At 65.0% G+C, this 115,343-nt stretch carries 103 protein-coding genes, 1 tRNA gene and 1 pseudogene (2 of these 105 running past the window's edge); 38 read left to right on the forward strand and 67 right to left on the reverse strand.

Going from position 1 to position 115,343, the window contains the following annotated elements; all coding sequences use genetic code 11:
- From CH271_RS24200 to CH271_RS24250, 11 genes are all read right to left on the reverse strand, one after another.
- Positions 1-307, reverse strand: the 5' portion of a protein-coding gene (locus CH271_RS24200) for an arsenate-mycothiol transferase ArsC (protein WP_094635216.1). It extends 110 nt beyond the left edge of the window; only the first 307 of its 417 coding nucleotides appear in the window; the start codon lies at positions 305-307; its stop codon lies off the left edge, out of view.
- Positions 304-726, reverse strand: a complete 423-nt coding sequence (locus CH271_RS24205) for an arsenate reductase ArsC (RefSeq protein WP_094635217.1) — start codon at positions 724-726, stop codon at positions 304-306. Before CH271_RS24205 ends, CH271_RS24200 begins: the two co-directional genes overlap by 4 nt.
- The gene (arsB, locus tag CH271_RS24210; protein ID WP_037195985.1) at positions 726-1,814 is read right to left on the reverse strand and encodes an ACR3 family arsenite efflux transporter; all 1,089 of its coding nucleotides are present in this window, start codon (positions 1,812-1,814) and stop codon (positions 726-728) included. Before arsB ends, CH271_RS24205 begins: the two co-directional genes overlap by 1 nt.
- Positions 1,811-2,176 (reverse strand): ArsR/SmtB family transcription factor, encoded by a 366-nt coding sequence (locus tag CH271_RS24215; RefSeq protein ID WP_037195982.1) that lies wholly within the window; start codon positions 2,174-2,176, stop codon positions 1,811-1,813. Before CH271_RS24215 ends, arsB begins: the two co-directional genes overlap by 4 nt.
- 31 nt (positions 2,177-2,207) lie before the next feature.
- Positions 2,208-3,461, reverse strand: coding sequence for an APC family permease (locus CH271_RS24220; RefSeq protein WP_094635218.1), 1,254 nt, complete (start codon positions 3,459-3,461; stop codon positions 2,208-2,210).
- 66 nt (positions 3,462-3,527) lie between these two features.
- Entirely contained in the window at positions 3,528-4,625 is a 1,098-nt protein-coding gene (locus CH271_RS24225; RefSeq protein ID WP_218828540.1) for a serine hydrolase domain-containing protein, read from the reverse strand.
- A gap of 42 nt (positions 4,626-4,667) precedes the next feature.
- A complete protein-coding gene (gene nhaA, locus CH271_RS24230) occupies positions 4,668-5,978 on the reverse strand; it encodes a Na+/H+ antiporter NhaA (RefSeq protein WP_037195971.1) in 1,311 nt (436 codons plus the stop codon).
- Between the two features lie 150 nt (positions 5,979-6,128).
- Positions 6,129-6,503 carry a DUF3054 domain-containing protein gene (locus CH271_RS24235; RefSeq protein ID WP_373453604.1) on the reverse strand — a complete coding sequence of 125 codons (375 nt, stop codon included), beginning with the start codon at positions 6,501-6,503 and terminating at the stop codon, positions 6,129-6,131.
- A gap of 103 nt (positions 6,504-6,606) precedes the next feature.
- Positions 6,607-7,158 (reverse strand): YceI family protein, encoded by a 552-nt coding sequence (locus CH271_RS24240; protein ID WP_037195967.1) that lies wholly within the window; start codon positions 7,156-7,158, stop codon positions 6,607-6,609.
- Positions 7,159-7,269: 111 nt separating this feature from the next.
- Complete coding sequence (locus CH271_RS24245; RefSeq protein WP_037195966.1) at positions 7,270-8,400, reverse strand: lysylphosphatidylglycerol synthase transmembrane domain-containing protein; 1,131 nt, start codon at positions 8,398-8,400, stop codon at positions 7,270-7,272.
- A gap of 9 nt (positions 8,401-8,409) precedes the next feature.
- On the reverse strand, positions 8,410-9,885 hold the full coding sequence (locus CH271_RS24250; RefSeq protein WP_037196235.1) for an adenylate/guanylate cyclase domain-containing protein: 1,476 nt from the start codon (positions 9,883-9,885) through the stop codon (positions 8,410-8,412).
- Positions 9,886-10,027: 142 nt separating this feature from the next.
- Here CH271_RS24250 and CH271_RS24255 point away from each other — a divergent pair, with 142 nt between their 5' ends.
- From CH271_RS24255 to CH271_RS24270, 4 genes are read left to right on the forward strand one after another with little or no spacing between them, the layout of a single operon-like run.
- On the forward strand, positions 10,028-11,221 hold the full coding sequence (locus CH271_RS24255; protein ID WP_170945806.1) for an AI-2E family transporter: 1,194 nt from the start codon (positions 10,028-10,030) through the stop codon (positions 11,219-11,221).
- Positions 11,208-12,377 carry a MacS family sensor histidine kinase gene (gene macS, locus CH271_RS24260; protein WP_094635219.1) on the forward strand — a complete coding sequence of 390 codons (1,170 nt, stop codon included), beginning with the start codon at positions 11,208-11,210 and terminating at the stop codon, positions 12,375-12,377. Before CH271_RS24255 ends, macS begins: the two co-directional genes overlap by 14 nt.
- Positions 12,374-13,033 (forward strand): response regulator, encoded by a 660-nt coding sequence (locus CH271_RS24265; RefSeq protein ID WP_037196234.1) that lies wholly within the window; start codon positions 12,374-12,376, stop codon positions 13,031-13,033. The genes macS and CH271_RS24265 overlap by 4 nt, the downstream gene beginning before the upstream one ends.
- 37 nt (positions 13,034-13,070) lie before the next feature.
- Positions 13,071-13,292 (forward strand): autophagy-related protein 2, encoded by a 222-nt coding sequence (locus CH271_RS24270; protein ID WP_094635220.1) that lies wholly within the window; start codon positions 13,071-13,073, stop codon positions 13,290-13,292.
- Positions 13,293-13,294: 2 nt separating this feature from the next.
- On the opposite strand, the gene CH271_RS24275 is transcribed toward CH271_RS24270, so the two are convergent.
- Positions 13,295-13,684: a MarR family transcriptional regulator gene (locus CH271_RS24275; protein WP_037195957.1), complete on the reverse strand. Its 390-nt coding sequence runs from the start codon at positions 13,682-13,684 to the stop codon at positions 13,295-13,297.
- Between the two features lie 109 nt (positions 13,685-13,793).
- Here CH271_RS24275 and CH271_RS24280 point away from each other — a divergent pair, with 109 nt between their 5' ends.
- The 3 genes from CH271_RS24280 (at position 13,794) to CH271_RS24290 (ending at position 17,555) form a co-directional block, all read left to right on the forward strand.
- Positions 13,794-14,906, forward strand: a complete 1,113-nt coding sequence (locus tag CH271_RS24280; RefSeq protein WP_094635221.1) for a glycosyltransferase — start codon at positions 13,794-13,796, stop codon at positions 14,904-14,906.
- A 21-nt stretch (positions 14,907-14,927) separates the two neighbouring features.
- Positions 14,928-15,578: a DUF1707 SHOCT-like domain-containing protein gene (locus CH271_RS24285; RefSeq protein WP_037195953.1), complete on the forward strand. Its 651-nt coding sequence runs from the start codon at positions 14,928-14,930 to the stop codon at positions 15,576-15,578.
- A gap of 75 nt (positions 15,579-15,653) precedes the next feature.
- Positions 15,654-17,555, forward strand: coding sequence for a DUF2339 domain-containing protein (locus CH271_RS24290; protein WP_179274833.1), 1,902 nt, complete (start codon positions 15,654-15,656; stop codon positions 17,553-17,555).
- A gap of 166 nt (positions 17,556-17,721) precedes the next feature.
- Here CH271_RS24290 and CH271_RS24295 read toward each other — a convergent pair whose 3' ends face one another.
- From CH271_RS24295 to trmB, 4 genes are all read right to left on the reverse strand, one after another.
- Positions 17,722-19,875, reverse strand: coding sequence for an MMPL family transporter (locus CH271_RS24295; RefSeq protein ID WP_094635222.1), 2,154 nt, complete (start codon positions 19,873-19,875; stop codon positions 17,722-17,724).
- A gap of 88 nt (positions 19,876-19,963) precedes the next feature.
- Complete coding sequence (locus CH271_RS24300) at positions 19,964-23,074, reverse strand: MMPL family transporter (protein ID WP_094635223.1); 3,111 nt, start codon at positions 23,072-23,074, stop codon at positions 19,964-19,966.
- Positions 23,075-23,761 carry an NYN domain-containing protein gene (locus CH271_RS24305; protein ID WP_230596533.1) on the reverse strand — a complete coding sequence of 229 codons (687 nt, stop codon included), beginning with the start codon at positions 23,759-23,761 and terminating at the stop codon, positions 23,075-23,077.
- 14 nt (positions 23,762-23,775) lie between these two features.
- Positions 23,776-24,534, reverse strand: coding sequence for a tRNA (guanosine(46)-N7)-methyltransferase TrmB (gene trmB / locus CH271_RS24310; RefSeq protein WP_037195945.1), 759 nt, complete (start codon positions 24,532-24,534; stop codon positions 23,776-23,778).
- 211 nt (positions 24,535-24,745) lie between these two features.
- Here trmB and CH271_RS24315 point away from each other — a divergent pair, with 211 nt between their 5' ends.
- From CH271_RS24315 to CH271_RS24330, 4 genes are all read left to right on the forward strand, one after another.
- The gene (locus CH271_RS24315; protein WP_094635224.1) at positions 24,746-25,774 is read left to right on the forward strand and encodes a hypothetical protein; all 1,029 of its coding nucleotides are present in this window, start codon (positions 24,746-24,748) and stop codon (positions 25,772-25,774) included.
- A complete protein-coding gene (locus CH271_RS24320; protein WP_094635225.1) occupies positions 25,771-27,300 on the forward strand; it encodes a hypothetical protein in 1,530 nt (509 codons plus the stop codon). Before CH271_RS24315 ends, CH271_RS24320 begins: the two co-directional genes overlap by 4 nt.
- 32 nt (positions 27,301-27,332) lie before the next feature.
- Positions 27,333-27,638 (forward strand): DUF6802 family protein, encoded by a 306-nt coding sequence (locus tag CH271_RS24325; protein WP_052048118.1) that lies wholly within the window; start codon positions 27,333-27,335, stop codon positions 27,636-27,638.
- Positions 27,639-27,946: 308 nt separating this feature from the next.
- Entirely contained in the window at positions 27,947-29,776 is a 1,830-nt protein-coding gene (locus CH271_RS24330; RefSeq protein WP_037195939.1) for a phosphoenolpyruvate carboxykinase (GTP), read from the forward strand.
- A 66-nt stretch (positions 29,777-29,842) separates the two neighbouring features.
- On the opposite strand, the gene CH271_RS24335 is transcribed toward CH271_RS24330, so the two are convergent.
- Together CH271_RS24335 and CH271_RS24340 are read right to left on the reverse strand one after the other, a co-directional pair.
- Positions 29,843-30,721 carry an ROK family protein gene (locus tag CH271_RS24335; protein WP_094635226.1) on the reverse strand — a complete coding sequence of 293 codons (879 nt, stop codon included), beginning with the start codon at positions 30,719-30,721 and terminating at the stop codon, positions 29,843-29,845.
- A 9-nt stretch (positions 30,722-30,730) separates the two neighbouring features.
- The gene (locus CH271_RS24340; protein ID WP_256986535.1) at positions 30,731-31,501 is read right to left on the reverse strand and encodes a class I SAM-dependent methyltransferase; all 771 of its coding nucleotides are present in this window, start codon (positions 31,499-31,501) and stop codon (positions 30,731-30,733) included.
- A gap of 84 nt (positions 31,502-31,585) precedes the next feature.
- On the opposite strand from CH271_RS24340, the gene CH271_RS24345 reads away from it, so the two are divergent.
- Positions 31,586-32,806, forward strand: coding sequence for a glycosyltransferase family 4 protein (locus CH271_RS24345; RefSeq protein ID WP_094635363.1), 1,221 nt, complete (start codon positions 31,586-31,588; stop codon positions 32,804-32,806).
- On the opposite strand, the gene CH271_RS24350 is transcribed toward CH271_RS24345, so the two are convergent.
- The gene (locus CH271_RS24350) at positions 32,753-34,489 is read right to left on the reverse strand and encodes a hypothetical protein (protein ID WP_373453605.1); all 1,737 of its coding nucleotides are present in this window, start codon (positions 34,487-34,489) and stop codon (positions 32,753-32,755) included. The genes CH271_RS24345 and CH271_RS24350 overlap by 54 nt on opposite strands.
- Positions 34,490-34,514: 25 nt before the next feature.
- Here CH271_RS24350 and CH271_RS24355 point away from each other — a divergent pair, with 25 nt between their 5' ends.
- Positions 34,515-35,729 carry a polysaccharide biosynthesis protein gene (locus CH271_RS24355; protein WP_179274834.1) on the forward strand — a complete coding sequence of 405 codons (1,215 nt, stop codon included), beginning with the start codon at positions 34,515-34,517 and terminating at the stop codon, positions 35,727-35,729.
- Here CH271_RS24355 and CH271_RS24360 read toward each other — a convergent pair.
- Positions 35,710-36,786 (reverse strand): substrate-binding domain-containing protein, encoded by a 1,077-nt coding sequence (locus CH271_RS24360; protein ID WP_094635229.1) that lies wholly within the window; start codon positions 36,784-36,786, stop codon positions 35,710-35,712. The two genes, CH271_RS24355 and CH271_RS24360, sit on opposite strands and share 20 nt — an antisense overlap.
- A 105-nt stretch (positions 36,787-36,891) precedes the next feature.
- Here CH271_RS24360 and CH271_RS24365 point away from each other — a divergent pair, with 105 nt between their 5' ends.
- The 3 genes from CH271_RS24365 (at position 36,892) to CH271_RS24375 (ending at position 40,655) form a co-directional block, all read left to right on the forward strand.
- Entirely contained in the window at positions 36,892-37,329 is a 438-nt protein-coding gene (locus CH271_RS24365) for a MarR family winged helix-turn-helix transcriptional regulator (protein ID WP_094635230.1), read from the forward strand.
- A 168-nt stretch (positions 37,330-37,497) separates the two neighbouring features.
- Positions 37,498-38,940 (forward strand): purine-cytosine permease family protein, encoded by a 1,443-nt coding sequence (locus CH271_RS24370; RefSeq protein WP_094635231.1) that lies wholly within the window; start codon positions 37,498-37,500, stop codon positions 38,938-38,940.
- Positions 38,937-40,655, forward strand: a complete 1,719-nt coding sequence (locus CH271_RS24375; RefSeq protein ID WP_094635232.1) for a nitrilase-related carbon-nitrogen hydrolase — start codon at positions 38,937-38,939, stop codon at positions 40,653-40,655. The genes CH271_RS24370 and CH271_RS24375 overlap by 4 nt, the downstream gene beginning before the upstream one ends.
- 97 nt (positions 40,656-40,752) lie before the next feature.
- On the opposite strand, the gene CH271_RS24380 is transcribed toward CH271_RS24375, so the two are convergent.
- Complete coding sequence (locus tag CH271_RS24380; RefSeq protein WP_094635233.1) at positions 40,753-41,886, reverse strand: DUF3068 domain-containing protein; 1,134 nt, start codon at positions 41,884-41,886, stop codon at positions 40,753-40,755.
- Positions 41,887-42,052: 166 nt separating this feature from the next.
- Between CH271_RS24380 and CH271_RS24385 the strand changes: the two genes are divergently transcribed.
- Positions 42,053-43,201 carry an acyltransferase family protein gene (locus tag CH271_RS24385; RefSeq protein WP_252341946.1) on the forward strand — a complete coding sequence of 383 codons (1,149 nt, stop codon included), beginning with the start codon at positions 42,053-42,055 and terminating at the stop codon, positions 43,199-43,201.
- Here CH271_RS24385 and CH271_RS24390 read toward each other — a convergent pair.
- The 3 genes from CH271_RS24390 to CH271_RS24400 form a co-directional block, all read right to left on the reverse strand.
- On the reverse strand, positions 43,179-47,426 hold the full coding sequence (locus tag CH271_RS24390) for an alpha-(1->3)-arabinofuranosyltransferase (RefSeq protein WP_094635235.1): 4,248 nt from the start codon (positions 47,424-47,426) through the stop codon (positions 43,179-43,181). The genes CH271_RS24385 and CH271_RS24390 overlap by 23 nt on opposite strands.
- Before the next feature lie 22 nt (positions 47,427-47,448).
- The gene (locus CH271_RS24395; RefSeq protein WP_082073827.1) at positions 47,449-47,619 is read right to left on the reverse strand and encodes a DUF2613 domain-containing protein; all 171 of its coding nucleotides are present in this window, start codon (positions 47,617-47,619) and stop codon (positions 47,449-47,451) included.
- 103 nt (positions 47,620-47,722) lie between these two features.
- Positions 47,723-48,190, reverse strand: a complete 468-nt coding sequence (locus CH271_RS24400; protein WP_027495380.1) for a universal stress protein — start codon at positions 48,188-48,190, stop codon at positions 47,723-47,725.
- Between the two features lie 101 nt (positions 48,191-48,291).
- On the opposite strand from CH271_RS24400, the gene CH271_RS24405 reads away from it, so the two are divergent.
- Together CH271_RS24405 and CH271_RS24410 are read left to right on the forward strand one after the other, a co-directional pair.
- On the forward strand, positions 48,292-49,467 hold the full coding sequence (locus CH271_RS24405; RefSeq protein ID WP_094635236.1) for a glycoside hydrolase family 3 N-terminal domain-containing protein: 1,176 nt from the start codon (positions 48,292-48,294) through the stop codon (positions 49,465-49,467).
- 62 nt (positions 49,468-49,529) lie between these two features.
- Positions 49,530-50,132 carry a TetR/AcrR family transcriptional regulator gene (locus tag CH271_RS24410; protein ID WP_032396646.1) on the forward strand — a complete coding sequence of 201 codons (603 nt, stop codon included), beginning with the start codon at positions 49,530-49,532 and terminating at the stop codon, positions 50,130-50,132.
- Positions 50,133-50,240: 108 nt separating this feature from the next.
- Here the strand turns inward: CH271_RS24410 and CH271_RS24415 are convergent, their stop codons facing one another.
- Both CH271_RS24415 and CH271_RS24420 read right to left on the reverse strand, forming a co-directional pair.
- Entirely contained in the window at positions 50,241-51,098 is an 858-nt protein-coding gene (locus CH271_RS24415; protein WP_037195924.1) for a MaoC/PaaZ C-terminal domain-containing protein, read from the reverse strand.
- Positions 51,095-52,441, reverse strand: a complete 1,347-nt coding sequence (locus CH271_RS24420; protein WP_094635237.1) for a 3-oxoacyl-ACP reductase — start codon at positions 52,439-52,441, stop codon at positions 51,095-51,097. The genes CH271_RS24415 and CH271_RS24420 overlap by 4 nt, the downstream gene beginning before the upstream one ends.
- Positions 52,442-52,524: 83 nt before the next feature.
- On the opposite strand from CH271_RS24420, the gene CH271_RS24425 reads away from it, so the two are divergent.
- Positions 52,525-53,868: an acetyl-CoA C-acetyltransferase gene (locus CH271_RS24425; RefSeq protein ID WP_052048116.1), complete on the forward strand. Its 1,344-nt coding sequence runs from the start codon at positions 52,525-52,527 to the stop codon at positions 53,866-53,868.
- Positions 53,869-54,002: 134 nt separating this feature from the next.
- On the opposite strand, the gene CH271_RS24430 is transcribed toward CH271_RS24425, so the two are convergent.
- The 5 genes from CH271_RS24430 to CH271_RS24450 are packed head-to-tail and all read right to left on the reverse strand — an operon-like array spanning position 54,003 to position 58,802.
- Complete coding sequence (locus tag CH271_RS24430) at positions 54,003-55,322, reverse strand: ABC transporter substrate-binding protein (RefSeq protein WP_037195919.1); 1,320 nt, start codon at positions 55,320-55,322, stop codon at positions 54,003-54,005.
- On the reverse strand, positions 55,319-56,362 hold the full coding sequence (locus CH271_RS24435; protein WP_037195917.1) for a branched-chain amino acid ABC transporter permease: 1,044 nt from the start codon (positions 56,360-56,362) through the stop codon (positions 55,319-55,321). Before CH271_RS24435 ends, CH271_RS24430 begins: the two co-directional genes overlap by 4 nt.
- Position 56,363: 1 nt before the next feature.
- Positions 56,364-57,242 (reverse strand): branched-chain amino acid ABC transporter permease, encoded by an 879-nt coding sequence (locus tag CH271_RS24440; protein ID WP_037195915.1) that lies wholly within the window; start codon positions 57,240-57,242, stop codon positions 56,364-56,366.
- 26 nt (positions 57,243-57,268) lie between these two features.
- On the reverse strand, positions 57,269-57,991 hold the full coding sequence (locus tag CH271_RS24445) for an ABC transporter ATP-binding protein (protein ID WP_037195914.1): 723 nt from the start codon (positions 57,989-57,991) through the stop codon (positions 57,269-57,271).
- Positions 57,981-58,802, reverse strand: coding sequence for an ABC transporter ATP-binding protein (locus CH271_RS24450; RefSeq protein WP_230596523.1), 822 nt, complete (start codon positions 58,800-58,802; stop codon positions 57,981-57,983). Before CH271_RS24450 ends, CH271_RS24445 begins: the two co-directional genes overlap by 11 nt.
- Before the next feature lie 148 nt (positions 58,803-58,950).
- Between CH271_RS24450 and CH271_RS24455 the strand changes: the two genes are divergently transcribed.
- The 4 genes from CH271_RS24455 (at position 58,951) to CH271_RS24470 (ending at position 64,975) form a co-directional block, all read left to right on the forward strand.
- Entirely contained in the window at positions 58,951-60,255 is a 1,305-nt protein-coding gene (locus tag CH271_RS24455; RefSeq protein ID WP_303396308.1) for a PucR family transcriptional regulator, read from the forward strand.
- Positions 60,256-60,483: 228 nt separating this feature from the next.
- Entirely contained in the window at positions 60,484-62,784 is a 2,301-nt protein-coding gene (locus CH271_RS24460) for a VanW family protein (protein WP_094635238.1), read from the forward strand.
- A gap of 148 nt (positions 62,785-62,932) precedes the next feature.
- Positions 62,933-63,424, forward strand: coding sequence for a flavin reductase family protein (locus tag CH271_RS24465; protein WP_037195909.1), 492 nt, complete (start codon positions 62,933-62,935; stop codon positions 63,422-63,424).
- A 564-nt stretch (positions 63,425-63,988) separates the two neighbouring features.
- Complete coding sequence (locus CH271_RS24470; protein ID WP_094635239.1) at positions 63,989-64,975, forward strand: hypothetical protein; 987 nt, start codon at positions 63,989-63,991, stop codon at positions 64,973-64,975.
- 249 nt (positions 64,976-65,224) lie between these two features.
- Here CH271_RS24470 and CH271_RS24475 read toward each other — a convergent pair whose 3' ends face one another.
- The 3 genes from CH271_RS24475 to CH271_RS24485 all read right to left on the reverse strand — a co-directional run bounded on the left by CH271_RS24475 (position 65,225) and on the right by CH271_RS24485 (position 68,857).
- A complete protein-coding gene (locus tag CH271_RS24475) occupies positions 65,225-67,060 on the reverse strand; it encodes an acyl-CoA dehydrogenase (protein WP_094635240.1) in 1,836 nt (611 codons plus the stop codon).
- A gap of 79 nt (positions 67,061-67,139) precedes the next feature.
- A complete protein-coding gene (locus CH271_RS24480; RefSeq protein WP_094635241.1) occupies positions 67,140-67,763 on the reverse strand; it encodes a class I SAM-dependent methyltransferase in 624 nt (207 codons plus the stop codon).
- Positions 67,764-67,786: 23 nt separating this feature from the next.
- Positions 67,787-68,857, reverse strand: coding sequence for a DUF4185 domain-containing protein (locus CH271_RS24485; protein WP_094635365.1), 1,071 nt, complete (start codon positions 68,855-68,857; stop codon positions 67,787-67,789).
- Positions 68,858-69,034: 177 nt separating this feature from the next.
- Between CH271_RS24485 and CH271_RS24490 the strand changes: the two genes are divergently transcribed.
- On the forward strand, positions 69,035-69,469 hold the full coding sequence (locus CH271_RS24490; protein ID WP_094635242.1) for a MarR family winged helix-turn-helix transcriptional regulator: 435 nt from the start codon (positions 69,035-69,037) through the stop codon (positions 69,467-69,469).
- A 6-nt stretch (positions 69,470-69,475) separates the two neighbouring features.
- Here CH271_RS24490 and CH271_RS29020 read toward each other — a convergent pair whose 3' ends face one another.
- The 5 genes from CH271_RS29020 to CH271_RS24515 form a co-directional block, all read right to left on the reverse strand.
- Positions 69,476-69,637 (reverse strand): hypothetical protein, encoded by a 162-nt coding sequence (locus CH271_RS29020; RefSeq protein ID WP_170945786.1) that lies wholly within the window; start codon positions 69,635-69,637, stop codon positions 69,476-69,478.
- Positions 69,638-69,832: 195 nt separating this feature from the next.
- Positions 69,833-70,483, reverse strand: coding sequence for a TIGR04282 family arsenosugar biosynthesis glycosyltransferase (locus CH271_RS24500; protein WP_037195895.1), 651 nt, complete (start codon positions 70,481-70,483; stop codon positions 69,833-69,835).
- On the reverse strand, positions 70,480-71,133 hold the full coding sequence (locus CH271_RS24505; protein WP_094635243.1) for a glycosyltransferase: 654 nt from the start codon (positions 71,131-71,133) through the stop codon (positions 70,480-70,482). The genes CH271_RS24500 and CH271_RS24505 overlap by 4 nt, the downstream gene beginning before the upstream one ends.
- Complete coding sequence (locus CH271_RS24510) at positions 71,126-72,184, reverse strand: NAD-dependent epimerase/dehydratase family protein (protein WP_094635244.1); 1,059 nt, start codon at positions 72,182-72,184, stop codon at positions 71,126-71,128. Before CH271_RS24510 ends, CH271_RS24505 begins: the two co-directional genes overlap by 8 nt.
- Positions 72,181-72,978 (reverse strand): S-methyl-5'-thioadenosine phosphorylase, encoded by a 798-nt coding sequence (locus CH271_RS24515; protein ID WP_037195889.1) that lies wholly within the window; start codon positions 72,976-72,978, stop codon positions 72,181-72,183. Before CH271_RS24515 ends, CH271_RS24510 begins: the two co-directional genes overlap by 4 nt.
- A 112-nt stretch (positions 72,979-73,090) precedes the next feature.
- Between CH271_RS24515 and CH271_RS24520 the strand changes: the two genes are divergently transcribed.
- A complete protein-coding gene (locus tag CH271_RS24520) occupies positions 73,091-74,374 on the forward strand; it encodes a hypothetical protein (RefSeq protein ID WP_256986536.1) in 1,284 nt (427 codons plus the stop codon).
- On the opposite strand, the gene CH271_RS24525 is transcribed toward CH271_RS24520, so the two are convergent.
- The 5 genes from CH271_RS24525 to CH271_RS24545 all read right to left on the reverse strand — a co-directional run bounded on the left by CH271_RS24525 (position 74,361) and on the right by CH271_RS24545 (position 79,807).
- Positions 74,361-75,026 carry a methyltransferase domain-containing protein gene (locus CH271_RS24525; protein ID WP_082323875.1) on the reverse strand — a complete coding sequence of 222 codons (666 nt, stop codon included), beginning with the start codon at positions 75,024-75,026 and terminating at the stop codon, positions 74,361-74,363. The genes CH271_RS24520 and CH271_RS24525 overlap by 14 nt on opposite strands.
- Positions 75,023-75,493: a hypothetical protein gene (locus CH271_RS24530; RefSeq protein WP_037195887.1), complete on the reverse strand. Its 471-nt coding sequence runs from the start codon at positions 75,491-75,493 to the stop codon at positions 75,023-75,025. The genes CH271_RS24525 and CH271_RS24530 overlap by 4 nt, the downstream gene beginning before the upstream one ends.
- A 92-nt stretch (positions 75,494-75,585) precedes the next feature.
- Positions 75,586-76,281, reverse strand: a complete 696-nt coding sequence (locus CH271_RS24535; protein WP_094635245.1) for a hypothetical protein — start codon at positions 76,279-76,281, stop codon at positions 75,586-75,588.
- Positions 76,282-76,443: 162 nt separating this feature from the next.
- Positions 76,444-78,030 (reverse strand): GMC family oxidoreductase, encoded by a 1,587-nt coding sequence (locus tag CH271_RS24540; RefSeq protein WP_094635246.1) that lies wholly within the window; start codon positions 78,028-78,030, stop codon positions 76,444-76,446.
- Between the two features lie 34 nt (positions 78,031-78,064).
- Positions 78,065-79,807 (reverse strand): aldehyde dehydrogenase family protein, encoded by a 1,743-nt coding sequence (locus CH271_RS24545; RefSeq protein WP_094635247.1) that lies wholly within the window; start codon positions 79,805-79,807, stop codon positions 78,065-78,067.
- A gap of 165 nt (positions 79,808-79,972) precedes the next feature.
- Here CH271_RS24545 and CH271_RS24550 point away from each other — a divergent pair, with 165 nt between their 5' ends.
- Positions 79,973-81,160 carry a PucR family transcriptional regulator gene (locus tag CH271_RS24550; RefSeq protein ID WP_094635248.1) on the forward strand — a complete coding sequence of 396 codons (1,188 nt, stop codon included), beginning with the start codon at positions 79,973-79,975 and terminating at the stop codon, positions 81,158-81,160.
- 4 nt (positions 81,161-81,164) lie between these two features.
- Here the strand turns inward: CH271_RS24550 and CH271_RS24555 are convergent, their stop codons facing one another.
- From CH271_RS24555 to CH271_RS24580, 6 genes are all read right to left on the reverse strand, one after another.
- Positions 81,165-82,121: an esterase/lipase family protein gene (locus CH271_RS24555; RefSeq protein WP_094635249.1), complete on the reverse strand. Its 957-nt coding sequence runs from the start codon at positions 82,119-82,121 to the stop codon at positions 81,165-81,167.
- A 168-nt stretch (positions 82,122-82,289) separates the two neighbouring features.
- The gene (locus CH271_RS24560) at positions 82,290-83,141 is read right to left on the reverse strand and encodes a glycoside hydrolase family 16 protein (protein WP_256986537.1); all 852 of its coding nucleotides are present in this window, start codon (positions 83,139-83,141) and stop codon (positions 82,290-82,292) included.
- A 337-nt stretch (positions 83,142-83,478) separates the two neighbouring features.
- Positions 83,479-83,552 (reverse strand) — tRNA-Gly (locus CH271_RS24565).
- A gap of 32 nt (positions 83,553-83,584) precedes the next feature.
- The gene (locus CH271_RS24570; RefSeq protein ID WP_256986539.1) at positions 83,585-85,447 is read right to left on the reverse strand and encodes a putative bifunctional diguanylate cyclase/phosphodiesterase; all 1,863 of its coding nucleotides are present in this window, start codon (positions 85,445-85,447) and stop codon (positions 83,585-83,587) included.
- 36 nt (positions 85,448-85,483) lie between these two features.
- Positions 85,484-87,613, reverse strand: coding sequence for an Rv1355c family protein (locus tag CH271_RS24575; protein WP_094635251.1), 2,130 nt, complete (start codon positions 87,611-87,613; stop codon positions 85,484-85,486).
- Complete coding sequence (locus tag CH271_RS24580) at positions 87,610-88,323, reverse strand: hypothetical protein (protein ID WP_094635252.1); 714 nt, start codon at positions 88,321-88,323, stop codon at positions 87,610-87,612. The genes CH271_RS24575 and CH271_RS24580 overlap by 4 nt, the downstream gene beginning before the upstream one ends.
- Before the next feature lie 140 nt (positions 88,324-88,463).
- Between CH271_RS24580 and dcd the strand changes: the two genes are divergently transcribed.
- The 7 genes from dcd to CH271_RS24615 all read left to right on the forward strand — a co-directional run bounded on the left by dcd (position 88,464) and on the right by CH271_RS24615 (position 96,108).
- Positions 88,464-89,042 (forward strand): dCTP deaminase, encoded by a 579-nt coding sequence (dcd, locus tag CH271_RS24585; RefSeq protein ID WP_032396620.1) that lies wholly within the window; start codon positions 88,464-88,466, stop codon positions 89,040-89,042.
- A gap of 169 nt (positions 89,043-89,211) precedes the next feature.
- On the forward strand, positions 89,212-90,732 hold the full coding sequence (locus tag CH271_RS24590) for an Hsp70 family protein (protein WP_179274713.1): 1,521 nt from the start codon (positions 89,212-89,214) through the stop codon (positions 90,730-90,732).
- 55 nt (positions 90,733-90,787) lie between these two features.
- Positions 90,788-92,230, forward strand: a complete 1,443-nt coding sequence (locus CH271_RS24595) for a CYTH and CHAD domain-containing protein (RefSeq protein ID WP_094635254.1) — start codon at positions 90,788-90,790, stop codon at positions 92,228-92,230.
- Positions 92,231-92,311: 81 nt separating this feature from the next.
- A complete protein-coding gene (locus CH271_RS24600; protein WP_094635255.1) occupies positions 92,312-93,394 on the forward strand; it encodes a hypothetical protein in 1,083 nt (360 codons plus the stop codon).
- A gap of 151 nt (positions 93,395-93,545) precedes the next feature.
- Positions 93,546-93,833 (forward strand): ANTAR domain-containing protein, encoded by a 288-nt coding sequence (locus tag CH271_RS24605; RefSeq protein ID WP_037195863.1) that lies wholly within the window; start codon positions 93,546-93,548, stop codon positions 93,831-93,833.
- A 140-nt stretch (positions 93,834-93,973) separates the two neighbouring features.
- Positions 93,974-94,942, forward strand: a complete 969-nt coding sequence (locus tag CH271_RS24610) for an Hsp70 family protein (RefSeq protein ID WP_256986540.1) — start codon at positions 93,974-93,976, stop codon at positions 94,940-94,942.
- A 50-nt stretch (positions 94,943-94,992) separates the two neighbouring features.
- Positions 94,993-96,108 carry a fused (3R)-hydroxyacyl-ACP dehydratase subunits HadA/HadB gene (locus CH271_RS24615; RefSeq protein WP_037195858.1) on the forward strand — a complete coding sequence of 372 codons (1,116 nt, stop codon included), beginning with the start codon at positions 94,993-94,995 and terminating at the stop codon, positions 96,106-96,108.
- Between the two features lie 138 nt (positions 96,109-96,246).
- On the opposite strand, the gene CH271_RS24620 is transcribed toward CH271_RS24615, so the two are convergent.
- From CH271_RS24620 to CH271_RS29665, 5 genes are all read right to left on the reverse strand, one after another.
- The gene (locus CH271_RS24620; RefSeq protein WP_094635257.1) at positions 96,247-96,468 is read right to left on the reverse strand and encodes a hypothetical protein; all 222 of its coding nucleotides are present in this window, start codon (positions 96,466-96,468) and stop codon (positions 96,247-96,249) included.
- A gap of 277 nt (positions 96,469-96,745) precedes the next feature.
- Positions 96,746-96,946 (reverse strand): DUF1737 domain-containing protein, encoded by a 201-nt coding sequence (locus CH271_RS24625; RefSeq protein WP_094635258.1) that lies wholly within the window; start codon positions 96,944-96,946, stop codon positions 96,746-96,748.
- Positions 96,943-97,440: a winged helix-turn-helix transcriptional regulator gene (locus CH271_RS24630; protein ID WP_094635259.1), complete on the reverse strand. Its 498-nt coding sequence runs from the start codon at positions 97,438-97,440 to the stop codon at positions 96,943-96,945. Before CH271_RS24630 ends, CH271_RS24625 begins: the two co-directional genes overlap by 4 nt.
- Positions 97,441-97,769: 329 nt before the next feature.
- Positions 97,770-98,210, reverse strand: coding sequence for a VOC family protein (locus tag CH271_RS29515; protein WP_373454645.1), 441 nt, complete (start codon positions 98,208-98,210; stop codon positions 97,770-97,772).
- A complete protein-coding gene (locus CH271_RS29665) occupies positions 98,161-98,295 on the reverse strand; it encodes a CGNR zinc finger domain-containing protein (protein ID WP_373454643.1) in 135 nt (44 codons plus the stop codon). Before CH271_RS29665 ends, CH271_RS29515 begins: the two co-directional genes overlap by 50 nt.
- A 248-nt stretch (positions 98,296-98,543) precedes the next feature.
- Between CH271_RS29665 and CH271_RS24650 the strand changes: the two genes are divergently transcribed.
- Together CH271_RS24650 and CH271_RS29715 are read left to right on the forward strand one after the other, a co-directional pair.
- The gene (locus tag CH271_RS24650) at positions 98,544-99,143 is read left to right on the forward strand and encodes an IS110 family transposase (protein ID WP_094635261.1); all 600 of its coding nucleotides are present in this window, start codon (positions 98,544-98,546) and stop codon (positions 99,141-99,143) included.
- A gap of 80 nt (positions 99,144-99,223) precedes the next feature.
- Positions 99,224-99,553: pseudogene (locus tag CH271_RS29715) on the forward strand (transposase); the annotation flags it as partial.
- 250 nt (positions 99,554-99,803) lie between these two features.
- Here CH271_RS29715 and CH271_RS24660 read toward each other — a convergent pair.
- From CH271_RS24660 to CH271_RS24675, 4 genes are all read right to left on the reverse strand, one after another.
- Positions 99,804-100,643: an SDR family NAD(P)-dependent oxidoreductase gene (locus tag CH271_RS24660; RefSeq protein ID WP_094635263.1), complete on the reverse strand. Its 840-nt coding sequence runs from the start codon at positions 100,641-100,643 to the stop codon at positions 99,804-99,806.
- 91 nt (positions 100,644-100,734) lie between these two features.
- A complete protein-coding gene (locus CH271_RS24665) occupies positions 100,735-102,171 on the reverse strand; it encodes a phytoene desaturase family protein (protein ID WP_094635264.1) in 1,437 nt (478 codons plus the stop codon).
- The gene (locus tag CH271_RS24670; protein WP_094635265.1) at positions 102,168-103,934 is read right to left on the reverse strand and encodes a DUF3556 domain-containing protein; all 1,767 of its coding nucleotides are present in this window, start codon (positions 103,932-103,934) and stop codon (positions 102,168-102,170) included. Before CH271_RS24670 ends, CH271_RS24665 begins: the two co-directional genes overlap by 4 nt.
- Before the next feature lie 45 nt (positions 103,935-103,979).
- Positions 103,980-105,467, reverse strand: a complete 1,488-nt coding sequence (locus CH271_RS24675) for a class I adenylate-forming enzyme family protein (RefSeq protein ID WP_094635266.1) — start codon at positions 105,465-105,467, stop codon at positions 103,980-103,982.
- Positions 105,468-105,705: 238 nt separating this feature from the next.
- On the opposite strand from CH271_RS24675, the gene CH271_RS24680 reads away from it, so the two are divergent.
- A complete protein-coding gene (locus CH271_RS24680) occupies positions 105,706-106,980 on the forward strand; it encodes a PucR family transcriptional regulator (RefSeq protein ID WP_094635267.1) in 1,275 nt (424 codons plus the stop codon).
- Between the two features lie 378 nt (positions 106,981-107,358).
- On the opposite strand, the gene CH271_RS24685 is transcribed toward CH271_RS24680, so the two are convergent.
- Genes CH271_RS24685 through CH271_RS24720 form a run of 8 tightly spaced genes read right to left on the reverse strand, consistent with a single transcriptional unit; the run spans position 107,359 to position 114,360 of the window.
- Complete coding sequence (locus CH271_RS24685) at positions 107,359-107,985, reverse strand: TenA family protein (RefSeq protein WP_094635268.1); 627 nt, start codon at positions 107,983-107,985, stop codon at positions 107,359-107,361.
- Positions 107,982-108,734, reverse strand: coding sequence for a glutamine amidotransferase (locus CH271_RS24690; protein WP_094635269.1), 753 nt, complete (start codon positions 108,732-108,734; stop codon positions 107,982-107,984). The genes CH271_RS24685 and CH271_RS24690 overlap by 4 nt, the downstream gene beginning before the upstream one ends.
- Before the next feature lie 9 nt (positions 108,735-108,743).
- Positions 108,744-109,757 carry a phosphotriesterase family protein gene (locus CH271_RS24695; RefSeq protein ID WP_256986541.1) on the reverse strand — a complete coding sequence of 338 codons (1,014 nt, stop codon included), beginning with the start codon at positions 109,755-109,757 and terminating at the stop codon, positions 108,744-108,746.
- An 11-nt stretch (positions 109,758-109,768) separates the two neighbouring features.
- On the reverse strand, positions 109,769-110,803 hold the full coding sequence (locus CH271_RS24700; protein ID WP_094635271.1) for an ABC transporter permease: 1,035 nt from the start codon (positions 110,801-110,803) through the stop codon (positions 109,769-109,771).
- Positions 110,800-111,582 (reverse strand): ATP-binding cassette domain-containing protein, encoded by a 783-nt coding sequence (locus tag CH271_RS24705; protein WP_094635272.1) that lies wholly within the window; start codon positions 111,580-111,582, stop codon positions 110,800-110,802. The genes CH271_RS24700 and CH271_RS24705 overlap by 4 nt, the downstream gene beginning before the upstream one ends.
- A 4-nt stretch (positions 111,583-111,586) precedes the next feature.
- A complete protein-coding gene (locus CH271_RS24710) occupies positions 111,587-112,600 on the reverse strand; it encodes a substrate-binding domain-containing protein (protein ID WP_094635273.1) in 1,014 nt (337 codons plus the stop codon).
- The gene (locus CH271_RS24715) at positions 112,597-113,490 is read right to left on the reverse strand and encodes a carbohydrate kinase family protein (RefSeq protein WP_094635274.1); all 894 of its coding nucleotides are present in this window, start codon (positions 113,488-113,490) and stop codon (positions 112,597-112,599) included. Before CH271_RS24715 ends, CH271_RS24710 begins: the two co-directional genes overlap by 4 nt.
- Before the next feature lie 3 nt (positions 113,491-113,493).
- A complete protein-coding gene (locus CH271_RS24720; RefSeq protein ID WP_252341940.1) occupies positions 113,494-114,360 on the reverse strand; it encodes a BtpA/SgcQ family protein in 867 nt (288 codons plus the stop codon).
- A gap of 204 nt (positions 114,361-114,564) precedes the next feature.
- Between CH271_RS24720 and CH271_RS24725 the strand changes: the two genes are divergently transcribed.
- Positions 114,565-115,343, forward strand: the 5' portion of a protein-coding gene (locus CH271_RS24725; protein ID WP_094635275.1) for a LacI family DNA-binding transcriptional regulator. 247 nt of this gene lie beyond the right edge of the window; the window shows 779 of its 1,026 coding nt (coding positions 1-779); the start codon lies at positions 114,565-114,567; its stop codon lies off the right edge, out of view.

Raw genomic sequence — 115,343 nt, forward strand, 5'->3', positions numbered from 1 at the left:
CGTCGGTGTCCCAGTTCTCGAATGTCGGGCCGTCGACCACGTCGACTTTTGCCTCACCACCGAGAGTGACGACGTAATCCATGCGGGCGAGCAGATCGGGATCGATGGGCTTGGGTGCTTCGCCCGACAGGTCGACGCCGACTTCGAGAAGAGACTCGGCCGACAGCGCGTTGACGGCGCCACCCGGTTTCGTTCCGGCCGAGTGCACCTCCACCGAATCGCCCGCCGCCTTGCGCATCAGACCGGCGGCCATCTGAGACTTGCCGCCGTTCTTGACGCAGACGAACAGCACGCTGGGTGTCGTCATGACGCGGAACTCTGCTTCGCTGGAACCAGTTCGGCGATCAGATCCTCGATTCGGCCTCTGATCTCGTCGCGAATCGGCCGCACCGCTTCGACGCCTTTGCCCGCCGGATCGGCCAGTGCCCAATCGCGGTAACTCACTCCGGGGAACACCGGGCAGGCGTCGCCGCAACCCATGGTGATGACGACGTCGGATGTCTCCACGGCCTCGGAGGTCAGAATCTTCGGGGACTGCGACGAGATGTCGATGCCGACCTCGGCCATGGCCTCGACCGCTGCGGAGTTGATCGTCTCCGCGGGCGCGATACCGGCGGAACGCACTTCGACGGTGTCGCCGGCGAGGTGGGCCAGAAAACCGGCGGCCATCTGAGATCGGCCCGCGTTGTGGACGCAGACGAAGAGCACGCTTGGGGTGTCGGACATCAGGACTCCTTTGTCACTGTGTTCGCGGACGTACTGGGGGCGAAGCGTTTACGCAGTGCGAGCGAGACGTAGACGAGGCCGACCAAGACCGGCACCTCGATGAGTGGTCCGACGACTCCGGCGAGTGCCTGCCCGGATGTCGCGCCGTACGTCGCGATGGCGACGGCGATGGCGAGCTCGAAATTGTTGCCTGCAGCGGTGAACGCGAGGGTGGTGGTGCGCTCGTAGCCCAGACCCATCGCGGCACCGAGGGCGTAGCCGCCGCCCCACATCACCGCGAAGTACACCAGTAGAGGCAGCGCGATACGCACCACGTCGAAGGGCTGTGACGTGATCTGATCGCCCTGCAGCGCAAAGAGAATGACGATGGTGAACAGCAGGCCGTAGAGCGCCCACGGGGCAATCCTGGGGATGAACTTCTCCTCGTACCACTCGCGACCCTTGGCGCGTTCACCGAAGAAGCGCGAGGCGAATCCCGCAATCAGCGGGATTCCGAGGAAGATCAGCACCGATTTCGCGATCTGCCAGGGCGAGGCTTCGATGGTCGTCTGTTCCAACCCGAGCCAGCCGGGCAGGACGGAGAGGTAGAACCATCCGAGGATGGCGAACATGAAGACCTGGAACACCGAGTTGATCGCCACCAGAACCGCGGCGGCTTCTCGGTCGCCGCAGGCGAGGTCGTTCCAGATGATGACCATCGCGATGCATCGGGCCAGACCGACGATGATGAGCCCGGTGCGGTACTCGGGTAGATCCGGCAGGAAAAGCCATGCGAGAGCGAACATCAGGGCCGGACCGAGGATCCAGTTGAGGACCAGCGATCCGATCAGCAGGCGCTTGTCTCCGGTGACGGTGTCGAGGCGGTCGTAGCGAACCTTGGCCAGCACCGGGTACATCATGATCAGCAGGCCGATGGCGATGGGGAGCGAGACGCCGTCGATGGAGATGGTGGACAGCGCGTCGTCCATTCCGGGGATCATGCGTCCCAGGAGCAGGCCCACAACCATGGCCACGCCGATCCACACGGGTAGGAACCGGTCGAGGGTGGAGAGCTTGCCGACTACGGCAGTATCGGTCGTCGTACTCATGCCATGACCTCCGTGGACTCCGCAGCGTTGAGCACTGCCGACAGTTGTTGCAGTGCAGCGGGAATCACCGAGTAGTAGACCCAGGTACCGCGTCGTTCGCAGTCGAGCAATCCCGCCTCGCGCAAGACCTTGAGGTGGTGGGAGATGGTGGGCTGCGACAGGTCGAAGGCAGGGGAGATGTCGCAGACACACGCTTCGCCGCCTGCGTGACTGGCGACCAGGCTGAGCAGCCGCAGCCGGACGGGATCTCCCAGTGCTTTGAACATGCGGGCGAGATCTCCGGCCCAATCCGCGTTCAGGGGTTCGCGGATCAGCGGCGAGCAGCAGTCACCGTCGAGGGACGACCGGTCTTGATTCGACATTCGTCTATATTGACGTTTGTCGAATCAGTCGTCAAGTGAACAGTTGCCGAACGCGGATCAGCCGGTAGGCGACACCGAGCACGACCACGACGGTTCCGACGACGATGGACGACACCGGCAACGTGGCAATCAGGACGACGCATCCGATACTGCCGACGATCTGCAGGGCCCGTGGGTAGCGGCGGTGCGCGGCATCCTGAGTGAAGGCGCTGAGATTGGCCACCAGGTAGTACAGCAACACCCCGAACGACGAGAAACCGATGGCGTTCCGCAGATCGACGACGAGAACGAGGACGCAGACGATCACTGCCAGAGTGATCTCGGCGCGATGCGGAACCGAGTAGCGGGGATGGACCGCGGTCAGATACGACGGCAGGTCGTCGTGGCGGGCCATTGCCAGCGACGTGCGGCCGATGCCTGCGATCAGCGCGAGCAACGCTCCCAGCGCAGCCAGGCCGGCACCGATGCGCATCACCGGCGACGCCCACGAATGTCCCGAGGCCACAACCAGATCGACCAGAGGAGCCGACGACGACGCCAGTGAGTCGGGGCCCAGTACCGACAACAGGGTCAGTGCAATCACCGCGTAGATCAGTAGTGCGATACCCAGGGCGGAGACGATGGCGCGCGGAATGGTGCGCTCGGGCCGGACGACCTCCTCACCCAGGGTGGCAATGCGCGCGTAGCCGGCGAAGGCGAAGAACAACAGGCCGGCCGACTGCAGAATTCCGTACCACCCACTGTCGGTGAACGAGCCGAGCCCGGCGACGTTCGGCTCGATCGAGCCGGTGAGTCCCAGGACGACACCCACGACGAGCACGGTGAGCACGGCGGCGACCAGAATCTTCGTCAGCACGGCCGTACGGGTGATGCCGAAGTAGTTCACCGCCGTCAACGCAACGATGGCAAGAACAGCAACGACTTTCGTGTACCCGGCAGGTGCGACGTAGGCCGCGAACACCAGCGCCATGGCTGCGGAACTGGCGGTTTTGCCGATGACGAAGCTCCACCCGGCCAGAAAGCCGGGCCACTCGCCCAGCCGCTCGCGGCCGTAGATGTACGTTCCGCCCGACGTCGGATACTGCGCGGCGAGCTGAGCCGACGAGGTGGCGTTGCAGAAGGCGACGACCGCGGCGATGGCGAGACCGATCAGCAGACCCGTGCCCGCGACGGCCGATGCGGGGGCGAACGCCGCGAACACCCCGGCTCCGACCATCGAACCGACACCGATGGCGATGGCGTCGAACAGCCCGAGTCGACGGCTGAGCGATGGCGGATTCGTCATGCCGGGAACCGATCGTCGATCACGGCGACAACTGTAGGTGCTGTACTCGACTGGGCGTCGATCCTGTCAGCGCAGTTCCTGGAACTCCGACAGCAGCGCGAAGGTGGCCTCGCACAATTCGGTCTGCGTGAGCAGGATGCCGACCGTCCCATCCGGGTCGACGAAGAAGTCGGTTCCCTGCCCGCCGGACCATCCGTAGCGGCCGAGGTGCTCTCCTTCGGTGACGACCGAGACGCCGAATCCCCACCCCGTACCCGGCCAGAAGCCCGGGTAGAAACTGTCGTCGGTCTTGATCGACGCGGGCACCTGGTCGTGTGTCATCAGCTCCAGGTGCTCGGTCGACACGGATGTCGGGACCGCACGGAGAAAGCGGTGAAAATCGGTCACGGTCGACACCAGCTCACCGTGACTCACGTCGACTGGGGGCGGTCCCGCATAGGGTCCGCCCGCGACGGGTTCGGTCTCGATCAACGACCCGTCCTCGTACCGGTAGGCCGCCGTCAGGCGATGGCATCGGTCGGTGGGTACCCACAGTCCGGTGTCGGGCATGTCGAGTGGCCCGAACAGGTCGTCGCGGAGATGATCCTGCAGAGACCGGCCGACGATACGAGAGACGAGGATGCCGAGGATCGCGAAGCCGTGGTGGTAGCGCCACCCGGTACCGGGCTGAAAAGCCAGCGGAAGATCCGCCATGCGTGCCGACCACTCGTCCGCGCCGAGCGGAGATGGCGCGGGGCCGGCCTCCGTGTCGTTGGCCCGCATCGCCCGAGCAAGCGGGGTGTCTCCCATCTGAATTCCGTACCCACTGGTGTTGGTGAGCAAGTGCCGCAACGTGATCGGCCGGTCCTGCGGAACGGCGTCGTCGAGTGCAGCGTCGGGACGGGTGAGCACAGGGCGGTCGGCGAGTTCGGGAAGCCAGGGCGCGACGTCGTCGTCGAGCGTCAGCCGGCCCGCCTCCACGAGCCGCAGGGCGGCCACACCGGTGACGATCTTGGTCATCGACTGAATCCGGACCAGTGCGTCGACCGCCATCGGTGGACCGCCGACCGCCGATGACCCGACCGCGACGGGTTCCGCATCGGGGCCACCCAGGAGCGCTGTTGCCCCCGGCATCAGTCCTGCGTCGATGTGCCGGGTCAACAGTTCGCGCAGGGTCTCGCTCACGGTCTCATCGTGTCACCGGAGCGGTCCGGATTCCAGCGCCCGCTACTTCTGATACACGTCCGGGATGCCGTCGTGATCGTCGTCGCGGGTTTCTTCGACGTAGATGTCCCGGTACGCCTTGTTGCGGCTGCGCAGGATGACGGCGGCCAGCGAGGCGGCGATGATCGAACCGGTCAGCACACCGACCTTGACGTGGTCGTCGCGCTCGGTTCCCTCACCGAAGGCGAGGTCGCCGATCAGCAGCGAGACGGTGAATCCGATACCCGCGAGCATCGAGACGCCCAGGACGTCGAGCCATTTCAGTCCGGCATCCAGTGTGGCCCGGGTGAACCGCGAGACGAGGTAGGTGGTGCCGAAGATGCCGACGGCCTTGCCGATGACGAGGCCTGCGATGATGCCGATGGCGATCGGATCGGTCAGCGCGCTGGCCAGGCCGGAGAATCCGCCGACGGTCACACCGGCCGCACAGAATGCGAACAGGGGAACCGCGATGCCGGCGGAGATGGGCCGGATCTTGTGCTCGAAGTGCTCGGCGAGGCCGGGGCCTGCTTCGGGGCCACCGTTGGCCTTGCTGCGCATGACCGGAACAGCGAAGCCGAGCAGCACACCCGCGACGGTGGCGTGAACGCCGGACTCGTGCATGAGTACCCAGGTCACGACCGCCAGCGGGATGAGAATCCACCACGAGCGGACGCGCATCTGTACGGCGACGGCGAACAGCGCGAGCGGAATCAGTGTCAGGCCGAGCGCGATGAAGTTGATGTCGTCGGTGTAGAAGATGGCGATGACGCTGACGGCGAGAAGGTCGTCGACCACAGCCAACGTCAGCAGGAAGGTCCGTAGCGCGGTCGGCAGGTGGGTACTGATCACGGCGAGGACGGCAACGGCGAACGCGATGTCGGTCGCGGTGGGGATTGCCCAACCGAGCAGTGCGCCGTCTCCGGTGCCGAGGTTGATCAGCACGAAAATGACTGCTGGAACTGCCATTCCGCCGACGGCCGCGGCGACAGGAAGTGCGGCGCGTGCGGGATCGCGGAGATCTCCTGCGACGAATTCTCGCTTCAGTTCGAGTCCGACGACGAAGAAGAAGATGGCCAGCAGTCCGTCGGCGGCCCACGTCGACAGGGTCAGATCGAGGTGCAGCGCCGAGGGTCCGACTCGGGTGCTCATCAGCGAGTCGTAGGCAGCGGACCAGGGTGAGTTGGCCCAGATCAAGGCGACAAGAGTGGCGACGAGGAGCAATGCACCGCCGACGGTTTCCTTGCGCAGGATCTGCGCGACCCGGTCTGCCTCGGACCACGAGCCGCGGGAGAACAACGGCAATCGCGTCTTGGAACTGGATGAATCTGTCACGGTGACAACGCCTTTCGGTAGCTTCGTCGCGTTGCGAACCGACCGAACTTCAGATGGCAAGTACGCAGCGCAAAGTCGTTGCCGACCAGACTTCCCGGCGCACCGTGGATCATCCTATCGCGTCGAGGCCGTTCCCGACGAACTCTTCAGTCACCGAACGCTGGGCACGAATTTCGCCAGCGCACGCCAACCCAGCAGCAGAACTGCGGTGGCCAGGGTTGCCACGACGATGAACGATCCGGCTGTTCCCTGCCCGGTCAGTGCACGCAGCACCATGCCCACGACCACCGTCATCACCCACACGACGATGCCCGTCGGGACGATGAGGAACGCGTCGAACTTGTTGCGGTACAGGGCGAACGCGATGATCCAGCCGATGGCGGCACCGACGACGAACGGCCACGCGGTGTGGAACAGGCCGGACAGTGCGGTGGCCTCGGCGTGACTGCGTCGACCGATCGCGGCGAACAGTACGACCATGAGCAGGTCGAGGACGGCAGCAACTGCAGGGGAACGAAACTTCACGCGCACCACTGTAGACACCGACAGCGAAAGGCCCGCACCGGCAAATGCGGTGCGGGCCTTTCGGCGGACCTTCCCGACGGGGGAGGGGTGAAGCGGAGGAGGATTACGCCTGCAGGCCGGCTTCGATTTCCAGGTTCAGCGTGATCTTGTCGCCGACGACTGCGCCGCCGCCTTCGAGGGGCATGTCGATGCTGATGCCGAAGTCCTTGCGGTTGATGACGGTGCTGGCCTCGAAGCCGGCGACCGGTCCGTTGCCCATTCCGGCGTTGACGCCGTTGAACTCGAGCTTCAGATCGATGGAGTTGGTGACGCCGTGGAGGGTGAAGTCGCCGGTGACGATGAAGTCTCCGCCGTCGGCCTTGACCGAGGTGGACTTGAACGTCGCGGTGGGGAACTTCTCGACCTCGAAGAAGTCTGCGGTCTTGAGGTGGCCGTCGCGCTGGGCGTTGTCGGTGGTGATGGACGCGACGTCGATCTCGGCGTCGACGGACGGGGTGCCGTCGGCGTCGACGGTGATGGTGCCGGTGAAGGTCTGGAAGCGGCCACGGACCTTGCTGACCACCAGGTGGCGGACGGTGAATCCGACGGTGGAGTGGGTTGCGTCGATGGCCCAGGTGCCTGCGGTGAGCTCGGGAAGTGCGATGGCGGTGGTCATGGTGGCTCCTAGTGGGTTGAAGTTTCAATGCTCATAGTACACAAGCGGACCGGGGTCCGTATATATTCCGGGTGAACACGAAGTGACGGACGCCATACCGCTCGGGGGTGGCTATGCGGGTTCCGGATCGCCCTTGGCATCGCGGATGTCCTCGGTACGCCGCAGCTCGGCGGTCTCCTGCTGTTCGAGCGCGATGTCGAATTCGAGATCGGCGTGCTGATGCCCCCGGAACAGTACGAGGAACACGATCCACCCGACGATCGCGACGAGGATGAAGCTCACGCCGCGGTACACCAGCGCGGAGGCGACGGCCTGCGATGCGCTGATCGAAGCGGCGCTGGTGAGAAACGCGATGAGGGTCGCGTCGACCACCACCAGGCCGCCGGGCGCGAGCGGAACCGATCCCACGGCCTTGCCCGCCGCGAACGCGATCAGCAATCCCGACAGCCGGGGATCTGCGCCGACGGCGAAGCACGCGAACGCCAGGCAGGCGACGTCCGCGAGTCGATGCACGGCCGACCACGACAGAGTGAGCGCGCCGTCGCGTTTGCCGAGCTGGACGGATTGAATCTGGCCGATGATCTTGTCGATTGCCTCGGCCCCGGCGTCGAGCTCTTGATTACGGAACGCGTTGTATCTGTGCAATCCCCAGCGCGCGATGCTCTTGATCGACTCGGGGTGATTGGAGATGTAGCGAACGGCGGCGACGATGGCGATGACGCCTGCGATCGGGAGCACCACGGTGAAAGTGTTGAAGGAGCTACCGACGACCAATCCTCCGGCGACCCCGAGGACGGCCAGTCCTGCCGCGGCGATCACGCCCGAGATGGCCAGCTGCCAGGACGCGACGACCGGGCTCGCTCCCCAGCGGCGTGTCTCGCGATAGGTGAACGCGGTGGAGAACACCTGCCCGGCGGGGAGGGTGAGCGCCATCGCGGTGCTGCCGTAGATGACGGCCACGGACTTGCGCTGGCGTACCTTCACTCCGCCTGCGTCGAGCAACTGCTTCTGTACTCGGCCGAACGCGCTCAGCGACACCGCCTGCGCGAACACGCAGGCCGCCAGCCAACCCCAGTGGATTTCGCGGACGGCGGTCCAGGATTCGTGCAGTCGCGGCCAGAGGTAGATCCCCTCTCCCACCAGCAGCGCCACCAGTGCGATTCCGGCGATCCATTTGACCCACCGGAGTCGGTTTCGCGGACGCCGTACTGCTGGTCCGCGGGTGGAGCTGGGGTCGGGCACCCTGTCAGACTAACCGTCGCTCGAGGAGGAATCGGGATACTCCACCGGCCAGGCCAGATGGGTTGCACGTCGTCGACCACGCAGTTGCACCTGGTCTCCCAGTTCCCACTGTTCCTGTTCCTCGTCGTCGGCGAAGTACAGGGCCGAGGTCGACGCCAGGACGCGTCCGGGACGCAGTTTCGCCAGCTCGGTGAGCCTCGACGCCTCGTTGACCGGGTCTCCGATGACCGTGTACTCGAAGCGCTCCGACGCACCGATGTTGCCGGCGACGGCCAGCCCCGCGGACACACCGATGCCGATGTCGAGGCCGGTGATCTCGTCCAACGCGAATCGCAGCTCACGTGCGGCGGCGAGTGCGGCGGTCGGTGCGTCGGGACGATCCAGTGGGGCACCGAAGATCGCGAGGGCAGCGTCGCCCATGAACTTGTTGACGAACCCGTGGTGACGCCCGACGACGTCGACGACCACCCGGAAGAACTCGTTGAGCAACACCACGACCTCGCTCGGTGGGCGCTCGGAGGCGGTGGCGGTGGAGCCGACCATGTCGACGAACAGCACTGCGACGAATCGTGTCTCGCCGCCGAGCTCGGTTCCGAACTGCAATGCTCGACGCGCCACGTCCTCACCGACGTGTTGGCCGAACAGCTCTCGCAGGACGCGTCGTTCCGCCGATTCCTCCATCATGCGGTTGAAGCCCACCTGGAGGCGTCCGATCTCGGATCCGTCGAACACATCGACCTCGACGTCGGTCTCGCCGCGCTGAACTCGCTCGATGGCGCTGTGCAGCTGACTGATCGGGTCGGAGATCTGGCTCGCGGTGAGCATCGAGAGCACGAATGCCTGCACGATGGCCAGCACGCTGAGCAGGATGATGGCCACGGCGAGTGCGTTGGGGGAGAACACCAGATCGGTGGTCAGCTGCGTGGCGCACAGCAGGATGATGCCGATGACGGGCATCAAGGTGCCCAGGCCCCACGTCATGGCCATGCGAGTACCGACGCCGGGCGTCATCGTGCGATCGAATCGGCCCTCGCTCAACGCCAGTGCCGCGACCGGCCGCAGGATGCGCTCGCCGAGCATGTACGTGAATCCGAAGGTGACCGTCGCGGCCATGCCGACGGTGACGATGACGGCGATCGACAGTGACGGCATCTCGGCGATGGTCAACAGTACGAAGATGATCCCGCCGATGATCCACAGAATCAGATGCACGATCGCCTGCCGCAACGGCGCGTGCAGCGTCGTCATCTGCTCCTTGCGGGTGGGCGGGCCACCGCGGAGCTGCCACCTGATCACCGAGCGCAGGAGGAAGTACGCGTAGATCATGCTGACGACGAGGGCCACCAGCAGATACGCCCCGAAGATGTACACGTTGCGGACACGGTCGGCGACGATCGAGTCCGATTCGGGGATGGGTAGGCCGTAGCGCACGAAGGCGAACACGAGCACCGCGCCGAAGACGTTGGCGATGAGCATGGAGAGCATATAGAGCGGCCAGCGACTCTTCAGGGTGAGCGAGACCGCTCGGAAAGATGCCAGCACAGGTTAAATTTAGCGGGTGAGCACCGACGAGTTGCGGGCGCAAGGTACGGGGGCGTCCCCGGGCCCCACTTCGGCGGCGGATTCGGTGCATCCGCTGGTGCGGGTCGGCGCGGAATGGACATGGCGACTGCTTGTCCTGTTTGCCGGATTCATCACTTTCTGCCTGGTGGTGGCCAAGCTCAGCACCGTCGTCATTCCGTTGGGTCTGGCGCTGCTCGCGTCGGCGATGCTCGTTCCCGTCGTCGATTGGATGCACCGACGCGGAGTACCACGTGCTGTTGCGGTGATCGTCGTGATCATCGCCAGCATCGGGGTCGTCGCCGGAATCATGACCTTCATCGTCGAGCAGTTCATCGAGGGCCTGCCGCAGGTGGGCGATCAGTTCACCCAGTCCATCAACGGTATCGAAGAATGGCTCAGCAACGGCCCGCTGCACATCAGCGAGGATCAGATTCGGCAGGCCACCGACAACTTGGTGAAGGTCGTTCAGGACAACCAGGAAGCCGTCACCAGCGGAGCGTTGACCACGGCGGCGGTGATCGGCGAGATACTCACCGGCGCATTGCTCACCCTGTTCACTCTGATCTTCTTCCTGTACGGCGGCGATCAGATCTGGCAGTTCGTCACCCGGCTTGCCCCGACCGCAGCCCGCAGGAAGATCCGTACCGCGGGCATCCAGGGCTTCGGGTCTCTGGTGGGATACGTCCGAGCGACGGTTGCCGTCGCAGCCGCCGATGCCATCGGCATCGGAGCCGGGCTGGCCATTCTCGGTGTGCCACTGGCACTCCCACTGGCCTCGTTGGTGTTCATCGGAGCATTCATCCCGATCATCGGTGCGGTGCTGACCGGATTCGTCGCGGTGTTCATCGCACTCGTGACCAAGGGGCTGATCACCGCGGTCATCACCCTCGGCATCGTGGTGGCCGTGATGCAGCTCGAAGGCCATGTGCTGCAACCACTCCTGCTGGGCCGCGCCGTGCGGCTGCACCCGTTGGCGGTGGTTCTGTCCATCACCGTCGGCATTCTGCTCGCGGGCATCGTCGGCGGACTGCTGGCGGTGCCGATCGTCGCCGTCCTCAACACCGCCGTGCGGTCACTGCTCGCCGACGACCCGGACGAGGTCTACGAGGAACTCGAGGTACCCGACCCGCTGTATTCCGCCGAGCCGAGCGACCCACACACTCCGCCCGGGAGCGACGAGCCGGATCGGCTTGCCAAGGGACAGCTGAAGATCCCGGATACGAAGACTGCGGGTCCGAAGACCGATGCGGACGGCTGACCGGGCACGGACCGCGCTCACCTCGTCCGATCCCGACTCCCCGCTGTGGCGGGCCTCCCAGGCCTTCCGGCTGGTCACCCTCGTCTACGCCATCGGCTACCAGGTGGCCACCGTCGACAACTACACCAATCCGCGGTTGAGCTGGATGTTGGTGGCACTGATGGCGGTGTGGTCGGGAACGTCGGCTCTGATGCTCGCGCGCGCCTCGCTTCCGCGCTGGCAGGTGGTGCTCGCCGATCAGGTCATCGTGATCGCGCTGATGGCATCGACGAGATTGGTTGCCGACTACGACTGGTACAGCACCCGCCAAACCCTGCCGACCACACTGTGGGCGACCAATGCAGTCATCTCGGCCGCAATCCTGTTGGGTCCCAAGGGAGGAATCGCATCCGGGGTAGCGATGTCGGTGGTCAGCGCACTCGTCCGCGACCGCTTCGACTCCGACCTCTGGTCCGACGCCACCGCCCCGGTGCTGCTCTCGGCCGGCCTGGCGCTGGGGATGGCGTCGAACACCGCCCGGCGCGCCCACGAGGAATTGCGTCGCGCGGCACGATCGGCCGCGATCACCGAGGAGCGAGAACGGCTGGCCCGGCAGGTGCACGACGGGGTGCTGCAGGTGCTGGCGCTGGTGCGACGGCGTGGTCTCGAAATAGGCGGGCGTGCAGCCGAACTCGCCGAGCTGGCCGGCGAGCAGGAAGTCGCTCTGCGCGTGCTCATCTCGGAACAGGCGGCTCCGCGCGGCGATCACACCGGCTCGATCGTCGACGTCAGAGCACTACTGAGGACTCAGGCGGGCACCTCGATCTCCGTCTCGACGCCTGCCGATCCGGTTCTCGTCGAATCCGAGGTCGCCGATGAACTCGCCGCTGTCGTGGCAACCGCACTGTCCAACGTCGAGCTCCACGCGGGAGCCGATGCGAAGGCCTACGTGTTGCTCGAGGACGTCGACGGGGAATTGATCGTCAGTATCCGCGACGACGGCCGCGGAATCCCTGCCGGACGGCTCGCCGCCGCCGAGGCCGAGGGTCGAATGGGTGTCTCGAAGTCGATACTCGGCCGCGTCGAATCTCTCGGTGGTACTGCGATACTCGACACCGACGAGGGCGAGGGAACCGAATGGGAGATCCGCATTCCGCGAGCGAAGGGACCGGGATGACAGAGGAAGCGAATGCCGAGATCGCGGTGATGGTCGTCGACGACCATCCGATGTGGCGGGACGGCGTCGCCCGGGATCTCGAGGCCGCCGGATTCAGGGTCGTCGCCACCGCGGACGGCGTCGCCGCTGCGCGGCGCCGCGCCCGAGCAACCACTCCCGACGTCGTGTTGATGGACATGCACCTACCCGACGGCAACGGAGCCGACGCCACCGTCGCCGTGCTCGACGCGTCGCCGCAGACGAAGATTCTCGTGCTCTCGGCGTCCGCGGAACGCAACGACGTGCTCGACGCCATCAAGGCCGGTGCGACGGGTTACCTGGTCAAGAGTGCATCGGCCGAGGAACTGTTCGACGCCGTCCGCGCCACGTCGGCCGGGCAGGCGGTGTTCACTCCCGGTCTCGCGGGCCTGGTGCTCGGAGAGTTCCGGCGGATGTCGTCGTCGCCCGAACCGGAATCCGACGCTCGCCCCACGCTGACCGACCGCGAGACCGAGGTGTTGCGACTGGTAGCAAAGGGTTTGAGCGCCAAACAGATTGCGACGCGATTGACGCTCAGTCATCGGACCGTCGAGAATCACGTCCAGGCGACCCTGCGAAAACTGCAGCTGGCCAACCGCGTCGAACTGACCCGATACGCCATCGAAAAAGGGCTGTGAGGGTTTGCGTCGGTAGCTCAGGGGCACTCTGCATCCCATGACCGACAACAAGAATGCAGTGGACACCACCGTCGACCCGGCGAAGCACTCGAAAGGCGTCGACGCCGATCTCGATCAGACCGGTGCCGAACGCGACGAGGCGATCGACGAGTTCGACGGCCATCTGGACGGATCGGGTGAGGATTCCTCGCTCCCGACGCCCGAGCCGACCGACGTGGCCGACAAGTCCGAGGAGAAGACCGTCACACGGTCCGAGTAGCTCTACCGACTGCACAACCTGCCGAGCGCGAACTTGGCGACGGGCACGTACGGCAGAACCAGCGGCAGCGGGCCGTCGATCGTCAACCACGCCCTGGTGCCGCTGGGTCGGGAGACGACGCCGTGCGTCAGGTCCACCCCGATGGCCTGGTTCTGGAACCACGCCGACCACGCCCACGTCCAGGACTGCTCGTCGACCGAATGCACCCGAAAATCGATCGGCAGGCCCAGTGGCCCCAGCACTCGGCCGGTGGTGTCGGCGTCCAGACGCTCGCCGCGGTACTCGACGCCGATGATCTGCGGTGCCCAGGTCTTCCAGGCCGTCGGTTCCATGTAGCGCTCCCAGACCTCGGTGGCGGGGGCGTTGCCGGTGGATTGCAGTGTCACTCGCATCTGTCTCACCTACCCGTTGGTAGCGCTCCCCACACAGAATTCCGCGAAGGTTCGGTCACCATCCATCGCCGCGCCGTCGGGCGGACTTGTCGCTGGGAAGACTGGTCGAGTGCGCATCGTCCAGCTCGCCAACTTCTACGGACCACGGTCCGGGGGATTGCGGACGGCCGTCGACCAGCTCGGATCGGGGTACGTCGCCGACGGCCACGAGGTGACTCTGATCGTGCCGGGAGATCGACGAAGCGAGACGCTCCTGCCGTCGGGAGTGGTACGCATCGAGGTGCCGGCACCGCAGATCCCGCTCACCGGCGGGTATCGGGTGGCCGACCCGCGCCGGGTGTCCTCGGTGGCGGCCGGACTGCGGCCCGACGTGATCGAGGTGTCGGACCGGCTGACGCTGCGCGGAATGGGTGCCTGGGCCGCGCGCCGAGACGTGCGCAGCGTGATGATCTCCCACGAACGCCTGGACCGACTGCTTGCGCAGACGATGCCGATGCGCTGCGCCCGCCCCATCGCAGACCTGGCCAACCGTCGCACCGCCGACTCGTTCGACGCCGTCGTGTGCACCACGGAGTTCGCGAGACAGGAGTTCGACCGCATCGGTGTTCGCAACGTGCACCGAGTGCCGCTCGGCGTGGATCTCGACCTCTTCCATCCGCGTCGCCGGCAGGCAGGCGAACGATCCGCATGGCTGGGCAGTGCCGATCGACTGCTCGTGCACTGCGGCCGGCTCTCGGTGGAGAAGCACGTCGAGAGAAGCATCGATTCACTTGCTGCACTGTGTGATTCGGGAATGCGGGCGCGGCTGATCATCGCCGGCGACGGCCCCCGCCGAGCCGGTCTCGAACGACGCGCCCGCGGTCTGCCCGTCGACTTCCTCGGTTTCGTCGACGGCAGATCGGCCGTCGCAGCACTGCTGGCCTCGGCGGACATCGCTCTCGCGCCGGGACCACATGAGACGTTCGGGCTCGCCGCATTGGAATCGCTCGCCGCAGGCACCCCCGTCGTCGTCTCGGAGACCTCGGCGCTGGCGCAGATCGTCACCCCGCACTGCGGCGGATCCTCGGAGAACACCGCAGACGGATTCGCCGCCGAGATACAGCGAGTTCTCGAACTACCGGTCGACGGCCGCCGCATCGCCGCCAGGTTGCGCGCCGAACAGTTCGGATGGCCCGCGTCGGTGTCCGGAATGCTTTCCGTACTGGGCGGTCGCGTGGCCTGAGATCTTCGCTACCCTGAACGCATGGAGGCAAGGGATCTGAGAGTGTCCGATGCCGAACGCGAACACGTCGGAGAGCTGCTGCAGCGCGCCGTGGGCCAGGGCATGTTGTCGCTCGGCGAGTTCACCGAGCGAATGGACACCGCATTGGCGTCGAAGACCCGCGGTGAACTGAACTCGGTTCTCGCCGACCTGCCCGGGATGCAGATCGCCGAGGAGCATCGCCCGGCACCGAAACCCTTCGCCGCGCCCACCCCGCAACCGGCCCCGGGCCGCGTCGTTCAGGAGCACTGGGGGCACAGCAGCGGCGCGTCGGACACACTGCGCGGCACGATGTCCACGGTCACCCGTAAGGGACCGTGGAACGTACCTGCGAATCTGCGTGTCTCCACCCGCATGTCGACGGTGACACTCGACTTCACCCAGGCGGTCATGTCGACGCAGGTGGTCGAGATTCACGTCGACGATTACTGCAGCACCGTGACACTGATCGTGCCGACCGAGGCGACGGTCGATCTCAACCGCGTCGAGACGGTGGCGGGTAGCGCTACCAACAAGGTTCGCACCGGCCCGCCGTACGGGCCGCTGCATCTTGTGGTCTCGGGCAAGGTTCGCTTGGGTTCGGTGACCGCCAAGCATCCGTTCGGTAGCTCGATCCGTCGTATGTTCGGCTAGCGAGGCGCTTCTACTCGAGTGATCCGAGTAGCACTACTCACGCTTTTCGACCGCGACGGTCGCAGGATCTAACCCATGACTTCTTCCCAGAACTCCGGGCTGGATCCGCAACTCGTCGCGCGACTGTCCAGCCGCTTCGATTCCCTGGGCGACCACATGCGCCAGGTGGCCGTCGATCTGCAGACGTTGCAGTCGCAGCTCGGTGCCGCAACGGCTCCCGCTCCGACGCGGCAGGCACCCGCACCGTCGGCTCCTGCCGTTCCGCCGCCTGTCGCGTCGCCGCCGTTGCCTCCGCAGCCCTACGGCCAGCCGTTCGGCCACTCGGTCCGTCAGCCGACGGGCCGGCAGATGGTTCGGCCCCAGCCCGCCATGACCTACCCCGCACCACCCCGGGGGCCGGTCGTCGCGCCTCGACCGCCGGCTCCGCCGCGCGAACCGTGGTGGCAGCGTGACGGTGTCATCAGCCGTCTGCTGGCTGTGGCAGGCGCGGGCGTCACCCTCGTCGGTGTGGTGATGCTGCTCGTTCTCGCCGCACAGGCCGGGTGGTTCGGCCCTCCGCTGCGGGTCGCCGCGGGCGCGGCGTTCTCACTCGCGCTGATCGGTGCAGGCGTCCGAGTGTTCGGCCGCTCGGGCGGCCGCGTCGGCGGAATCGCCCTCGCCGCCACCGGCATCGCGGGCCTGTACCTCGATGTACTCGCGACGTCCGTCCTGTACGGCTGGCTCGATCCCGTACTCGGGCTGATCACCGCATTCGGAATTGCCGCAGCCGGAACGGCACTCGCAGTGCAGTGGAAGTCGCAGCCGATGGCGGTGCTGATTCTCGCCGGCGTCGCGGTGTGTGGACCGGTGCTGACCGACGGCCTCACCCTGACCCTGATCGCGTTCCTCATCGCCACGTACGTCGCCAGCTTCCCGGCTCAGATCGGCCGCAATTGGCAACTCCTGCAGGTCGTTCGGACCGTACCCCTCGTCGGTGCGGTGCTGGCTGCCATCGCGAGTGTCGATCTGTCCGGATCCACCGGCGACCACTGGCTACTCCTTGCCGTCGTGTCGGTGGCCGTCTTCGGCATCGGTACCTCACTGGAGTTGTTGCGCCGCAACGTCTCCGATGTGGTCGCCACCGTCATGATCGCTGTCGCATCTGTGCCGGTGCTGGTGTCCGCAGACGTTTTCGATCGCGCCGCGACCGTCTCTGTCCAACTGGTTCTTGCTGCTGCAGCTGTGGCGATCGTGATTCTGGTGAGCTGGTTGCCGGGGCACGCTCGCATCACCGTCGCGGTGATCGGAGCGCTGGCGACGCTGCAGGCCGCAGTCGAGTCGACGACCCTCGAGATTCGCCCGCTCGTGCTGTTCGCCGTCGCGTTGGCCCTGATCGCGGTGGCCCACAGCACCCGCTCGACACTCGCATACTCGATCGGCAGCGGATTCGGCGTGATCGGCGCACTGATGTTCGTCTCGGTCAGTCCGCCACAGGCGCTGCTGGACTCCGATCACGCAGTGGGCAGCGTCGGGATCGCACTCGGCGGAATCCTGCTCGCTGCAACGGCATTCGCCTTCGCCTACGTGCTGGCCGAACTGAAACTGGTCGACGACGGACTGCAGACCCTCGGCATCGTCTCCGGCGTACTCGCGCTGTACGGCCTGACGTCGGCAACGGTGACTCTCGGCATCGGAATCGGCGGCGAAACAACAGGATTCACAGCAGGCCACACCGCGGCGACCATCGAGTGGATGATCGCAGCCTTCGCACTCCTCGCATTCGGGCTGCGCAGCGTCACCCACGCTCATCTGGCCCTGCTGGCCGGACTGTCCCTGACCGCCGCGGCCATCGCAAAACTGTTCCTGTTCGACCTCGTCGCCCTGGACGGACTCTTCCGGGTCATCGCCTTCATTGCAGTGGGACTACTGCTGCTGATCGCCGGCACCCGATACGCCAAGGTGTTCGCGGACCGAGAAAGTGCGGCAGTTTCCTCCTGACCCCCTGCTGCGTCAATGGACCATTGCATACGTCTCGACGGTGCAATGGTCCATTCACGCGTCCGACCTGGGCCGGCCACACCGCGTGAATGGACCGTTGCATACGTCTCGGCGGTGCAGTGGTCCATTGACGCGTTGTGGGGCGGCGGCGCGGCACGGCGGCGCGTCAGTCGTCTTTCGGAACCGTTTCGCCGAGTCCGAGTTTGCGTTGCATGCGCTTCATGCCGGCCGGTGCCCACCAGCTCGCGTCGCCGAGCAACTTCATCGTCGCGGGCACCAGGAACATGCGAATGACGGTTGCATCGATGATGAGGGCGGCGATCATGCCGTAGGCGATGTATTTCATCATCACCAGATCCGAGAACGCGAATGCTCCGGTGACGACGATGAGAATCAACGCTGCCGCGGTGATGATGCGTCCGGTATGCGAGGTGCCGATGTGAATGGCTTCGCTTGTGCTGGCACCATTTTCGCGAGCTTCGACCATGCGGGAGAGTAGGAACACCTCGTAGTCGGTGGACAGTCCGAAGACGATGGCGGCGATCAGCAGCAGAATCATCGCCATGATCGGCCCGGGCGTGAAGTTCAGCCACGCCGCGCCGTGGCCGTCGATGAAGATCCACGTCAGAATGCCCATCGTGGCACCGAGTCCGAGGGTCGTCATCAGCACCGCCTTGATCGGCAACACCAAGGAGCCGAACGTCAGGAACATCAGAACCGTGACGATGAGAACGACCAATACCGCCATCAGGGGTAGACGGTCCACCAGTGCATCGATCGAATCCCGTTCGATTGCAGGCGTTCCCGTCACTTCCATCGAGGTGCCCTCGGGAGTGTCGATGCTGCGCAGGAACTCGATGGCGGGCGCTGCGTCGTTGCGATCGGTCAGTCCGGCCTTGAAGACGATGATGCCGTCCTTGCTGGCGCCGACCGGGGTGAACTGCTCGACCAGGCCGGGTGCGTTGTTCGCCTGGGTGGTGATGGCGGCGAGGTTCGACCCCTGGGCGTTCTGGATGACCAATTCGATCGGCTCGGTGCGCTGGCCGGGGAACAGTTCGTCGAACTGTTCCTGCGCCACGCGCGTCGGATTGTCCGGTGGCAGATACGTTTCGTTGATGCCGCCGAACGCGAGGTTCCCGATCGGAAGCGTCAGCGCCAGCAGTCCGAGCACGATGGTGACGACCACCTTGATGGGGTTGCGCATCACCCAGGTGGTGAGCTTGCCCCACATCCCGTTCTCGATCTCCTCCGAGGACTTGGTCTTGCGCATGAATGCCAGACCGAGCGCGTCGACGCGTGGGCCCAGTATGGACAGAATGGCCGGCAGGACGGTGATCGCGGTCAGCGCTGCGAGTGCAACCGTCGCAATCGAACCCAGGGCCACCGACCGCAGGAACCCGTGCGGAAACAGCAACAGACCGCCGAGGCACGCGACGATGATCGTCGCCGAGAACGCCACCGTGCGACCGGCAGTCATGACCGATCGACGGACGGCTTCGGGCGTCGACCGGCCGTCACCCAGTTCCTCTCGGAAACGCGACACGATGAACAGTCCGTAATCGATCGCCAGGCCGAGTCCCACCAGAGACACCACCGGTGCGACGAAGGTGTTCACTTCGGTGAAGTGGGTGAACAGCTTCACGATGCCGTTGGCGCCGACGACGGTCAGCGCGCCGACGATGAGCGGCAGCGCAGCGGCCACGACGCCGCCGAACACGAAGAACAGCAGCACCGCCACCGCCGGGATGGCGAGGATCTCCATGCGGTGGATGTCGTCGGTCATCGTCGACTGGAGTGCGGCCGCGACGGCTTGTTGGCCGGCGACCTGTACGTCGACGCCGTCGATGTAGAAGGCGTTCTGGACGGCCTGGAAGTTCTCGGTCAGCTCGGTGTCGTTGGTGCCGACGATCGCGATGCTGGCGATGGCGTGCTGCTTGTCCGTGGTGCCCAGCGCCGCCAGCACCGGGGCTTCGGCAGTCCGGAAGTAGCTGCCGTTGATTTTCGCGATGCGGTCCGGGTGATCGGCCACCAGTGAATCGAGATTGGCGACGACCGCAGCGTCGAATGCCGGGTCGTCGATGGTCGACCCCTCGGGCGCGGTGTAGAGGACGATCACATCACCCTCGGCATTGCGGCCGAACGTCTCCTCGGCGAGGTTGTTCGCAGCAGCAGATTGCGACGTGGGATCGTCGAAACCGCTCTGGCTCAGGTGGTCGGTGAGATCCCAGCCGTACGCCGCCAGGATCGACAGCCCGGCCACCATGACACCGAGAACGGTGTACCGGAGTCGGTGGACGAAATTTCCCCATCGAACGAACACGTGTGTGCAACTCCCCCCGGATCCACGCGACTACCGCCGCCTCGTCGGCGAACAGTTCGGCCGACGAGGCAAGCCAATCACATCTGCGTCAGCGTGAGCGGTTGCGCTCGCGCGCGAGCAGTTCGCTGACGCTGAGCACGTGTCCGTTCTCGCCGCCGCGATGACGACCGCTGTCGCCGCCCTCGGTGGTCGGTGCGGCCCGGCGACCCGACGGCTTCTCGGACGGGGATTCGCTCGACGCGGATCCGTTGCTGCCGTTGCGATCGGTACCGGTCGGCTCCGTGCCGTTCCGCTCGGACCCGTTGCTGCCGTTGCGTTCGGTGCCGGTGCGTTCGGAACCGTTGTTGCTGTGGCCGTTGCGTTCGGCACCGTTCTGCGGCGAGCTGTTCTCGTCGGGACCGGTGTGGTTCGAGTCGCTGTGGTTCGAGCCGTTCGAGGTCGAACCGTTGCGCGGTGTGCTCGGGGGTGGTGATGCGCTGGGTGCTCGCAGATCGGCGAGCCAGCTCTCGATGGAACGCGAATCCGGTTCCTCGGCCCGAGGTGCGCGAGCAGCCCGGGTTCGACTCGGCGGTGCGACTGGCGGACGCGGTGCGCTCGGTGCGCGGGGCGGCTGAGCCGACGGGGGAGCAGCCACCGGGTTGATCGGCGGTGCGGGCCGGACGACGTCTGCTGCCTGGGTCGGTTCCGGTTCGACGGTCGGGCGCGGGGCCACCGGTCGGCTCGGGGCAGGCCGAGGAGCGGGTTGTTCCTGCGGAGCTGCCTGGGTCGGGGGAGGGGTCGCGGTAGGTCGAGCGGCCGGTGCCGGAGGTGTGGCGGGAGCACGGGTCGGCTCGGGTGGGGTTGCCGGACGCCCCGTCACGCTGCGCCGGGATTCTTCCTTCGCGGCGTGGGTCGCCCGGATGGGTCCCCCGCCGTGCGGTGCGACCACCGGAATGGGTTCGGTGAGCGGATCGTTGCGGCGCGGTGCCGGACGCATCGGCGGCGCGACCGTACTCGACGGTGCACCGCCTGCGAGCGCGAGCTCGGGCACGTTGTCGATGGGGAGCAGCTCGTCCTCGAGGATGGTCTCGCCGAGTCCGAGTTTCTTCTGGATTCGCTTCATCCACTGCGGTGCCCACCAGCAGTCGTCGCCGAGCAGTTTCATCGTCGCCGGCACGAGGAACATGCGGATGAGGGTGGCGTCGATGATGAGGGCGGCGATCATGCCGTAGGCGATGTACTTCATCATCACCAGATCCGAGAACGCGAACGCTCCGGTGACGACGATGAGGATCAGGGCCGCGGCGGTGATGATACGTCCGGTATGCGAGGTTCCGATACGGATGGCTTCGCTTGTGCTGGCACCCTTTTCGCGAGCCTCGACCATGCGGGAGAGCAGGAAGACCTCGTAGTCGGTGGACAAGCCGAACACAATCGAGATGATCAGCACCAATACCGGAGCCATGATCGGACCAGGGGTGAAATTCATCAGCCCCGCCCCGTTGCCGTCGATGAATATCCACGTCAATATGCCCATGGTGGCACCGAGGCCGAGGACGGTCATGAGCACCGCCTTGATCGGCAACACCAACGATCCGAACGTCAGGAACATCAGCAGCGTCACGATGAACACCACCAGGACGGCCATCAACGGAAGTTTGTCGATGAGTGCACTGATCGAGTCCTGCTCGATGGCAGGTGTGCCGCCGACGAGAACCGACGCTCCTTCGGGCACGTCGATGCTGCGGAGGAAGTCGATAGCGGGCTTGGAGTCGTTGCGATCGACCAGCCCGGCCTTGAAGACGATGATGCCGTCCTTGCTGGCCCCGTTGGGAGTGAACTGCTCGATCAAACCTGGCGCATTGTTGGCCTGGTTGGTGATCGCTGCGAGGTTGGCCCCCTGCGCATTGCTGATCACCAACTTGATCGGCTCGGTGCGCTGGCCGGGGAAGAGCGAATCGAACTCGCCCTGCGCTTCGCGGGTGACGTTGTCGGGAGGCAGATAGGTCTCGTTGATGCCGCCGAACTTGATGTTGCCGACCGGCAGCGTCAGGAGCACCAGGCCGAGCACGATGGGCACGGTGACCTTGACGGGGTTGCGCATCACCCAGCGGGTGAGGCGGCCCCACATGCCGTTCTCGATCTCCTCGCTCGACTTGGTCTTGCGCATGAACTTCAGACCGAGCGCGTCGACGCGAGGGCCGAGGATGGCGAGCATCGCGGGCAGGATCGTGGTGGCCGTCAGGGCCGCGAGTGCGACGGTGGCGATGGAGCCGTAGGCCACGGACTTGAGGAAGCCCTGCGGAAACAGCAACAGACCACCGAGGGACGCGACGATCATCGTCGCGGAGAACACCACGGTTCGACCGGCCGTCATGACCGTCCGGCGCACGGCCTGTGGCGTCGAGTAGCCGTCGCCGAGTTCCTCTCTGAATCTCGAGACGATGAACAATCCGTAGTCGATGGCCAAGCCGAGGCCGACGAGCGAGACCACGGGTGCGACGAACGAATTGACCTCGGTGAAGTTGGTGAACACCTTCACGATGCCGTTGGCTCCGACGACCGTCAGACCACCGATGATCAACGGGAGCGCGGCGGCCACGACGCCGCCGAAGATGAAGAACAGCAGCACCGCCACGGCAGGGATGGCCAGGATTTCCATGCGTTGGATGTCGCCGGCCATCGTCGACTGCAACGCGCCTGCGACGGCCTGCAGGCCGGTCACCTGCACGTTCACGCCGTCGATGTAGAAGACGTCCTTGACGGCTTGGAAGTTGTTGGTCAGTTCGGTGTCGTTGGCACCGGCGATGGCGATGCTGGCGATGGCGTGTTGCTTGTCGGTGGTGCCGAGCGCGGCGAGATTGGGCGCGCCCGTCCCGGGGAAGTAGGTGCCGTTGATCTTCTCGATCTGGTCCGGATGGTCGGCGACCAGAGAGTTCAAATTGTCGGTGATCGCCGACTGGAACGCCGGATCGTCGATGGTCGAGCCCTGCGGCGCGGTGTAGAGGACGATGACGTCACCCTGCTTGTCGCGACCGAAGGTGGTGTCTGCCAGACGGGCGGCCTGAGCCGATTCCGACGTCGGATCGTCCCAACCGCTCTGACTGAGATGGCTGTTGAGATCGAGACCGTAGGCGGCGAAGCCCAGCAGTCCGGCCACCATGACACCGATAACGGTGTACCGCAGCCGGTAGACGATGTCTCCCCATCTGGCGAACACTTAAGAAACTCCTTGGCGCCCGACGAGCAGGGCGGACAGCGGTCGGAAGGGCTGCAGCCACGCGCCTTCGTCGGGAAGCGAATCCAGACTCACCCGTGGCAGTGGCTCGCGGAAGACACCCGGGATGTCCTCGAGGTCGAGGAATTCCAGGATGTCCGACGTGACAGCCCAGCTTGCGTGCTCCCGGAAGCCCAATACCTGTACGGGCACTCCGGTTGCTGCGATGGCCTCCAGCGGCCCCTTGAACGCCTGACCGTCGGCGGACGCGACCATGACCCCGGCGAGGCCGCCGTCACGGTTGCGGAAGTCGATGTGGTCGAGCATGTCTGCGTCGACGTCACTGTCTTCGTCGACCTTGGGCTTGGCGAACACCGCGAAGCCCACGTTACGCAATGCTTCGACCCAGGGTCGGACCACATCTGCGCTGCCGGGGGCGATGTTGGTGAACACCGTGGCCTCGGGTTCGAGTGTCGCGGTGCCGGAGGTGGACAGTTCGGCGGTGCGGCTGAGCAGCCATCGGCCCAGGGCATCGAAGCGCGGACGGTAGGCGGCGGTGGGTCGGCCACCCAGAATTGCGCCGAGTCCCATGTCCAGGTTCGGCGCGTCCCAGACCAGCAGGACGCGTTTGCTGTGGCGCGATTCACCGATCGCGCCGAGTTCTGAGGGGTCGACCACGGTGTCGGGCATGTCCGTACTGACGCTCATGCTGTCTTCTTTCCCCAGATCAATTCCGTCACCGAGCTACCGACCAGCTGTGCCTTGCCCTCGAACTTCGTCACCGGTCGCTCGTGTGTCATGGGCGATTCCCAATCGAGAACGGTCAAACCGGGCTCGGCGTTCCCGGCCTCGGCAATCCACTCAGCGTATTCGGCATGATCGGTGGCCACGTGCAGAACGCCACCGGGCTTCAACCGATCCGCGATCATCGCGAAGGTCGGACCCTGCAGCAGTCGACGCTTGTGGTGCCGAACCTTCGGCCACGGGTCGGGGAAGAAGACGCGGACGCCGGTCAACGACTCCGAGGACAGCATGTTCTCGAGCACGTCCATCGCGTCACCGCGGAGCAACCGAACGTTCTCGATGCCTTCTCGTTCGATCTGCTGCAGTGTCTGGGCCAGGCCGGGTCGGTAGACCTCGACGGCCATCAGGTTGACGTGCGGCTCGGCCGAGGCCATTGCCGTGGTGGCCGTGCCCGTACCCGAGCCGATCTCGAGAATCGCCGGGCCGCTGCGCCCGAACCAGGCGTCGACGTCGATCTGCTCGTCGGCGACGTCGCGACCGATGCGCGGCCACAGGTTGTCCCAGGTGGTCTGCTGCGCTTCGGTCAGCGCTCCGCGCCGAGAGCGGAAACTCGTCACGCGGGGGTACAGCCGTGAGCCCCGTTCCTGGGTCTGCGCGGCGTTCTCCTCGGTGTCGACAGAGGTGTCCTGGGGCTCGTTCACCGGTCCATTGTCGCGCATCGGCGGGGCGTGTGACAGGTGGGTCTCGAGTTGAAGTTGAGACTTGCGGTCCTGCCGCTGATCAGCGCCAGGACGAACCCGCCTAATTACAACCGTGCAATTTCTCTCGACCGGCTCACGAGCGTCCGCGTGTGCCAGAATCGGTGCCGCAGCAGGGGGCTGTGCGTCGACTCTGAAACGTGGCGGCGGGGTCGTTCTGGGGGAATCGATCATGGACGTCGCAGAGGCCGGTCTGGGCCGATTGCGTGACCGCGCTGCGTCGAGCGACGCACATGCAGCCGTCGAATCCGCCGTCCACGAGCGCCTGCGGCCGATGACCGCACGGGTGACCGGCCGCACCGGCGTCGGGAAGTCCGCGGTTCTCGCCGTTGTCGGGTCGGTGTCGCTCGACGCCGACGGCCTCGATGTCCGATGGCACGAGGGCAGAACGGACAGCAGCGAGGGCGAGGTGCTCGTCCACGTGATCGCGGGTGCGGTGTCGCCGGTCGACATCGCACTGCTCGGTTCCAGGCCGAAGGATGTTCTGGACGGGACCGTCGTCGTGCTGACGAAGGCGGACACACTCGACGATCCCGCAGCCGCGGCCGCAGCGGCCTCGGAGCAGCTGGGGCGGACGGTGCTGCCGGTGATGGGAACGACCGCGGCGGGATTGCGAGGAGTGGGCCGGGCCGGTGCGCCTCTGGACATGGCCGACGTGCGAGCCGTCGCGTCGGCCGATCTGCGCCCGACCGACCTGATGACCGTCGAGCGGTTTCGCGCCGCCGACATCGCGGTGTCGACGCGTCGCAGAGACGCGCTGATCGAATGCATCGAACTGCGAGGTCTCGCTCTGCTCGTCGACGTACTGCGGCAGCGACCCGCTGTGTCCGACGCCGATGCGGCGCGCATGCTGGCCGACGCCACCGGTGCCGACGCCCTGATCGCCGCCGTCTCCACGGCAGTGTCGGCGGCCGCGGCGGCTCGGGACGCCGAACTGCATCGCACAGTGCAACAGATCTCCGCCGGCCACCGGCGGGTTCGTGACGCCGTCGAGGCGTACCTGGCGTCCGACGAAGCGGTGGCTGCCGAGATGCGCTACGCGGCTCTACGTCTGGGGGTGCCGATCGAGACCGGTTCGGAGCAGGTCGCGTTGGAGCAGGCGGTGCTGTGGAAGAGGCGGGCGGCCGCTGCCGGTGACCCCGACGTGCGCCGCGCGGCACTCGCGCTGTGTCGAGGGCACGTGCGAATGCTGCGCCGATGACCCCGCTCTCGGAAGACATGAAAAGCGTTCTACGACGCTGGAATTCGAGTGCACTCGACGAGATAGACAGGGCGAGGGGCAGCAGACCTGCAGGGGTTCACCTCACCGGTACCGCTGGGTCGGGCAAGTCCGAGCTGCGCCGTGAGCTGTCCCGGCTCGGCGGAATCGAATTCTCGGACTCGGTAGCCGACGCAGCCGTCGTGATGATCGTCGTCGACGCGTCGGCTCCGGTGGGCCGCGTCGAGGTCGAGCAGTGGCGAGCAGCCCTCGAATCCACGCCGGTCGTGTTCGTGGTGAACAAGATCGACGTGCATCGGCACTGGCGTGAGATTGTCTCGGCCGACAGTGACGTCGTTGCCGAGTGCGTCCCACGGGCGGTGGAGTGCACGTTCCATCCGATCTCGGTTCGGTTGGCGCGCACGGGCCGGGAGAGCGGGGACGGCGCGATGTCTGTCGAGTCGGGTCTCGGAGCAGTGGCAGACCGACTGGGCGCGCTGCTGCTGCAGGCCACGGCTCTCGGATCCCAGCGTAAATATGCTGCGGCAGTGCAGGACTGCGCATCCGGAGCCAGAGCGTCGATCGTGGCGAGAGCGCGCGCGGTGACCGGGGGCAGTGATACGGCCGAACTCCGAGCGCGGCGAGCCGAGCTCGTCGGCGAACGAGAGAATCTCGGTGGCGATCGACGGGCGCTGCTACACAACCGAATTCAACGGGTACGCGTGGAGTCTCTCCATGTCGCCGCCGAAGATTTCCGCGCCCTGGTTGCCGAGGCCAAAGCCACGATCGACGGAGCCGGACGTGCAGAACTCACGCACCTTCCGGTGCATGTCGCCGAGTCCGCGCGCGGAGCCCGGAATCGAGCCGACGCGGCGCTCACGGCCCGCTTGCGGACGGTGCAGACCGATCTCGGGCTCACGCCGATACCGGCGGAATCGAGTGTCGCGGACGACCCGCTCGACATCGGGGAGCCGTCCCGGCGTCGGGGAATCGAGGATCTCGTCATGATCGTTGTCGGCGCGTCGGCGGGGGTAGGACTCGGGCGGCTGGTGGTGTCGCCGATGGCGCTCGTGCCGGCCTGGGCCGTCGCCAACACCGTGATCGCCCTCGTCCTCGGTGGTGCGCTCGCCTGGTGGATCACGCGCTCGCGGGCGCTCGTGGCCGACCGTGCCCACCTGCGCGGCTGGATGCAGGAAAGCCTCGCTCGGGTGAAATCGTCGGTGGAGCAGCGATTGCTCTCGCGGATTCTCGATGCCGAGTCGATGCTCGCGTCCGCCGTCGCGACCGCGGACAGGGACGCAGTGGCCCGCATCGACGTCGCACTCGCCGAGGTCGATGCCGAGCTGCGTCGGCTCGCCGACCACCGATCGGCGCTGCTGTCTGCCTGCGATCGCGATCTCTCGGCACTCGAACGGGGGCTCGAGCGATTCCGCGGACCCGATCGCGGTGCGTTCGTGCCCCGCGAACCCGTCCATTTCTCCGCCGCGCACGCGGAACCGTTCGACGAGCCGGTGCGTCGGAGTCAGTAGGTGCAGTGTCGGGTTCGAGGGGAGGAGCGTCGATGATCGCGGTGGATGGCTTCGCAGCAGGGGGTTTCCTCACGGAGGAGGTCGACCACCACGATGTCGACGACCCGGGTGCGCCCGCGGTCTCGACGGACCTGTTCGATCTCGACGGAGACGGCCACTACGAGACCACCGTACGACGTACCGACGCCGGGATGACCGTGGCGACCGACGTCGACGGCGACGGTGTGACGGACAAGTTCACAGCGTTCGGACGTGACGGGCAGTACCGATCCTGGGAAATTTTTCGAGAAGCGAACGGTATCGGCCGGGGTGAAATGACCGAATCGGGTGAGCTGTAGTCCGGATGTCCGCAGGGGGTGTCGCCGCTGGTAGACGCCTTCTTGCGCGGATCTTTCCCTATCTGAATCGGTCCTGTGACTAATCGGACAACACCCTGTTTCCGGATTTACGTCGCTCGGCGTTAACCTGAACAACAGGACACCCGGCGCTCGACCCTCGGCTTGCTGTACCCGTTACGATGGTGTACTGCGGCTCGAACGGTCGAGCAGCGCCCCGCCGAGAGGGGAAAACCGAGATCTGCTCGCGCATGTTGCCCACAGTGATCGTGCGAGTACTTCCCGGTTCCGGCTCACCCCAGGAGAGTTAGATGACCTCAGCCACCATTCCCGGTTTGAGCGGCACCGACAATGTGCCGACTCGACACAAAGAACTGCTTGCCTGGGTTGCCCAGGTAGCCGAACTGACCGAACCGGATTCCGTGGTGTTCGCTGACGGATCCGACGCCGAATGGGAGCGCCTGACCGGCAAGCTGGTCGAGGCAGGCACCTTCACTCGTCTCAACGACGAGAAGAAGCCCAACTCGTTCCTCGGCAACTCCGACCCGTCGGACGTTGCTCGCGTCGAGTCGCGCACGTACATCTGTTCCAAGGAAGAGATCGACGCCGGTCCCACCAACAACTGGATGGAACCGTCCGAGATGCGGACGCTCATGACCGATCTCTACCGCGGTTGCATGCGCGGACGCACCATGTACGTCGTGCCGTTCTGCATGGGCCCGCTCGACGCGGCCGACCCCAAGTTGGGCGTCGAGCTCACCGACTCCGAGTACGTCGTCGTCTCGATGCGCGTGATGACCCGCATGGGCCAGGCCGCACTCGACAAGATCGGTGACGACGGTTTCTACGTCAAGGCGCTGCACTCCCTCGGCGCTCCGCTCGCCGAGGGCCAGGCCGACGTGCCGTGGCCGTGCAACGACACCAAATACATCACGCACTTCCCCGAGGATCGTGAGATCTGGAGCTACGGATCCGGCTACGGCGGCAACGCCCTGCTCGGCAAGAAGTGCTACTCGCTGCGTATCGCGTCGGCGATGGCTCACGACGAGGGCTGGCTCGCCGAGCACATGCTGATTCTCAAGCTGATCTCGCCCGAGGACAAGGCCTACTACATCGCCGCGGCGTTCCCGTCCGCGTGTGGCAAGACCAACCTCGCGATGATTCAGCCGACCATCCCGGGCTGGCGTGCCGAGACCATCGGTGACGACATCGCGTGGATGCGTTTCGGTGAGGACGGTCGTCTCTACGCCGTCAACCCCGAATACGGCTTCTTCGGCGTCGCACCGGGTACCAACTGGGACTCGAACCCCAACGCGATGAAGACCATCGACCAGGGCAACTCGGTGTTCACCAACGTCGGCATGACCGACGACGGCGACGTGTGGTGGGAGGGCCTCGAAGGCAAGCCAGAGCACCTGATCGACTGGAAGGGCAACGACTGGACCCCCGAGTCCGGAACCGATGCCGCGCACCCCAACTCGCGCTACTGCGTGCCGATGGCCCAGTGCCCGTCCATGGCTCCCGAGTGGGACGACCCGAAGGGCGTGCCGATCTCGGCGATCCTGTTCGGTGGACGTCGCAAGACCACCGTTCCGCTGGTCACCGAAGCTCGTGACTGGCAGCACGGAGTGTTCATGGGGGCCACCGTCGGCTCCGAGCAGACCGCTGCCGCCGAGGGCACCGTCGGAACCGTCCGACGCGACCCGATGGCCATGCTGCCGTTCCTCGGCTACAACGTCGGCGACTACTTCCAGCACTGGATCGACCTCGGCAAGAACGCCGACGAGTCGAAGCTGCCGAAGGTGTTCTACGTCAACTGGTTCCGTCGCGGCGACGACAAGCGCTTCCTGTGGCCCGGATTCGGTGAGAACTCGCGCGTGCTCAAGTGGATCGTCGAGCGCATCGAGCACAAGGCCGCAGGCATCGAGACGCCGATCGGTGTGGTCCCCACCGCCGAGGCACTCGACATCGACGGACTCGACACCACCGTCGAGGACGTGGCCGAGGCACTCGCGGTGAACTCCGACGAGTGGAAGGCCGAAATCCCGCTGATCCAGGAGTGGTTCGACTTCGTCGGCGAGAAACTGCCCACCGGAATTCAGGACGAATTCGACGCCCTCAAGCAGCGCCTGGGCGCGTAGTATTCACGACACAGAACGGGGCTCACCGAGGGGTGGGCCCCGTTCTGGCTGTGTGGGTAAGCCCGGTCAGGCAGTGAGCGCCGCTGCCCCGGCCAAGGTGCCGAGTCCACCCAGAGCAGCGGGTACCACCTGCAGACCGTTGAGGAATTTCAGACGCGCGTGCAGCGCGATCGACTCCTGAATCGGATTCCACAGCGGCGGGCCGGCTTGAGCGAAGCCACCACCGATCACCACCATGCGTACGTCCACCAGTGCGACGGCCGACGCGATCGCCTGACCCAGTGCCACTCCGGCGCGCTGCAGCGAGGTGATGGCGACCGGCTCCCCGGCGGCCGCATCGGCGGCCAATTCGGTTCCGGTGCTGCCGGTCCAACCCAGCTCGCGCGCCCATCGCACCGCCGACGGCCCACTCGAGACCGTTTCCACGCATCCGATTCCGCCGCACGCGCAGGGCGTCGTCGAACCGGGAACGACGATGTGGCCGATGTGCCCGGCGTTACCGCTGGCACCGGCGACGATCTTCCCGCCCAGTACCAACCCACCGCCGATGCCGGTCGACACCACCAGACTCAGCACGTCCGGAACTCCTACGGCGGCACCGAAGCGGTGCTCACCGAGTGCCGCTGCGCTGCCGTCCATCGCGAGGCGGATGTCGGCTTCGGGGAAGACCTCGGCGATGTGATCGCGCAGACCGAAGCCGGTCTTCCACTCGTCGATGTTGATCGGTGCGACCGACCCTGTCTCGAGATCCACCGGACCGGAGCAGGCGACGCCGATCCGAGTGACAGTCGCGGATTCGACCGTGTTTCGAAGCATCTCGGCGCAGGCGGCCCAGACATCGGACTCGGGCGTCGGCACCGTGACCGGATTCTCCGGCCGCCCGTCGTCGCCGACGAGTGCCGCCGTCATCTTGGTGCCGCCGATGTCGAGTGCGAGTGCCGTCATCGTTCCAGGCTATGTGTTCGGTTTCAGGACGAGGACGAGGTTGCTGCCGAGGAATTCGCGGAGTACCGGAACGCGCATCATCCACCATGCCCAGCGGGGGTGGTAGCGCGGGAATGCGGCCAGTAGCGTCGCGTTGGGAGTGCTTCGTGCCCAACGTAATCCGTCTGCTGCGCTGATGTCGAACAGTGATTCGCCGAATCGGTTCTTCGGTTCGTGACCGGTGGTGCGGGCGTAGCGGCGGGCCGCGTACTCGCCGCCGAGGTAATGCCAGGGCCGGGTCTCGTGGCCGCCGAACGGACCGAACCAGATGGTGTACGAGAGGACCGTCAACCCGCCGGGCTTGGTGACCCGCAGCATCTCCTCGGCCATGGTCCACGGCTCGCGGACGTGCTCGGCGACGTTCGACGAGAAGCAGATGTCGACACTGTTGTCACGGAACGGTAGTGCCATCCCGGAGCCGCGCACCGAACCGGGAATCTGCAGACCCGCCGCGTGCATCTCGGAAGCGTCGGGCTCGACGGGCAGGTAGCGCGCGCAGCTCGCACCGAAGACCTCGGCGAAGTATCCGGGTCCGCCGCCCACGTCCAATACGGTCGCCGCGGACATGTCGGTGCCGGTCAGGCCCCGATACAGGTCGCCGATCAGCTCCACGGAATCGCGGGCAAGTGCGCCGTAGAAGATGTCGGGAGCGCTCTGCTCGTGTCCGAAGTCCTTCAGCAGACTCACCGAGCGGCGCAGTGTCGCGCGAGAGGCGAACAGACGTGTCACGGCGGAAGTCACGAAGACGAACCCTAGCGGTTACTGTGGCAACGGTAATCGACGGCGGTCGAGAAACGAACATGCGGAAATTGGGTGAAGCGGGCTGTGCGCGAGGTTCTGTTGCTGTGCTGGCGCGATACCGGGCACCCGCAGGGCGGCGGCAGTGAGCGATACCTCGAGCAGGTGGGCGCAGGTCTGGCTCGACGCGGCGTCCGCGTCACGCTGAGGACGGCGTCGTACCCCGGAGCTCCCGCCGAAGAGACCGTCGACGGGATTCGCATCAGTCGCGGTGGTGGACGCCTGTCGGTGTATCCCCGCGCCCTGGCCGCCATCGCAGCCGGACGGCTCGGTTTCGGCCCGCTCAAAGGCATTGCACCCGACGCGGTGATCGACACCCAGAACGGCATTCCCTTCTTCTCACGTGCCGCGCTCGGCGTACCGGTGACATTGCTGGTTCACCATTGCCACCGCGAGCAGTGGCCGGTCGCGGGTCCGCTCATGGCCAAGCTCGGGTGGTGGCTCGAATCGACCGTGTCCCCGAGAGTCCACCGCCGCAATCAGTACCTGACGGTGTCGTTGCCGTCCGCGGACGAGTTGGTCGCACTGGGCGTCGACCGCGAGCGCATCGCCGTGGTGCGCAACGGAGCCGACGAGATTCCCCTGGCGGTGGCCGAGGGTGACGAGAGCACCCGCACCGCGCACCCGTCGCTGACCGTGCTGTCCCGGTTGGTTCCGCACAAGCAGATCGAGGACGCGCTCGACGCCGTGGCTGCGCTGCGCGGCCGAATTCCGAACATCCACCTCGACATCATCGGCGGCGGTTGGTGGGAGCAGAACCTCCGCGACTACGCGAGTGAACTGGGGATCGATCGATTCGTCACTTTCCACGGTCATGTGGACGAGGACCGCAAGCACGCGCTGCTCGGCCGGTCCTGGGTGCACGTGATGCCGTCCCGCAAGGAGGGTTGGGGTCTGGCGGTCGTCGAGGCAGCTCAGCACGGCGTGCCGACCGTCGGCTACCGAAGTTCCAAGGGCCTCACCGATTCGATCATCGACGGCGTCACCGGAGTGCTGGTGGGCGGGCTTTCGGATGGAGAAGAGGACCGGGACGTCTCCGGTCTGACCGCTGCCGTTTCGGAGCTGCTGCAGGACGCCGAAGCCCGAACTCGCCTGGGCGAGAAGGCGCGAGTGCGCGCAGGGGAGTTCTCCTGGGAGCAATGCGCAGAAGGTGTCTACTCGGTGCTCGACGCGACGACGCGTGGCTCGTGGTCGTCAGGGCTGGTGGGTGCGCAGCACTCGGATTCGGCCCAGCAGTCCTACCGCTAGTCCGCCGAGAAGTAGCAGTGCCCAGGCGAGGTGGGCAACGACGACGGCCGTTTCCGGGCGCTTGTCGACGATCGTCGGATTCGGCACGCGGTAGAGCGTGAGCTCCTCGTCGGAGTACGCGATGTCCAGTGAGTTCAGTGTCTGCGAGGATTCGCCGAGCTCGCCGGGGGTGGTGTTCTCCACCAGTACCCAGCCGACACCCAGCTGTGCGATCACGTTCATGGATTCGCCTGCGAGCAGCGCATTCTGGACCTCTGTCGCGCGCGCCCCCTCACCCCGCACCGTGCCGCCCGCGACGATGAGCTCGCCGGTCTGCAACACGTCCAACGGCAGCATCCGCGGCGCAGGATCGAGAACGGGAGCACTGCCGCTGTACGGAAAGCGGCGGAACATCCCGGCCGGTAGTACCGCGACATCGCCTGCGCTGCCCTGCACTTCGTCTGCGACCGCCTGCCAGGACGCCGGGTACGCCACCGGCCGCATCGAGTTCCCGACGCCCCAGGCCAGGTCGGGTAGTGCGATCAGCAGGGCCAGTATCGCAACGGCGCTGCCGAATCGGGTGCGCTGGACCGCGCTCAGCGCGGTTGGTTGCACCGGATTCGGTCGACGCCGGGGAGTAAACGCAGCCGCGGCGGCCAACGCATAGATCGGCATCGCCAGCGCGACCCATTTCTGCGAGTCCCGGAGCAGACCGGCACCGGGCACCGTCTCGCCCAGCGCCCGGGCGACTGCCAGCCCCGGTCCCGTCGCTGCCAGCGCAGGAGCTGCAATGGCAAGCAACGCAACGACAGCGAGTCCCAGGATCACCGGATTTCTTCGGCGCCTGATGAGCGGCCGCACCCCGGACGCGACGACGGTCAGCAGCAGCGCCGTGCCCACGAACGCGAAAATGCTTGTACGAGAGGCGGGTACAGCATCGGAATTCCAGATTCCGCCGAGGCCGGCCAGGGAGCCGAGGGTACCGAGGCCGGGCTCGGCACGAGCCGCGAACGCCGCCCACCCCGCCGGATCCGTCTGCTCGACGCCACCGCCGGATACCGCCGTCGCCACCAGCCACGGTGCCGACGCCACCGCCGCCAGTCCGAGGGCCCCGACCACGCGCAGGCCGCGTCGGGCACCCCCGGGGAGGGCGAGGACCACCAGGGCGATGGTCGCGGCGAGCAACGCGCCGGTGGGGGTGAGCCCGGCAGCAGCGAGACAGACTGCGAGCGCCCACCAGGAACGACTCTGCCGGACGGCGAGCGCGGCGACCACGGTCCACGGCAGGGCGGCATAGCCGACGAGCAGGCTCCAATGCCCCTGCAGCAGTCGCTCGGCGACATAGGGGTTCCACACCGCCACCGTCGATGCAACGAGCAGCGCGGGTAGTGGGGCTGTCGGCAGTACCTTCTGCGCCATGACGGCCGCGCCCCATCCGGTCAGCCACAGGGCCAGCAGCAGAATCGTCTTGACCACCAGGCCACCGTCGAACACCGTCGTCAGCGCGGCAATAGCGGCGTCCTGCGGAACGGCCCGCGCGGCCGCGTCGGCGATTCCCCAGGCCGAGTCGGTGAAGTAGGAACGGGGAGTGCTGACGGCGTCGCGCAGCAGGAGATAGCCGGGGCCGAGCAGCGGGCCGAGAATCACCACGGCGAGCAGCAGGCTGTAGAGCGGCGGTGTCCACCTCGACCTCGACCACGCCATGATCGGCACCCTATACCGTGGGCTCATGTCTTTCCGCGCCTCGTCCGAGGCAGACCACACGGCGGGTGCCTCGGTCGCCGGGATGGGGATGGTGACCGCCGGTTCGATGTTCGCGAACGTTGCGGCATACCTGCTGCAGGTTCTCGCGAGCCGGATGCTCGGCGTCGAGGGCTACGGAGAATTCGCGAGTCTGCTTGCTGCGCAATTGGTTCTCGCGGTTCCGGCGTTGGCGTTGCAGTCCGTCGTTGCGCGTGAAGTGGTGCGCGGGCGCAGTTCTCGTGAACTGCGAACAGTGGGGTATCGGTGTGCGGCGGTGGTCGGGGTCCTCGCCCTGGCACTGGCCCCCGCACTGTCCGCGGCCATGGACGTCTCGATGGCGGCGACCGTGTCGGCGGTCATCGCTGCGCCGGTGCTGGTGTTGTTGGCCGCCGAACAGGGCTTGCTGCAGGGGCGTGGGCGCTTCGGAGCCCTGAGTGTCGTGTTGGCCGCCGCCGGCTTCGGCAAGGTGGCTCCGGCCGTGCTGGTGTTGGTGCTCGGCGGTGGGCCCGGTTCGGTTCTGTTGGCCACGGCCGCGGGTATCGGCGTGGTGGCGCTCGGTGCGCGGTGGACGGCCGGGGTGCCGGTGAACTCGGTGTCGGAAACCAAGGTCACCGTTCTGGCCGTGCTGCAGGCCTCTCAGGTGCAGTTGGTGTTGATCGCGATGTCCGCGCTGGATCTGGTGCTGGCGCGCACGCTGCTCAGCTCCAACGAGGCCGGGCTGTACGCCGTCGGAGCCGTCGCGTCCAAGGCGGCGTTCTGGTTGCCGCAGGCCGTCGGTGTCGTGCTGTATCCGCGGATGGCGAACCCGCTGCATTCTGCCTCCGCTGTGCGATCGGCTCTGGCCGTCGTCGCGGGGCTCGGTACGGTTCTGGTTATCGGCGGTGCACTGGCGTCTCCGCTGTTGCCGTTGGTGGTGGGCGATACGTATTCCGGTGTGCAGGAGTACGTCTGGCTGTTCGTGCTGCAGGGTGCGTGCCTGGCCGTGCTGCAGAGCGCGTTGCTGTGGGCCATCGCGGGCGAACGCACCCACCTCGCTCTCGTCGCCTGGTTCGCCCTCGGCGTCGAGGTATTGCTGTTGCTGTTCGTGGCGTCGACGCTCGCGCAGTTCGTCGTCGTCGCGGCAGTGACTGCCGCGGTGACCATGGTGGTGGTGTGTGGGTTGGTGTTGTGGGGGAACCGCGTCAGTCCTTCGCGGGTCTGATCTCGCTGAGGATCTCGAAGTCGACCTCGCCGGCCAGCGCCAAGTAGATCGGCTGCGAGACATGGCCGTTGGACAGGGACAGTCGACCGCGGGCACCGGTGAACGACACCGAATCGGAGATGGATTCGATGACGCCCACATCGGTGGTGCCGGCCCTGTTCACCAGTGCACCCAGCAGCTTGATGCCCTCGTAACACGATTGCCCCAGAGCACCGACGATCGGCGCGTCGACGCCGAACGCACGGGCGAATCGGCCGGAGAATCCCAAACTGTCTTCGGTGGCCAGTGTTTCGAAGTATCCCGAGGCGACATAGAGCCCGTGTGTGTTCTCTCCGCCTGCCGCGATCAACATGTTCTCGTCCATCAGCGGACTGAGCCGAACGCATCGGACGTCGAGTCCCGCTGCAGCGAATTGCTGATGGAAGTACACCGCGTCGTCGCCGAGGAGCAGAACGACGGCACCGTCGGCCCCTGATCGTTCGAGCGCGCCGACGGAGGTGGCGAAGTCGGTGCTGCCGACCGGCCTGAACTCGGCGTGCACCACGCTGGCCCCGAGTTCCCGTAGCCGGGCGGCCGCGATGGTGGCGCTCTTGCGCGGCCAGACGTAGTCGTTTCCGACGATTGCCCACCGTCTGCGTCCGAACTCGCGGACCAGGAAGTCCAGTGCCGGGACGAGTTGGTTGGTGGGTGTCTCGCCGGTGATGAACAGGCCCGGATAGCGGTCACCGCCCTCGTACAGGGACGTGTAGACGTAGGGGATTCGGTTCGTGGCCACCGGAATCACGGCCCGACGGACTGCCGAGGTGTGCATCCCCGCGACTGCGTCGAGGGTGCCTGCGTCGAGCAGGGTCGAGACCTCGTGGGCGACGGCGGCCGGGTCGCGACCACCGTCGATCGAGATCAGTTCGACGCGCCGGCCGAGTACACCGGCGGCGGCATTGAGTTCGTCCCGTGCCAGCTGGGCCGACAGTTCACTCGACGGGCCGACCAGGCCGAACGGTCCGGACATCGGAAAGATCAGACCGACGCGAAACGTGTCGAACCGATCGCTGTTCATCGTGCTGTCCGTCCGATCCGTGTCGATTCGCTGCTCGCTTCGCCCTAGAATCGCTGAGGAGACTGTAGCGCCGCAGGCGAGGTAAGAGCAGAGGGGCATGATCGCGTGAATCACGACGAGGCTGGTTCGGCCGCTCGTTTGCTCACCGTCGTCGAGCGCGCCGTCTCGGATCGGCTGCGCGGTGCGCTCGTCCCGTGGGAGCTCGATCTCGAGGAGTGGCGGGTGCTGTCGTTGCTGTCGGACGGCGAAGGCCACACGATGGCCGAAACCGCGGAGTTCGCGCTGCTCGCGCCGCCGACGCTGACCAAGGCCGTCAACCGGCTGGTCTCCAACAATCTCGTGCACCGTCGTACCGGCACCGTGGATCGTCGTCAGGTGCTCATTCGCCTGACCGCGCGTGGGCGCGCCAAGTACGACGAGGCGGCTCCGGTCATGGAAGCAGTCGCGGCCACCGTGTTTCCGTCCGAATCCGAACGTGAGCAGTTGCAATCCTTGCTGCGTTCTCTCGAGACCAACGCGAAGGCGTCCTCGGTCACCCTGTGATCGTTGCCGGGTTCCGGCATTTGCTCGACTTCGGCAGTCCCTCGCCTGGTCGTGAACTTTCGTGATCTCCTTTTAACATGTTTCACGTTGCAATAGTGTCCACGGAAAGTATTGTTCCGATGCAGCGCAGCCAGCGCTCTCACCGCGAACCGAAGTGGACACCAGTTCATGAACATGAAGAAGTACTTCGAGGGGCCAGCGACCAGCCTCGACGACCAGATCGAAAGTTACGCAACCTCTCGCGTGCCCGACGATCAACGATGGCGACGGCCGGCGATCCTGCTGGTGCTCACCGGCAACGTCACCGCGATGTTCTGGTTCGCGCTCGGCGGCCAGATCGGCTTCCTGGTGGGGTGGCCGATGTTCCTGATCCCCGTCGCCTACATGGTGATCGGCGCAACGCTGGTCGGCAGCCTGATCATGCGTATTGCCAGCCAGGAAGGCCTGTCGCTGCCACTGCTCACCCGCGGACTCGGCTTCGGCACCAAAGGATCGGCCGTGGCCTCGCTCGTCTACGCCGTGAACTACGTCTTCTACTTCATATTCGAGGGCAGCATCGTCTCGCACGGCCTCAGCGAACTCGCCGGCATCGACATCAACTCTGCCTGGGCGACAGTGGTGTTCGCACTGGTCGCCCTCGTTGCGCTGTTCTTCTCCTGGCGTGGAATGCACTCGATGAACATTCTGCAGCGGTTCGGTATGCCGATCTTCCTGATTCTGTTCGCCATCGGCATGTACATGCTGGCCAGTGGATACGTCCTGGTGGGGCCGGGCCAATGGGAAGCCACCGGCGGGTTCACCGCAACCGCGATGTGGCAGGCGTTCAGTCTTGCGAACGGACAGGTGGTGTTCCAGGCTCTCATCGCCACCGACTACGGACGTTTCGTCAAGAAGAGCGTCGGCTACGTGGGCACCGCGGGGCTCATGCTCGCGGAGCTGCTCATGATCGTCGTGGTGATGATCCTCGGTGTCTTCCTCGGCTTCACCATGTTGCGCCACTTCACCGGAAGCACTGCCACACCAGAACTTTCGGCCACCGATCCTGGGCTGTATTTTGCCGTCGTGATGGGACTGCTCGGCGTGATCTTCGCCGTTGTCACCCAGGTGCGCATCAACGTGATGAACCTGTACTCCGGGTCGCTGGCACTGTCCAACGCCTGGGACGTGCTCTCGCCCCGCAAGGTCGGACGCCAGTGGTGGATGGTCGCGCTACTCGTCGTCGGCGTGCTCTGCTACCCGGTCAACATCCTGCAGTACACCGACAAGTTCCTGGCCGTCACCGGGATCATGACCAACACCTGGATCTTCATTCTGCTCGCCGATTACTTCGTCTGCCGACGAATGCTCGGCCTCGCACCGCGGAACAACATCGAGTTCCGCGAAGGGCGAGTGCGTAATTGGAACCCCTGTGGCATTTTCGCCATGGCGGCAGGCGTGGCCGTGGGCGGACTCGGCGTGTTCGGTCTCTACCCGTCGTACTACGCCTCGTTCATCGCGATGCTCCTCGGGCCCATCATCTACATCCCACTGACGATGGCAACGCGGGGGAAGTACTACGAACCACCTGTCTCCACCGAAGCTCCGACAATCGAAAGGACTGTGACGTCATGACATTCACCGCAGCGGCCATCCAGTTCGAACCCACACTGTTCGCCAAGGACGCGAATGTCGCCGCGCTGGCAGAGCTGGTCGACAAGGCCGCCTCCGACGGAGCCGAATTGATCACCACGCCCGAGATGGCCACCACCGGTTACTGTTTCCATGATCCCGAGGAGGCATCGACCGTCGTCGAGCAGATCCCCGGGCCCACCACCCATACGTTCGTCGAGATCGCGGCCCGTCGCGATTGCTACATCGTGCTGGGGATGCCGGAAGTCGATCCGACAAGCGGGTTGTTCTACAACAGCGCAGTTCTCATCGGACCCCAGGGAATCATCGGTACCCATCGCAAGACGCACCCGTACATCGCCGAGCCCAAATGGGCAGCTCCGGGGAACCTGGGCCATCAGGTGTTCGAGACCAGGCTCGGCCGAATCGCGATGCTGATCTGCATGGATCTGCACTTCGTGGAGACCGCTCGGGTGGTCGCACTGCAAGGCGCCGACGTGATCTGCCACATCAGCAACTGGCTGGCCGAGCGAACTCCGGCTCCCTACTGGATCAGTCGAGCCTTCGAGAACAACTGCTACGTCATCGAGAGCAATCGATGGGGACTCGAACGGACGGTCCAATTCAGTGGCGGCACATGCATCATCGAGCCCGACGGAACCGTCACCGGCCGGATCGACGTCGGCAACGGCATCGTCGCCGCCGAGATCGACATTCGGCGTACCCGCGAGTGCGGGCCCGCGCGTCGACCTGAGCTGTATCGGGAACTCCAGACGAACACGTACACCTGGAACCCTCTGGACTTCTTCACCCTGTACGGCCACTCGCCGCTGCCCGCAGGCGAGACCTCTGCGGTGACCGTGGTGCAATGCACGCCGGGTACATCGGTCGAGAGCAACCTCGCGGACATCGATGCCTGGATCCAACAGGTCTCCGGCACAACGGATCTCGTCGTCTTTCCCGAGCTGTCGATCACCGGACCGGTCTCGGCAGCTCGACCGCCTCGCGACGTCGCCGAGACCGCCGACGGGCCCTCGCTCGCACGGATCGCGGACCTCGCGGTTCGGCACGGCATGTCGATCGTCGTCGGCATCGCCGAGCGCGACACCGACACCGAGCGGGTGTACAACTCGGCCGTCCTGCTCGGAACCGACGGAGCCCGCACAACCTACAGACAGATCCACCTGTCCGCGGAGCATGCGCCGCTGTTCGACGCCGGCGACACCTGGGCGGTCGTCGATCTGCCCCTGGGACGAGTCGGTCTCCTCGTCGGCAACGATGCGCTGCTACCGGAATCGGGCCGAGTGCTCGCGCTGCGCGGGTGCGATCTGATCGTCTGCCCATCCGCACTGGCGGGTACCTTCGTCGGATCGCACCCCGGAACCGAGATTCCGCTCGCCGCCGAGGTTCTCACCGGGCCCGACGCCACCCACTGGCACCATATGCGCGTGCGCGCCGGCGAGAACAACGTCTACTTCGCTTTCGCGAATGCCGTCGACCTCGACCGCGGAATCACCGGACACAGCGGAGTGTTCGGGCCGGACACATTCGCATTTCCTCGAACGGAAGCCATCGTCGATGCATCCGAACCCGGCCACGCGACGAGCGTTATCGACACCACCAACCTCGACGGGCCGTACCCGACCAACGTCGTACGACGCAAAGACCTCGTCCTGATGCGGCAACCCCACCACTACGGGATTCTCTCGACCGCCTGAGAAAACACCAGTGGCGTGGTTAGGTGCCCCCACGGGCACCTAACCACGCCACTGACCAACCGGGTCGTTCCGCAGGCTCCACTCCTGCGTAGCGCACCTACTCCTTGTTGAGGTTCGTCCTCGGAATCTCTTCCGTGCGATCCGTCGTCCAATCACGGTTGCTCGACGGAGCGGGAGCGGTTCCGCCACCGGGGGTCGGTCGCGGAGTGTTGTCCGCTCGGGCCGGCTGACGGTGTCCACCGTTGCCACCGCGCAGGAGCAGGAACACTCCGGCGATCAGCGAGATGACACCGAGAATTCCGGCGATGATCGGGACGGTACGGCCGAAGAGCGAGATCTGATCCTGGCCGTCCTTGGCCTGCTGGATCTGGTATTCGACCGTGTTCTCGTCGAACGTGATCGGAGCGTTGAGAACGTCGACCTCGGGCCGGCCCGCCTCACGTCCGTAGTACTGGTGAATCTGCTCTTCGCCCTTGACGACGACGCCGGTCTCGGGCTCGACCCACAGGGTGCGGGTGTTCTCGTACCAGCGGGTCATCGTCACCGGCGCGGCTCCACCCTCGACACCCCAGGTGTCGGCGGGCAGGGTGACCTTGTTGGTCGGCAGGTTCACCACGGTCGACAGATCGACGGGGCCGACGGTCTGCTGGTACTGGTACACCGGCGTGCCGTTGATCTCGGTTGCCTCGACGAAGTCGATGTCCTTGGTCGCACGCGCATTGACGTCGAAGTACGGGTAGCTCTTCTGTTCCGAGTTGAACGGGAACTTGTACTGCAGTCCGGTGTGGGCCACCTCTTCGGCGGGCGCGTTGCCTGCCACCTGGATGGTGCCGATCGGGCTCTCGACGGGCATCGACGTCTTGCGGTCGATGGTGACGCGGTCGACGCTTGCGGTGAGCAGTCCGGTGTCGGCCTGCTTGTCGCTGCGACGCAGAGTCTGGCCTGCCTGCAGCGTCATGATGTCGGCGTCGGAGGGATCCTCGACGGTGACGAATCGCTGGGAGACGAGGGGAACGTTCTGGTCGACCACTGCGCGACCTGCTGCAAGGGAACTCGCGTTCAGCACGCTGCCCTCACCGGTGGAGACGGTGGTGACTTCGAGGTCCAACGGCGTCTTCTCGAGCGCCGAAATGGTGTAGGTGGGGATGAGGATGGCGGCGACCACCAGAAACGCGCCCAAGCCGATGAGTACGAGGGCAAGTATCCGGCTCGGCCCTGAGCGCTCCGCCATGCTGTATCTCCTTAGTTGACCGCTTCATGGAAGACACCGCGGGCGGGAAACACGTTCGCCCCGACCCGATGCCCGATTTATTACGACACGTCGCAGGTGACAGTAACAGTCGACAGTGGCACCGGTCTCGTCTGCGCCGGTTCGACACGGCACACTTGAGGCCACCATGAGCACACAGACCCTTTCGGCAAGCGTTGTCCCGCTTCGTGGGTTCGTTCCGTCCCTCGAGGGGATGCGTGCCGTCGCGTGTATCGGAATCGTTGTCACCCACGTGGCCTTTCAGACCGGTGGCGCGACGTCGCCGATCCTGGGTCATGTCTGGGGAAGATTCGACCTCACTGTGGCGATCTTCTTCTCGCTGTCGGGATTCCTGCTGTGGCGTCCGCACGCGGCGGCGGCCCGCGGTCATCGGAGTGCCCAGCCGCTCGGCCGCTATTTCCGTTCGCGGTTCGCGAGGATTCTGCCCGGTTACTGGGTCGGCGTGCTGCTGATCCTGCTGTTTCTTCCCGATGCAGGCGGTGACTACCGCGTGTGGCTGGCGAACCTGTCGTTCACTCAGGTGTTCGTGCCCCTGACCCTGACCCAGGGGTTGACGCAGATGTGGTCGCTGTCGGTCGAGATCGCCTTCTATCTCCTGCTGCCGGTGTTCGCTTGGCTCATGGTGCGCCTGCGCGGTGCGGCCGCCGCCCGTCGTATACCGGTCATCTTGGGTGCTGCGGTGCTGACCCTGTCGTGGGCATTCGTTCCGGTGTCGACCCCCGACGGCATTCACCATGACAACTGGCTCCCCGGCTACTTCCCGTGGTTCGCGGCTGGGATGCTGCTCGCCGAGGTCTCGGTGGGGCCACCGACCTGGGTGCATCGGCTGGCTCGTCGCCGATTTGTCATGTCGTCTATCGCGGTTGCCGCGTTCGCCTTGTCGGCGACTCCTCTGGCGGGTCCGCAGGGCTTGGTGCGTCCGGCGGCCTGGCAGTTCGAGATCAAGATCCTGCTCGGCGCGATACTGGCCTTCGCGATGCTCGCCCCACTGATTCTCGCCGAGGACGGTCGACGGCATCGCTTCCTCGAGCATCCGGTGATGCTGACGCTGGGCCGCTGGTCGTACGGATTGTTCATCTGGCACCTGGCCGTGCTCGCCGTCGTGTTCCCGGTGTTCGGCATCATCCCGTTCTCGGGTGGGATGTGGTTCGTCTTGCCGGTGACTCTTGCACTGTCGATTCCGGTGGCAGCGGCGAGCTACGCGCTGGTGGAAGACCCTGCTCGACGACGCCTGGCATCCCGCAAGAAAGCGGTCACGGCTTCCGTATCGCCGTGATCGCCAACGCGACGATTCCGATCAGGGACGCCAGCTGCACCCAGTAGGACCCGCCGACGTACCCATCGGGAGATCGCCACGGTCCGAGCGAGAGCAGTGCTGGAGCCAGCAGTGTGAATCCGCCTGCAACGCAGACCGATACACGTGAGGAGACCGTGCGTCCGTAGCGGCGATCCACGAGCACCGCGCCGATGCCGATCACGGCCACGGTGACCGCACCGGCGATCCCGGCCAATACGATCGTTGCTCCGAGCAGCGCAACGACTGCGGCCGGAACGCTCTGCCACGGCCGCGGTGATGGGCTCGGATTCGGCGCACTACGTGGCCGACGCAGCGCTGCGAACAGCAGCGGGATCAGCAGGAGCAGCCCGCCGAAGATTCCGAGTCGGTACCAGCGATCGGTAGCGAAATCCAACGAGATCGTGCCCGACGCCCCGGCCGGAACGATCCAGGCCTGTTGCCACCCGTCGACCACGACCGGGGAGAGTTCGACGCCACCGGGTGTGGTTGCGCGCCAACCACTGTTGTTGCTTTCCGGGATGACCAGCAAGCGGTCCTCCGTCGCGGAGGTCAGCGTCACCTCGCGGTGATCGGGGCTCCAGGCGGTGGTCCTGGCGGCCTGCGGTGCCGATCCCGTCGGCCACTCGGCCGGAATAGGCATGGTGCGCAACCGAATACCGTCGACGAAGAACGACGCACCCGGCTCGACCACCACGTCCTGGCGTCCCTCGGGAAGTGATACCGGGTTGACGAAGTTCTCGTTCACCGGGGTGTCGGCATCGCACACCGACGCCTTCAGTGGCTCGCCGGAACGGAACTGGTCCGCGGTGGCCGTCACTGACGTGCGCACCGTCTGCCCGGCGATGGAGACGATGGGGCCTGCGAAGCAGTCCACGGTGATCTCGCGGTCGCCGTCGTACGGTGCGCCGATCGGTTCACCACCGGACAGCGGCGTCACTTCGGCGAAGCCGGGTGGTTGAGACTGGATGAAGCCCAACGAGTTTCGGTCCAGTACGCCGTCCCAGTCCACGATCGACAGAACGATCCTGTCCGTCACGTACGGCGCGAGGTCGAGGGTCGTCGAACCGTCGGTGTCGACGTCGCGCACCATCGGCCCGTTGCCGAGGTTGACCGCGACCCGGGTGGGGTGCGCCGGAAGTGCGCCGAGGCTGGGGCTGAGCTCGAGCCCGTCCACCAGTGTGGGAGAGGGCAATTCGATGGTCAGAGTGGGGTCGGTTCCCGCGCGATCGGTGATCGACTTCTCCGGCGCTGTCCAGGACGTGCGCGGATCGCCGTCGGTCGCGGCGAACGCCGAGCCGTGCAGGTCCGCGACGTCCGACGCCCCGCTGGCCAACGGCCGCCCCGGTTGCGCCAGTAGCGCTTCGAGTTCGGGGGACTGCCGCGCGCGTACCGTCAGATCCGGAATGACCGCGGTACCCATCGGCACGTCGATCGTGCGCGAGAAGCGGCCCAGTTCCTCGGGCGACTTGGACAATCCACTGCTGCAACGGATTCGATCCTCGGTGTCGAGGCAGCCGGAGCGGCCGGGGAATTCCTGGCCCAGTTCCCAGGCGTCGACGCCCGCCCTGGAGGGAGTCGCAGGCAGCACCGCGCGGTGCACGATCGGTACCTGTTTCGGGTTGTCCCGGTCGGAGTAGTCGTCCACCGACACCTCGCTGATGCCGAACTGGCTGCCCCGGGTCCCGTCCACCGTCGACTTCGCGGTGATGCGCAGCCACGGAGTCTCACCGCCCGGTAGTGACACCGTCATCGGCTCACCCGGCTCGTCGACGCGTGCCGCCGTCGAGCCGTTCGGGGTGGTGATTTCCACCCACTTGACCGGGTCGCCGATCGTCCCCGGGCTGGTGCGCATGCGCAGCAGCCCGCCGCGCACCGGCGTATCGAAGTCCAGTTGAAGCCATTGCCCCACAGCACGTTCGATCCCGTTGCTGATCCAGCTGGTGGCAAGATCGCCGTCCACCGCGGCGGCGACACCGCTGCCGGGGGCGCTCCCACCGATCTGCGTGGCGTCCGACGCCGAACTCGACGCCGTCAGGGTCGCGCCCTCCCACTCGGCATCGACGGTCTCTGCCCCGTACACCGGGTAATCGGACACCTCGTTGAGCGAACGTCGCGGCTCGTCGGCGGCCCGCAGGGCAGAACTGTGATTGTCGACCTGGCCGAAGTCCGTCTCGCGATTCATCGGGGTGTCGGTCACCGTTACCGAGTCCACGGCGATGCCCGCCGCAGCTGCATCCGAGGCCAGCAGAGTGGGGCCCGACGGCACCGGATTGCGAATCCCGTTGTTCCGCAGCTCGTTCGAGCGCAGAATCGACTCCGGACCACCCTGGACGACCGGTACACGGTCGAGATCGACGGTGTACGGACCGGACGCGGGAATGCCTGCCGAATCGCCGACCGAATAGATCTCGACAGCCGGATACGGCGGTCGCAGATCACCGTCGAGCACAACGCCGTCGACCTGACCCGGAGCCACGTCCTCACCGAATTCGGCCACCTTCTCGAGTCCCGGCGAACCGTCGAGCACCTGGTGCACCGAGGCCGGACGGGTGGATCGAGAGTTCTCGGGATCGAGGTCGTTGCGCACGACGACGTAGCTGATGCCCTGGCCCAGAAGGGTATCGGCCAACCCGGCCGACGGCCGACCGTCGGCGAAGAGCCGTTGCACGGAGTCCAATGCGCGGATGGCACCGGGCGGGGTGAGCGGCACGGCGTCGCGGACGGCCCAGGGCGTGGTGGCCAGAGCCTGCAGTGGTTCGTCTCGGGTCAGACCCCAGGTCTGCAGGGCGAACGGTGCGCCGGGCACGATCAGGGCCCGCTGCGCGTCGGAACCGTCGGGGCTCGATCCCGAGGCATTCTCGGTGAGCCAGTCCGCGGCGTCGTGCCAGTACTGCGGAACGGCCTCGTACGCTCCCCGGGGCGCGAGCTTGCCCGTCCACGCCAGTGAGGTGGACAGCGTCAAGGCCACGAGAACCAGTGCGGTCACCGCCATCATGGGGTGCTTCTCGGGATGCGCGACGGCCGATCGCCACTGCGTGCGCGGCGCGGAACCCGGGAGCGGAACTCGGGCCAACAGATGAGCCAGGCCCAGCACCAACGGAATTCGAATGACCGGCTCGAGTTTGTGGATGTTGCGCAGCGGTGCGCCTGCGGAATCGAGGAACACCCGGACGGCAGCGGCGAACGGACCGTCCAGATCGCCGACGAACCCGGCACCGAGGCCGACGAGACCGACGAACAGCATGATCGTCAACCGGCCGCGGGCAGGCATCGAGCGCATCGCCAGGCCCGCGATTCCGGCAGCCGCGATCAGACCCGTCGCGACAACGGCCGCGGGCTGAGTTACCAGAACGGCACCGGCCACTCGCTCGGGGGACACGAACGGCGTCCAACTGCCGGTGCCGCGCAGCACCTCCGTCAGCGACGTCCACTGCGTGGTGGTGCCGGACGATTCGATGTAGTCGAGAAACGGTGGAGAGACCTTGCCCAGCAACAGCAGTGGAACGATCCACCACAGCGTCGCGAGCGCCAGGAAGCCCGACCACCACGCACCGAAGACGAACCACCGCTTGTTCGGCCGATGCGTCAGCATCCAGATCACGGCCACCAGGACGGCGGCGGCGGTGGCGACGGCATTGACCGCGCCCATCAACGCCACTGCGAGGGCCGATTGCGCCGCAGTGTGTCGAGCCGTCTGTTTCGCAGTGTCCCCGACGAGATACCGCACCATCGGGATCAGCACCCACGGTGCCAGCATCATCGGCATCGTCTCCGAGGAGATCGACGCGAGGGTGGTGATCACGCGCGGAGAGAGAACGAAGGCCGTCGCTGCGATCAGACGGGAACTGCGGCTGCCGATACCGAGAGCTTCGGCGAGCCGGACGATTCCCCAGAAGCCGGCGATGAGCAGCAGCGCCCACCAGATGCGTTGAGTGATCCACGGCGGGATCGACAGCAGGTCGCCGCCTGCGAAGAACGCACCGTGCGGAAAGAAGTAGCCGTATGCCTGGTTCTGCACCTGGCCGAGCGGAGCTGCGCTGTTCCACTGATGGGAGGCGCGTTCGAGAAATCCGAGGGGGTTCTGAGCCAGGTCGTACTTGGTGTCGGCGACGGTGAAGCCGGGGACCTGCAGAAAAGTGAGGAGGAACGCCAGAATCGAGACGCCGAAAAGCCATTTACGGCCGAGCGGCTCGGCCGAGATCATCGATTCACGAAAGCGACCAGCGTCAGCGGCTGCCGTACTCAACCTGGTTCAGCAAGGACGAGTCGGCGTTTCCGGAGCGATCGATATCCGGACGAGAGTTGTCGGCTGCAGCTGCGGTGACTCCGAAGACGACGCCCGCACCCAGTACGGCTCCGACGACGGCGGCAATGACACCCGGGACAGCAAACTTCATCTCGGTTCTCCAGTCAGTCGGCTCAGGAAAGAAGCGGGCGAGGTGGACCCCCACGCGGGCATCACGGTATCACTCGCACCTCCAGAAGAGGCCGGTGGACGCGTTACTTGCCGGGAGGAACGATCAGGACGGGTCGATGACTGTGTCGCAGAACGTGCTCGGCCACCGAACTCTGGAGCAGCGCACGTAGACCGGTGGTGCCCCTCGTGCCGGTGACGATGATGTCGACGTTCATCTCGTCGGCTTTCTCCACGATCGCGCTCCAGATGGCGGTGGTGCATTCGGTGCACTGGCCCTCCACCTTCAGGCCTGCGGCCTCGGCCAGCGCGACGCCCTCACTGTTGGTCACTTTCGCATCGGTGAGCGCCACGTCCTCGGCCTCGTCGTCGGGCACCCATTCGGGCTGCATGACGCCGGAGAGGCCGGACATTCGAGCGGCCTGACGCACCATCGGCTCCCACGCGGTGACGACGATCGCGCGAGAAGTGGTGAGAAATCGGCCTGCATAATCGATGGCGCGTTTGGCATTGTCGGAGCCGTCGTAGGCAATGAGTATGAGGTCTGCGGTCATGGTCGAGCTCCTCCTCATGTCGCTTTCGTCCAGATTACCCCCACCCCTCCCGCACCCCGGGGCGAAACCGGCACCCCGCATCTCGGCTACCGTCGTCTTCCATGCGACTTCGGTTTTCGGTTCGGTCCGCTGCGGTGATGACGGTCGGTGTCGGCCTGTTGGTCTCGTGCTCCACCGAGTCCGCGCAGGTCGCGTCGACGCAGTCGGAGTCCCCTGCCCCGACCACCACCGCCGTCGAAACGACGGTGCCGCAACCGGTCCCGCCCGTCGACGAGTGTGTTGCGTTCGTCGACGGACTGTCGGAGCGGCAGCGTTTGGCGCAGCTCCTCACCGTCGGAGTCACCGGAACTGCGGACGCGGTGCAGATCATGTCCACCGAGCAGGTCGGCGGCATCTTCGTCGGCAGTTGGACCGACGAGTCGATGCTCGGCAATCGGGAAGTACCGCAGGTGCTCGATGCGTCCGCGGTGGCTCCGATGGTCACGATCGACGAGGAGGGCGGACGGGTTTCGCGGGTCGCGGATCTGCTGGGGGAGGCGCCGTCGGCGCGAGTGCTGGCACAGACGATGTCGGTGGACCAGGCATACCAGGAGGCGTTGACGCGCGGCCAGGGGTTGAAGGACCTCGGGGTCACCGTCGACTTCGCTCCGGTGGTCGACGTGAGTGCACAGCCCGACGATTCCGTCATCGGTGATCGGTCGTTCTCCGACGATCCGCAGGTGGTCATCGAGTACGCGGGGGCGTACGCGCGTGGTCTGGAGGACGCGGGCGTCAAGCCCGTCATCAAGCATTTTCCCGGGCACGGCTCGGGATCGGGCGACTCGCACACCGGCGCGGTGACGACGCCGTCTCTCGACGAGTTGAAGGCAAAGGATCTGTTGCCGTTCGCGGCGCTGAACAACACCGGCGTCGGTGTCATGGTCGGGCATCTCGATGTGCCCGGACTGACGGAGCCGGGTGTGCCGGCGAGCATCAGCCCGGCGGCGATGGCGTTGCTGCGCGATGGCGTCGGATACGGTGCCGCTCCGTTCGACGGCCCGATCTTCACCGACGACCTCAGCGGCATGGCGGCGATCACGGCGCGACTCGGGATCGTCGACGCGGTCGAGGCGGCGTTGGTGGCGGGAGCCGACGTCGCGCTGTGGCTCACCACCGATCAGGTGCCCGCGGTGTTGGACAATCTCGAAGACGCGGTGGCGACGGGACGCCTCGCGGCGGCTCAGGTGGACGAGGCCGCAGCGACGGTTGCTCGGTTCAAGGGGGCATGCGGGGCCTGATTGCGCGGTACTGGACCTTACTGTGGAGTAACGTCTAGTACTTCGTACGTATTGGAGGGTCCATGGCTGGCGGCACCAAGAGATTGCCCCGCGCCGTCCGCGAGCAGCAGATGCTCGACGCGGCGGTGGATGTGTTCTCCGACAACGGGTTCCATGAGACGTCGATGGATTCGATCGCCAAGAAGGCGGCCATCTCCAAGCCGATGCTCTACCTGTACTACGGGTCGAAGGACGAGTTGTTCGCCGCGTGCATCCATCGCGAGGGCGTGAAGTTCGTCGAGGCTCTGACTCCCGCTGCAGATCCGACGCTGACGCCGCGCGAGCAGTTGCGCAAGGCGCTGATCGGTTTCCTCGGATTCGTCGGCGAGAACCGGAAATCATGGATGGTGCTCTACCGACAGGCCATCGGTCAGCAGGCGTTCGCCTCGCAGGTGCAGAGCAGCCGAGATCGGTTGATCGAGCTGACGGCCGGCCTGCTCGCGATGAGCACGAGGGATCCCGAGCAGTCGCAGAACTTCGGGCTGATGGCCGTCGCGTTGGTCGGGGCGGGCGAGGCCGTGGCCGACCGAGTGGCAGGCGGCGAAATCGAGGTCGACGCCGCAGCGGACCTACTGGAAAATCTGGCATGGCGCGGCCTGGCCGGAAAGAAAACCGCCACCACCTGAGAAGAACTACCGCCGAACTCGAAGTTGTGGACGGAAATCCGAGGAAATCCGTCCACAACTTCGAGTTCGAGACGCCAGGAGTGGAGCCCGCGGAACGACCCGGAGCAGTTACCGCAGGGTTCCCGTCAGATGCGGGTAGCCCTTCTTCGGGTTCTTCAGCGACAGGTCCCAGCCGGTGCCGACGGCCTCGGCGTAGGCGTTCACCGTCGCGGGCAGGACGATCGGCTTGCCGAAGCGGATGCTGTAGTTCACAGCTTCCGGGATTCGACCCTCGACGGTCTGCAGTACTGCGGCAGCACTCCACATTCCGTGCGCGATGGTCTTCGGGAACCCGAATGCCTTTGCGCCGAGTGAGGACACGTGAATCGGGTTGCGGTCTCCGGAAATTGCCGCGTACCGGCTGATGATCCGCTGGTCGACGCGCAGGGTGCGGGTCGGGGGCGGCGGAACCTCGTCGGCGGGCGGTGCCTCGCGGGGTCCACCGGACAGTGACGTCTTCTGCAGGCTCAGGAAGCTCGAGGTCTGCTTCCAGACCAGTTCGCGTCCTACCTTGACCTCACTGATCAGGTCGACGAGCAATCCCTTGCGGTGCTCGCGCAGGTTCTCCGCGTGCACTCGCACGTCCAGTGGCTCGGAGGACGAGATGCCACGGAACTGCTCGATGACGTTCTCGGCGTGTACCGAACCGATCGCGGCGAACGGAAAGCCCTTGGACACCATCAGTTTCATCACCGTCGGGAAGACGAGGGTGAAGGGGTAGGTGACCGGGAGCTGATCGCCGAATCGCAGTCCCGTCGCGCGGCAGTACCCGGCGAGGTTGTCGGGGTCCACTCGCAGACCCTTGAGCTCGTACACCGTGCTGGGAACCGAAGACGACCTGGATCCGAAGAACGGCAGCGCGCCGAGCGCAGCCGAGGTGTAGATGTCGGACGTCTTCGGCTGCGCGGTCAGCGTGACGGTGCTCATGCGCCGAGGAGGCTCTGGCCGCACACACGCACGACCTGACCGGTGACGGCGTTGGATGCGGGAGAAGCGAAGTACGAGACCAACTCTGCGACGTCGACGGTCTCACCGCCCTGCAGCAGCGAGCTCATGCGTCGTCCGGCCTCGCGGGTGGCGAACGGGATGGCAGCCGTCATCGCGGTCTCGATGAAGCCGGGGGCGACGGCATTGATGGTGATGTTCTTCTTCGCCAGCACCGGTGCCGACGCGTGCACCAGGCCGATGACGCCTGCCTTGGACGTGCCGTAGTTGGTCTGGCCGCGGTTGCCCGCGATGCCTGCGATGGAGGAGACGTCGACGACGCGGCCGCCTTCCTTCAGCGCACCCGACTCGACGAGCTGGTCCGTGATGCGCTGCGGGGCAGCGAGATTGACGCCGATGACCGAGTTCCAGCGCGCGTCGTCCATGTTGGCGAGCGTCTTGTCGCGGGTGATGCCTGCGTTGTGCACGATGATGTCTGCGCCGCCGTGGCGTTCGAGGAGATGCTTGCTCAGTACCTCTCCGGCGTCGGGCGAGGTGACGTCGAGTGCGAGCGAGGTGCCACCGACCTTGTTGGCCGTCTGCGAGAGTGCTTCTCCGGCAGCGGGAATGTCGGCGGCGATGACGGTGGCTCCGTCGCGGGCGAGGACCTCGGCGATGGTGGCACCGATACCGCGGGCGGCTCCGGTGACGACGGCTACCTTGCCTGCGAGCGGCTTGTCCCACGAGGCCGGTGCCTGCGAATCTGCGTCACCCACGGTGATGACCTGGCCGTCGACGAATGCGGACTTGGCCGACAGCAGGAAGCGGAGGGTGGATTCGAGGCCGGACAGGCCGGTCGATGCCTTGGGGGAGATGTAGACGAGCTGCGCCGTGGCACCGCGCTTGACCTCTTTGCCGACGCTGCGGGTGAAGCCTTCGAGGGCGCGCTGAGCGATGTGCTCGTCGACGCTCGAGGTCTCCTCCGGCGTGGTGCCGATGACGACGACGCGTGCGGACGGTGCCAGGTTACGGATGACCGGCTGGAAGAACTTGAAGAGCTGCTCGAGCTCGGCGACGTTGCCGATGCCGGTGGCGTCGAACACCAGTCCGCCGTGCTTGTCGTCGTGCGGCTGCGACTGCGGGTAGTCCGAGAGCAGCTCACGCAGCGGCTCGACGAGGCGACCACTGCCGCCGATCAGGACCGGTCCGGCCAGCGGCGGCTCGCCTGCCTTGTAGCGGCGCAGCTTCTCGGGCTGCGGCAGGCCGGCCTGCTTGGCGATGAAGGCTCCCGGCGCGGACGCGAGGAACGTTGAGTAGAGATCTGGGGCTCCCTTGGAGGCTGCCACTGTCGTACCTTTCATTCAGCGCTGCTCGCTCTGGGAGCGAGGCGCACGACCGGGTGTCGACAACCAACTTACTCGCCAGTAAGATGAAACTCCACCAGGGCCTTTTTCCACGATGTTTGGAGACGTCAGTGACAAGCAAGCAGCTACGACCGGTCGCAATTGTCGGTGGCAACCGCATTCCTTTCGCGCGTTCGGACAAGAAGTACGCGCTGGCGTCCAACCAGGACATGCTCACCGCAACCATCGACGGGCTCGTCTCGCGATTCGGTCTGCAGGGCGAGCGGCTGGGCCTCGTCGCCGCCGGTGCCGTGCTCAAACACTCACGCGATTTCAACCTCACTCGCGAGGTCGTACTGGGCAGCGCATTGAGCCCGTACACCCCGGCCTTCGACATCCAGCAGGCCTGCGGCACCGGCCTGCAGTCGATCATCGCCGTCGGCGACGCCATCGCGTCGGGCAGGATCGATGCCGGCATCGGTGGCGGTGTCGACACCACCTCCGACGCTCCGATCGGTGTCAACGACGAGCTGCGCGAGTTCCTGCTCTCCCTGAACCGGGCGAAGAGCACCGGCGATCGCATCAAGCTCCTCGGTAACGTCCGTCCCGGCATGCTCGGCATCGAGATCCCGCGCAACGGCGAGCCGCGTACCGGCCTGTCGATGGGTGACCACGCCGCCATCACCGCCAAGGAATTCGGTGTCCGCCGCGAGGACCAGGACGAACTGGCCGCAGCGAGCCACCACAACATGGCGGCTGCGTACGATCGCGGCTTCTTCGACGATCTGGTGACGCCGTTCCTCGGCCTGACTCGCGACGACAACCTGCGTCCGGGATCGACCGTGGAGAAGCTCGCGACCCTCAAGCCGGTCTTCGGAACCAAGCTGGGCGACGCCACCATGACGGCGGGCAACTCGACGCCGCTCACCGACGGTGCGTCGGCTGCCTTGCTGTCGAGTGACGAGTGGGCTGCCGAGCGCAACCTGCCGGTGCTCGCGCATCTGGTCGATTCCGAGACCGCAGCGGTCGATTACGTCCACGGCAACGGATCGTTCAAGGACGGTCTGCTGATGGCTCCGACCTACGCGATCCCGCGTCTGCTCGCTCGCAACGGCCTGACGCTGCAGGACTTCGACTACTACGAGATCCACGAGGCATTCGCTTCGGTGGTGCTCGCAACTCTGCAGGCCTTCGAGAGCGACGAGTACTGCAAGGAGCGGCTCGGCCTCGACGGTGCGCTCGGTTCCATCGACCGCAGCAAGCTCAACGTCAACGGCTCCTCGCTCGCTGCAGGTCACCCGTTCGCCGCGACCGGCGGACGCATCGTGGCCTCGCTGGCGAAGATGCTGGCCGAGAAGGGCTCGGGCCGTGGCCTGATCTCGATCTGCGCGGCCGGTGGCCAGGGCGTCACGGCGATCATCGAGCGCTGATCACTGCAGCTTCGGCTGCTCACAGTCCGGGGGACGTGAGGGTCGGTGGATCCGTCCGATCGAGGGGTTCGACGGATCTACCGACCACGACGTGAAAAAGGGGCACGCATGATGCGTGCCCCTTTTTCGTGTGATCAGCCGGGTATGCCGCTTTCCGGCGGCGTGGACTCCTCGCCGGTGTATTCCTCGACCGCCGAATCCCCGATGTCGGTCTGCAGCACCGGAGTCAGGTACTCGGGTACGCCGCCTCTGATCTGGAAGACACTGGCACCGGAGATTCCGAGGTGGCTCGATTCCGAGTACCGGAACGGGGCCAACTGCGGTCCCTCGAAGTCCATTCCGCCGTCCTGGATGGCTGCGACGATGCCCTCACGTGTGGGGTTCTCGCCCGCCGCCTCGAGGGCTTGCACGAACGCGTATGCCTGGCTCAGACCGTAGATGCGGTAGTTGGTCAGGGGGTCACCCGTCCCGTTCTCCGCCCAGACCTTCTGCCACAGCTGGGTCCACGGATTCTCCGGGGAGTCGACGCCCGGGATGTACTCCAGCGAGATCATGCCTTCGAGCGACTGCGCGCCGTCGGTGACCGCACCCTGGGAGAAGCGTCCGAGCAGGGAGCCGACGAGGTCGACGTCGGAACCGATCGAGCTGTAGAACCACTCGGGGTCGTAATTGAGCCGCATGGCTGTCAGCTGGCTCAGCGCGGTGTACGAGGGAACGTTGAAGCCGAGGATCAGATCTGCTCCCGCACCTTGCAGGGCCGCGATCTGAGGTGCGACGTCGGTGTTGCCCGAGGTGTACCGCACGACCTCGACGATCTGATCGTCGAGATACTGGCGCACCGCCTCTTCGCTGTCTCGGCCGAGGTCGTCGTCCTGGAGGAACAGTCCGACCTTGGCGTCGGGGCGGTTCTTCGTCACCCAGTCGCCGATGATCTTGCCCTCGACCTGGTAGTCGGGCTGCCAGCCGAAGGTGTTGGGGTACTTCTCCGGATCGTTGCCCCACATGATCGCGCCGGAGGAGACGAACAGGTCCGGCACTCCCTCTTCGTTGAGGAAGTCGATGACCGCGCTGTGGGTCGCCGTGCCGAGACCGCCGACGACGGCGAACACCTCGTCCTGGAGGACCAGTTCGTTGACGACCTGGGTGGTGGTCGTCGGATCGTAGGAGTCGTCTCGAACCACGTACTCGATCTGTCGGCCGTTGATGCCGCCCGCGGCGTTGACGTAGTCGAAGTAGGCCTGTGCGCCCGTGGGGATTTCGCTGTATCCGGGCGCTGCGACCCCGGTCAACGGAAAGTGGGCACCGATCTTCACCGAAGTGTCGGTGATGCCGACCGTCGACCCTTCCGAGGATTCCGTCGCCTCTTCTCGGCCACCTGCACCGCACGCCGCGGCCAACGAGACGACGGCGACGAGCGCGGTCGTTCTGAACGCCACCGATCCGAACTTTTTCATTTCATTCCTTTTCTGGTTGTACGTAACTTGCGATACGTGCCCACCAAACCCAGTGGGGCGAAGAGGATCACGAGGACGGTGAAGATTCCGGTCACCAGTGGTGCGAGTTCGGCAGATTGCAGACTGCTCAGCCCCACATCGAGCCCGAGGTTGGTGACCACCGGTGGGATGTAGGTCAGCAGAACGGCCCCGATCAGCGCGCCGGAGAGGGTTCCGAGCCCGCCGATGACGACGGCGGAGAGCAGGGTCAGCGAGAGGGTCAGGGTGAAACCGCTCGGTGCCGCGATTCGTGCCGACATCGCCAGGACCGCACCGCCCGCGCCCGCACAGGCCGCACTGACCACGAACGCGAGAATGCGTGCGCGCCCGAGATCGATACCGGACAACTCGGCGGCGACCTCGTCGTCCCGAACGGCACGCCAGCGACGTCCGATCCGGCTCGACGAGACGTTCGCCAACAGGAAGAACACGATCACCAGCAGTAGCCAGCTGACGTAGGCGACGAATTTCGTTCCGCTGAGCTCGTTTCCGGTGACGAAGAACATCACGTCGTCGATCAGCTCGGGTACCTTCGGTGCCGGGACGACGAGTCCCTGTTCACCGCCGAGGTAGTCCGAGAAGTACAGGGCAAGGCCCGGTACCGCGACGGCGAGCGCAAGCGTCGCACCGGCCAGGTACGGCCCGTGCAACCGGGCGGCGGCAACACCGACCACAACACCCACCACGGCCGAGATCACGGTGGCGGCGAGCAGAACCAGCGGTACCGACCATCCCGAATCGTTGGCCCGCAACATCAATGCCGCGGTGTACGCACCGACCGCCATGAACGCACCGTGCCCCAGCGACAGCTGGCCGCTCAACCCGGTCAGCACCGTCAGTCCGCCGGCCGCGATGGCCAGGTAGGCCACCGAGGTGAGTTGGCTCTGACGGAAGGTGCTCAGAGATTCGAGGGCGAGCACGATGACGACGAGTCCGATGACGGCCCCGAGGACGTGGCGTCGAACCGGCGTTGCGGTGAGGCGGGTGAGAGTTGCGTTCATGTCACACCCTCCTGGCCGCGGAGCCGGCGAACAACCCGCTCGGTCGCAACAGAAGTACGACGATCAGTATCACCAGCGCCGCGCTGGAGACCAGATCCTGACCGAGATAGCCACTGACGAAACTGAGCCCGACGCCCATCAGCAGGCCGCCGACCACCGCGCCCGCCGGACTGTCCAGTCCGCCGAGAACTGCTGCGACGAAACCGAATACGACGATCGAGTCCATGTAGCCCGGATGCACCAGCGAGCCACCCGCGATGAGCAGTCCGGCCAGTGACCCGACCACTGCGGCCAGAGCCCAACCGAGAGTGAGCATTCGACTCACGCGTACTCCGAGGAGTTTGGCGACCTCCTGCTCGAAGGCGCTCGCGCGCATCTTCAGTCCCAGATCGGTGAACCGGAACAGCAGGATCAGCAACCCCAGAACCACGAGGACGGCGACGATCTTGAAGATGTCGTATCCGGTCAACGCCACGTTGACGTCGCCGATCCGCTGGCCGGTGAGGCCGAACGGTGCAGGGAAGGAACGGAATTGGTTGCCGAAGATGATGGCGGCCACCGCATGGATGATGATGAACAACCCGAGCGTGAGAATGACCGGGTTGATGTGCGACGAGCTGTCGACGAATCGGATGACGAGTCGCTCCGTCAAGGCTCCCAGCAGCAGGCCGCACAGAAGCGCGACTCCGAATCCGATCCAGTACGAGTAGCCGGCGTCGATGACGACCAGTGCCACGTACGTGGTGATCATGGCCATCGGAGCCTGGGCGAAGTTGACGATGCGGGTCGATCGCCAGATGAGTACGAGGGCGAGCGCGAACGCGGCGTAGATCATGCCTGTTGTCACGCCGTTGATGAGGATGGTGAGCAGTTGTTGCACTGTGGCTGGCGTCCTTTCGGCTTGCTCTAGAACCCGAGATAGGCGTGTCGGAGGGCGTCGTCCCCGGCCAAGGTGTCGGCGGGACCTTCCACCGCGACCTTGCCCAGATCCAGGACGACGGCATGTTCGGCGATCGACAGCGCGCTGCGGGCGTTCTGTTCGACGAGCACGACGGTCATCGACTCGGAGTCGACGAGCGCACGCAGCGTCTCGAATATCTGCGCGGCAACTTTCGGTGCGAGTCCGAGAGACGGCTCGTCGAGCAGAAGCACCGACGGTGTCGCCATCAGCGCTCGGCCGATCACGAGCATCTGCCGCTCGCCACCGGACAGAGTGTGTGCCGAGGATGCTCGACGACCGGTCAGGGGCGGAAACATGTCGTAGATGCGGTCGAGGGTGACGGCGTCGTGGCTTCGGTTGCGTCCCATCGCGCCGAGTCGAAGATTTTCGTCGACGGTCAACTCGGCTATCACGCCCCGGCCCTCGGGAACATGCGCAAGACCTTTGCGGGACATGCGATCCGGTGCCACGCCGACGATGTCGGCCCCAGCGAGTTCGATCCTCCCCGACACCGGTTTCAGCAATCCCGAGATGGTGCGCAGCAGAGTCGTCTTCCCTGCTCCGTTCGCGCCGAGTACGGCCGTGACGGCTCCGGCCGTGACGGTCATCGACACCGAGTCGAGAGCGGTGACCGGGCCGTATCGAACGGTCAGATCGGTGATCGTCAGGTGCGCCGCGTCAGTCTTCATGTGCCACTTCGTTTCCGAGATATGCAGCGAGCACGGCAGGATCCTCGCGAATCTCGTCGGGTGTTCCCTGCGCGATGACCTTGCCGAAATCCAGCACGTAGATCCGGTCGCACACACTCATGACGAGATCCATGTGATGTTCGACGAGCATGACCGATGTTGCGGGTCCTGCCGGCTCAGAACCGGTGGGTGAAACTGCGAGAGAACGGATCTCGTCGCCGAGTTCGCTCATTTCGTCACTGGACAGACCCGAGGCGGGTTCGTCGAGCAGGAGCAGTGTCGGTTCGCTCACCAGGGCGCGTGCAAGTGCGACGCGTTTGCGCACCGCGTACGGCAGGCTCGGTGGCAATCGGTGCGCATAGCCGTCGATCCGCAGGCGTTCGAGGGTTGCCATCGCGGTGGAGCGGACCGCAGCGTCGTCGGAGGCACTCGACGGTAGGCCGAGGAGGCCGGCGAGGATCCCGGTGTGCGCTGTTCGGTCGGCACCGACCATGACGTTGTCCAGAACCGTCATCCGATCGAACAGTCCGAGTCCCTGGAGAGTTCGGCTCATGCCGAGCCGGGGAAGGTCGTGCGGTCGTAGCCGGGTCAACGGTTGGCCGAGTCGTCCGAGTGTCCCCGATTGGGGACGAACGAGTCCGCACGCAACGTTGAACAGAGTCGTCTTGCCTGCACCGTTGGGCCCGATGACGCCGAGGACTTCGCCGGGTCGCACCTCGAGACTGACTCCGGACAGCGCGACGATTCCGCCGAAGGACACCTCGACGTCCGTCATGGTGAGGACCGGGTCCTTCGTATCGAGAGAGTTCAAGTGATCCACCTCACAATCTGTTGCGTTCACTATGGTGCGTTTCGCACAACGGGGGATATGGGCACTGCGCACAGAATGTTTGGGTCCCTGGGCACCAATAACGGTCAAATCGACCTGCCATGTGGGCTCAGTGCGCAAAACTGTGCAGGTGGGTGCCCCCGATGGTCGACGCGCATCGACGCGTTCCGCTGCTCGCGGAGCGGTGACGGACTCCGACCAGGAACAGATCCGACGCGCGTGGGCAGCACTGACCTCACGAGCGGATTCGATCGCGGACTCCATCACGCTGGCGTTGATCGAGCAGGAGCCCGCCTACCTGGCCAGCTCCACTCCGGACATCGCAGGCGAAATTCGTCGCAGCACTCGCGAGCACATCAATCAAGGTCTCCGCACCCTGTCGGGGCTGCCCGCCGCGGGCGACAACGCGCGCGAGGTGTGGCGTCGTACCGGCAGAGAGCGTGCACGCCAGGGGATTCCGATGGAACTGGTGCTCAAGGCGTACACGCTGGGGAGTCGGACGCTGTGGGAGGAGCTGATGCTCGAGCGCGAGCAGTGTCGAACCAGCATCGACGAGCATCTACTGCTCGTGGCGGGTCAACAGCTGTGGCGCGCACTCGACAGTCAGTACGAAACCCTCGTCGAGGCATACCGGCAGGAAAGCGCCCGGATGCAGCAGCGCGATCTCGCCAACGTTCTGGTGATACTCGACGGCCTTCGATCGGGGCGAGGCGGTGATCCGGCGTTCGTCATGGAAGCACGTGCCACCCTTGGTCTTTCGGCCTCGCAGCAGATCGCCTGTGTAGTCGGCCCGCTCGACGATCAAGGGTCGCCGCCGCTCCCGGCACCCGAGGACGCGTTGGATCAGATCGGTGCGGTCTCGCATTGGAACACCAGGGACGGCCACCAGTTCGCGCTCGTCGCACTCGGAACGGGATCGTGGAACTCCGTCGTCGACGCTCTCGCTGCTCGGGCCGTCGGGCCGGTGGGTGTTGCGCATTCGCCGGAGGGTCTGTCGTCGTTCGCTGCGGCGTATCGCCTCGCGGCGTTGACGGCCGAGACCATCACCGAAGACAGCGGCGTGGCCTTGGCGACGGACCGACTGCCCCGCGTGATCATGGCGGCCGACGATCGATCGTCGGAGTTGCTGGTGCGTCACGCTCTGGGAAAACTGTGGACGCACCCGGAGCCACATCGAGGAACGCTGCTCGACACCCTGGCGCACATGCTCGCGTCGGACGGTTCGCCCACCAACGCGGCCAAGGCGCTCTACTGCCACCGGAACACCGTGATCTACCGGGTCCACCGAATCGAGGAGTTGACCGGGCAAGATCTGACCGATCCGCGAGATCGGCTCTTGCTCACGCTGGCACTGGTCAGGACGGGACATTGGACCCGAGCCGTCGGGCAAGGGGACAGTTCGACGCCCCGTGGATCATTCAACCGAATGAATTGACGAGACAATTTCGAAGTCGGTGTAACGGCGTGGTGCGGTGTGCCTATATTCCGAGTGGCTCCGTGCTGCTGCCTGACCCCCGACCCGGCAGCAGCGCGGGGCCTTTCTCGTTTCTGTGCCGATGGTCTCCGAGTGAGCGTCACCGTTCGGTTTGCGTAAGCTCGTGCGAGGGGTACGCCGTGCAGAAGGGCGGAACAACAACCAACGGTGGTCCTGGAAGGGTCGAACGTGAGCGAGGGCAACAGTAGGTCGGGTGACGCACCCAACGGTGCCGAACCGAAACCCGACGTACCGCCGTACGACGCTCCCACCGAGGTCTTCGGTGCGATCCGCGACGAGGCGACCGATCCGAAGCATGCATCCGAGGCCGAGCAGGTTCCGGCAGAGCAGACTCCGGAAACAGAGCCCGAGCAGGCACTGGAGGCGGAAGCCGACACCGCTGAGCCCGAGTCCGAGGACACCGATCCGGTTACCGCAGATCAGGCCGTCGATGATGCCGAGGCCACCGAAGCCCACGCCGCAGCCGTCGTCCCGGAGGACGCCCAGCCCGATCCGATCACGGCCCCGCAGCAGCCGCCCGTAGCCGACGAGTCGCCGACCGTCGCGCAGCCAGTTGTTCCCGCGCAGCCAGTGGTTCCCGCCGACACCGTTGCTCCTGCCGACGCCGATGTTCCTGCTGATACCGATGCTCCTACCGAGACGGTTGTTTCTCCCGAATCCGAGTCGCCGGTCCAACCACCCGTGATTCCGCCGGAGGACGGCGCAACGTCGCCCGGCGACGGGTCCGGGTTCGTACCGCCGTGGCGGAAGATCGCGATCGGAACCGGCGCGGTGGTTGCAGTTCTCACGCTGCTGTACGCGGCGGATTGGATCACCTCCAGCGATCGAGTGCCCCGCGGCGTCACCGTCGCCGGGATCGAGGTCGGCGGTAAGGGCCACTCCGACGCCGAAGCTCTCCTGCGCTCGGAGTTGGGTGCTCGTGCCGAGCAGCCCGTGTCGGTCGACGTCGGCGATCGACAGGTCGAGGTACTGCCTGCCGCTGCCGGTCTCGGTGTGGACTGGAACGCGACGCTCGACCGCGCCGGATCGCAGCCGATCAATCCGATCACTCGTCTGACGTCGTTGTTCGGCAGCCGCGAGATCGGCGTCGTGTCGACCACGGACGAGCAAGCCCTCACTGCTGCCGTCGACGGATTGCGCGTCGAGACCGACCGTGATCCCGTCGAAGGTGACGTCGTGTTCGACGGCAGCGCACCGATTGCCGTTGCGCCGCTGTCCGGCCGGGTACTCGACGCCGACGGGACGCGTCGAAACCTGCAGGCCGAATGGGCTTCGGGCGCAACGGAAGCGGTCTACGAAACAACACCCGTCACGGTGACTCAGGAGGCTGTGGATCGGGCGTTCGCCGACATCGCCGTTCCTGCGGTGGAGGCACCGGTGACCGTAGCGGGCCGGCAGAACGTCGACGCGGTCCTTCCGACGGATCGTGTGGGCGAGGTTCTGCGCTTCGACCCGGACGGCCAGGGCGGACTGACTCCGATCTACGACACCGACGTCGCCACAGGCATTCTCGCGCCGCAACTCGTGCGCACCGAGGTACCGCCGACGGACGCGTCGTTCACCTTCTCCGGCGGTGCCCCGACCGTCGTCCCCGGTGAGATGGGCGAGCTGGTGGAGTGGCGCAAGACTCTCGAGCAGCTGCCCGCGCTGCTGTCCGCGGACGGACCCCGCACCACCGAGGCGATCTACGAACCGGCCCCGCCCGCTCTCACCACCGAAGCCGCGCAGAATCTCGGTGTCCGAGAAGTGATCGCCGAGTACACCACCGGCGGGTTCGAGTACGCGTCGGGCGTCAACATCGGGCTGACGGCGCAGATCGTGAACGGTGCGCTCGTGAAGCCGAAAGAAACGTTCTCGCTCAACGGGTACACCGGTCCCCGAGGCAGCGCGCAGGGCTTCGTGGAGTCGGGGATCATCGACAACGGTCGTCCCGATCGCGCCGTCGGCGGCGGCATCAGCCAGTTCGCGACGACGCTGTACAACGCGTCGTACTTCGGCGGCATGGAAGACACCGACCACACCGAACACAGCTACTACATCAGCCGATACCCCGAGGCGCGCGAGGCGACGGTCTTCGAAGGTGCCATCGACCTGAAGTTCACCAACCCGAACGACACCGGCGTGGTCATCCAGTCGTTCGCCGACTCGTCCAGCGTCACCGTCCGACTGTGGGGAACGAAGACGGTCGACGTCGAATCGATCACCGGTTCGCGAACCAATTTCACCTCACCGAACACGGTGACACTGCCGGCAGGCGAAGGTTGCGTTGCGTCCGGTGGAGGCCAAGGATTCACCGCCAGCGACACCAGGGTGATCAGCGATTCCGCGTCGGGCAGGGAGATTTCGCGGAACACCAGAACGGTGAAGTACGACCCGATCCCCATCGTCCGGTGCGTCCAGCCCGATCGCCCGGATCCTGCTCCGGCACCCGCAGCGGACCCTGCCCCGGAACCGGACGAAGACGAGTGACGACGCAACCGCCGGATGGCAATTCGAATCACGTCGATTCGGACTGTGGCGTCACCGCCCGTTCGGGTGTTTGCTTGCAGTAGGTGTTCACCCGATAGAACTGTGCCCACGCGGGGGTGCACCACGAGATCGAAAGGGAGCTTCGTCCATGGCGCTCACACGCACCGTCCTCGATCAGCAGACGCTTCGTGAGGCGTACGCGCAGTTCCCGAGCGGCGTCGTCGCGATCGCCGCGAAGATCGACGGCGTCCTGGTGGGCTTGGCGGCCAGCAGCTTCGTATCGGTGTCCATCGACCCACCGCTGGTGGCGGTGTGCATCCAGAACACGTCGACGACATGGCCGAAACTCGAGTTGGCACCCAACATCGGCGTCAGCGTTCTCGGTGAGGCGCACAACGACGCCGTCCGTACTCTGGCCGCCAAGACCGGTGACCGGTTCGCCGGCCTCGATCTCACCGTCACCGACGGGGGTGCAGCCTTCATCGTCGGTGCCACCGCATGGCTGGACACCACCATCGAGCAGCAAATCCCCGCGGGTGACCACGCAATAGTGTTGCTGCGCATACATTCCCTGGACGTGCAGAGCGAAGTGAACCCAATCGTGTTCCACGGCAGCAAGTTCCGCAAACTTCAGCAGTAGCTGCTGGTCGACTTCGTTGGGCCTGTTCGGTCCGGCCCTGTTCTGCCCGGCCCCAGGATTCCGCATTTGGCTCCCCGAGCTACGCAAACGCGCGCGCATTTGCTGAACGCGCGCGCATTTGCTGAACGCGCGCAAAATAGCGGCGAGATCGTGAGCGATTCTGCGCGCACCTGACGAATGCGCGCGCGTTTGTGGGACCGGCGTTCGTTTCGGCCTTCGACGCTTCGTCGGGTCGGCCCGCAATACGATGCGCCGCCGACCTGTTCCCTTGTTTTCTCGGTTCCCCGGTTCCCCGGTTCCCCGGTTCCCCTGTTCCCCGGTCCCCGCTCGTCTGCTTCGGCTCCCCAGGATTCCGCAAACGCGCGCGCGTTTGCTGAACGCGCGCGAAATGGTGGCCTGATCGTGGGCGAATCCGCGCGCACCTGACGAATGCGCGCGCGTTTGTGCGACGGACGGCGTGGCGAACTGGTACCCCCGTACCTGTATTCATCCACAGGTCCGAAGTTGTGCACAGGTGGCTACTTTCGTCCCGGAGTCGTTGCGCGCGTAGTCGAGACTCGCAGGATGAAGGATGATCGAATGGTGCGACGCTCGGAGGCGCTTGCCGATGGCCACGCCGATCACGAGTTGCGGGCGCTGTACGAACGCGAGGGATGGGAGCGTTTGGTGAACGGCGTCTACGTGCCGTCGTCGAGGCTTGCCGGCCTTTCGGAGCGGGAGCGCCATCGGCTGTTGATCGACGCCATATTTCCGACGATGGCCGAGGGCAGCGCAGTGAGTCACCGTTCGGCGGCGCTACTGCACGGATTGCCGTTACCCACTGGCGGATTCGACAAGGTCCACGTCACCCGACATCGCCGCGGCGGAGGTCGCGCGAACGCGGCGGTGATCGTGCACTGTGCGCCATGGGTGCCGTACGCGACCGTCGACGGAATTCCCGCGACCTCGTTGGCGCGGACGGTTGTCGACCTTGCCCGTACTGAGCCCCTTCTGTCGGCGGTGATCGCAGGTGACTCGGCTCTGAAGCGCTGCGATCCGCAGGACCTCGACGCGGAGTTGCAGCGTGCTCGGGGATGGAAAGGTGTGGCGCAGGCGCGACGAGCCGTGTCCCTCATGGACGGGCGGAGCGAAAACCCCGGCGAATCTCAGAGTCGAATCATTCTGCGCGAGAATGGATTCGACGTCGAGTCGCAGGTGGAGATCCTGGATGCGGACGGACGATCGTTGGCGCGGATCGACTGGCTTGTCAATGGCGTCGTCGTCTGCGAGTTCGATGGTAAAGCCAAGTACACCAAGTACCTACGGCAGGATGAGAACCCCGGCGACGTGGTCTTCAGGGAGAAGGTGCGGGAGGACGCGATGCGCGATCTCGGCTATCCCGTGGTGCGCTGGACCTGGGCAGACCTTGGGAATCCGGCGGAGCTGGTGGCACGCGTAGCCCGAGCTGTGGAGAGGGCTGCAGCCCTGCCGCCACCGCGGGGGAGCGTGCGGGGAACGCCGTGCGGCCGACAAACGCGCGCGCATCTGCCGAACGCGCGTGAAATTGCCTGAAGATCCTGCAGAATTCGCGCGCATCTGACAAACGCGCGCGCATTTGCGGTAGCCCGGGGGTTCGCACTCCGCAACACGGACAAACGCGCGCGCATTTGCGGCAGCCTGGGGTTCGCACTCCGCAACTCTGGCAAACGCGTGCGCGTTTGCCGCAGCCGAGCCCCGCAACCCCGACCCCCGCAACCCCGACCCCCGCACACGACAACGGCCGCACCCGAGAACAGGTGCGGCCGTTGTGAGTTCAGGGAATCAGAATGCTGCTTCGTCCAGTTCCATGATGTCGTTGTCGATGTTGGTGAGGATTGCGCGGGTGGAGGTGAGCTGCGGCAGAATGTTCTTGGCGAAGAACGAGGCCACTGCGACCTTGCCTTCGTAGAACGCCTTGTCCTTGCCCTCTGCGCCGTTGTCGAGTGCGACGATGGCGATCTCGGACTGACGCAGCAGCAGCCAACCGATGAGCAGGTCGCCGAAGCCCATGAGGAATCGCACCGATGCCAGGCCGACCTTGTACAGCTCGGTGGGCTGGTCCTGTGCGCCCATGAGGTGCTGGGTCATCGAGGTGACGATGGCCTGCACGTCTTCGAGTGCGGTGGCGAGCAGTGCACGCTCGGCCTTGAGGCGGCCGTTTCCTGCTTCGCTGTCGATGAACGACTTGATCTGTCCGGCAACGTGAGCCAGTGCTACGCCGCGGTCGCGGGCGATCTTGCGGAAGAAGAAGTCCTGCGCCTGGATGGCGGTGGTTCCTTCGTACAGCGAGTCGATCTTGGCGTCGCGGATGTACTGCTCGAGGGGGTAGTCCTGCAGGAATCCGGAGCCGCCGAGGGTCTGCAGGGATTCTGCGAGTACCTGGTAGGCGATTTCGGAGCCGACGCCCTTGACGATGGGCAGCAGGAGGTCGTTGACGCGGTACGCGATGTCTGCGTCGGCGTCCGAGACCTGCTTGGCGGTGACGGGATCCTGGTGCGCTGCGGTGTAGAGGTACACCGCGCGCAGGCCCTCCGAGTAGGCCTTCTGCATCATCAGGCTGCGACGCACGTCGGGGTGGTGGGTGATGGTGACGCGCGGAGCGGTCTTGTCGGTCATCTGCGTCAGGTCTGCGCCCTGGACGCGCTCCTTGGCGTACTCGAGTGCGTTGAGGTAGCCGGTGGAGAGGGTGCCGATTGCCTTGGTGCCCACCATCATTCGAGCGTGCTCGATGACGTCGAACATCTGCGCGATGCCCTTGTGGACCTCGCCGACGAGCCAGCCCTTGGCGGGGACGCCGTGGCCACCGAAGGTGAGCTCACAGGTGGCGGAGGCCTTGAGGCCCATCTTGTGCTCGACGCCGGTGACGAATGCGCCGTTGCGCTCGCCCAGCTCACCCTTCTCGAAGTCGAAGAGGACGGACGGTACGAAGAACAGGCTCAAGCCCTTGGTGCCCGGTCCGGCACCTTCGGGACGAGCGAGTACGAGGTGGAAGATGTTCTCGAACAGGTCGTCGGAGACGGCCGAGGTGATGAAGCGCTTGACGCCCTCGATGTGCCACGAGCCGTCGTCCTGCTTGATCGCCTTGGTGCGGCCTGCGCCGACGTCGGAGCCGGCGTCGGGCTCGGTGAGGACCATCGTGGCACCCCAGCCGCGCTCGACGATGACCTTGGCCCATTCCTTCTGCTCGTCGGTTCCGTTGTGGAACAGGATGTTCGCGAAGCCGGGGCCTGCGGAGTACATGAATGCCGCGGGCTGTGAGCCGAGGAGCATCTCGTTGATGCCCCACAGGAGGTTGCGGGGGGCGGGCATGCCGCCGATTTCCTCGTCGAGACCGACACGCCACCACTCGCCGTCGTAGAGCGCCTTGAACGACTTCTTGAAGGAGTCGGGCAGCTTCAGGCTGTGGGTTTCGGGATCGAAGACGGGCGGGTTGCGGTCGGCGTCCGCGAAGGACTCGGCCAGCGGTCCCTCGGCCAGGCGCACGACCTCACGCAGCATGTCGCGGGCAACTTCGCCGTCCATGTCGCCGAAGTTGTCGCCTTCGAGTGTCTCGTCGAGTCCGAAGAGCTCGAAGAGGTTGAACTCGAGGTCCCGAAGGTTGCTCTTGTAATGGCCCATTGCTCGTTCGCTCTCCAGTCGGTGGTGCGGTCTCGTGAGTACCGCCCAAGTTAGCTACTCGTCGGTAACTTAAGGGATATTACCCTCGATCCGGTTCGCTGCCAAGGGGAGACCTACTCGCCAGTAGCAGTGCATCGATCGCTGTGCCGCCGGTCACGTCGCGATAGCGGTTCTCGGCGGTGAGGACGGTCAGTCGAGTACCGATGTTCGACGCCAAATCCTCTGGCGTGTAGAGGATTTCGGCTTCCTGTGGGCCGCCGACGCCGGACTCGATGTTCGCGGCGTGGTGTCCGAGAATCATGAGGATTCCGTCAGGTTTCAGTGCCGACACTGCCCTCGAAACGGCCGCCTGCCGCTCCTCCGGGGGCAGGTGGAGGTACAGCATGAGAACCAGGTCATAGTTCGGTTCTGTTGACAACTGCGTCACATCGGCGTGGACCCAGGTCAGGCGTTCGCGCACCGATCGCGGTGCCGAAGCGGCAACACGACTTGCCTTCGTCAGTGCGACCGAGGAGAAATCGACGGCGTCGACTGTCCAGCCGCGGGTTGCCAACCAGATGGCATTTCGACCCTGTCCGGCCGCGAGATCGAGTGCCCGACCACGTTTCAGCGTCGTCGCGACTTCCACCACCGTTGCGTTCGGTGCCTCGCCGTAGACGAGTTCTCGGCCTTCGTACTTGCGATCCCACTCTGCGGCGTCCACCCGGGGAAGCCTAGTGGGGGTTCCTACAGCGTCGCGCGCAGCAGCAGTACGTTGTAGTTCTGGTAGACGGTGGCGAGGAAGTACAGGTCGCGGCCGGTCGAGTAGGGGTGGATGTACGGCGCGTAGATGGAGCTGACCTCGCGGGTGTCGACCAGAACCTCCGGCGCGCTCCACGGCCCGACGGGCGACGGCGAGCGTCGAAGCACGATCGAGTTGGCATTGTCGGTCGTCATCATCAGGTACTGGCCGAGGGTGGCGTTGTATGCGACGGACAGTTCGCCGACGCCGCCGACGATGGGTGCGGCCGCGGCCGGGTCACCCTTCTTCCAGTCCTGCCCGGTCCAGTACTCGTATTCGCCGAGCCTGGCGATGTCCTGTTCCTTGACGCGGGCGACGTGACCGAGGTTGAAGCGGCCGGGCGGGGTGCCGTACTGGTAGACGTAACCGCCGTCCTTCAGGTAGGCGCTCTGCTGGAAGTTACGGTCGCCGCCGACGCTGGGCCGCTGGGTCTCGGGCAGTGCTGCCCAGTTCTCTCCGTTGTCGTTCGACACTGCCAGGCCGGAGAAGTTGGTCTCCCAGGTTCCTGCGGGTCCCCAGTTCTTCACGGACATCAGGTTCAGGTACTGACTGTCGCCGACGGCCACGCCTGCCGTCGGGATTCGGCTGATCTCGACGAACGGAATCTTGGGGCTGGGGACGACCTCCTTGGTCTGGCCGATGGGGTCGAGTACGACGCTGTCGAAGTTCATGCCGTCGGCGAGGTTGCGGTCGTTGCTACGCACGATGGCGTTGCTGCGCCACGACCACAGGCTGCCCTGCAGCAGGTTGGGTACGCCGAGACCGGCGGTGTCGCCGAAAGCCGTCAGTACCTCGCCGCGGCCGTTGTCCCACATGATGCCGAGATCGGTGCCGATCATGTTGACGTTCTGGGTGTTGTTGGGGCTCGACATCCCGGTGACCTGAGCGACGGCTTGTGCGCGACCCTGCAGTTGCGGGAGCCCGAACGTGCCGTTGAGTCCGGCAATGGGATTGACCGCGTTGGGATTGGCGAGCGCGTTGGGCCCGGTGACCAGCAGCGATGTGGCAACGGCCATGACGGCAACGGTCAATACTCTGGAACCCACGCGACTCACGACGTTCTCCCGATTTCGATTCACTCCCCGGTAATCGAGGAGAACCATATCAGCGGTTTGTTCGAGGGGGGATAAATCGAGTGATCCGCTGTTTCGAGAAATCGGGCGAATGCACCTCGGTGTCGTAATCTGGAGAGCGTGAGTGATCTGCCCGATTCCCGGCTGGCGAGGGATTTGTCCGTCAGTGCGATGCGGCTGAATCGGAGGCTCCGTCTGCGCCATTCCAGTGACAGATTGCCCGTCGCTCACCTGTCGATTCTGACGACGTTGCTCCGTGAGGGGCCGATGACGACGGGGGAGTTGGCGGCCCGAGAGCGGATCAAGCCGCCGTCGGTGTCCAGGTCGTCGCATGCCTTGGTCGAGTCGGGGCTCATGCGCCGGGAGCCGCATCCGACAGACGGAAGACAGGTGGTTCTGCGGCTGACCGATGCGGGGACGGCGACCGCGCGTCAGGAAGTAGCCGCTCGGGAAATGGCGCTCGCGGAGCAATTGGACGCGCTGACGCCGCAGCAGCGGGAGACTCTGGCCGCAGCCGCTCGAATTCTGACCCAGATCGTCGAACGGGTCGACTGAACACCCTCAGTTCTCGTGGTGAACTTCGTGATCCAGAGTGTCGACGTCCCATTCGATGGTGGACCCCAATTCTTCGGAGTCACCCCGGCGCGCGACGCGGCCGAGGACGACGGCGACGAGTATCGCCACCACCATCCACACGGCTACGCCTATCAACAACCCGGTCATGTCACACTTTCTAGCACCTGTGTCTGTGAAATCGCCGTGAAACGGTGGTTCGGCTTTGTTGCAATTCGAAATTGGTCGTGTACGGTCCGGCAATTCGGACAGATCGAACGCACTGTTCCACAACGGATGTGGAGATTCCGTGCCGCGAATGGATTTTCGGTGTGAACGGACCTACCGGAACGCGCGACGCACCGATCAATTTTCCAATTGCGTGACGGCAATACGGAAACGGCTGGTCGGTATGCACAATTGCGCGACGGCGTCGAGATCGGACTCGAAATCGACATCGCGTAATTCGGGGAGCATCGTTATCGACGCTCCTGCGGCGGTCAGAGCCTCGAGTGTGTCGGTGCCCGTCGACGGCGCAGACATGGGCACGTCGAGCAAGGACCGTGCGAGGTCGGGGTTGCGCAGGCCCAACGCCCACCAGCCACCGTCCTCGGCCGATCCCAGTACGTCGCTGCTGCCGAGCAACGCGGCCGCGTCGGACAGTAATTGCGCCGTCACCTGCGGGGTGTCCATGCCGATCTGCAGAGTTGCTCCGGTGGTGGCCGCGTCGGCGTGTGCGTTCGCCAGTCGTTCGCCCAACCCGTCGCCGCGCTGCGGGATCACCGTGAACGACGCCAGGGCCCGGGTGAGTTCCTCGGCACGAGCCGCGTCGGCGAGGGTGCCGGTGAGGGCCACGACACGGCGGTCGACGTCGGCGGCCGAGACGGCGTCGAGGGTGTCCAGCAGCGAGGCCGCGGCCAGATCGGCTGCGGCGGCGTTGCCGATCGTGGCGGCGAGGCGTGTCTTGGCCAGCCCTGGAACGGGGGCTTTGGCGACGACGAGAGCGGTGACGGTCACGAGAGCACCTTCCAGAAATCTCGTACGGCGACGATCGTCCCCTTCACCGAGCCCGAGACCTTGGACGTGCCGGCTGTCCGTGGCCGGTAGTTCACGTCGTGTTCGACGACGGTCCAGCCGGCTTCGGACGCCAGTACGAGCAACTGCAGGGGGTAGCCCGAGCGGCGGTCGGTGACGTCGAGGTCGAGCAAGGCCTGACGGCGTACCGCGCGGATTGCTCCCAGGTCGTGTACCGGCAGCTTGTACTTGGTTCGAAGCCGAAGCGAGAGAACGGCATTGCCGATTCTGGCGTGCAGAGGAGAGCTTCCCTTCGCCGGTCGGCGGCGACCGACGGCGAGGTCCGCGTGATCCAGGGCCGCCACGAGGGTCGGCAGATCGCGTGGATCCATCGAGCCGTCTCCGTCGAGGACGCAGACGATGTCGGTGTCGGCCGCGACGACGCCTGCGTGCACTGCTGCGCCGTAGCCGGGCACCGTTTCGGAGACCACTGTTGCTCCGTGGGCAGTGGCCACAGCGGCGGTGGCGTCGGTCGAGTTGTTGTCCACCACGATCGTCAGGTAGCCCGCCGGTACCGAATCGAGCACTGCCGGAAGCGATTCGGCCTCGTTCATGCAGGGGATGACGACGGTGACCGATTCCTGTTCAGACACGGGGTGGTCCCGTTCCTTCGGCGTCGCGCAACGGTGCGTCGGCGAAGGCGGTGAGACCGTCCCTCGGCATGATCTTCGCGCGGAATCCCAGTGTCTCTTCGGCCAGTCGGGAACTGGCGACGATGTGCCGTACGTCGCCCGCTCGGTAGCGTCCGGTGATCTCGGGTGTCGGCCCGCCGCGTGCGTCGGCGAGGATGCCGGCGACCTCGCCGATGGTGATCGGCTGCCCCGAGCAGACGTTGAGGGCGGTGAACCCGTCGACCTCAGCGTCGATCGACGCGATGTTGGCGGCTGCTACGTCGTGGACGTGCACGAAATCGCGGGCCTGCTTGCCGTCCTCGTAGACGGTCGGGGCCCGACCGAGTTCCAGAGACGACCGGAACATCGCTGCCACACCGGAATACGGGGTGTTACGCGGCATGTTCGGTCCATAAACGTTGTGGTAGCGCAGTGCGACCACCGAGCCGCCCGTGGATACCGCCCATGCGGAGGCGTAGTTCTCCTGGGCCAGTTTGCTCGCGGCGTAGATACTTCTGGGTTCCAGAGTCGAATCTTCTTCGACCAGAAGCCAATCGAGAGGCTCACCGGATGCCGGGTCTCGATTGTCGAACAATCCCGCGTCGAGGTCGGCGCGAGTGCGGGGACGGGGAACGACGGTCTCGCCGGACGAATTGATGTATCGCCCTTCGCCGTAGACGACCATCGACGAGGCGAGAACCAGGCGAGAACAGCCCGCCTCGTACATCGCGGCGAGCAGAACCGCCGTCCCGTAGTCGTTGTGGCTGGCGTAAGCCGGGGCATCTGCGGCGTCGACGCCTGCTCCGACGACAGCGGCCTGGTGACACACGACGTCCACCCCGCGCAGTGCGTCGACGAGCGAGTCCTTGTCGCGCACATCGAGATCGATGATCCCGTCGGCTCGCGCTCCTGGACCGTGAGCCGATTCCAACATGGCGTCGACGGCTACGACCTCGTGGTCGGAGCCGGCTGCCGCATCGAGAATGTGTCCACCGATGAACCCGGCCGCGCCGGTGAGCAGTACCCGCGTCATGGCAGTTCGATCGGCAGCGTCAGGCCGGTGTGCACCCGACACGTGGGGCAGTCGCCGGTGGGAGCGTCGGAGATGGCCGAGCGCACCAGTGCTTTGAGCGGCTCGATGTTCTTCTGGAATTCGGCGAACACGTCCACCGCCTTGACGCCCTGACCGGACTCGATGCCGGCGTCGAGGTCGGTCACCAACGCGATCGGTGCGTAGCAGAGCTCGAGTTCACGAGCCAGGACCGCCTCGGGGTGGCCGGTCATGTTCACCAGCGTCCAACCCTGGCGGGCGAACCACTGACTCTCGGCACGAGTGGAGAACCGAGGACCTTCGACGACGACCATGACGCCGCCGTCGATCGCCGAGTTCTGGACCGCGGACTTCCTCAACGTGGGGCAGTACGGGTCTGCGAATTCGACGTGAATCCCGCCCTGGTCGAAGTAGGTCTGCGCGCGCCCGGAGGTTCGGTCGACGAGTTGATCGGGAATCACGACGGTGCCCGGGCCGTACTCGGACACCAGGGACCCGACCGCGCACGGGGCGAACACTCGCCGCACTCCGAGCATCCGCAGCGCCCACATGTTGGCGCGATACGGCAACGTGTGCGGCGAGTACTCGTGGTTTCGTCCGTGTCTGGGCAGAAACGCGACTCGCCGACCTTCCACCTCGCCCAACGTGATCGGGGCGCTCGGAGTGCCGTAGGGCGTGTCCAGCACTACCTCCTCGGCGTCACCGCCGAAGAACGAATAGAAGCCGCTGCCGCCGATGACGGCTATCTCGGCCCGCCCCGTCGCGTCGTTGTCCATCTACTCATCCTCCATCACCGTGGGTCGATATGCTGGTCCGAAGTCGTGGTCGCCTTCAAGTCCGCAGGGAGAAAAGACTATCCGTTACTGGAGAGAAGCCGTCGCCGGCACGTTGGCCGTCGTGCTCGTGGTGGTCGCGTTCGTCGTTCCGTACCTGGGAAACGAACTCGTCACCCCCATCATCAACAGAACTCCGCAGCAGGTGCGTGATTTCGCCGATGCAGCACCGCTGTTCGGCTTCCGCGAGATTCATGTGGGATGGGGAACTCCCGTAGCCGTCCTGATCGCCGTGGCCACCGTGTTGTGGGGGCCGACGGTGGCACGCCGACTGTCGTGGACGCGCCTGTTGTTCGTCGTGTGGGGTGCGTCGGCGGCCTGGGCGATGTCGCTGGCGATGGTGGACGGTTGGAAGCGCGGCTTCGTGGACCGGCTGGCATCGACGGACGAGTACCTGCACGAGGTGCCCGGCATCACCGACATTCCCGCCACGCTTCGCGGGTTCTCCGATCGCATTCTGGACTACCAGGCCGATTCGTGGACGACGCACGTGTCGGGTCATCCACCCGGCGCGTTGCTCACCTTCGTCTGGCTCGACCGTCTCGGCCTCGGCGGTGGAGCCTGGGCGGCGGCGCTCTGTGTGCTGGTCGGCACGAGTGCCGCTGTGGCGCTGGTACTGACACTCCGAGTACTCGGCGACGAGAACATGGCGCGGCGTGCAGCACCGTTCGTGGCCATCGCCCCGGCCGCGATCTGGATCGCCGTCTCCGCCGATGCGGTCTATGCCGGTGTCGCCGCGTGGGGAATTGCACTGCTGGCGATTTCGACGAAGCGCTACCTGTGGCCCGCGTCGATCGGCGCGGGGGTACTGCTCGGCTTCGGCGTGTATCTCAACTACGGGTTGGTGCTGATGGGTCTGCCCGCCGTCGCGGTGCTGATCGCCGGACGAAAGATTCTGCCGTTCGTCGGCGCGCTGATCGGTGCGCTGATCGTTGCGGGGATCTTCACCGCGTACGGATTCTGGTGGTACGACGGGTACGAACTGGTGCAGGAGCGCTACTACCAGGGCATCGCGAAGGACCGCCCGTTCGAGTACTGGGGCTGGGCGAACTTCGCGGCACTGTTCTGCGCGTTGGGTGTTGCTGTGCCCGCTGCGTTCCCGCGGATACTCACTCGGCTCCAGCCGATCAATCTGTTGGTGATCGCGGCGATCGCGGCGGTGGTGATGGCGGATCTGAGCCAGTTGAGCAAGGCAGAGACCGAGAGAATCTGGCTGCCCTTCGCGATGTGGATGCTGATCGCGCCCGCGGTGTTGCCGATGCGGACGCATCGTTTCTGGTTGGCGCTGCAGGTGATCGGTGCGTTGGCGATCAATCATCTGCTGTTCACGAACTGGTGAGCGGAGCCAGCGTCATCTGAGCGAACCAGCGCCCGTCGATCGGTGCCACGTCCACAACTCGCAAGCCTGCGGCGTTGGCGAGATCCGCGGTGGCGTCGGCGCTGACACTCGACCACGCGAACCAGTCGCCGACCATGGTGTCGGTTTCCCATCGCACGGTGCGGTGCCGAATTCCCGTGTTGCTGGGCGCATCCACTTCGGCGATGACGGCTCCGTGGGGTGCGAGCAGGTCGGCTGCCCGGCGGAGCAGTCGCACCGGGTCTCCGCCGATGCCGATGTTTCCGTCCGCGAGGAGGACACACGACCAGTTGCCGGTGTCGGGCAGTGGCTCGAAGAGGTCGCGGAGAACGGCGTTGCCGCCGCGTCCGATGGTCAGATCGACTGCTGCTCGGGAGGTGTCGACACCGAGTGCCGAAACACCGCGTCGAGCAAGCGCTTCGGTGAGTCGACCCGGACCGCAGCCGAGGTCGATCGTGGACCCGGTACAGCGGCTGAGCATGGCGTGGTCCGCGCGGCGATCCTCGGCTGACGAGGCGCTGCCACCCATCCACCGTGCGGTGGGAAGCTGCTGCCTGCTGCCGTCGGAATCACCTATCCAGCAAGGTAGTCCGGCTGCTGCGCGGTTGAAGAGTGTATCGGCGGTGACGCTCATGCTCGGCTCCGTACGAGGGTCCATCGAATGAAGTAGGCGGCGGCGCTCACGGTGAACAACACCGCGGTCAGCGCTAGCCAACGTCCGAGAAAGGGTTCCTGGGTCAAACCGGTTGCGGCCCGATACGACTCCGCGCCCTGGGAGAGTATCCCGGGGAAGAACATCAGAAACGTCAGTGCTGTCCCGAGAGCGGGAACTCGAACGAAATTCACCGGCGACACGGCCAGGCGGCGGCGTGGAATGCCGGTGATCAGCCGATCGGCCAGCGAGTAGAGCGGGAACAGTACGGCGTCGTGCAGCAGTACCGATCCGAAGAACCACACGAGAACCGATTTCCACCACACGTCGCTGTTCCACAGTGTCTGCGGCCCTGCTAGTGCGACGACGTAGCCGACGAGGGCGAACGAGAGCAGCAGACCGACCGCATGCAGCGGGTGTCCGCCGTAGATCTTCGTGAACGCTCTCATCTTCGGGCTCCTGACCGTGCGATGCAAACACCCGTGCGCGAGAGCCACCGTCTTTCACGGCGGCGTCTCGCGCACGGGCGTTCAGGAGGTGATTAGGCAGTGCTGACCGTGATGGTCGCAACGCCGACGAGCAGACCCGGGGTCACAGCATCGGTGTTGAAGGTGCTGTTGAGCAGTCCGGCTGCGGTCTCCGAGATCTTCACCTGGGTGCCCTGCAGAATTGCGGTGTTGTCAGGTCCGGTTGCGAGCGGCTGCAGGGTGCGGCCGTCCAGATCGAACAGCACTGCGTCTGCGGCTGCTTCTTCGCCGTTGACCATGACGTCACCGGTGAGGAGCGAGGTGCCCGGGTCGATGTCGAAGTTGATGAGCTCGACGACGGTCTCGCCGGCGGTCAGCGACAGGCCGCTGCCGTCGTGCATGATCTCACCCTGGACGTAGGGGTCGACGGTGCCGGGCTCCCAGTACTTGACGTCTCCGCCGGTGATCGGGAATCGGATGGATCCGTCTGCGAGAGTGGCGGTTCCGACGACACCGGGCGTGAGGCCCAGGGTGGTCAGTGCGCCGGTGAAGCCGGGATCGAGTGCAACTGCGGTGTCGACACCGTTGCTGAGGTCGGGGACCTCGGCTGCGGGCTCGGGCGTGCTCTCGGTGGTTTCCATGGCCGACGATGCCGAGGAGGTGGCTGCGTCGGTGGTGTCGGACGCTTCGTCGCTGGAGCATGCGGCAAGCGGGACGATGGTGAGTGCACCGATTGCGGTGGCGGCCAAAGCTTTACGAACAGTGAACATGTCGGTCAACCTTCCGTGCTCGTCTCTCGAGCGTTGTGGGTCATTCGGCGCTGCTTGCCGAGCGGATGGGTTCCATCTCGATCCCCTGCAAGGGAGCGTGCCCACCTGTTACCCGACAAACCGGACTGCCAAACCGGAAAGTTTCCGAAGGTTCACTCGGATTCAACGAAGGATCAAGTCCGCCGCCCGTTCGCCGATCACCACCGACGGTGCATGAGTGTGTCCGCGGATGATGCTGGGCATGATCGACGCGTCGGCGACGCGAAGGCGATCGACGCCCCGCACCCGTAGTTCGGCGTCGACGACACTGTCGGCGTCGTTGCCCATACGGGCCGTGCCCACGGGGTGATACAGAGTGTGCGCATTCTGCTCTAGGGCCTCGGTGAGCAGGTCCGCCGGGGAGATGTTCGACGCCACCCTGGGGCGGACGATGTCGCCGAGTTCGCCCTTCATCGAGGGGGTTTTGGAGATTGCAACGCAGGCCCGTAGCCCTTCGATCATGGCGCGGCGGTCGAGTCCGCCGGGGTCGCTGAGGTAGCGCGGCTCCACGATGGGCTTGGCCATGGGGTCGGCCGAGCGGAGGGTGATCTCGCCTCGGCTCTCGGGTTTGACGAGTACCGCGCCGATGACGGCAGCGTGCGAATCCTGGCCGACGAGTCCCTCGTCGAAGAACGGTGCCGGTCCGAAGATGAGTTCCACGTCGGGCAGGGCGAGGTCTTCTCGGCTCTTGATGAATCCGTACGCCTCGGCGACGTTGGAGGTGAGCATGCCGCGTCGGCGCGTGAGGTAGTTGACCAACTCGGGGATCTTCTCGGCGTGGAAGAGGGAGTCTCTTTCTGTTTTCCAGCCGATGAGGGCGGCCAGGTGGTCGAGGAGATTCTGCCCGACGCCCGGTGAGTGGTGCTGAACGGTGATGCCGTGGGATTTGAGCTGTTCCTGGTCGCCGATGCCCGAGAGCATCAGCAGCTGCGGAGTGTTGATGGCTCCGCCGGAGAGGATCACTTCCTTGTGTGCGCGCACGGTGTGTGTCTGTCCACCGGAGGTGTACTCGACGCCTACTGCCGCAGTGCCCTCGAAGAGGACGCGAGTGGCGTGTGCCTCGGTGAGGACGGTGAGGTTCTTGCGCTTCTTCGCCGGTCGCAGGTAGGCATCCGCGGTGCTCCATCGTGCTCCGCGCTTCTGGTTGACCATCGTGCGGGTGAAGCCCTTGGGCTCGGGCAGGTTGGCGGTTTCCAGCGGATAGCCTGCTTCTTCGACGCCGTCGAGGAACGAGGACGTCAGGTCGCGGGGGCTGCGCTGGTGAGAGACGATGAGTGGGCCGTCGGTTCCCGCGTCGAGTGCTGTTGTGCCCTCGATGTTCTCGATCTTGCGGAAGTATCCGACGAGGTTGCGGAAAGCCCACGAGTCGTCGGACACCGCTGCCCAGTCGTCGTAGTCGGCGGCGAATCCGCGTACCCACATCATGGCGTTCATCGACGACGAGCCACCGAGCATCTTGCCGCGCGGCCAGTAGATGCTGCGATCTCGGAGCTCCGGCTGCGGTTCGGTCAGGTAGTCCCAATCCACCTCGCTGCGAAAGAGTTTGGAGAATGCAGCGGGGATGTGGGCGAACTTGTTCTTGTCCTCGGGGCCGGCCTCGAGGAGGATCACCTCGTTGCGCGGGTCTGCGCTGAGGCGGTTGGCCACCACTGCGCCTGCGGAACCTGCGCCCACCACGATGTAGTCGGCAGTCTTGTGCTGTGAGCTCATCTTTGTCCTTGACGTCGGTGCGGGCGCAGAGGTGTCAGCCGCGCAGGGCGGAAGCGAATATCGCAGGCAGTTTGGACCAGGACGGCGCACCTGCGAATGCGGTGAGCAACTTGCCGGTCGATGCTGCGGTTTTGTTCGTGACGAACCACGGTGGCTTCGGGGAGATGGAGAGTTCGCCGTTGATCAGCGAGCGCGGCATCGGTCGGAACGGACCGCGCACCACTGTTCGCTCGGCCCCGTCGATCAGCAAAGCGTTGTGCACGATGCCGATTCCGCTCTGGACGTCGTCTACGGTGTGGCCGGGGAATGCGCCCCAGGTGGCCGCTGCGGTGAGGAATCCGATGGCCGTCCAGGCGTTGACGGCGATGGTGCCGTAGCGCAGGTCGGCGAGCATGGTGTCGAACTTCTCCCCGAGTCCCTTGATGGTGGCGGGGGTGCCGATGATGTTGATGCCGAGTGTTCCGGTGAATTCCTCGTTCGCGGCCTGCACTGCCTTGGCGGCGAATGCTGCTCCGCTGTAGGGCAATTCGATGATGCCCATGACCGGGGCGAAGTACTCGGTCTGCAGCAGCGGTGCGTATTCACCGGGGTTCAGATCGGTGATGAGCACGCGGCCACCGCGCTCGCCGAGGCGTTCGGCGGACGGGTAGGTGGCGGTGGCGTCGGACACTCGCTTGTCGCTGCCGGGGTAGTAGGGCGCTCGGGCAGGCGCGCGGTCGAGGGCGGCGCGCAGGGCGGCGACGAATTCGTCGCGCTGCTTCCATTCCGAGGACAGAACGACGACCTGTGAAGCGACACAGTTGTATCCGCTGTTGTGCAGGCGTTGGGTGGCGATGTGTTCGGCCTGGAACTCGATGTCGGCACGGCTCCACTCACCGGGCAGAACGATGGTGGGCGAGACGCCGCCGAGTTCGCTGGAGATCTCCTTGGTGAGGATCGGGTCGTTGGCCGCCTTGCGCGCAGCTCCGTCCGGGCCGGGACCGAAGACGATCGCGTCGTGCGTGATGGCACTGCCGGTCATGTGAACGTGGTCGACGCTGTCGTGCTGGACCAGGTAGGTGCCCACGTCCGCTCCACCGGTGAGCAGGCGCAGTGCGCCGATGTCCACGAGCGGTGCGAGGACTTTCTCGAACACCGGCAGCAGTGGATCCATGATGGGGTTGAGCTTGAGCGCGACAACTCGGTTGAACGCGATCAGTTCGTACAGCGCGTCCAGCGGCGCGATCGAGGTGATGTTGCCTGCGCCGAGCACCACTCCGATGCCTGCGGTGCTGGTGGGGTCGAGCTGGGCGAGGCCCGCGGTCCGCTGTGCGGTTGCACGGTCGATTCCGGGCTTCAGCCATACCTCGGCGGTGAACCCGTTGAGCAGGAGTCGCTCGAAGATGTTGAGGGGCAGCACCGACACCGTCGTGCGTCCACCGGGTGCCGTACCGAACGTGACACCGGCCAGTGGGCTGCTGTCGGCCTCGAGCGCCGCAAGCGTGTGTGCCACGGTGCCGAGTCCGTTCAGGAACGAGTACGGACCCGACAGCCATTCCTCTCCGACGAGGCTGGACGAGGCGTCGAGGCCCTTGATCGACGCTGCCGCCGTCACCCACTCCTGCGCGTGAGCTGTGGTCAGCGCATGCACGCGTTCGAGGATGGCCCGCCGCTCGGCCAGGGTGAGACGTCCCCAGTTCTTCTCTCCCTCGACCAGATCGGCGAGTGCCGAGTCGACTGCCTCGGTGGGTCCCGTCTTCGGTACGGATTGCAGGTGTGGGGTCACGTCGCTGGTCAACTTCTCGGCTCCACTCGTCGTTCGGGTACACGGCTTCCACTGTGATTGTGGTCGCACTCGGTCGCCTGACGCTATGGGCCACGGGCCTCAATCGGATGCGACGGTTTGTGCCGTCGCACAATGTGGCTGTGGTGTGGCTTACACGGGTGAGGCTAGAGTTCTGCCATGACCGCGACCGAGTTCGATGTGCATCCGTCACCGACCGATCTGGCCGCGACGATGCTCGACGGCGTCGACGACCTGGCGACGGAACTGGTGCGACGGATCCTGGGGGCCGAGCACGCCTACCTCGAATCGACGCTGCTCACCACCGAGCAGCTCTACGAGGCGTCGCGGAGCAATCTGGCGTCGATGCTGGGCAAGCTGTCCGGTCGTGCTCCCATGCGACTCGAGTCGGCGCGGGACGCGGGCCGACTGAAAGCCGAGCAGGGGGTACCGCTGGCTGCCCTGCTGCATGCTTTCAGGCTGGGCGGCAGGTTGGTCTGGGACGAGTTGATGGAACGTTCGGACGGCCGGGCCAGTCATGCGCTGCTGGACATGGCCGCCCAGGTCTGGGCGCTGGTCGACGTGTACTCCGACGAGGCAGCGGAAGCCTATCGAGAGAGCGCGGACATGCGTGCCCGCGAGAGCGCCGAGGCCCGTGGCCGCCTCATCCGGGTGCTCTTCGCCGATCACGGCGCCAATCCGACTGCGGCCGCCGACGCGTTGCGAACGTTTCGCATTCCCGACCACGGCTACTTCGCGGTGGTCTCGCAGGAGCCGTTGACCGCAGCGGTGGGGATCGACAAGTTGATCTCTCGCCTCCGTACCGCGGGTGCCGAATCGGTATGGGACGCCGAGGTGGACGGTAGCGTCGGGCTGATCTGTGCCGCAACGGAATCGGAGATCGATTCGGCGTTGGTCACCCTCAGCGGGCTGTGTCCGGGACGGGTGGGGGTGAGTTCGGTCTTCCGGTCCCCGTCGGGTATCGGCGACGCCGTGGGCCAGGCCCGGCTGGCGAGGTCGTGCACCTCGAGCCAGGCCGCACCGTCCACACCGGTGCGCTACGACTCCGTGCCGGTACCGCTCCTGCTGGTCCGCGATCCGAAATCGGGCCGGATCGCCTCACGTCAGATACTCGGTGATCTGCTGGCGTTGCCGCGAGCCGAACGGCAGAGCCTGCTGGACACCCTGGACGCCTGGTTCTCGTGCGGCGGTTCCACCCGCGATGCCGCCGAATCGCTGCACTACCACCGCAATACGGTGTTGTATCGGCTGCGTCGAATTGCCGAGCTCACCGGTCGCGACTTCCGTGATCCGGTTCAGGCCGCGGAACTCTACGTCGGGCTCAGGGCGTATCAGCTCCTGACCTGAAGGGTCAGTGGCTGGCGAGGACGACGTCGAGGATTCCGGCTCCCAGCGGCACCGGTACGCAGGTCGGGGGACGAGCGTTCGCCGGGTCCAGAGCGTTGAGCGCCAGCCGCAGCGCGGTGGGATCGTAGGTGAACGTGAAGTGCGCTACCTCGGTATCGGGGCACACGTCCTGCACCACGATGTTGTGCGCTCCCGGATCCCGAAGCAGTGCATTGGTGTACGGCTGAATGACCTCGTCGACCCTGGTTGCGATGGACGTGTACTCCACCCCTGGCACGGTGTCGCCGCCTGCATTGAGTCGGTCGAGGAAGTCGGATCCGGCCATCAGTTGAGCCAGACCCGGGCCGAATTCGCTTGCCAGGACACCGGTTGCGCCCGGCACCGCCTGCACGACGGGTGACACTCCGTACATGGTGCCGCCGTAGGTCGGCGATGCAATCCCCACCCAGCGATCGACCACGTAGGCACCGCCGAGCCTGTTGACGAAGTACCGAGCGACCGCGGCACCTTGCGAGTAGCCGACCACGTCGACTGCGGCGGCGCCGGTCGCCTGGAGTATCGACAACGTCATCGCCTTCAGTTGTGCTGCACTGTCTTCGATGACGCCGTAGCCGTTGGATTTGCCGTCCGGTGACGTGCCGTAGTTGATGGCGAAGACGCAGAATCCGGCTGCTTTCAGAATCGGTGCGAAGCCGGCCCAGTCCGAGTACGCGGTGGCGTCGGTGCCGTGCACCAGGACGACGGGATTCGGGTGGGCTGCGGTGGGCTTGCAGCTCATGTCGTTGGCTCCGGGCGGGGCGGCGTCGCGATTCGATGCCGCGTAGCGAATGGCATCTGCGTGATCGGGTTGCTCGGGGGCCGCGGCGATGGGCATCACCGGCACTGCGTGTGCGGAGGGCGCGAGCAGTGCAGCGGCAGCTGCGATTACGAGGGTGATCAGACTCCGCCGTGGTCCGCGCATGGATCGACGATATTCCTCGAACTGTGGAATGTCCCTATGAAAAGAGGTCGGAGCTGATAAAAGTCACAAGAATTGTTCTGTCGTCGAATTCGTGCCGGATGCGCACACCGCTCGGGGCCCAGCAGTAGTGGCTGGGCCCCGAGCGGACAGCAGTTGCTGCTCTGCAGGTCAGAGGCGACTCACGCGCAACCAGTCGACACTCATCGTCTGCGGATACGGTGTGCTGTTCAATGTCTTGCCGACCCAGTTGTTGCCCACGGCGACGTTGAAGAGGATGTAATGCGGCCAGGAGCCCGAGAAGGCCTTCCAATTGCCGCCTTTTGCCTCGTACTGGGCCTGAGTCAGGGAGAACCGAGCGACTCCGTCGACGAACCAGGTGATGCTGTTCGGTAGCCAGTCGATTCGGTAGGTGTGGAACCCGTTGTCGACCGGATTCATGCTTCCGCCGGTCTTCACATCTTGATTGGAGTTCCACTTCGAAGGTCCGTGCAAATTGAATGAAGGTCCGTACAGTCCGGGAATTTCGACGATGTCGACTTCCCCTTGGCTGGGCCATGAATATTCGCCACCGGGTTGTAGGCCGAGGGTCCAGAATGCGGGCAACAGGCCTCGGGCGCTGGGCATCTTGATCGATGCTTCGATGCGTACCGGCGGCGTCACCGACTGCTTGCCCATGCTGACCACGCGGGCGCTGGTGAAGTTGTACGGTGCCCGCTTGCGGTCCGGTGGATTCTCCCGCCGCGCGGTGATGTTCAAGGAGCCGTTGAACTGGTTGGCGTTGTTCCAGGAATCCGTATAGTACTGCTGCTCACCGGAACTCGCGCCCCAGCGGCCGGTCTGAAAGCCCCACTTGGCGGGGTCGGGTCCGCCGTACCCGTTGAATTGATCTTCCCACAGAAGGGTTCCTGCTCCGCCTTGGGTTCTCGGGGGTGCGGCCAGTGACGGGGCTGCGGTCGCCGACGAGACGGCCACGGCCATCGTCGTCAAGGTGACCGCGACAATTGTTATTAGTGATCGCATGAGGGGGATTCCTGTCAGGTCATATGTCGGTGAACAAATGTCGACATTTGATTTCTAGCACGACAAAGTAGGCGGCAGAAGTTTCTTCTGGAATGCAGGAATTCTTGCGAATACAATGAATGAATTCACCAGTGCTACCGGTCGGAAGCAAGGGTACCGACCGATATTGGTCAGTGGTCGGTTTGTTTCAGGAGTGACCGCAGTGACTCGGCAGTGTCTGTGAGTTCAGCGATGCGTACGAGGCGGGAGCGACTACGAGGACCCGGGAGTGGAGCCTGCAGGAACGACTTGAGAGGGGCAGGAGTGGAGCCTGCAGGAACGACTCGAGGAGCAGGAGTGGAGCCGGTGACGGGAATCGAACCCGCCTCTCAACCTTGGGAAGGTCGCGTTCTACCAATGAACTACACCGGCGTGTGGTGTCGGCTCGAAGGTTACCAGGGCGTTCAGATGTCGATTCGCACGCCGTGCAGCAGGGTGAGGGCGTCGGGTGCTGCTACCGGCTTGGAGAACAGGTAGCCCTGTGCGCGGGTGCAGCCCAATTCGATCAGGGTGTTTCTGGCGCTCTGTGTTTCGACGCCTTCGGCGATGATGTTCAGTCCGAATGCGTCGGCGAGTCCGATGATGGACTGGACGATGGCCACGTCGCCGGTGTCTCTGGCACCGAGGTCGGTGACGAAGGCTCGGTCGATCTTGAGCGCATCGACGGGGAGTTCCTTGAGGTGCGACAGGGAGCTGTATCCGGTGCCGAAGTCGTCTATGGCCACTTGCACGCCGAGTTCGCGGAGCTCGCGGAGCGTCACGCGGGTACGGGAAAGGTCCTGTACCACTGCCACTTCGGTGATCTCGAGGCAGAGGTCGGGGCCGGCTATCGAGAACTCCGTGAGTGCTCTGGCGACGGCTCCGACGAATCCGTTGGTGACCAGCTGGACGGGGGATATGTTGACGCGCATGGCGATGTCGAGGTGGGGGATCTCGCGTTGCCAGTCGGCGAGGGTGCTGCAGGCGCGGTCGAGGACCCAGCGGCCGAGTTCACCGGCGAGGTTCGTCTCCTCGGCCACGGGGATGAATGCGGACGGGGGAAGCAGTCCGCGGGTGGGGTGTTGCCATCGGACCAGTGCTTCGACTGCGGTGATGCGTCCGGTGACGAGGTCCACTTCGGGCTGGAAGTGCAGGGTGAGCGAGTCGCCTGCGATGGCGTCGCGCAGATGGATCTCGACGTCGTTGCGGAGTTCGGCTTCGGCGTGCATCTCTTCGGTGAACAGGGCGATGTTGTGGCCGCCCGCGCGTTTGGCCACCAGGGCGGCCTGATCTGCTTGCCGCAGAAGCGACTCGGCGGTGTGCTTGCCCGGTTGGCCGAAGGCGATTCCGATGCTTGCGCTTCTGCTGATGCGTTCGACTCCGAGGGTGACGGGGGCGTTCATGGCGTCGGCGATCAACTCGGCGTGGTGTGTCGCGACGCGGGCCGAGCACGGGCCGGCCAGTACCACCAGGAACTCGTCGCCGCCCAGGCGTGCGGCGAGACCGACCGACTTGCCGACGAAGCTCTGCAGTCGATCGGCGATGGTCTCGAGGTAGTGGTCACCGGCGAGGTGGCCCAGAAAGTCGTTCAGTGCCTTGAGTCGATCGAGGTCGATGTGCATCACGGCGACGGGACCGGGCATGGACGGGTCGAGCCGTTCGCGGAGGTGTTGTGCGAGGGCGGTGCGGTTCGGCAGTTTGGTCAGTTGGTCGTGGAGCGCCGCGAAGCGAAGCCGTTCCTCGGCGATCACTCGCGCCTGTAGTTGAGAGAGCAGTGCCGCAATTGCTTTGAGCGCATTGAGTTCTGCCTCGGACCAACTTCGGTCGCCGATCTTGATGAAGCCGAGGATGCCGGTGGTGCGTCCGGAGTGCAGCAGCGGCACGACGGCCATCGAGGTCGCGGAGAATCCCGACCCCTCCTCGACGCGTCGGCGGTAGTCCTCCTGCTCCGGATCCGGCCGAAACACTGCCGGTTCGGTCAGTGTTTCGGCCAGACGGAATACCGAGTCTGCGTCGTCGAAGTAGACCACTGCCAGTGGATCCGGATCGGGCACGCTCAGTCGCGGTGGCCATTCCGCGCTGAGTCTGGTGGCCCTGGCCTCGAAATCGTTGTGTCGGAGGAAGCTGAAGTCGATGCCGAGGTAGTCCACGAGCTGCCGCAGTACGGAGTCGTACGCCTCGCGCACCGTCGCCGAATCGACACCCATGAGTTCGGTTGCGACGCCGGTGACGAGGACCTCGAGCGTCCGATTGTGCTCCAGGGCTCCACTCCCGCCTCTCGTGGACACAGTGCAGGACTGTTCCCCCTGGTCTCCGCCGAAACTCTACCCCGATACAGACGCTGAAACAGGAAGTCTGCGACTATGTATCGTGGTTTTCGGGGCGCAACTGAGCCGCAACACCAGCGCAACGGACTCGGTGGTTTCCATTTCAAGCAGCGTGCGGAACTCGAAACTCAACTGCTGCAGCGTTTCTGCATGGTGCGTCGACAGTTGTCGGTATTCCTCCTCGGTACGTGCGTAGAGGAACGCAGGGGAAACCGGTTGTACTGCCAATCCTTGCAAATGCGCAGTTACCCATACGTTCTCCATTGCAGATCCTCCTCTGATGTAATGTTCTGCGGTCGCTCCGGGTACGACGATCACTGCAAGTGCCGAACTGGACAGCACTCGATCGCGCATGTCGGTCCCCAGTGCAGCGCCGGCGTCCCAGTCGTGAACCAGCTCCATGACGTCCGGCCGCTTGACGATCTCGAGCTTGGACAGGTCTGCGTCGTCGATCCCCAGCGTCGAGACCTCGATTCCTCGATCGGGATCGAGATCTCCCGGCCAGCGCAACTCCGAGAACATGTCGCGGTGCAGGTGCGGTGTGAGATACCGGATTCGGTCCGCCGCGGCGAGGACATTCGCGGCCGCCGCAATGGATTCGGGTGCCGTCAGCAGCACTGCCCGTCCACCTTCTGCTGCTGCCGCAGCAGCGATGTCGGCGGCGATGTTCGCGTCCAGGGGTGCGCCGGTACCCATTTCCCGGTTGGTGCACCGCTCGAGAACCCCGTCGAGCAGGCGTCGATCCTCGACGGGTTGCGGGCCACCCGCACTCAGCGTGATCTCGACTCCGCGCTCGGTGACTTCGGTGCGGTCGAGTCTGCCCTGCGCGGAAGCCACCACTCGCGCGTTGAAGGCGGCCGCACCGACTGCCACGTAACTGCCGCGGAAGGCGATGTCGAGGGTCGAGGTTCGCGCACGATCGACCCCGATGCGCACGGTGCGTGCGTCGCGGGTGAACGTCCACGGCTGGCTGTTTCCACCGGACGGCGCTCGGCGGGCAGCGTCGAGAACGAGCGCGTCGGGATCGACGGACGTGCGGTGAGCGTCGACGGCGGTGTCGACCGAGGGTTGCTGCGCCCTACGCGTCGGGTTCGGGGCCGCGAGCGCGTCGAGATGGGTGTCGAGGTCGATGCGGATTCGTCCGGAGGGCAGGTTCGCTCCGGTGCCGAAGCGTCGAACGGCTGCGGCGATGGTGGCACCGCCGAGTTGGACGTCGCCGCCCAATTGCGGCCAGGTCTCTATCGTTTCGCTCACTTCCACCATCGAGGCTGCCATGCGGGCCGAGAGCAGCGAGGCGTCGAGCTGATCCAGGACGATCGGGATCTTGTCGCGGGTGCCCAGCCCTCGCAGGCTCGTGGAGTCGATCTCGCCGAGGACGCCGTGGAACACCGGGCGGTCGGGTTCGAGGTCGAAGCGTTCGACGTCGAGAAGTCCACGGTCGGAGGTCTCCATCAGTACGGGGATGCGTCGCGACCGGGCTGCCTCGCGGGCGCGGACCTTGACATCGAGGGAGTCGCATTCCTCGACGAGCAGGTCCAGTCCGTCGAAGAACTCGTCGATGGTGTTCTCGGTGATTCCGTCCTCGGCGATTTCGACGCGCAGATACGGGTCGATCTCGGCAATGCGGCGGGCTGCGACGACCGCCTTGTTGACGCCGAGATCGAGGATGGACGCCGGAATTCTATTGAGATTGGAAAGTTCGATCTCGTCGAAGTCGGCGAGGCGAAGCGTCCCGCAGATTCCTTCGAGTGCAAGGGTGTGGGCAATGGCGTGCCCGACGCTCAGGCCGATGATTCCTATCGTGAGATCTCCCAAGGAATTCTGTTCCGCCAGGGTTATCTTGTTCCTGTTTCTGGCCAGCCTCAGGTGTCGAAACGAGTTCGGTCCGAGTAGGGCGACGACCGTCTTTCGCCAAGGAAAGAAAACCCATCTGTCTCTTTCGTCGAGAATGCTCTGCTCAGGGCTGGGGAGCAATGAGTGCAGGCCTTTTCTCTGCGTCCGCCGCTCGTCCATGAATGTGAGGCTGGAATCTCGTCTGAGTTCGTCGAGGGCGGCTCGCTGTGTGGCGTCCGTCTCGTCGAATATCACAGGCTTCCAGTGGTTGCCGGCTGTGGTTCGATCGTTCATGATGCGACTGCTTCCTCGAGTGCGACGGCTGCGCGGCGGTGTGCGAGCAGGGTGACCGTGTTGTGCCGCATCCGGTGCCAGGTGGCCAGATCGGCATTGAATGCCAGTGTTGTTCTGTCCCACCAGAACACCTCGGTTCGATAGCGTTCGTCGGGGTAGGGAATCGGCGCGATCTGGGTGGCGATGACCGCTCCGGTGTCGAGCCAGGCCGTGCGGACGTGGGAGGCCGCGGTCGCCAGGGCATAGCGCGCGCCGAGAAGTGCAGTGCTGTACGCGGGTGATTCCGCGATCATCGCGGTGACGGCGCGGCCGTGGGGTGCGTGCTGAGCCACCCACGCTGACTTGAGTTCGACGACGCCGTGGCCGATGCGTTCGTCGAGCATGGTGTGTACGTGGCGTAGGCCGTCGGGATATGCGGCGAATTCGATCAGTGCGTGCGATTGATCGACCGAGGAATACGGCCCCTGCACCCGTACCCCGCCGACTATTTGTCCGGTTCGGTCGAGTGCGGCGAAGAACAGTGCTGTGGTGCCGCCGTCACGAATGGTCGACATTTCGAGTGCGGTTGTCACACCGTGTCGCAGATAGCTTTCCTCTGCGCCGTCCAGGAATTGTTCCCACAACTCCGGATTTTCGGTGGGAGTGGTGGCCAGAACGTGGCATTGGGATCGGTGATCCCAATACGAGGGGACGTCGAACAGAATTGTCATTTCAGTCTTCCTGATAGGAGTTTCTCGAATGCGAATGGTGGTGCCGTTCGATTGTCCGGCTTTTCCTTTGCGGAGCTATGCGTTGTGATCGGGGCTCGGGTGTGTCGCGGTGGGCCGCCCAGGACCAGTAGCCTGCAGAGGTGCTGCTCTCCGACCGTGACATCCGTGCCGAAGTGACTCTGGGAAACCTGGCGATCGAACCGTTCGACCCGTCGATGGTTCAGCCGTCGAGTGTCGATGTGCGACTCGACAAGCTTTTCCGGGTGTTCAACAACACCCGCTATACCCACATCGATCCGTCGCTACAGCAGGACGAGTTGACGACTCTGGTCGAACCTGCGGCAGGTGAGCCGTTCGTACTCCATCCGGGTGAGTTCGTTCTCGGCTCCACCCTGGAATTGACGACGCTGCCGGACTACCTGGCCGGTCGGCTCGAGGGGAAGAGCTCGCTCGGACGGCTGGGTCTGCTCACGCACTCGACTGCAGGCTTCATCGATCCGGGCTTCAGTGGCCACATCACGCTGGAGCTGTCCAACGTCGCCAACCTCCCGATCACGTTGTGGCCGGGCATGAAGATCGGGCAGCTGTGTCTGTTCCGGCTGTCGTCGCCGTCCGAGAATCCGTACGGCAGCGCCGCGGTCGGGTCGAAGTATCAGGGCCAGCGCGGGCCGACGCCTTCGAAGGCCTACCTGAATTTCGTTCGGTCGAGCGTCGAGTAAACGATCGAACGGTTTGTTTCCTCGCGGTAAAACATGGCGAATGTCCGGTTGTAGCGGTACTCTGGTGAGCTGACGTGGGTTGGGGCCTACCAGAGCGAGGTTTCTAGTGTCCGCGGTTCCCGATGTGTCCGTACTCGGCGCTTCGTTGGGGTCGAGTGGTCTCCGCAGCGTGCTCAGCGACAACGCTCACCCCGGTGCCGTCCTGGAAGTGCACGAGCCCGTCGCCACCCGGCCCGCACCCAACGGTCTCGCCCCCGATCCGTGGGATGCCGTCATCTCATCGGTACACAATCTGGCGACCGAGTACGCGTCCGCGGACTTCTATCCGGTGCTCGCACTGCGCGAAAGTGATCCCAGAACGGCCTACGACCAGGACTTCTCCGACGGCGTTGTGCTCGTGTCCGAACTCGGTGCCCAGTTGGGTGCGTTGCGTGAGACGCGTGTGCTGGCAGGCGAGCGCTGCGTCGCTCTGTTCGACGTCGGCGCATCCGGTACCTCGGTCTCCGTCGTGGACCTGGACAGCGGCCATGTTCTCGCGTCGCGTCGAACTGACGCTCTCGGTGGTGACGACTGTGATCGGGTGCTGAGCGAACACCTCATCGCGACGTTCGGCGCGGCCGAGGCACTGACGGTCGAGGCTCGCAGGCGACTCGTTCACGATGTCCGCGACGGGAAACACGAACTGGCTCTGCTGCGCAGCGTGTCCATCGCCGGACCGTTCGTCGGCGGACGCGCATCGCTGTGGCGCGGCAATCTGGACGAGCTCATCGGCGATGCCGTGCACCGAGCCGTCTCGATGGCCGTCGACGTGCTCGACGCGGTCGGCGCGCAGGGCGTTCACGTCGACGCCATCGTCGCCGTCGGCGGTGGTGCCAACATGCAGATAATTCGGCAGGTCCTGTTCGACGCGGTGTCGATGCCGGTCTATGTGCCCGAACAGCCCGAACTGCTGGCGGCGCACGGCGCTGCCGGGATCGCTCGGACTGTGGGTCTGCGTCCCGCGCCTGCACCACCCGAGGTGTTCACCGATCGGTTCGCTGCCGTGGATCGGGAGTCCGCAGACCTACAGGTGGCTGCGGTCGCCCCGGTGGTTTCCAAGCGCCCGCGACACAGCGACACCTCCTCCAAGCGAATGACCAGGGTAAACAAGGCTCGGCATCTCGGTGGCGCGCTCGCGGCGCTCGTCGCTGTGTGTGCAGCCGGCACCGTGGTCACGGCGGCTGCGCGAACCGGCGGCGACGATCCGGCACCGGCGGTGAACATATCGCAGGATTCCTCGCAGACCGCTCGGTCGCAGTCCGTGGTGCCTGCCGCAGACGGATCACCCGCCGCGCCTGCTGGGTCGTCGGTGCCGCTCGCGACCACGACGGCGCAGACGTCCACTCCGGTTGCCGCGCCGGCACCGTCGTCCTCGCCCGAGGCCCCGACCACGACGGACGCTCAGAGCGCCACGGCCACGCGGCGCACCGTGGCCACGACGAGTTCCCCGTCCGACATCGCGGAGACGACGGCGCCCGACAGGCCGACCGTCGATCGACCGACCGTGGTGCCGACGGCGGTCCCACCTGCCGCTACGACTCGTCCGACCACAACGAAGCCCACCGCCACGACGACGCATCCGACGACCACCACGCGGGCGACTCGAACGTTCGATTTTCCGTTCCCGGACTTCGACTTTCCGCGTCGCTGACCGGTCTGCGCTTTCCGGCTCCGCCGGCCCCGGTACTCGAGGCAGGATGAGCGGTATGGAGTCGATTCAGACCGAGCGCGAAGACAAGTTCGACGTCGACGCAGAGTTCCAGTTGCCCACTCTCGCTTCGCTGGTGCCCACCGGCGGCGCACTGGAAGCGAGCGAGACCGACCTGAGCAGTGAGTACTTCGATACTGTCGGCCACGATCTGTTGCGACGCGGAATCACGGTGCGGCGTCGTACCGGCGATTCCGACAACGGCTGGCATGCGAAGGTCCCGGCGGAGAAGGCGCGGACCGAGATTCGGCTCCCTCTGGGCAACGGTGCGCACAATGCGGTGCCGGACGAGCTGAACGATGTCCTGCGCGGTGCGGTGATGGGCGGCGAGTTGTCCGCGGTTGCGACTCTGACGACGCGTCGAACGATTCACACCGTGTCCGACGCCGACGGGGCAGTGGTTGCGGAGATCGCGGACGACGAGGTCTCTGTCGTTCTGATCGGCGGCGCGACCGGTCCGCGGTGGCGGGAGGTCGAGGTGGAACTCGGACCCGCAGGCTCGGAGTCGTTTCTGAAGAAGGCGGGCAAGGTATTGCGCGCTGCCGGTGCTCGGCCGTCGGCGCATCCGTCGAAGTTGGATCGGGCGCTGTCGGTGGTGCGCCAGGTTCCCGCCGAACCCGGGGCAGCCCTGCTCGCGGACTATCTCGATGCACAGGCACAGGCGATCGTCGCAGGCGATGTCTACCTGCGCCGAGGGCTGGATCCGATTCATTCCACGCGGGTGGCGATTCGGCGATACCGCAGTACCCTCCGCGTGTTCGGGAGTCTGTTCGAGGACGAGCCCGCCGCGCACTTGGAGGCCGAACTATCCTGGTATGCAAGCATTCTCGGTGAGGTACGAGATCGTCAGGTGCAGCGTGCTCGGTTCGCCGCTGCGTTGCGCGAACTGCCGCCCGAACTGGTGCTCGGGCCGGTCGCGTCGCGCATCGAGAACGATCTGTTGGCCGAGCAGATTCGATACCGCGAGGCGGCGATGACCGAACTCGACGGAGAGCGTTACCGCGCGCTGCTCACGACGCTGTCCGAGTGGTCGCGCGGGCTACCGATCGACTGCGAGGTCACCGATCGCGTGTTGGTCAAGCTTGCACGTAAGGCAGGGAAGAAAGCGATCGATCGCACGAAGAGTGCCGTGCGCGGCACCGACGACGAGGCTTTGCATCGCGCACGGAAGGCATCGAAACGTGCACGGTATGCGGCCGAGCTGGTGGCACCGGTGACGGACAAGAAGGTGTCGAAAGCGAACATCAAGCACTTCAAGACAATTCAGGAGGTGCTGGGAGAGCATCAGGACGCGGTGATCGCGGCGGACATTCTGCGGACTCTCGGCGCGCGGGCAGGGACGACGGCGGGGGAGAACGGTTTCACCTTCGGCCTGCTCTTCGAGCGCGAGCGCCGCGCCGCCGAGATGGCCCGGGACGAGGCCGGCAGATTGGAGTTCTGATCGCGGAAAGCGGTATATTTCCCCGATTCGAGGCTCGAAGAGTACTCTGAGTCGGAATCGAGTTCGGGGGAGTCGACGATCATGGCCATTGCACTCGGAGTGCACGTCGGTGTCGAAGAAGTGTCCGCTTCGCTGGTAGAGGCCGATCTGCCCGAACTCGGGCCCATTTCCACTCGCACCGTCTCCGTTTCCTCGGTTCCCGGGGGTGTCGGTGACGCGGTCACGACGATGCTCGGAATCATGAGGGTGCAGGCGGCCCAGAACGACCTGCTGATCAGCGGTTCCGGGGTGGTCTGCGACAGCATCGCGCTCTGTGGGACCGTTCGCGCTGCTCTGGCCGCCCACGATGTTCGTGACGTCGGGGTAGTCGATGCCGGAGATCCGCGGTTGAACTCCGCGGTTCCGTTGGGAATTGCTGCGGCACTGATCGGAGCCAAGGCCGCCCTCGCCGAGCCTGTGTCCGTCTCTGCTGCGACGGGTGACGAGGGCCGGAGTGGCTCTCCCGGCGACGGGACGGGCACGCCACGCAGCGCGCGGCTGACGATGATCGGATTGGGCGTTGCGGTTCTCGCGGCACTGAGCGGAGCCACGGTGTGGGCACTGGCGGCGGGCGACCCGACACAGAATCCCGTGGTCGACACCGCCAAGATGCCGTCGAGCGAAGACGGCGGAGCCGTGTCGACGTCGGTGGCGGTCATTGCCGATTCGGCGGTCCCGCCTACTGCCCCGTCTGCTGTTCCGCCCGTCGAGGCTGGGCTGTTCGAAGCCCCGGTGTACGGGCCGATTTCAATCGTCGACTGGAGTGACGCAGTCCTCGGGGGTTCGGTCCCCACTCCGAACGGCGAGGTGTCGTCGGGTGGCGGCAACTCCCGTGCCGTCGATTCGGGTGGCGGCAGACCCGGCGTGGTCACCGGCGGAGGCGGCAACGCCGGCAGTGGCGACTCTGACGGCGCTTCGGGTGGTGGCCACTCGGGCGGCGGTCAACCGGGTGGCGGGAATTCTGGCGGTGGCGGCTCGGGTGGAGGGGAAACTCCGACCGTCGATCCCGAGCCGGAACCCGACACCGAGGTGCCGCCCACCGAGCCGTCCGAGCCGACCACCGAGGTTCCGGAGACCACCGAGCCCACCACCGATGCAGCACCGTCTGCGGATCCGGTCGAATGACGTTCGAGTCGTTGATTGCATTGTGAGCGAGCGGTTTTGATACTTGGACAAGTCCTTCGCGTGACGGGTGTGTGAATTCGACTCCGACACCTGAACTTCTGCTCACGCCTCGCTACCATCGGGTGATCGACCAGTAGACGGTGAGTATCCGATGACCGATCATTCCGCAGCAGGACCGGTGACCCGCACAACCATCGACAGGGCAGTGGGTGTTCTCATCGCGCTGCGTGGCTGCAGTCCGGAGGATGCGTTCGCCGAATTGGCGGCGCACAGCTTCCGTTTCGACGTCTCGCTCGTGCAGTCCGCTCGTTCCATCGTCGCGGCCGCGCGTGGGATGGACTCGGACAACGGTGTCGACTGTGCGGCGATGATGTCGGCGCAGGAGGAATGGGGCCCGCTGCTGGCGGACCGTCGAGATCCTTTCGATCACGTCGCCTGAGATCGGACGACTCGCATCCTGCTGCTTGTTATATCTCCCAAAACAAACCGAAAGTTCATTGAAATACCGATATTGCTGTCCAGACGGCGGTTCGGCGGTTACTATCGGCAGGTCGGAGTAGCCAGTCGAGTCGAGGAATCATGAGAACAGTCCTTGGTGTTTCGGTGGGTTCTGCCACTGCCCGAGGGGTCGCAGTCGATGCGATCGACGAGTCGGTGCGGTCGGCCCACATCGTCCACTCGTTCGATCCTGACGACCACCTTCAGGTCGCCCTCGACTTGCTGGACTCCATGTCGCGAGACCAGATGGTCGACAGAACCGACATCGTCTTGGCCGTGCCGGACGATCCCGGTGCTCGCGCGCGTACGTCCGCCTACTCCACGTACGAGGCCGATCGCCTACTGGTCGCGTCCGAACTCGGTGCTCAGCTGCGGTATCTGCAGGGCACGGGCCAGCTCGAGGGTGCTCGAACCGTTGCGATCTGTGACGTCGGCGCATCCGGCACCACGGTGTCCGTCGCAGACCCGGCCACCGGTGAGGTCTTCGGTTCGGTGCGCACCACACTGTTCGGAGGGAACAGCTGCGACGAGCAGGTCGCGCGCTACCTGCTCTCGACGTACGGAGCAGACGAGTTGGCGTCCGATCGCGCCCGAGCAGAATTGACGGTGTCGATCCGCACGGCACGCGAGCAGCTTTCCCGGCTGCGGGTGGCGGAGGTTGCCGGACCCTTCGTCGGTGGTCCGGTCAGATTGTGGCGCAACACCTTCGACGATGTGCTCGAGCGCAGCATTCGTTCGTTGGAGGACTGGGTGGCCAGTGTCATCGTCGACGCGCCCTGCGCTGTGAATGCCCTGGTGATGGTCGGTGGCTGCGCCAATATCCCGACGCTTCGGCGCCTGTTTCGTCGCGATCTGATGCTGCCGGTCGTCGCGCCTGCCAATCCGGAGTCCCTCACCGCGCACGGTGCGGCTCTGATGGCAGTCGACGCGGTCGCATCGCGTCGGCATCACCCGCGTGGTGCCACGATCGCCAACGTTGTGCCGTCGCAACACGCCTCGATGGTGGGCATGGTGGGCTACCACGACTCCCCGCGACACCGCTCGGCTTGAACCCGCCGGCCTGGCCAACGAACGCCGTTGTTGGGTAGGTTGCTCCAGTAATGGTGAACAGTGGGGTACGAGACGGTGGGACAACAGTGGCAGAGCAGGTAGCGGAGTCCGGTGCGGCAGCAACCGACGGGGAAGCATTCGATCCGGCAGAACATGCTCGGAGCATGGTCGGTTATCACTACCGCACCGAGGACTACTACGAGGTAGGCCGCGAGAAGGTCCGTGAGTACGCCCGCGCCGTCCAGGACTTCCACCCCGCCCACTGGGACGGCGACGCCGCGGCCGCGCTGGGTCACAGTGCCCTCGTCGCACCTCTGACGTTCATGTCGCTGGTCGGCACCCTCGCGCAGAAGAAGCTTCTCCAGTCCATCGCCGAGGGCTACGACCTGAGCCAGATTCTGCAGACCGATCAGGTGCTGGTGTTCCAGAAGCCGATCCTCGCCGGCGATCAGCTGACGTGCGACGTCTCGCTCGATTCGTTCAAGACGGTCATGGGTCGCGACATGATGGTCACCAAGAACATCGTGTCCAATCAGAAGAACGAACTGGTGCAGACCACGTACACCACGCTCCTCGTCGGTCGGTCCGGCGAGATCGATCCGGCCATCGCCGAGTCTGCGAAGAACTTGGTCATGTTCGGTGCGACGACGGACGTCGGCGGTGCCGATTCCGGTGAGGGCGACACACTGTCCACTCCGCAGCAACACGAACCGCTGATCATCGAGGAGTACCGGGGACGGCCGACCCAGAAGTTCGACGATGTGAACGTCGGAGACGAACTGCCGTCACGCACGGTGCGCCTGACCCGCGGTGACCTGGTCAACTACGCAGGCGTTGCCGGCGACGCGAACCCGATTCACTGGAGCGAGCAGTTCGCCAAGCTGATCGATCTCGAGAATGTGCTGGCCCACGGGATGCTCACGATGGGCGTCGGCGGCGGCTACGTCACCGAGTGGCTCGGCGACCCGGGCGCTGTGAAGGACTACACCGTCCGCTTCACCACCCCTATCCCGGTCGACACCCACAAGGCCGCCGAAATCGTCTTCACCGGCAAGATCAAGTCCAAGGACGAAGCGACACGCACTGCAGTGATCTCACTGGGCGCGACATTCGAGGGCAAGCGAATCTTCGGTCACCGCGCTACGGCAACCGTGCAATTGGGCTGAGTGCCCGCGGCAGTGGTGTCCTGTCCGGGGATCGGCTCCTCAGTTTTGGATTCCTGACTCCGATCGGCGTCGGGAATCCAAAACCGGGGAGCTGATGTGCAGGGGTATCGGTTGACGTGCGCCGACCGCTGAACGTCCTCACCGTCGGCGTCGGTCGGCTGCATATTGGATTCCGGCGAACATGGCACCGATCACGATCGACGCTGTCAGGCATTCGATCAGGAATACGAGACTCGACTCGCGGAACAGCGGCGACTCCGACATCTGCGCGGCCATCGAGTCGGGATCGACCATCACGATGCCCAGAGTCGGGGGCGGGCTGACGGTGGCGACGGCCCACAAGGAAACCCCGAGAAGCACCGACGTCGGCAGTGGCCACCAGAACAGCGGCTTCCGAGACCCTCGAATCCATGCTGTCGCTGCAACCGCGCACAGTGTCAGTGCACTGATGACGAGCGACGACGGAAACCACGGCGGACCCTGTTCGGTGAACAGTGGGCATAGCCGAGGATCGATATGCTTCCGGACTCACCGGAGGTAGCTGCCGGGTCGAAGGCCGCAAGGGGCGCGGCGAAGTGCCACAGGAGTGCCAGCGCTGCGGATAGGGCCAGGCCGAAAGCTATCGCGATCCAGCGCATCAGGGCTGTCTGCTCAGTGGCGGCTCACTCGATCCGGGCCAAACGACGGCCTGGGCCACAACTACTCCTCGATCGCCGTGGGTCAGAGCGGGGCCACCGTGGAGTTCGTAACCGAGGTTCAGCGCGTCGCTGACGCGGTAGCAGAATGCTGCGTCGTCAGGGCCGGTCAGGACTCGATATCGCGGCAATCGATCGGTCATGCGTCGAATTCTCGCACAGCCTCGTGTTGGGCGATGCGCACTCGCAACTCGTTCATCGGCACTTCCGAGCCACTGTCGTCGGTGATGCGGACGTGAACTGACTTTCCCTGCGTATCAACCACATTCAACGGTCCATCGTCGTCCTGTAGATACTCGTCGCCCCATTGCATGAGGCCAAGTACGACGGGGAGAAGGTCTTCTCCCATCGTCGTCAGGACGTACTCGTAGCGCGTTCGCCCTTTGTCGGGGCGGTAGGGCTGTTTGACGAAGATGCCCGCGTCGACGAGTTCTTTGAGACGGGCTGCGCTGCTGGCGTCGGTGATGCCCACGCGTCTGCTGAAATCGTCGAACCGCGTCGTGCCGTAGAACGCCTCGCGCAGGATCAACATGGTCGATCGGGTTCCGACCACCGACAGAGCGCGTGCGATGGAGCAGTGATCTCCGGCCGTCCAGGCGGCGAGGTCGGACAGCGGGCCGTCCATGTTGAGGGGCATGCCACGATACTACTGACTTTATAAAACTATAGCTAGCTCGTACGGTGGTGCTAGCGATCCGATAGGAACGGATCGATCGGACATGCTGACCGCCGTCATCCCGGCCACGAAGAAGGTGCGCTCGAGAGCGGGGTTGACGATGAACGACATCGACCTGTTCGAGGTGAGCGAATCTTCGGCCACCGCGCCACGGCAACAGTGCAATTGGGCTGATTTCACGCCCTTCGGCGCGTATGTGTTCGGTGGGGCGGGATCGACGCCCCATATCAGAATCCACGCCCCGTACAGGGGGTGTGAATTGCGACGAGGGGCGTGGATGTGCGCCGGGTTCAGGCCCCTACGAAGATGCAGAAGAGGTGGCCGGCCGGGTCCGCGTAGATTCGGATCGGCTCCTCCGGGTCGTCGTGTAGATCCCGCAATAGGCGCGCGCCCAACGCCATTGCGCGCGAGTGTTCTTCGTCGAGTTCGGCCACGGTGCTCACCATGGAATCGAGGTGCGCCATCTGCGGGTGTTCGCCGTCCGGCCACGTTGCTTCGGGAGAAGTATCGATCTGCTGGAACGCGATGCGCCATGATCCGTCGGGTGCGTTGATGGCGAGCCAATCCGGTCGATCGGTTCGGCGTCGCCTGGGACGTACTCGAATCCCAGTAGTTACCGATAGAACTCGGCGAGTTGGCGGGCGTCCGTGCAGTCGAGTACCACCTGGCGTACCGAAATGTTCATGATCCGCGCTTCTCCTTTGCGTGGTGTCGTGCCGCGCGAGCGCGATTCCCCCAAGCGCTGCAACACCATTGCTGATTGGGCCGATCCTGCAGAAACAGTTGACCGCATCGCGGGGCTTCGCACAACGCCAATCGTGCGCGATCCGGCCCCGTTATCTTCTTCTCACCCTCGTGACCTGCGGGGGTGGGTCGTCTGCTCCGGTATGGCTTCTGCGGCCCGGACGGAACGTAAGTCTACTCGAGTGCTGCCGCCGGAGCAGAGGGCGTCGGATCACCGCTGACAGAGGCGTGGCCGAGCGAGGGAACAGACGGCCTGGATAACGTGAGTGTCGGGAACCGATGCCAGGACCGCACACCGAACATGTTGATGCGGAGGCGATATGGTGAGAAAACGCTGCGACATCTACTGCGGCATCGACGTCGGCAAGAGGGCCCATCATACGATCGCGCTCACCGCAGACGGACGACGTGTCCTGAGTCGAAACCTGCCCCAGGACGAAGCAACGCTCCGCGCATTGTTCGCCGAGCTCGCGGCACATGGCTCGGTACTGATGGTGGTCGACCAACCCCGCAATATCGGCGCACTACCGATCGCGGTGGCCCGGGACTGCGGGATCGACGTCGCCTACCTCCCTGGACTGCGAATGCGGCGGATAGCGGCGCTGTATCCGGGGCAGGCGAAAACCGATGCCCGCGATGTGTTCATCATCGCCGACGCCGCCCGTACACTGCCCGACACCTTGTTACCCGTCACCCAGGACGACGACATCGTCGAAGGTCTGAGGATGCTCGCCGGGTTCGACGCGGACCTCGCCACCGAAGAGAATCGCATCTCGAACCGCATCCGGTCGGTGCTGCTCTCGGTGCACCCCGTCCTCGAACGGGCGATCGGCAAACACTTGTACCGACCTGTTGCCCTGACTCTGTTGGCCGAGTTCGGTGGCCCGGTCGGATTCGCAGCGCAACACCGGCGGCACTGAAGCGGGTGGCGAAGCGGTCGGCACCGCGCATCGGGGACCAGATCGCGGACTCGATTATCGCTGCACTGGCTGAGCAGATCGTGATCGTTCCTGGGGCGGAGAAATCGAACTTCGTACTGAACACCCTTGCGCGGCAGCTGAGCGAGGTACGTCGTGCCCGCGCCGAACTCGAGGAGCAATTCGAGTCCGAACTGAACAGACACCAGGCCGGGCCGATCCTCACCTCGATGCCGGGCGTCGGCGTTCGGATCGCAGCGACGATCCTGGTGGAAGTCGTCGATATCGACCGCTTCGACAGCGCCGGCAACCTTGCCGCCTACGCCGGCGTCGCGCCCCGCACCCACCGCTCTGGAACCTCGATCCGTGGTGAGCATCGACAACGCGGAGGAAGCACCAGACTCGAACGTGCTATACGCGATGTCGAAGACATGTTCGGTGTACGAACGGCGCGACGCGAAAGCCAGTCGACCGGCTACCGAGGCAGCCTGAGCGACAGGAGGCAAAGATGTTCCTGTGGATCGTCGGCGCATCGATGACGTGGCATGGCCTCATGGTCCGGTTTACGCCGCTGACGCGCCTCCGGCAGGGCTGGGTGGCACCACCCTCTGGAGTTGATTTTCACACGGCACAACGGATCGTCTCACCGTGCAGGAGAGCTCCTTACTCGAGTTTCCGCACCAACTTGTGAACTTTCGCGTATCTGTCGAGAAGGAGGTCGGTGAGAGGATTGACCAATCCTCGCCCGGCGGAGACAGCAGCCCATCGTTTCGGTACGTGAATCCGTGCGCTGCGCCGGGTCATGCCCGCGAGTGCTGCTTCTGCTACTTCGGTAGTGGAGACCAGGGTGCGGAGTGATCGAGGGAAGACCGTTTCGATCAGTTCCGTGACAGCCTGGTTGCCACCGAAGGCACTGTTCACGATGGGGGTCCGGGTCCACCCAGGATACAAGACTCCAGCCGTTGCGCCTGTTCCCGCCAGTTCCGACCGCAACGATCGTCCGAACATCTCGACTGCAGCCTTCGACATGGCGTACGGAGCGTTGACCACACCGTTGACGTAGGCATATATCGAGGCCGTGAGGAGGATATGTCCATTGTTGGCCCGAATCTGAGGCAAGGTCGCATGGACAGTCCGGTAGACACCGTGCAGATCGACCGCTATGACCTGTTCGAGGACTTCTGGGAGCATTGCGGCGATCGTCGTCGGTGGATCGGCTGCGATGCCTGCGTTGGCGAAGACGATGTCGATGCGCCCGAAGGTGTCGACTGCGCGTTTTGCAGCCAGTTCCATCTCCGATCGACTGGTCACATCGCCGTGGACTGCGAATGCACGATCGCCGAGCCGATCAGCGAGCGAATCGATGGACGGGTTCACGTCGACGAGTACGACTTTCGAGCCGTGTGCATAGGCCAGTTCAGCAACTGTCGCGCCGATTCCGCTGCCGGCTCCGGTGATGAAAATTACTTTCTCGTGCAGCGCGATACGAGAGGGTCGTGTCATTGAATTTCAATCCTTCGGATGATTGCATGGATATCGAATGGAGAGGTTCGAGTCGGTGCACGGTGGGGCTGACTCCGGCCGAACATCAGCGCTAGCTGCCGATGTTCGCTTCGGTACGTGTCACGGACTCGAGTGCGGCGCAGGCTGCGTTGTAGCCACCCATGCCGTGTACGCCGCCTCCTGGCGGTGTTGCAGCCGAGCAGATGTAAACACCATCGATCCCGGTCCAATACGGGTTGGCGGAAACTCTGGGGCGCAGCACGACTTGGCCTGGATCGTTCGATCCCGTGACGATGTCCCCTCCTACGTAATTGGGGTTGTACGCGGGCATTTGGGTGGTCGATCGGACTGCGCGTCCGACGATTCGATCGCGCACTCCTGGTGCAAACCGTTCGATCTGATCGATGATGGCTTCGCTGGCATCACCGGTGTACCCATTCGGCACATGAGCGTAGGTCCAGATCGGGTGGATATCGTCGTGCGAGCGGGTGGGGTCGGCCAGATACTGTTGTGCGACAAGAACGAACGGCCGCGCCGGCATGTCTCCTCGATGAACGGCGCGTTCTGCGGCAGCAACCTCCTCGAGGGTTCCACCCAGGTGCACGGTGCCGGCTCGGCGGGCGCTGTGGTTGGTCCACGGGATACCCTCGTGCACTGCGAGATCGAGTTTGAAAGCCCCGGGACCGTAACGCCACCGTCTGTACGGCCGCGCGACTCTCGCCGGGAGCGCATCACCGGCGATGTCGGCGACCGCGGTGGGTGAGAGATCGAGCATCACGATGTCACTCGGTGGTATCTCGGTCAGATGCCTGACACGAACTCCGGTTTCGACTTTTCCTCCGTGCTCGGCGAGAACGGAGACCAGTGCATCGCTGATCGCGCGGGAGCCGCCCTCGGCAACCGGCCACCCGTATTTGTGGCCAGCAGCGATCATCATGACACCGACAGCCGATGTGGTCGGTCTCGTCAACGGGTAGAGGGCGTGGGCAGCGATGCCGGAGAACAGTGCGCGCGCTTCCTGCGTGTGAAACCGACGTGCCGTCAGTGTCGCCGGTGCCAAAGCATTGAGTCCGAACCTGGTGAGGGTGACCGGATGCTTCGGCACGTGCAACATAGGACGGAAGAAGTCGGCGGCGAGATCGTCGAACCGGTCGGACAACGGTTCGAAGAATCGCCGCCAAGCGTCGCCGTCGGTGCTCAGACCGGCCGCGGTGTCGCTGATGGATCGGTGCAGTACCCCCGCAGAGCCGTTGTCGAGTGGCTGTACGGCGTCGATCTCGGGATACTTCCATCGCAGTCCGTGTCTTTCGAGGTCGAGGCTGTTGAAGAACGGCGATGCGGCACCGATCGGATGCACTGCGGAGCAATCGTCGTGCAGGACGCCGGGCAGGGTGAGTTCGGAGGTTCGGGTACCCCCGCCGACGGCGTCGGCCATTTCCAAGACAGTGACCTCGATTCCTGACATCGCCAGGGTCACTGCGGCGGAGAGACCATTGGGTCCCGATCCGACAACTGTTGCGGTGGTCACGGTCGAGCGGCCGTGCCGCTACCGGAGATGGCGTCGCCGGTCGACGATGATGGGACGGTGACCGGGATCGATGCAGTGTCGTCGAGCCAGGGTTGGCGGGTGATCATCTCCGATACTGCGACAGTCCCTTCCTCGATCAGACCCGCCGCGGCATCGACGATCCGGTAACTTTGGGTGCCGCGGTGCATGGGTTGGCCCTCGATCATGATCACCCGAATGTCGCCCTCGGCGAATCGGCATTTGCGGTGGAGTGCGTCGAGCAGTTGTTGGTTGTGGAGGTGGCCTTCGCCGAAATTCCATCCCAGGATTCCGCCCGCGATGAATTCACCTTCACGTATGACGTATTCGTCGCGGTTGTCCACTGCTCTCGAGATCAGCCCCATGTGTGCTCGACCGTGACTGTGCATCGACCGCCATGCGGTGAACTTCTGCATCATGAATTCACTGGTGTCCTCGTCGTAGAGCTTGAGCAGCTGGAATTTTGTCATCGGAGCCGATTTCGTGATCTCGGCTTGCAGTCGTTCCTCTACCCCAGGGCGCATGATCCAGGTGTTGGTGGCCCAGTTGCCTGCGTAGTACCGCATTCCCATGAGGAACGAGACCCAGTGCGGCTTCGTGCCGCCGACGACGATTCCGGCGATCAGCACCACGACGATCAAGTACGGCCAGATGCTGGTGGCGTTCCACAACGAGTAGACGCTGTCGGTGTAATTGCCGAACAGGAACCACGCGGCCCCGATGACGAACAAGTTCCATTCCAGAGGCACACCGGCCGGGAACGTAGAGAGGATGAACAGGTGGAAGATGGTCAATCCGATCAGCACGACGGTCGTGAGCGTGGAATTGGTTGAAAAGATCAGGACGGCCGGCAGGATGTACTCGATGACCGTGCCTTGATGGGCAGCGAATTTCGAGAACGTCGAGGGGCGCATGTCGTTGGGGAAGCTGCGGTAGAGCTTGCGTTTGAGCCATTTCGACGGGAGCAGTGGACTATTGGATATCATCACCGCTACCACGAACGGGAAGTGATGGTTCAACTTCGAGGTCGCCGCCCCCCACCAGATGGCGAGCATGACGAGTTTGAACGCAATGATCATGTCGACGAAGGGGAACAAGAAAGCGACGACCATCACCAAGTACTGGTCCGATCGGGCGGCGAGGAAGATTGTCTTGTCTCGCAACCCGATCACGACGAGCACGGTGAGTACGACGATCGCAAATGCCGGGTTCAGCATTCCGGCATTACCTGTTCCACCGGTGACTCCGTCGGAGATCAGGGCTGCTGCGAGAACCGTGAGCAGAGCCGTGTAGGTAGCGACATCGAAAAGGGTGCGTGTGTCACCGCCTGTGAGTGGGATCCTGTTCGGCCACGGGGCGAGCCGCATCGTGCCCGGCCGTAGCCAATAGGTGAAACCTCCGACGGGCGGGAAGAACCGCATCGTCAACGGTCCTGAGCCACAACCGAATCCGAGGACCTCGAACAGGACGGTGAACAGCACGAACTTCTGAAAGACGATCGGCTCGGTCCACCACGACGCCACGTCGGACAAAGTACCCAACCCTGGGGTGGAGATGGAGATGATCCAAAGCGGCAGGCTGACATAGGCGATCATCTTGACCACGTAGAACAGGTACGCGCCCGCGGGCGTACCGAAACCGTGCTCACCCCAATGCTGGACCTGCACTTTGAGGCGTTCGAGCTGGGGGAGTCGACGCCAATGTCCGAGGTCGATGTCGGGAAGGGTCGGTGACAGAAGACCCACGGTGAGTCCTTTCGAGGTGGTGGATGTGTAGATGGCGTCTGCGGATTATGTGGCGGCGGTAGTCTCGGAGGAGGCCGCCAGACGGCCTCGCAGAGCAGGCTTGTCGATCTTGCCGACGGGGTTCTTGGGGACGTCGTCTATCAAGACGATGTCGGTCGGCCATTTGTACTTCGACAGCGATAGCCGTATGTGTGTGCGGATATCGGATTCCGTCAGTGCGCTGCCGGGGGTCAACGAGACGAACAAGATGGGCTCCTCACCACGGAGATCGTGGGGTTGGCCGACCACGGCAGCCTCGAATACGCCGGCGAGCTCGTACACGACGTTCTCGATCTCTTTCGGGTAGATGTTCTCCCCGCCCCGGATGATCATGTCTTTGACGCGGTCCACCAGGATCAGGTATCCGTCCTCGTCGAGGTGCCCGATGTCCCCGGTCCGAAGCCAGCCTTCGTGTAGGGCTTTCGCCGTCTCGTCGGGGCGGCCCAGGTAGCCTCGCATCACGTTGGCACCCTTGATCAGAACCTCGCCGGATCGTCCGTCGTCGATCGTGTTGCCGCCCCCGTCGACGATCCGGATGCTCTGGCCCGGCAGTGGACGGCCGACAGTTCCAGGTTTGCGCGGGCCTGCAATGGGATTGACCGTGGACGCGCAGGTGCCTTCGGAGAGGCCGTACCCCTCGACGACAGGCACCCCGAACCTAGATTCGAAGGCAGCGAGCAGCGCAGCACTCGCCGGCGCCGCACCGCACACCGCGAACTGGAGGGAGCTGGTATCCGGACTGACAGTGTCGGGGAGGTTGGCGAGCATCGCGAAGATGGTCGGTACGCCGGAAAAGAATGTGGGACGGGCAGATTCGACGCGGTCGAAGAATTTTGACGGCTCGAAACGCCCGGCGACGGTAACCCGGCCACCGGCCACCAGTGGCGACAGGGTTCCGACGACGATGCCGTTGACGTGGAACAGCGGCAGGATCAGCAGGCTGTGGGTATCGGAACCGAGCGAGAACTCCTGCCCGGACATCGAGGTCATCGCAGTCAGATTCGCGTGGTCGAGCATGACTCCCTTCGGTTTGCCCGTGGTACCGCTGGTGTAGATCAACAGCGCCAGATGATCGGAAGCGACAGCTGCCGGACCATCCGCGACACGCGCCGCGGGCGGTTGTTCGGTGAGGTCGGTGATACGCGCGATTTCGAGCGGAGTCTTGAGTACCAGCTCAGGACACGTCACTATCGCCGTCGCAGAGCAATCCTCGATTTGAAACTCGATCTCCTTCGCGGTCAACGACGGATTGACCGGCGTCGCAGCCGCTCCGAGCCTCCATGCAGCGAACAGAGCCACGACGAAATCGACCCGGTTCGGCAACATGATGGCAACTACATCGCCCCGCGAAATTCCGCGACCTGCGAGTAGGGCTGCGGCGTCGGTGACAGCAGCGGCGAACTCGCGATTGGACATCGACGTGCGATCGTCCGCTATCGCGGGCGCCTCGGGAGCGAGCGAAGCACGCACATCGGGCAGGTCGGGCAGGTGCATGAAGGATCCTTCGTAGACGAGCGGTAGGCATCAGACGCTAAGACGAATTTGTGATGCACGCCATATCCTCGGAATACGACATTCAGAGTCTCGATTGTCTCGAGGGGACAATCGGGATCACGCCATCGATGTGACGCCATCATGTCGCTTCCACGCCACCGCCCGTGGTCAGGGCAATATACGAACGACAACCGGATAGGTGTCCCGCTGGCCGACGCCAGGTCGTATTGTCTAGTTCGTGTCCTCGACATCACCTACCCACGACGACGCGGAGACCGTCGACGTCATCGTGGCCGCCGTTGTGTCCGAGATGAGTGCGCGCCTGGTGGAGGAATCCCGGAACATTCGCCGAGTCCTCGAACGTGAGATCAAGGAGCTGGGTGCTGACGCTCAACTGCTCGAACTGCTCGGAGCGAGCATCGAAGGGAACGTCGATACCTTCTTCCACGTTTTGCAGCACGGCATCACCGCCGAACACCTGCATGCGCCCGCCGCCGCAATGGAGTACGCACGGCGGCTCGCCCAGCAAGCAATTCCCGTCACGGCACTCGTACGTGCCTACAGGCTCGGTCAAACCACCATGCTCGATCGGATCTTCGATCGGATTCAAGACTCTGGTATCGAACCTGTTGTAGCGCTCAAGGTCTCGCATCGCATCGTCTCAGTGAGTTCGATCTACATCGACTGGATCTCGGAACAAGTCGTCAACGCCTATCAAGCCGAACACGAACGGTGGCTTGCCAATCGGCACAACGTCAGAGCGACGCGGATCCGAGAACTACTGACCTCTACTAGTCCTGCAGATGATCAGCAAATCTCTCGAGCCATCGGATACCAACTCGCACAGCATCATTGTGCAGCGGTTCTGTGGATCGGTGAATCGGACTCCGACGGCGACGATCTGTCTACTCTCGAGTACTTGACCCGACGGATCTGTGAATCGGTCGAGAATAACCCCACGCCGCTGTTCGTTGCTGCGGACAGGCTGAGCGCGTGGGTATGGATCCCGCTCGGCCGTGATCCGGTCGAGCCCGAACGGGCCGGAATCCGAACCGCGTTGGCAGGAGCCGACCTCAGCGGTGCCCATATCGCGCTGGGGACCACTCGATTCGGCAGCGAAGGATTCCGCACCTCACACCTGCAAGCCCAGCACGCACGCTCAGTAGCGGTACTCGGCGACGGACCAACACGCACCCTCCTGTCCTACGACGAGCCCGGATTGGCAGTCAGCTCCCTCGCCAGTAGTGACCTCACGCGAGCGCGAGAATGGATCGTGAGCACGCTCGGACGGCTCGCAGACGACACAGACACCGCACGGCGGTTGCGAGAGACCCTGCGAACCTTCTTCGATCATCACCTGAGTCACAAAGCCACAGCGCAGACGATGCATCTGCACTACAACACAGTCAAGTACCGGGTGAAAAGCGCCGAACAGATGCTCGGACACCCGATCATCGAGAACAGATTCGATATCGAACAAGCGCTCGTTCTGCAATCGTGGCTCGGGACATAGTCCCCCTGCTAGGTCGCGCATCTCGTGCCTACTACGACCTCGAACGCGCAGAAGGTGAAGACCACCGATCGGCCATGGTCCGGTGTCGGTGCACGAGGCCGTCATCCACCGCACTCTCCGCTGAACTCTGACGAGCGAACCGAATAGGGTGCGCGATTTGAGCAGAACCTCCGCGGAGACGTCCTCGTTGATAAGTGGCCCGGTGTGAGGACCTGACACCATCCCCTGATCGGGTCCCGGAGTTGCGAAGAAGATAGAAGCACTCGAGTAGATCGATGACGGCGGACGCCGCACGCGCACACTGGCCAAGGAAATCGGCGGGATCCTCGCCACCGCGATCGCGTCTGACTCAACGACGCAGCCTGACTGCCGCAGGCACTAGCGGATCGCTGAGTCGTGGAATTCGGTCTCGGCGGCCAGCATGCCGGCGAACCACTCGTCGAGCGTGGCGTCGTCCACGCCGTCCATGGCGTCGACCTCTCGGGCCAGAGCATCGACCTGTGCCACGAAGGCAGGTCGGGTGTGCATCTCGATCCACTCCTGCAGCGCCGGTTCGCGATCGACCGATGTATCAAGTGCTGCGCGACACCAGGACAGGTACAGGGTCTCGGCGGCGAACATCGCGACCAGAGCCGCGGCCCTGCCGTCTCGGCGGGCAAGTCCCAGTGCGTAGTTCGACAGTGCGGACGAGCTCTCGATCAGCTCGTGCACGTCGCCGTCGTATGGGAACTGCTCCCGCAGACCGGCGAAGTACTCGCGCTGTTCACCGACGAGGTTCGACAGCGACACCACGTGATCGGTTGCGTCGTTCAAGGACTCGGACTCGGCGACCACGAGCCCCAGGATGCGCACCGCGGTGAGCACGAATGCTTCCTCGATCACCAGATAGCGCCGAAAGTCCTCGTCACGCAGTGAGCCGTCGATCGAGTCGGTGATGAGTCGGACATCCTGTGCGGCAGCAAGATTGGGGTGCTGCCGCGCAGTCAGCTCGATGGATCGACTCATTCTTCGGACAACCAGGTGATCAGGCCGTCGAACAGATCGGTGTACCCGAGCCACTGTTCGCAGAACTCCGGCGGTGCCCAGTGCGGCGAGCAGTCCGAGGTGAAGACCGCCGAGCGACCCTTGCCGTACGTTCCCGCAGCGACGAGCGGATCGCCGTTGATGGTGGCGGGCACGGCGACTCCGTCCTTGGCGATCACGCGGTTGTAGCCGAGGAGTGCGGGCCAGTCGCTTCCGCTGCCCCCCACGGCCGGGTGCGCGCTGTCGACGACGACGGGAATCATTCCGCCGGGCGTCTCCACTCGATCGTCTTCCGGAAGCATTGTCACCGGGAGGGCGTCGGCGAGCGCAGTCTGTCGAAACGCTGCCCGGGCCTGGAATCCGGAGAACGAGAGGTACCCACCGATCATCAACAGTGCACCGCCGTCGTGCACCCAGTCCCGGAGCTCGACCAATCGATCCTCCCCAGCCTGAAACCGGTCGAAGACGCTGGGCGCGAGCTGAATCGAGTTGGCACCGATGTCGGAGAGCACGATGACGTCGTAGGCGGACAGGGCCTCTGCGCTGCCGGGGAATTGCGTCGGTACCAGGTGCGCCGGCATGTGCACCACGTCGTGTCCGCGGGAGAGCAGGGCATCCTTGAGCGGTCCGACGCCCTCGACGTAGGAGTGCACGGTGAATTCGTCGACGCCTTTGACGTGGGTCGAGGTGGTCATCCAGCTTTCACCGGCGATCAGAACTTTCTTACCCATGGTGTTTCTCTATCCTTTTCCGGCGCTCTCGAAGAGCGTCCTGGGGTTGTCTCGCATGAGCGAGGACACGTGCTGTGGATCGATTCCGCTGCGCACGAGTCGAGCAGCGAAAGAGACTGGTACGTAGGCCAAACCATTGCCGCCGAATGCGCGGAGCATCGACTTGAGGAACAGGTCGTGACTGAGCAGTAGTTGCCGTCGGTACCCACCGCCGATGAGACCGGCGACCGCGAAGGCCGTCTCGGCGGGTGACGGAGACTGGCCCTCGCCCGGGAACTCGAAGGGCATGCCGATCATGTCGAATTCCAGATACACCCCGCGATCACCCAGAGCACATTGGTAATCGGGATCGTTGCCCGACGGGTCCATGTGGCAGAGCACCACGGCACTCGGGTCGACACCCATCTCCTCGATGACGATGTCGAGCACCTCGTGCCCGCGCCGCTGCCAGCCCGGAAGATGAACGAACAGTGGTACATCGACTTCTCGTTGGGCAACGCATGCGGCGCGCAGCGCTTTCTGTTCGGCTGCGGTGAACGACGGCGAGACTCCGATCTCCCCGATCACTCCGGGCCGAGGGCCGTGGTCCGTGGTGAATTCGGCGATCAGTCCCGATGCGAGTTGGTCGACACCGAGCGTCGCGACCTCGGCAGGGTGCGTGGCCTCGAGGTACCAGCCCGAGCCCATGACGACGCGGACGCCCGATTCGCGGGAGTACCGTTCCAGAATCTCGGGCCGACGACCGATTCCCGGCGGTGTCAGGTCGACGACCGTCGTCCCGCCGTGATCGGCAAAGGTTTTCAGGTCGGCCAATACGGCTGTGGCGTCGTCGATCCGACAATTGTCGGCGCTGTGATAAGGATTGTCGTGCAGCAGCCAGGCGTCCCGAGGCGAAATGGGTCCGGAGAGAGCCTGTGCCACAGCGGGGTCGGGTGACTCCGAGTGCGCCATGGAGGCGTCGTTGTGCAGGTGCTCGTGTGGTAGCACCAGTCCCAGCTCACTGGAGTCGACCGGCCCCGTCACCGTCTGGACGATCATTGCTTGCCCGGGGCGCTCTGCAGGTGCTTGAACAGCGATGCCAGTGAGTGCCCGCGCATGTTGATCCAGATGGCCACCAGCAGAACGATTCCGGTGATGATCGGGGTGAGGAACGGGCTGACGCCCAATAGGGTCAGGCCGTTGGCGATGATGCCGGTCAGTACTGCGCCGATGACGGTACCGATCACGGTTCCTCGTCCGCCGAACAGGTTGGTACCACCGAGCACCACCGCGGTGATGACGGTCAGCTCGAAACCGTTGGCGGAGTTGGCCGATCCCGAGCCGAGCCGCGCAGCGATGAGTAGGCCGGCGATGCCGGCGGCCAGTCCGGTGAACACCAGCGTCATCATCAGCACGCGGCGAGTGTTGACGCCGGAGCGTCGCACGGACTCTACGTTGGAACCGATTCCGGTGACGTAGCGGCCGAAGCGGGTGCGGTTGAGGGCAATTGCACCGACGATCACCACGGCCAACGCGATCCACGCACTTGCCGAGAATCCAAGCCACGACGCAGTGCCGAGCTTCGCGAACGCTGTTCCCGGGGTGATGGGGACCGAGAACCCTTCGGTGCGGTACAGCGCAATTCCGCGGATGATGGACAGCGTGGCGAGGGTGACGATGAATGGCGGAATGCCCTGGTAGGCAGCGAGCCAGCCGTTGACCAGGCCCCATGCCGCTCCCATCAGCGGAGCCGCGACGAACACCACCGAGGAGTCGACGCCGGCCTGGATGAGCTCTGCACTCATCGCCGCGACGAAGGCGACTGTTGCTCCGACCGACAGGTCGATCTGGCCGGTGGTGATCACGAATGTCATGGCGACGGCGATGATCAGGACCGGTGCGATCTGCGTTGCGAGGTTGGAGATGTTGGTGAATGTCAGGAACGAGGACGTGGTGACCGAGAAGACGATGGCCACCGCCACGGTGACCGCCAGCATCGCCAGTGTCGGCTTGTTGGTCTGCTGCCACAGTGATGGGCGCGCAGCGAGTTTCGCCACGCTGGGCTGCGCGTTCTTGTCGAGTGTGATCATGATCGGCCTTCCGGCGAGGACGGTGAACGCTGCGGAACCGGAGTGCGCGTGATCAGTCCGACGAGCGATTCGATGTTGAGGTCGCCGATCGGTACGTCGTCCACACTTTGCCCCTCGTACATGACGGTGATGCGATCGCACACCCGGAACAGATCCTGCAGGCGGTGCGTCACCAGGATGACTCCGACGCCCTGGGCCGCAACGTCGGTGATGAGCTTCAATACCGATTCCACCTCGGCGACGGCCAGTGCCGCCGTTGGCTCGTCGAGAATCAACACGTCGGGGCGGAACGATACGGCGCGGGCAATGGCGACGGTCTGCCGCTGCCCGCCCGAGAGTTGCCCGATCTCCTGGTACGTCGATTTCACCTTCACGTGCAGGTCCGCCAGGATCCCCGCGGCACGCTCGTGCATGCCGTGGCGATCCAGAAACGGTCCCTTGCGAGGTTCGCGTCCAAGGAACAGGTTGCTGGCGACGTCGAGGGTGTCGCACAGCGCCAGGTCCTGATAGACGATGCCGATTTTCTGCTGCTGTGCATCCAGTGGCGTCGAGAAGCGAACCGGTTCTCCGTTGACTCGCATCTCACCACCGTCGTGTTGAACGGCGCCGGCAAGGATTTTCATGAGCGTCGACTTGCCGGCGCCGTTGTCTCCGACGACTCCGAGTACCTCGCCTCGCGCGAGCCGAAGATCGACTCCGCGAAGCGATTTCACCGGGCCGTACGATTTGGTGATTCCCGACAGTTCGATCAGTGGTGCAGTCGAATCTTGTTGTGCCATGGTCCTACTTCTCCAGGTAGTACATGTAGTCGCCCACGTTGGCGGGGGTGACGATCTGCGTCGGGACCGGGATGTCCGCGGGTGCGGTGCGTCCGCAGCCGAGGTCGATGGCGGCATTCATTGCTTCGTAACCGAACTCGAAGGTGTTCTGCTGCACGACGCCTTCGAGCCAGCCGGCCTGCAATGCGGAGACTGCCTGATCGGACAGGTCCCAGCCGACGGCCTTGATCCGATCTTGTGCGCTCTGGCTGTTGACTGCGGCGACCAGGCCGATGAGCGCGGGTTCGCCGGTGGCGTAGACGTATTCCATGTCCGGGTTGCCGGTGAGCAGGTTCTCCGCGGCAGTCTGTGCGTTCTCCTGGATGTTGCGGCCGTCCACGACGGTTCCGACGGTCATGCCTGCGGCGGAGACGGTGTCGGTGAATCCCTTCTGACGCTCGAGCTGGATGGTGCTGTTGAGCGCACCGACGATGCCGACGGTCCCGGTGTTGTTCGCGAGTTCGGTCAGGGTGTCACCGATCTGAGCGCCACCCTCGGCGTTCGCGGTACCGACCTGGGTGGAGACGCCCGGGGCGTCGACGGTGGCGTCGACGGCGACCACCGGGATACCTGCCGCGGCGGCCTTGGCGACAGAGGGCTTGATGCCGTCGGTGTCGATGGCGTCGACGATGATGGCGTCGACGCCGGAGGCGATGAGGTTGTCGAATGCGTTGGCCTGTGTGACGGAATCATCGTTTCCGCTGATGATCTGGAGATCGACCCCGGCTTCGTCGGCCACCTTCTGGGCGGCGTTGTTGATCTGGTTGAAGAACAGTGCCTGCAGGTTGATCGTGACCAGACCGACCTTCAGGCTGCCGTTCTTGCCGTCGCATGTGTCGGCGACTCGTGACGGATCCGGAATGGACGACGCGGCCGTGTCGGTGCCGCCCGCGGTGTCGCTGGTGGAGGCGGAGTCACAGGATACGAGGGTGAGGGCAAGTGCCGCACCGAGTACGAGGGGGAGTGCGCGTTTGATCATCGGGTCTCCTGAAGAACAGTGGCGAGGGTGGCGGTGAATTCGGTGAGTTCGGTGATGCTGGGGCATCCGCGTGGTCCGGCCGTCGCGCAGGCGAGAGCCGCCGAAGCTCCGGCAAGTCGGGCTGCGCGAGCGGGAGGTTCGCCTGCGTCGATGAAGGCGATGTAGGTGCCGCAGAAGCAGTCTCCGGCTCCGACGGCGTCGACGACGTCGACCGGTACTGCGGGTTCGGTGATCGTCTCACCCGAGGGTGTGACGAGGGTCCATCCGTGTTCTCCGTCGGTGACGACGAGGTGGGTGTCGTGCTGGGCGGTCAGCGTCGACCACCGATCGGCTTCGATGCCGAAGCTGTTCTGCCACAGGCTGCGTCCGACGATCACGTGATCGGCGAGGGCGAAGGCGCGCAGTGCGGCATCGAGATCGTCGCAGCCGTCGAGATCGATGGCCAGGCTGACGTTGTCGGGCAGTTCGGGTGGGAGCATCGCTGCTCGGTAGCCGTCGACGAACAGTCGTCCGCCATCGACGGAGAGAGTGTTCAGTACGGTCGCAAGTCGGTCGGCGTCGTTGGCGTCGTCCTGGCTGATGATCGAGCGGTCGCCACCGTCGGCGATGAGAACGACTGCGGTGGAGAGGAATGCGTCGCGCGGTGACCAGCTGGTGTCGACTCCGTCCTGCTCGAGTCCGGCGAGGAATTCGGTCGATCTGGCATCGGGGCCCACTGCGCCGGCGAAGGCGACCCGGGCACCCATACGAGCTGCGGACACTGCGGCGTTGGCGTTCATACCGCCGTCGATCGAGTCGATGGCCGTCGCCTGCACCCTTTCTCCCAGTACCGGGACGTGCGGAACATGAACCGTCACATCGTTGTTGGCGTAGCCGAAGAATACGATCATCTGCTACTTCCCTGCCGCGCGGGCCACAGCACGCACCTTCTCGCCCGCGACGCGTCCCCACCAGCGGGCGTTCTCCTTCACCGAGGAAGCGATGATGGCCCCGTCGCATTCCTTCATCAGGTCGCCCACGTTGGCGGCGGTGATGCCGGAGCCGATGATGACGGGAAGCATCGTGTTGTTCTTGATCACCGAGACCTCGTCCACCGACGCGGCATCTCCGGTGCGTGAACCGGTGGCGATGAGGACGTCGGCGTCGAAGAATTCGGCGTCCTCGGTCTGCTCGGCGATGGTGCGGTCGGCGACGATCGCGTGCGCGCCGTGTTTGACGTGGACGTCCGCGAAGATCTTGACCGGGTCGGCTCCGATGCGGTGGCGGAAGCGTGTGGTCTTGGCGGCCTGGCCCTCGATGAATCCCTCGTTGGCGATGTAGGCGTTGGCCCACTGGTTGACTCGCACGAAGCTTGCACCTGCCGCCCAGGCTGCGGCCACGCCGCATTCGCCTGCGTTGGACAGGATGCTGACGCCGACTCGGTTGCCGAAGTCGCCGACGACGGCGGCCGTGACAACACCCATGCTGGCCGCGGTCTCGTAACCGTGTTCACCGGGCTTGAGGAACGGTATGTCCCAATGGTTCTCCACGATGACGCCGTCGAACCCGTTGTCGATGTACGCATGCGCCTCGGCCAGAGCGAACTCGGAGATCTCCGAGACGGGCTGACCTTTGTAATGTGGGCTGCCGGGGAGTGCAGGAAGATGGATGGCACCGATCAGTGCCGGTGCCGAGGCGAACATCTCGGCCAGCGCCGACGGCTTGGTCGGAAAGACTCCCAGCGATGCTGCGGGGTTCTGGTCCGACGGGGACGTACTCACGTAGGGGACTCCTCGGGTGTGGTCGTCGGCAAGAGTGAATGTAATCGATTGCCTTGTATGTATGCACCGTAAGGGATCGACACCCGTTCGTGTCAAGGATTACTCGAGTCGTTTATGTAAACGATTACCTCTACTGTGTAAACAGCACGGCAAGCGACCACACGGTTCGATAACCTCGGGTCCCCACGTGAGAGTAGGAGTTGGATGCGTAAAGCAACCATTCGCGACGTAGCGGAGCGCGCGGGCGTCTCGACGGCAACGGTGTCGCGCGCGCTGTCCGGCTCACGTCCGGTCTCGGAGGACGTGGCTGCGGCGATCCGGCGTGCAGCCGACGAGCTGGGCTACTCCGGCAACATCATCGCCAGCTCGCTGCGCCGCAACAGAACGGACACCGTCGGCATGGTGGTGCCGAGCATCGCCAATCCCTTCTTCACCTCGCTGGTCGTCAACGTCGAGCACGTGCTGTCACAGCGTGGGTTGCAACTGTTTCTGTGTGACTCCCGATCCGATCCGGACGTCGAAGCACAGAGGTTGCGGAGCTTGGTCTCGCGTCAGGTCGACGGCATCATCATCAGCCCGTGCCACGGGGAGCGGTCCGCAGAGGCAGTGCGCACCACGGCCCGCGCTATTCCTGTCGTTCAACTCGACCGCTTCGCGCTCGACACCCACACCGACTGGGTGGGCGTCGACGACGACGCCGCACAGGCGCTGGTCATGGATCACCTTGCTGCGCTGGGTGTTCGGAGTGCAGCCTTCATCAGTTCCGAGCTGACGAACTCGTCGACCGAGCTGCGTCGAGCCGGGTTCTTCCGTCACGCCCAGAGGGTAGGGATAGAGACGCGAGAGGAGTGGACGCTGTTGGGTGACTACTCGATCGACTGGGGACGCGAGTCATCGTGGTCGATGCTCGGCGCATCGTCTCGTCCTGATGCTGTGGTCTGTGCCGATGATCTGATCGCGCTCGGCGTGCTGCAGAGCTGCCA

It is taken from the genome of Rhodococcus sp. 05-340-2 (genome assembly GCF_002258915.1).
Classification (GTDB): domain Bacteria; phylum Actinomycetota; class Actinomycetes; order Mycobacteriales; family Mycobacteriaceae; genus Rhodococcoides.

Coding starts and splice junctions, on each gene's coding strand:
- CH271_RS24550 (WP_094635248.1), top strand. CDS start 79,973: ATGACCGCGACCGAGTTCGATGTGCATCCGTCACCGACCGATCTGGCC.
- CH271_RS24535 (WP_094635245.1), bottom strand. CDS start 76,281: ATGTTCACTGTTCGTAAAGCTTTGGCCGCCACCGCAATCGGTGCACTC.
- CH271_RS24205 (WP_094635217.1), bottom strand. CDS start 726: ATGTCCGACACCCCAAGCGTGCTCTTCGTCTGCGTCCACAACGCGGGC.
- CH271_RS24685 (WP_094635268.1), bottom strand. CDS start 107,985: ATGAGTCGATCCATCGAGCTGACTGCGCGGCAGCACCCCAATCTTGCT.
- CH271_RS24690 (WP_094635269.1), bottom strand. CDS start 108,734: ATGGGTAAGAAAGTTCTGATCGCCGGTGAAAGCTGGATGACCACCTCG.
- CH271_RS24380 (WP_094635233.1), bottom strand. CDS start 41,886: ATGGCGGAGCGCTCAGGGCCGAGCCGGATACTTGCCCTCGTACTCATC.
- CH271_RS24320 (WP_094635225.1), top strand. CDS start 25,771: ATGACCCCGCTCTCGGAAGACATGAAAAGCGTTCTACGACGCTGGAAT.
- CH271_RS24215 (WP_037195982.1), bottom strand. CDS start 2,176: ATGTCGAATCAAGACCGGTCGTCCCTCGACGGTGACTGCTGCTCGCCG.
- CH271_RS24370 (WP_094635231.1), top strand. CDS start 37,498: ATGAACATGAAGAAGTACTTCGAGGGGCCAGCGACCAGCCTCGACGAC.
- CH271_RS24410 (WP_032396646.1), top strand. CDS start 49,530: ATGGCTGGCGGCACCAAGAGATTGCCCCGCGCCGTCCGCGAGCAGCAG.
- CH271_RS24400 (WP_027495380.1), bottom strand. CDS start 48,190: ATGACCGCAGACCTCATACTCATTGCCTACGACGGCTCCGACAATGCC.
- CH271_RS24595 (WP_094635254.1), top strand. CDS start 90,788: ATGGAGTCGATTCAGACCGAGCGCGAAGACAAGTTCGACGTCGACGCA.
- CH271_RS24290 (WP_179274833.1), top strand. CDS start 15,654: ATGACTTCTTCCCAGAACTCCGGGCTGGATCCGCAACTCGTCGCGCGA.
- CH271_RS24660 (WP_094635263.1), bottom strand. CDS start 100,643: ATGACACGACCCTCTCGTATCGCGCTGCACGAGAAAGTAATTTTCATC.
- CH271_RS24715 (WP_094635274.1), bottom strand. CDS start 113,490: ATGATCGTATTCTTCGGCTACGCCAACAACGATGTGACGGTTCATGTT.
- CH271_RS24270 (WP_094635220.1), top strand. CDS start 13,071: ATGACCGACAACAAGAATGCAGTGGACACCACCGTCGACCCGGCGAAG.
- CH271_RS24430 (WP_037195919.1), bottom strand. CDS start 55,322: ATGAAAAAGTTCGGATCGGTGGCGTTCAGAACGACCGCGCTCGTCGCC.
- CH271_RS24700 (WP_094635271.1), bottom strand. CDS start 110,803: ATGATCACACTCGACAAGAACGCGCAGCCCAGCGTGGCGAAACTCGCT.
- CH271_RS24580 (WP_094635252.1), bottom strand. CDS start 88,323: ATGACAATTCTGTTCGACGTCCCCTCGTATTGGGATCACCGATCCCAA.
- CH271_RS24415 (WP_037195924.1), bottom strand. CDS start 51,098: ATGAGCACCGTCACGCTGACCGCGCAGCCGAAGACGTCCGACATCTAC.
- CH271_RS24240 (WP_037195967.1), bottom strand. CDS start 7,158: ATGACCACCGCCATCGCACTTCCCGAGCTCACCGCAGGCACCTGGGCC.
- CH271_RS24325 (WP_052048118.1), top strand. CDS start 27,333: ATGATCGCGGTGGATGGCTTCGCAGCAGGGGGTTTCCTCACGGAGGAG.
- CH271_RS24315 (WP_094635224.1), top strand. CDS start 24,746: ATGGACGTCGCAGAGGCCGGTCTGGGCCGATTGCGTGACCGCGCTGCG.
- CH271_RS24390 (WP_094635235.1), bottom strand. CDS start 47,426: ATGATCTCGGCCGAGCCGCTCGGCCGTAAATGGCTTTTCGGCGTCTCG.
- CH271_RS24405 (WP_094635236.1), top strand. CDS start 48,292: ATGCGACTTCGGTTTTCGGTTCGGTCCGCTGCGGTGATGACGGTCGGT.
- CH271_RS24330 (WP_037195939.1), top strand. CDS start 27,947: ATGACCTCAGCCACCATTCCCGGTTTGAGCGGCACCGACAATGTGCCG.
- CH271_RS24600 (WP_094635255.1), top strand. CDS start 92,312: ATGGCCATTGCACTCGGAGTGCACGTCGGTGTCGAAGAAGTGTCCGCT.
- CH271_RS24625 (WP_094635258.1), bottom strand. CDS start 96,946: ATGACCGATCGATTGCCGCGATATCGAGTCCTGACCGGCCCTGACGAC.
- CH271_RS24610 (WP_256986540.1), top strand. CDS start 93,974: ATGAGAACAGTCCTTGGTGTTTCGGTGGGTTCTGCCACTGCCCGAGGG.
- CH271_RS24485 (WP_094635365.1), bottom strand. CDS start 68,857: ATGGCCGTTGCCACATCGCTGCTGGTCACCGGGCCCAACGCGCTCGCC.
- CH271_RS24710 (WP_094635273.1), bottom strand. CDS start 112,600: ATGATCAAACGCGCACTCCCCCTCGTACTCGGTGCGGCACTTGCCCTC.
- CH271_RS24510 (WP_094635244.1), bottom strand. CDS start 72,184: ATGACGCGGGTACTGCTCACCGGCGCGGCCGGGTTCATCGGTGGACAC.
- CH271_RS24650 (WP_094635261.1), top strand. CDS start 98,544: ATGGTGAGAAAACGCTGCGACATCTACTGCGGCATCGACGTCGGCAAG.
- CH271_RS24305 (WP_230596533.1), bottom strand. CDS start 23,761: ATGCCCGACACCGTGGTCGACCCCTCAGAACTCGGCGCGATCGGTGAA.
- CH271_RS24445 (WP_037195914.1), bottom strand. CDS start 57,991: ATGAAGACTGACGCGGCGCACCTGACGATCACCGATCTGACCGTTCGA.
- CH271_RS24560 (WP_256986537.1), bottom strand. CDS start 83,141: ATGCGATCACTAATAACAATTGTCGCGGTCACCTTGACGACGATGGCC.
- CH271_RS24575 (WP_094635251.1), bottom strand. CDS start 87,613: ATGAACGATCGAACCACAGCCGGCAACCACTGGAAGCCTGTGATATTC.
- CH271_RS24630 (WP_094635259.1), bottom strand. CDS start 97,440: ATGCCCCTCAACATGGACGGCCCGCTGTCCGACCTCGCCGCCTGGACG.
- CH271_RS24515 (WP_037195889.1), bottom strand. CDS start 72,978: ATGGACAACGACGCGACGGGGCGGGCCGAGATAGCCGTCATCGGCGGC.
- CH271_RS24250 (WP_037196235.1), bottom strand. CDS start 9,885: ATGCTCTCCATGCTCATCGCCAACGTCTTCGGCGCGGTGCTCGTGTTC.
- CH271_RS24355 (WP_179274834.1), top strand. CDS start 34,515: ATGTCTTTCCGCGCCTCGTCCGAGGCAGACCACACGGCGGGTGCCTCG.
- CH271_RS24525 (WP_082323875.1), bottom strand. CDS start 75,026: ATGAGCGTCACCGCCGATACACTCTTCAACCGCGCAGCAGCCGGACTA.
- CH271_RS24475 (WP_094635240.1), bottom strand. CDS start 67,060: ATGGGCCATTACAAGAGCAACCTTCGGGACCTCGAGTTCAACCTCTTC.
- CH271_RS24605 (WP_037195863.1), top strand. CDS start 93,546: ATGACCGATCATTCCGCAGCAGGACCGGTGACCCGCACAACCATCGAC.
- CH271_RS24285 (WP_037195953.1), top strand. CDS start 14,928: ATGGAGGCAAGGGATCTGAGAGTGTCCGATGCCGAACGCGAACACGTC.
- macS (WP_094635219.1), top strand. CDS start 11,208: ATGCGGACGGCTGACCGGGCACGGACCGCGCTCACCTCGTCCGATCCC.
- CH271_RS24265 (WP_037196234.1), top strand. CDS start 12,374: ATGACAGAGGAAGCGAATGCCGAGATCGCGGTGATGGTCGTCGACGAC.
- CH271_RS24335 (WP_094635226.1), bottom strand. CDS start 30,721: ATGACGGCACTCGCACTCGACATCGGCGGCACCAAGATGACGGCGGCA.
- CH271_RS24350 (WP_373453605.1), bottom strand. CDS start 34,489: ATGGCGTGGTCGAGGTCGAGGTGGACACCGCCGCTCTACAGCCTGCTG.
- CH271_RS24275 (WP_037195957.1), bottom strand. CDS start 13,684: ATGCGAGTGACACTGCAATCCACCGGCAACGCCCCCGCCACCGAGGTC.
- CH271_RS24465 (WP_037195909.1), top strand. CDS start 62,933: ATGGCGCTCACACGCACCGTCCTCGATCAGCAGACGCTTCGTGAGGCG.
- CH271_RS24385 (WP_252341946.1), top strand. CDS start 42,053: ATGAGCACACAGACCCTTTCGGCAAGCGTTGTCCCGCTTCGTGGGTTC.
- CH271_RS24395 (WP_082073827.1), bottom strand. CDS start 47,619: ATGAAGTTTGCTGTCCCGGGTGTCATTGCCGCCGTCGTCGGAGCCGTA.
- CH271_RS24375 (WP_094635232.1), top strand. CDS start 38,937: ATGACATTCACCGCAGCGGCCATCCAGTTCGAACCCACACTGTTCGCC.
- CH271_RS24705 (WP_094635272.1), bottom strand. CDS start 111,582: ATGGCACAACAAGATTCGACTGCACCACTGATCGAACTGTCGGGAATC.
- CH271_RS24435 (WP_037195917.1), bottom strand. CDS start 56,362: ATGAACGCAACTCTCACCCGCCTCACCGCAACGCCGGTTCGACGCCAC.
- trmB (WP_037195945.1), bottom strand. CDS start 24,534: ATGCGCGACAATGGACCGGTGAACGAGCCCCAGGACACCTCTGTCGAC.
- CH271_RS24425 (WP_052048116.1), top strand. CDS start 52,525: ATGAAACTCCACCAGGGCCTTTTTCCACGATGTTTGGAGACGTCAGTG.
- CH271_RS24675 (WP_094635266.1), bottom strand. CDS start 105,467: ATGCACCTGCCCGACCTGCCCGATGTGCGTGCTTCGCTCGCTCCCGAG.
- CH271_RS24555 (WP_094635249.1), bottom strand. CDS start 82,121: ATGCGCGGACCACGGCGGAGTCTGATCACCCTCGTAATCGCAGCTGCC.
- CH271_RS24540 (WP_094635246.1), bottom strand. CDS start 78,030: ATGAGCTCACAGCACAAGACTGCCGACTACATCGTGGTGGGCGCAGGT.
- CH271_RS24530 (WP_037195887.1), bottom strand. CDS start 75,493: ATGAGAGCGTTCACGAAGATCTACGGCGGACACCCGCTGCATGCGGTC.
- CH271_RS24360 (WP_094635229.1), bottom strand. CDS start 36,786: ATGAACAGCGATCGGTTCGACACGTTTCGCGTCGGTCTGATCTTTCCG.
- CH271_RS24615 (WP_037195858.1), top strand. CDS start 94,993: ATGGTGAACAGTGGGGTACGAGACGGTGGGACAACAGTGGCAGAGCAG.
- arsB (WP_037195985.1), bottom strand. CDS start 1,814: ATGAGTACGACGACCGATACTGCCGTAGTCGGCAAGCTCTCCACCCTC.
- CH271_RS29020 (WP_170945786.1), bottom strand. CDS start 69,637: ATGACCGGGTTGTTGATAGGCGTAGCCGTGTGGATGGTGGTGGCGATA.
- CH271_RS24220 (WP_094635218.1), bottom strand. CDS start 3,461: ATGACGAATCCGCCATCGCTCAGCCGTCGACTCGGGCTGTTCGACGCC.
- CH271_RS24470 (WP_094635239.1), top strand. CDS start 63,989: ATGAAGGATGATCGAATGGTGCGACGCTCGGAGGCGCTTGCCGATGGC.